Source organism: Albimonas marina (assembly GCF_029223255.1).
Lineage (GTDB): Bacteria > Pseudomonadota > Alphaproteobacteria > Rhodobacterales > Rhodobacteraceae > Albimonas.
The window spans coordinates 446,727-556,951 of the sequence record NZ_JARHUC010000003.1 but is presented as its reverse complement, the minus strand read 5'-3'; the positions used below and the strand labels follow the sequence as shown (position 1 = coordinate 556,951).

108 protein-coding genes, 2 tRNA genes and 1 riboswitch (2 of these 111 cut by a window edge) are annotated in these 110,225 nt (G+C 72.6%); of the genes, 56 read left to right on the top strand and 54 right to left on the bottom strand.

The window, feature by feature from the left end:
* Together P2H44_RS10205 and P2H44_RS10200 are read left to right on the top strand one after the other, a co-directional pair.
* A protein-coding gene (locus tag P2H44_RS10205; RefSeq protein WP_275763413.1) for an MFS transporter crosses the window boundary here: on the top strand, positions 1–96 show its end. Its footprint begins 1,146 nt before the window's first position; only the last 96 of its 1,242 coding nucleotides appear in the window; its start codon lies beyond the left edge, outside the window; its stop codon occupies positions 94–96.
* A gap of 83 nt (positions 97–179) precedes the next feature.
* Entirely contained in the window at positions 180–1,241 is a 1,062-nt protein-coding gene (locus tag P2H44_RS10200; protein WP_345798989.1) for a dipeptidase, read from the top strand.
* 335 nt (positions 1,242–1,576) lie between these two features.
* On the opposite strand, the gene hspQ is transcribed toward P2H44_RS10200, so the two are convergent.
* The gene (gene hspQ, locus P2H44_RS10195) at positions 1,577–1,918 is read right to left on the bottom strand and encodes a heat shock protein HspQ (RefSeq protein ID WP_275763411.1); all 342 of its coding nucleotides are present in this window, start codon (positions 1,916–1,918) and stop codon (positions 1,577–1,579) included.
* Between the two features lie 241 nt (positions 1,919–2,159).
* On the opposite strand from hspQ, the gene P2H44_RS10190 reads away from it, so the two are divergent.
* Both P2H44_RS10190 and P2H44_RS10185 read left to right on the top strand, forming a co-directional pair.
* Positions 2,160–3,056, top strand: a complete 897-nt coding sequence (locus P2H44_RS10190) for an AEC family transporter (protein WP_275763410.1) — start codon at positions 2,160–2,162, stop codon at positions 3,054–3,056.
* 89 nt (positions 3,057–3,145) lie between these two features.
* A complete protein-coding gene (locus P2H44_RS10185; protein ID WP_275763409.1) occupies positions 3,146–3,724 on the top strand; it encodes a transglycosylase SLT domain-containing protein in 579 nt (192 codons plus the stop codon).
* A 247-nt stretch (positions 3,725–3,971) separates the two neighbouring features.
* Here P2H44_RS10185 and P2H44_RS10180 read toward each other — a convergent pair whose 3' ends face one another.
* Both P2H44_RS10180 and P2H44_RS10175 read right to left on the bottom strand, forming a co-directional pair.
* Entirely contained in the window at positions 3,972–4,589 is a 618-nt protein-coding gene (locus tag P2H44_RS10180; protein WP_275763408.1) for a response regulator transcription factor, read from the bottom strand.
* A gap of 136 nt (positions 4,590–4,725) precedes the next feature.
* A complete protein-coding gene (locus P2H44_RS10175; protein WP_275763407.1) occupies positions 4,726–5,217 on the bottom strand; it encodes a globin domain-containing protein in 492 nt (163 codons plus the stop codon).
* 443 nt (positions 5,218–5,660) lie between these two features.
* On the opposite strand from P2H44_RS10175, the gene P2H44_RS10170 reads away from it, so the two are divergent.
* The 4 genes from P2H44_RS10170 to thiD all read left to right on the top strand — a co-directional run bounded on the left by P2H44_RS10170 (position 5,661) and on the right by thiD (position 9,074).
* Positions 5,661–6,581: a MurR/RpiR family transcriptional regulator gene (locus P2H44_RS10170; RefSeq protein WP_275763406.1), complete on the top strand. Its 921-nt coding sequence runs from the start codon at positions 5,661–5,663 to the stop codon at positions 6,579–6,581.
* Between the two features lie 55 nt (positions 6,582–6,636).
* Positions 6,637–6,727: riboswitch (TPP riboswitch) on the top strand.
* A gap of 50 nt (positions 6,728–6,777) precedes the next feature.
* A complete protein-coding gene (thiM, locus tag P2H44_RS10165) occupies positions 6,778–7,587 on the top strand; it encodes a hydroxyethylthiazole kinase (protein ID WP_275763405.1) in 810 nt (269 codons plus the stop codon).
* Positions 7,584–8,216, top strand: a complete 633-nt coding sequence (gene thiE, locus P2H44_RS10160; protein ID WP_275763404.1) for a thiamine phosphate synthase — start codon at positions 7,584–7,586, stop codon at positions 8,214–8,216. Before thiM ends, thiE begins: the two co-directional genes overlap by 4 nt.
* A 45-nt stretch (positions 8,217–8,261) precedes the next feature.
* The gene (thiD, locus tag P2H44_RS10155; protein WP_275763403.1) at positions 8,262–9,074 is read left to right on the top strand and encodes a bifunctional hydroxymethylpyrimidine kinase/phosphomethylpyrimidine kinase; all 813 of its coding nucleotides are present in this window, start codon (positions 8,262–8,264) and stop codon (positions 9,072–9,074) included.
* A 103-nt stretch (positions 9,075–9,177) separates the two neighbouring features.
* On the opposite strand, the gene P2H44_RS10150 is transcribed toward thiD, so the two are convergent.
* Positions 9,178–9,498 carry a DUF1476 domain-containing protein gene (locus P2H44_RS10150; RefSeq protein WP_275763402.1) on the bottom strand — a complete coding sequence of 107 codons (321 nt, stop codon included), beginning with the start codon at positions 9,496–9,498 and terminating at the stop codon, positions 9,178–9,180.
* Between the two features lie 199 nt (positions 9,499–9,697).
* On the opposite strand from P2H44_RS10150, the gene purC reads away from it, so the two are divergent.
* The 11 genes from purC to P2H44_RS10095 all read left to right on the top strand — a co-directional run bounded on the left by purC (position 9,698) and on the right by P2H44_RS10095 (position 18,841).
* Entirely contained in the window at positions 9,698–10,462 is a 765-nt protein-coding gene (purC, locus tag P2H44_RS10145) for a phosphoribosylaminoimidazolesuccinocarboxamide synthase (protein WP_275763401.1), read from the top strand.
* Between the two features lie 223 nt (positions 10,463–10,685).
* Positions 10,686–11,039: a cupin domain-containing protein gene (locus P2H44_RS10140; RefSeq protein ID WP_275763400.1), complete on the top strand. Its 354-nt coding sequence runs from the start codon at positions 10,686–10,688 to the stop codon at positions 11,037–11,039.
* A gap of 167 nt (positions 11,040–11,206) precedes the next feature.
* On the top strand, positions 11,207–11,971 hold the full coding sequence (locus tag P2H44_RS10135; RefSeq protein WP_275763399.1) for a DsbA family protein: 765 nt from the start codon (positions 11,207–11,209) through the stop codon (positions 11,969–11,971).
* A gap of 163 nt (positions 11,972–12,134) precedes the next feature.
* Positions 12,135–12,374 carry a phosphoribosylformylglycinamidine synthase subunit PurS gene (gene purS / locus P2H44_RS10130; protein WP_275763398.1) on the top strand — a complete coding sequence of 80 codons (240 nt, stop codon included), beginning with the start codon at positions 12,135–12,137 and terminating at the stop codon, positions 12,372–12,374.
* Positions 12,374–13,048 (top strand): phosphoribosylformylglycinamidine synthase subunit PurQ, encoded by a 675-nt coding sequence (purQ, locus tag P2H44_RS10125; RefSeq protein ID WP_275763397.1) that lies wholly within the window; start codon positions 12,374–12,376, stop codon positions 13,046–13,048. Before purS ends, purQ begins: the two co-directional genes overlap by 1 nt.
* Positions 13,049–13,293: 245 nt before the next feature.
* A tRNA-Pro gene (locus P2H44_RS10120) sits at positions 13,294–13,370 on the top strand.
* An 89-nt stretch (positions 13,371–13,459) separates the two neighbouring features.
* Positions 13,460–14,575: a 2'-deoxycytidine 5'-triphosphate deaminase gene (locus P2H44_RS10115; RefSeq protein ID WP_275763396.1), complete on the top strand. Its 1,116-nt coding sequence runs from the start codon at positions 13,460–13,462 to the stop codon at positions 14,573–14,575.
* Positions 14,576–14,710: 135 nt separating this feature from the next.
* A complete protein-coding gene (locus tag P2H44_RS10110; protein ID WP_275763395.1) occupies positions 14,711–16,195 on the top strand; it encodes an alkaline phosphatase in 1,485 nt (494 codons plus the stop codon).
* A gap of 161 nt (positions 16,196–16,356) precedes the next feature.
* The gene (locus P2H44_RS10105; RefSeq protein WP_275763394.1) at positions 16,357–16,815 is read left to right on the top strand and encodes a hypothetical protein; all 459 of its coding nucleotides are present in this window, start codon (positions 16,357–16,359) and stop codon (positions 16,813–16,815) included.
* Positions 16,812–17,513 carry an ATP-binding cassette domain-containing protein gene (locus P2H44_RS10100; protein ID WP_275763392.1) on the top strand — a complete coding sequence of 234 codons (702 nt, stop codon included), beginning with the start codon at positions 16,812–16,814 and terminating at the stop codon, positions 17,511–17,513. The genes P2H44_RS10105 and P2H44_RS10100 overlap by 4 nt, the downstream gene beginning before the upstream one ends.
* Entirely contained in the window at positions 17,510–18,841 is a 1,332-nt protein-coding gene (locus P2H44_RS10095; protein ID WP_275763391.1) for an FtsX-like permease family protein, read from the top strand. The genes P2H44_RS10100 and P2H44_RS10095 overlap by 4 nt, the downstream gene beginning before the upstream one ends.
* 75 nt (positions 18,842–18,916) lie before the next feature.
* Here the strand turns inward: P2H44_RS10095 and atzF are convergent, their stop codons facing one another.
* The 6 genes from atzF to P2H44_RS10065 are packed head-to-tail and all read right to left on the bottom strand — an operon-like array spanning position 18,917 to position 25,070.
* Positions 18,917–20,722: an allophanate hydrolase gene (gene atzF, locus P2H44_RS10090; RefSeq protein ID WP_275763390.1), complete on the bottom strand. Its 1,806-nt coding sequence runs from the start codon at positions 20,720–20,722 to the stop codon at positions 18,917–18,919.
* Between the two features lie 54 nt (positions 20,723–20,776).
* Positions 20,777–21,151: a cupin domain-containing protein gene (locus P2H44_RS10085; RefSeq protein ID WP_275763677.1), complete on the bottom strand. Its 375-nt coding sequence runs from the start codon at positions 21,149–21,151 to the stop codon at positions 20,777–20,779.
* 1 nt (position 21,152) lies between these two features.
* On the bottom strand, positions 21,153–21,818 hold the full coding sequence (locus P2H44_RS10080; protein ID WP_275763389.1) for a cysteine hydrolase family protein: 666 nt from the start codon (positions 21,816–21,818) through the stop codon (positions 21,153–21,155).
* The gene (locus P2H44_RS10075; RefSeq protein ID WP_275763388.1) at positions 21,818–23,341 is read right to left on the bottom strand and encodes an ABC transporter ATP-binding protein; all 1,524 of its coding nucleotides are present in this window, start codon (positions 23,339–23,341) and stop codon (positions 21,818–21,820) included. Before P2H44_RS10075 ends, P2H44_RS10080 begins: the two co-directional genes overlap by 1 nt.
* Positions 23,338–24,057, bottom strand: coding sequence for a biuret amidohydrolase (gene biuH, locus P2H44_RS10070; RefSeq protein ID WP_275763387.1), 720 nt, complete (start codon positions 24,055–24,057; stop codon positions 23,338–23,340). Before biuH ends, P2H44_RS10075 begins: the two co-directional genes overlap by 4 nt.
* Positions 24,054–25,070 carry a formamidase gene (locus P2H44_RS10065; protein WP_275763386.1) on the bottom strand — a complete coding sequence of 339 codons (1,017 nt, stop codon included), beginning with the start codon at positions 25,068–25,070 and terminating at the stop codon, positions 24,054–24,056. The genes biuH and P2H44_RS10065 overlap by 4 nt, the downstream gene beginning before the upstream one ends.
* Positions 25,071–25,204: 134 nt before the next feature.
* Between P2H44_RS10065 and P2H44_RS10060 the strand changes: the two genes are divergently transcribed.
* Positions 25,205–25,807, top strand: coding sequence for a superoxide dismutase family protein (locus P2H44_RS10060; RefSeq protein ID WP_275763385.1), 603 nt, complete (start codon positions 25,205–25,207; stop codon positions 25,805–25,807).
* Positions 25,808–25,854: 47 nt separating this feature from the next.
* Here the strand turns inward: P2H44_RS10060 and P2H44_RS10055 are convergent, their stop codons facing one another.
* The 3 genes from P2H44_RS10055 to P2H44_RS10045 all read right to left on the bottom strand — a co-directional run bounded on the left by P2H44_RS10055 (position 25,855) and on the right by P2H44_RS10045 (position 29,067).
* Complete coding sequence (locus tag P2H44_RS10055) at positions 25,855–26,781, bottom strand: ABC transporter permease (RefSeq protein ID WP_275763384.1); 927 nt, start codon at positions 26,779–26,781, stop codon at positions 25,855–25,857.
* Entirely contained in the window at positions 26,778–27,797 is a 1,020-nt protein-coding gene (locus tag P2H44_RS10050; RefSeq protein ID WP_275763383.1) for an ABC transporter permease, read from the bottom strand. The genes P2H44_RS10055 and P2H44_RS10050 overlap by 4 nt, the downstream gene beginning before the upstream one ends.
* Before the next feature lie 148 nt (positions 27,798–27,945).
* On the bottom strand, positions 27,946–29,067 hold the full coding sequence (locus tag P2H44_RS10045) for a BMP family ABC transporter substrate-binding protein (protein WP_275763382.1): 1,122 nt from the start codon (positions 29,065–29,067) through the stop codon (positions 27,946–27,948).
* Positions 29,068–29,373: 306 nt separating this feature from the next.
* Between P2H44_RS10045 and P2H44_RS10040 the strand changes: the two genes are divergently transcribed.
* From P2H44_RS10040 to P2H44_RS10020, 5 genes are all read left to right on the top strand, one after another.
* Entirely contained in the window at positions 29,374–30,282 is a 909-nt protein-coding gene (locus P2H44_RS10040) for a LysR family transcriptional regulator (protein WP_275763381.1), read from the top strand.
* 230 nt (positions 30,283–30,512) lie between these two features.
* Positions 30,513–32,528, top strand: a complete 2,016-nt coding sequence (locus P2H44_RS10035; RefSeq protein WP_275763380.1) for an FAD-dependent oxidoreductase — start codon at positions 30,513–30,515, stop codon at positions 32,526–32,528.
* Positions 32,529–32,538: 10 nt separating this feature from the next.
* Positions 32,539–34,047 (top strand): ammonia-forming cytochrome c nitrite reductase subunit c552, encoded by a 1,509-nt coding sequence (locus P2H44_RS10030; RefSeq protein WP_275763379.1) that lies wholly within the window; start codon positions 32,539–32,541, stop codon positions 34,045–34,047.
* A gap of 50 nt (positions 34,048–34,097) precedes the next feature.
* A complete protein-coding gene (locus tag P2H44_RS10025; RefSeq protein ID WP_275763378.1) occupies positions 34,098–34,664 on the top strand; it encodes a Tll0287-like domain-containing protein in 567 nt (188 codons plus the stop codon).
* Positions 34,665–34,758: 94 nt separating this feature from the next.
* The gene (locus P2H44_RS10020; RefSeq protein WP_275763377.1) at positions 34,759–35,220 is read left to right on the top strand and encodes a globin family protein; all 462 of its coding nucleotides are present in this window, start codon (positions 34,759–34,761) and stop codon (positions 35,218–35,220) included.
* A gap of 260 nt (positions 35,221–35,480) precedes the next feature.
* On the opposite strand, the gene P2H44_RS10015 is transcribed toward P2H44_RS10020, so the two are convergent.
* The 9 genes from P2H44_RS10015 to P2H44_RS09975 all read right to left on the bottom strand — a co-directional run bounded on the left by P2H44_RS10015 (position 35,481) and on the right by P2H44_RS09975 (position 44,561).
* Positions 35,481–36,452 (bottom strand): NAD(P)H-dependent flavin oxidoreductase, encoded by a 972-nt coding sequence (locus P2H44_RS10015; RefSeq protein ID WP_275763376.1) that lies wholly within the window; start codon positions 36,450–36,452, stop codon positions 35,481–35,483.
* A gap of 20 nt (positions 36,453–36,472) precedes the next feature.
* Positions 36,473–36,985, bottom strand: a complete 513-nt coding sequence (locus tag P2H44_RS10010) for a TRAP transporter small permease (RefSeq protein WP_275763375.1) — start codon at positions 36,983–36,985, stop codon at positions 36,473–36,475.
* An 8-nt stretch (positions 36,986–36,993) separates the two neighbouring features.
* The gene (locus P2H44_RS10005; protein WP_275763374.1) at positions 36,994–38,295 is read right to left on the bottom strand and encodes a TRAP transporter large permease; all 1,302 of its coding nucleotides are present in this window, start codon (positions 38,293–38,295) and stop codon (positions 36,994–36,996) included.
* 157 nt (positions 38,296–38,452) lie between these two features.
* Positions 38,453–39,538, bottom strand: a complete 1,086-nt coding sequence (gene dctP, locus P2H44_RS10000; protein ID WP_275763373.1) for a TRAP transporter substrate-binding protein DctP — start codon at positions 39,536–39,538, stop codon at positions 38,453–38,455.
* A gap of 114 nt (positions 39,539–39,652) precedes the next feature.
* Positions 39,653–40,705: a class I adenylate-forming enzyme family protein gene (locus P2H44_RS09995; protein WP_275763676.1), complete on the bottom strand. Its 1,053-nt coding sequence runs from the start codon at positions 40,703–40,705 to the stop codon at positions 39,653–39,655.
* On the bottom strand, positions 40,648–41,256 hold the full coding sequence (locus P2H44_RS09990; RefSeq protein ID WP_275763372.1) for an AMP-binding protein: 609 nt from the start codon (positions 41,254–41,256) through the stop codon (positions 40,648–40,650). Before P2H44_RS09990 ends, P2H44_RS09995 begins: the two co-directional genes overlap by 58 nt.
* Before the next feature lie 45 nt (positions 41,257–41,301).
* Positions 41,302–42,555, bottom strand: a complete 1,254-nt coding sequence (locus P2H44_RS09985; RefSeq protein WP_275763371.1) for an acyl-CoA dehydrogenase family protein — start codon at positions 42,553–42,555, stop codon at positions 41,302–41,304.
* A 30-nt stretch (positions 42,556–42,585) separates the two neighbouring features.
* Positions 42,586–43,395, bottom strand: a complete 810-nt coding sequence (locus P2H44_RS09980) for a FadR/GntR family transcriptional regulator (RefSeq protein ID WP_275763370.1) — start codon at positions 43,393–43,395, stop codon at positions 42,586–42,588.
* 158 nt (positions 43,396–43,553) lie between these two features.
* Positions 43,554–44,561, bottom strand: a complete 1,008-nt coding sequence (locus tag P2H44_RS09975) for an MBL fold metallo-hydrolase (RefSeq protein ID WP_275763369.1) — start codon at positions 44,559–44,561, stop codon at positions 43,554–43,556.
* Between the two features lie 160 nt (positions 44,562–44,721).
* Between P2H44_RS09975 and P2H44_RS09970 the strand changes: the two genes are divergently transcribed.
* Positions 44,722–45,711: a fumarylacetoacetate hydrolase family protein gene (locus P2H44_RS09970; RefSeq protein WP_275763368.1), complete on the top strand. Its 990-nt coding sequence runs from the start codon at positions 44,722–44,724 to the stop codon at positions 45,709–45,711.
* 64 nt (positions 45,712–45,775) lie between these two features.
* Here P2H44_RS09970 and P2H44_RS09965 read toward each other — a convergent pair.
* Positions 45,776–45,851: transfer RNA gene (locus P2H44_RS09965), tRNA-Ala, on the bottom strand.
* A gap of 389 nt (positions 45,852–46,240) precedes the next feature.
* On the opposite strand from P2H44_RS09965, the gene P2H44_RS09960 reads away from it, so the two are divergent.
* From P2H44_RS09960 to P2H44_RS09945, 4 genes are all read left to right on the top strand, one after another.
* Positions 46,241–46,534, top strand: coding sequence for a YggT family protein (locus P2H44_RS09960; RefSeq protein ID WP_275763367.1), 294 nt, complete (start codon positions 46,241–46,243; stop codon positions 46,532–46,534).
* Positions 46,535–46,545: 11 nt separating this feature from the next.
* Positions 46,546–46,884: a DUF167 family protein gene (locus P2H44_RS09955; RefSeq protein ID WP_275763366.1), complete on the top strand. Its 339-nt coding sequence runs from the start codon at positions 46,546–46,548 to the stop codon at positions 46,882–46,884.
* 274 nt (positions 46,885–47,158) lie between these two features.
* A complete protein-coding gene (locus P2H44_RS09950) occupies positions 47,159–48,421 on the top strand; it encodes a Na+/H+ antiporter NhaA (RefSeq protein ID WP_275763365.1) in 1,263 nt (420 codons plus the stop codon).
* An 85-nt stretch (positions 48,422–48,506) separates the two neighbouring features.
* Positions 48,507–49,556 (top strand): NAD-dependent epimerase/dehydratase family protein, encoded by a 1,050-nt coding sequence (locus tag P2H44_RS09945; protein ID WP_275763364.1) that lies wholly within the window; start codon positions 48,507–48,509, stop codon positions 49,554–49,556.
* A 13-nt stretch (positions 49,557–49,569) separates the two neighbouring features.
* On the opposite strand, the gene P2H44_RS09940 is transcribed toward P2H44_RS09945, so the two are convergent.
* A complete protein-coding gene (locus P2H44_RS09940) occupies positions 49,570–50,139 on the bottom strand; it encodes a VOC family protein (RefSeq protein ID WP_345798988.1) in 570 nt (189 codons plus the stop codon).
* Here P2H44_RS09940 and kdsA point away from each other — a divergent pair.
* On the top strand, positions 50,038–50,883 hold the full coding sequence (kdsA, locus tag P2H44_RS09935; RefSeq protein WP_275763362.1) for a 3-deoxy-8-phosphooctulonate synthase: 846 nt from the start codon (positions 50,038–50,040) through the stop codon (positions 50,881–50,883). The two genes, P2H44_RS09940 and kdsA, sit on opposite strands and share 102 nt — an antisense overlap.
* Positions 50,884–51,292: 409 nt before the next feature.
* Here the strand turns inward: kdsA and P2H44_RS09930 are convergent, their stop codons facing one another.
* The 6 genes from P2H44_RS09930 to P2H44_RS09905 form a co-directional block, all read right to left on the bottom strand.
* A complete protein-coding gene (locus P2H44_RS09930; protein ID WP_275763361.1) occupies positions 51,293–52,204 on the bottom strand; it encodes a c-type cytochrome in 912 nt (303 codons plus the stop codon).
* A 5-nt stretch (positions 52,205–52,209) separates the two neighbouring features.
* Complete coding sequence (locus tag P2H44_RS09925) at positions 52,210–52,668, bottom strand: c-type cytochrome (protein ID WP_275763360.1); 459 nt, start codon at positions 52,666–52,668, stop codon at positions 52,210–52,212.
* A gap of 251 nt (positions 52,669–52,919) precedes the next feature.
* Complete coding sequence (gene ctaA, locus P2H44_RS09920) at positions 52,920–54,080, bottom strand: heme A synthase (RefSeq protein WP_275763359.1); 1,161 nt, start codon at positions 54,078–54,080, stop codon at positions 52,920–52,922.
* A gap of 214 nt (positions 54,081–54,294) precedes the next feature.
* On the bottom strand, positions 54,295–54,738 hold the full coding sequence (locus P2H44_RS09915) for an RcnB family protein (protein ID WP_275763358.1): 444 nt from the start codon (positions 54,736–54,738) through the stop codon (positions 54,295–54,297).
* A gap of 54 nt (positions 54,739–54,792) precedes the next feature.
* Entirely contained in the window at positions 54,793–55,575 is a 783-nt protein-coding gene (locus P2H44_RS09910; protein WP_275763357.1) for an RNA methyltransferase, read from the bottom strand.
* 136 nt (positions 55,576–55,711) lie between these two features.
* A complete protein-coding gene (locus P2H44_RS09905; RefSeq protein WP_275763675.1) occupies positions 55,712–56,287 on the bottom strand; it encodes an HD domain-containing protein in 576 nt (191 codons plus the stop codon).
* A gap of 93 nt (positions 56,288–56,380) precedes the next feature.
* Between P2H44_RS09905 and P2H44_RS09900 the strand changes: the two genes are divergently transcribed.
* Positions 56,381–56,725: a TfoX/Sxy family protein gene (locus tag P2H44_RS09900; protein WP_275763356.1), complete on the top strand. Its 345-nt coding sequence runs from the start codon at positions 56,381–56,383 to the stop codon at positions 56,723–56,725.
* Between the two features lie 58 nt (positions 56,726–56,783).
* Here the strand turns inward: P2H44_RS09900 and P2H44_RS09895 are convergent, their stop codons facing one another.
* Entirely contained in the window at positions 56,784–57,611 is an 828-nt protein-coding gene (locus P2H44_RS09895) for a class I SAM-dependent methyltransferase (protein WP_275763355.1), read from the bottom strand.
* A gap of 351 nt (positions 57,612–57,962) precedes the next feature.
* On the opposite strand from P2H44_RS09895, the gene P2H44_RS09890 reads away from it, so the two are divergent.
* Together P2H44_RS09890 and P2H44_RS09885 are read left to right on the top strand one after the other, a co-directional pair.
* The gene (locus P2H44_RS09890) at positions 57,963–59,174 is read left to right on the top strand and encodes an NADP-dependent isocitrate dehydrogenase (RefSeq protein WP_275763354.1); all 1,212 of its coding nucleotides are present in this window, start codon (positions 57,963–57,965) and stop codon (positions 59,172–59,174) included.
* Positions 59,175–59,369: 195 nt separating this feature from the next.
* Positions 59,370–59,765, top strand: a complete 396-nt coding sequence (locus P2H44_RS09885; protein WP_275763353.1) for a DUF4870 family protein — start codon at positions 59,370–59,372, stop codon at positions 59,763–59,765.
* Positions 59,766–59,816: 51 nt separating this feature from the next.
* On the opposite strand, the gene P2H44_RS09880 is transcribed toward P2H44_RS09885, so the two are convergent.
* Positions 59,817–61,250, bottom strand: coding sequence for an MJ1477/TM1410 family putative glycoside hydrolase (locus P2H44_RS09880; RefSeq protein ID WP_275763352.1), 1,434 nt, complete (start codon positions 61,248–61,250; stop codon positions 59,817–59,819).
* Between the two features lie 133 nt (positions 61,251–61,383).
* Here P2H44_RS09880 and P2H44_RS09875 point away from each other — a divergent pair, with 133 nt between their 5' ends.
* Positions 61,384–62,265 carry an FkbM family methyltransferase gene (locus tag P2H44_RS09875; protein WP_275763351.1) on the top strand — a complete coding sequence of 294 codons (882 nt, stop codon included), beginning with the start codon at positions 61,384–61,386 and terminating at the stop codon, positions 62,263–62,265.
* Positions 62,266–62,444: 179 nt separating this feature from the next.
* Here the strand turns inward: P2H44_RS09875 and mbfA are convergent, their stop codons facing one another.
* The 3 genes from mbfA to P2H44_RS09860 form a co-directional block, all read right to left on the bottom strand.
* Positions 62,445–63,422, bottom strand: coding sequence for an iron exporter MbfA (gene mbfA, locus P2H44_RS09870; protein ID WP_275763350.1), 978 nt, complete (start codon positions 63,420–63,422; stop codon positions 62,445–62,447).
* Between the two features lie 568 nt (positions 63,423–63,990).
* Complete coding sequence (gene recA / locus P2H44_RS09865) at positions 63,991–65,058, bottom strand: recombinase RecA (RefSeq protein WP_275763349.1); 1,068 nt, start codon at positions 65,056–65,058, stop codon at positions 63,991–63,993.
* A gap of 268 nt (positions 65,059–65,326) precedes the next feature.
* Positions 65,327–66,133: a crotonase/enoyl-CoA hydratase family protein gene (locus tag P2H44_RS09860; protein WP_275763348.1), complete on the bottom strand. Its 807-nt coding sequence runs from the start codon at positions 66,131–66,133 to the stop codon at positions 65,327–65,329.
* A 252-nt stretch (positions 66,134–66,385) separates the two neighbouring features.
* On the opposite strand from P2H44_RS09860, the gene P2H44_RS09855 reads away from it, so the two are divergent.
* A complete protein-coding gene (locus P2H44_RS09855) occupies positions 66,386–66,931 on the top strand; it encodes a DUF2799 domain-containing protein (protein ID WP_275763347.1) in 546 nt (181 codons plus the stop codon).
* Here P2H44_RS09855 and P2H44_RS09850 read toward each other — a convergent pair.
* Positions 66,862–67,797, bottom strand: a complete 936-nt coding sequence (locus P2H44_RS09850; RefSeq protein WP_345798987.1) for a class I SAM-dependent methyltransferase — start codon at positions 67,795–67,797, stop codon at positions 66,862–66,864. The genes P2H44_RS09855 and P2H44_RS09850 overlap by 70 nt on opposite strands.
* A 77-nt stretch (positions 67,798–67,874) precedes the next feature.
* Here P2H44_RS09850 and gloB point away from each other — a divergent pair, with 77 nt between their 5' ends.
* The 4 genes from gloB to P2H44_RS09830 all read left to right on the top strand — a co-directional run bounded on the left by gloB (position 67,875) and on the right by P2H44_RS09830 (position 71,602).
* Positions 67,875–68,642, top strand: coding sequence for a hydroxyacylglutathione hydrolase (gloB, locus tag P2H44_RS09845; RefSeq protein ID WP_275763346.1), 768 nt, complete (start codon positions 67,875–67,877; stop codon positions 68,640–68,642).
* Positions 68,643–68,716: 74 nt separating this feature from the next.
* Positions 68,717–69,715 carry an ABC transporter ATP-binding protein gene (locus tag P2H44_RS09840; protein ID WP_275763345.1) on the top strand — a complete coding sequence of 333 codons (999 nt, stop codon included), beginning with the start codon at positions 68,717–68,719 and terminating at the stop codon, positions 69,713–69,715.
* A gap of 472 nt (positions 69,716–70,187) precedes the next feature.
* Positions 70,188–70,571 carry an ArsR/SmtB family transcription factor gene (locus P2H44_RS09835; protein WP_275763344.1) on the top strand — a complete coding sequence of 128 codons (384 nt, stop codon included), beginning with the start codon at positions 70,188–70,190 and terminating at the stop codon, positions 70,569–70,571.
* Positions 70,568–71,602: a permease gene (locus tag P2H44_RS09830; RefSeq protein ID WP_275763343.1), complete on the top strand. Its 1,035-nt coding sequence runs from the start codon at positions 70,568–70,570 to the stop codon at positions 71,600–71,602. The genes P2H44_RS09835 and P2H44_RS09830 overlap by 4 nt, the downstream gene beginning before the upstream one ends.
* 62 nt (positions 71,603–71,664) lie before the next feature.
* Here the strand turns inward: P2H44_RS09830 and P2H44_RS09825 are convergent, their stop codons facing one another.
* The 4 genes from P2H44_RS09825 to rpe form a co-directional block, all read right to left on the bottom strand.
* The gene (locus P2H44_RS09825) at positions 71,665–73,074 is read right to left on the bottom strand and encodes a TrkH family potassium uptake protein (RefSeq protein ID WP_275763342.1); all 1,410 of its coding nucleotides are present in this window, start codon (positions 73,072–73,074) and stop codon (positions 71,665–71,667) included.
* A gap of 373 nt (positions 73,075–73,447) precedes the next feature.
* Positions 73,448–74,188: an SDR family NAD(P)-dependent oxidoreductase gene (locus tag P2H44_RS09820; RefSeq protein ID WP_275763341.1), complete on the bottom strand. Its 741-nt coding sequence runs from the start codon at positions 74,186–74,188 to the stop codon at positions 73,448–73,450.
* Between the two features lie 14 nt (positions 74,189–74,202).
* The gene (locus tag P2H44_RS09815; protein WP_275763340.1) at positions 74,203–74,808 is read right to left on the bottom strand and encodes a glutathione S-transferase family protein; all 606 of its coding nucleotides are present in this window, start codon (positions 74,806–74,808) and stop codon (positions 74,203–74,205) included.
* Between the two features lie 124 nt (positions 74,809–74,932).
* Positions 74,933–75,631 (bottom strand): ribulose-phosphate 3-epimerase, encoded by a 699-nt coding sequence (rpe, locus tag P2H44_RS09810; protein ID WP_275763339.1) that lies wholly within the window; start codon positions 75,629–75,631, stop codon positions 74,933–74,935.
* 213 nt (positions 75,632–75,844) lie between these two features.
* On the opposite strand from rpe, the gene P2H44_RS09805 reads away from it, so the two are divergent.
* Positions 75,845–76,798 carry a radical SAM protein gene (locus tag P2H44_RS09805; protein ID WP_275763338.1) on the top strand — a complete coding sequence of 318 codons (954 nt, stop codon included), beginning with the start codon at positions 75,845–75,847 and terminating at the stop codon, positions 76,796–76,798.
* Positions 76,799–76,874: 76 nt separating this feature from the next.
* Here the strand turns inward: P2H44_RS09805 and P2H44_RS09800 are convergent, their stop codons facing one another.
* From P2H44_RS09800 to P2H44_RS09785, 4 genes are all read right to left on the bottom strand, one after another.
* The gene (locus tag P2H44_RS09800; protein ID WP_275763337.1) at positions 76,875–77,738 is read right to left on the bottom strand and encodes a VPLPA-CTERM sorting domain-containing protein; all 864 of its coding nucleotides are present in this window, start codon (positions 77,736–77,738) and stop codon (positions 76,875–76,877) included.
* A 145-nt stretch (positions 77,739–77,883) separates the two neighbouring features.
* Positions 77,884–78,507, bottom strand: a complete 624-nt coding sequence (locus P2H44_RS09795) for an MYXO-CTERM sorting domain-containing protein (RefSeq protein WP_275763336.1) — start codon at positions 78,505–78,507, stop codon at positions 77,884–77,886.
* A gap of 226 nt (positions 78,508–78,733) precedes the next feature.
* Positions 78,734–79,852 (bottom strand): 3-dehydroquinate synthase, encoded by a 1,119-nt coding sequence (gene aroB / locus P2H44_RS09790; RefSeq protein ID WP_275763335.1) that lies wholly within the window; start codon positions 79,850–79,852, stop codon positions 78,734–78,736.
* 46 nt (positions 79,853–79,898) lie between these two features.
* Positions 79,899–80,537, bottom strand: coding sequence for a shikimate kinase (locus P2H44_RS09785; protein WP_275763334.1), 639 nt, complete (start codon positions 80,535–80,537; stop codon positions 79,899–79,901).
* A 269-nt stretch (positions 80,538–80,806) separates the two neighbouring features.
* Between P2H44_RS09785 and P2H44_RS09780 the strand changes: the two genes are divergently transcribed.
* Together P2H44_RS09780 and P2H44_RS09775 are read left to right on the top strand one after the other, a co-directional pair.
* Positions 80,807–80,941, top strand: a complete 135-nt coding sequence (locus P2H44_RS09780) for a hypothetical protein (RefSeq protein ID WP_275763333.1) — start codon at positions 80,807–80,809, stop codon at positions 80,939–80,941.
* Between the two features lie 2 nt (positions 80,942–80,943).
* Positions 80,944–81,861: a tyrosine recombinase gene (locus P2H44_RS09775; protein WP_275763332.1), complete on the top strand. Its 918-nt coding sequence runs from the start codon at positions 80,944–80,946 to the stop codon at positions 81,859–81,861.
* A 90-nt stretch (positions 81,862–81,951) separates the two neighbouring features.
* On the opposite strand, the gene P2H44_RS09770 is transcribed toward P2H44_RS09775, so the two are convergent.
* The gene (locus P2H44_RS09770) at positions 81,952–83,874 is read right to left on the bottom strand and encodes an acyl-CoA synthetase (protein WP_275763331.1); all 1,923 of its coding nucleotides are present in this window, start codon (positions 83,872–83,874) and stop codon (positions 81,952–81,954) included.
* Between the two features lie 200 nt (positions 83,875–84,074).
* Entirely contained in the window at positions 84,075–85,850 is a 1,776-nt protein-coding gene (locus P2H44_RS09765) for an ABC transporter transmembrane domain-containing protein (protein ID WP_275763329.1), read from the bottom strand.
* Positions 85,851–86,741: 891 nt separating this feature from the next.
* Between P2H44_RS09765 and P2H44_RS09760 the strand changes: the two genes are divergently transcribed.
* The gene (locus P2H44_RS09760) at positions 86,742–87,959 is read left to right on the top strand and encodes an MFS transporter (RefSeq protein ID WP_275763328.1); all 1,218 of its coding nucleotides are present in this window, start codon (positions 86,742–86,744) and stop codon (positions 87,957–87,959) included.
* A 16-nt stretch (positions 87,960–87,975) separates the two neighbouring features.
* Here the strand turns inward: P2H44_RS09760 and P2H44_RS09755 are convergent, their stop codons facing one another.
* A complete protein-coding gene (locus P2H44_RS09755; RefSeq protein WP_275763326.1) occupies positions 87,976–88,602 on the bottom strand; it encodes a sulfotransferase family protein in 627 nt (208 codons plus the stop codon).
* Positions 88,603–88,772: 170 nt separating this feature from the next.
* On the opposite strand from P2H44_RS09755, the gene metG reads away from it, so the two are divergent.
* Entirely contained in the window at positions 88,773–90,509 is a 1,737-nt protein-coding gene (gene metG, locus P2H44_RS09750) for a methionine--tRNA ligase (protein ID WP_275763325.1), read from the top strand.
* A 79-nt stretch (positions 90,510–90,588) separates the two neighbouring features.
* Here the strand turns inward: metG and P2H44_RS09745 are convergent, their stop codons facing one another.
* Positions 90,589–91,587: a hypothetical protein gene (locus P2H44_RS09745; RefSeq protein ID WP_275763323.1), complete on the bottom strand. Its 999-nt coding sequence runs from the start codon at positions 91,585–91,587 to the stop codon at positions 90,589–90,591.
* 210 nt (positions 91,588–91,797) lie between these two features.
* Between P2H44_RS09745 and P2H44_RS09740 the strand changes: the two genes are divergently transcribed.
* The 9 genes from P2H44_RS09740 (at position 91,798) to cueR (ending at position 101,927) form a co-directional block, all read left to right on the top strand.
* On the top strand, positions 91,798–93,039 hold the full coding sequence (locus tag P2H44_RS09740) for an adenylate/guanylate cyclase domain-containing protein (protein WP_275763322.1): 1,242 nt from the start codon (positions 91,798–91,800) through the stop codon (positions 93,037–93,039).
* A gap of 1 nt (position 93,040) precedes the next feature.
* A complete protein-coding gene (locus tag P2H44_RS09735; protein ID WP_275763321.1) occupies positions 93,041–93,391 on the top strand; it encodes a hypothetical protein in 351 nt (116 codons plus the stop codon).
* A 516-nt stretch (positions 93,392–93,907) separates the two neighbouring features.
* On the top strand, positions 93,908–95,197 hold the full coding sequence (gene guaD, locus P2H44_RS09730; protein WP_275763320.1) for a guanine deaminase: 1,290 nt from the start codon (positions 93,908–93,910) through the stop codon (positions 95,195–95,197).
* On the top strand, positions 95,194–95,955 hold the full coding sequence (locus P2H44_RS09725) for a hydroxypyruvate isomerase family protein (RefSeq protein WP_275763319.1): 762 nt from the start codon (positions 95,194–95,196) through the stop codon (positions 95,953–95,955). Before guaD ends, P2H44_RS09725 begins: the two co-directional genes overlap by 4 nt.
* A gap of 321 nt (positions 95,956–96,276) precedes the next feature.
* The gene (locus P2H44_RS09720; protein WP_275763318.1) at positions 96,277–96,699 is read left to right on the top strand and encodes an MAPEG family protein; all 423 of its coding nucleotides are present in this window, start codon (positions 96,277–96,279) and stop codon (positions 96,697–96,699) included.
* Positions 96,700–96,710: 11 nt separating this feature from the next.
* The gene (locus P2H44_RS09715; RefSeq protein ID WP_275763317.1) at positions 96,711–98,060 is read left to right on the top strand and encodes a TldD/PmbA family protein; all 1,350 of its coding nucleotides are present in this window, start codon (positions 96,711–96,713) and stop codon (positions 98,058–98,060) included.
* Between the two features lie 34 nt (positions 98,061–98,094).
* Positions 98,095–98,898, top strand: a complete 804-nt coding sequence (locus P2H44_RS09710) for a 3'(2'),5'-bisphosphate nucleotidase CysQ (protein ID WP_275763316.1) — start codon at positions 98,095–98,097, stop codon at positions 98,896–98,898.
* Between the two features lie 174 nt (positions 98,899–99,072).
* Positions 99,073–101,535, top strand: coding sequence for a heavy metal translocating P-type ATPase (locus P2H44_RS09705; RefSeq protein WP_275763315.1), 2,463 nt, complete (start codon positions 99,073–99,075; stop codon positions 101,533–101,535).
* On the top strand, positions 101,532–101,927 hold the full coding sequence (cueR, locus tag P2H44_RS09700; RefSeq protein ID WP_275763313.1) for a Cu(I)-responsive transcriptional regulator: 396 nt from the start codon (positions 101,532–101,534) through the stop codon (positions 101,925–101,927). Before P2H44_RS09705 ends, cueR begins: the two co-directional genes overlap by 4 nt.
* Positions 101,928–102,145: 218 nt before the next feature.
* On the opposite strand, the gene scpB is transcribed toward cueR, so the two are convergent.
* The 5 genes from scpB to argS form a co-directional block, all read right to left on the bottom strand.
* Entirely contained in the window at positions 102,146–102,796 is a 651-nt protein-coding gene (scpB, locus tag P2H44_RS09695; RefSeq protein ID WP_275763312.1) for an SMC-Scp complex subunit ScpB, read from the bottom strand.
* Positions 102,786–103,616 carry a segregation and condensation protein A gene (locus P2H44_RS09690; RefSeq protein WP_275763311.1) on the bottom strand — a complete coding sequence of 277 codons (831 nt, stop codon included), beginning with the start codon at positions 103,614–103,616 and terminating at the stop codon, positions 102,786–102,788. The genes scpB and P2H44_RS09690 overlap by 11 nt, the downstream gene beginning before the upstream one ends.
* Positions 103,609–104,634, bottom strand: a complete 1,026-nt coding sequence (gene nagZ, locus P2H44_RS09685; RefSeq protein ID WP_462976277.1) for a beta-N-acetylhexosaminidase — start codon at positions 104,632–104,634, stop codon at positions 103,609–103,611. The genes P2H44_RS09690 and nagZ overlap by 8 nt, the downstream gene beginning before the upstream one ends.
* A gap of 100 nt (positions 104,635–104,734) precedes the next feature.
* A complete protein-coding gene (locus P2H44_RS09680; protein ID WP_275763310.1) occupies positions 104,735–105,634 on the bottom strand; it encodes an SPOR domain-containing protein in 900 nt (299 codons plus the stop codon).
* A 97-nt stretch (positions 105,635–105,731) separates the two neighbouring features.
* The gene (gene argS / locus P2H44_RS09675) at positions 105,732–107,471 is read right to left on the bottom strand and encodes an arginine--tRNA ligase (protein ID WP_275763309.1); all 1,740 of its coding nucleotides are present in this window, start codon (positions 107,469–107,471) and stop codon (positions 105,732–105,734) included.
* A gap of 629 nt (positions 107,472–108,100) precedes the next feature.
* Here argS and P2H44_RS09670 point away from each other — a divergent pair.
* Positions 108,101–108,253 carry a hypothetical protein gene (locus P2H44_RS09670; RefSeq protein WP_275763308.1) on the top strand — a complete coding sequence of 51 codons (153 nt, stop codon included), beginning with the start codon at positions 108,101–108,103 and terminating at the stop codon, positions 108,251–108,253.
* 302 nt (positions 108,254–108,555) lie between these two features.
* Here P2H44_RS09670 and P2H44_RS09665 read toward each other — a convergent pair whose 3' ends face one another.
* On the bottom strand, positions 108,556–109,725 hold the full coding sequence (locus P2H44_RS09665; RefSeq protein ID WP_275763307.1) for a deoxyguanosinetriphosphate triphosphohydrolase: 1,170 nt from the start codon (positions 109,723–109,725) through the stop codon (positions 108,556–108,558).
* A 172-nt stretch (positions 109,726–109,897) separates the two neighbouring features.
* Between P2H44_RS09665 and P2H44_RS09660 the strand changes: the two genes are divergently transcribed.
* A protein-coding gene (locus P2H44_RS09660; RefSeq protein WP_462976276.1) for a HesB/IscA family protein crosses the window boundary here: on the top strand, positions 109,898–110,225 show its 5' portion. It continues 44 nt past the right edge of the window; the window shows 328 of its 372 coding nt (coding positions 1–328); it begins with the start codon at positions 109,898–109,900; its stop codon lies off the right edge, out of view.

The window sequence follows — 110,225 nt, the reverse complement described above, 5'->3', positions numbered from 1 at the left end:
CTTCGCGCCCTGGGCGGGGCGGACGCGACCCTCGCCGTCACGCTCCTGCTCTCCCTCTCCGGCGCGCTCCTGCTGCTCCCCCGCCGCCGGGCCTGAGGGCGCGACCCGGTTTCCTCCGCCCCCGATCCGCCCTAGGCTCCCCCTCGCGATCTTCCCGCGCCCTCCCCAGGAGACCCATGATGAGCGCCACCCCTCCCGTCTTCGACGGCCACAACGACGTGCTGCTGAAACTCTGGCGCGCCGAGGAGGAGGGCAAGTCGCCCGAGGATCTGTTCATCGAGGGCGCCGGCGGCCACCTGGACCTGCCCCGCATGCAGGCCGGCGGACTCGGCGGCGGCTTCTTCGCCTGCTTCGTGCCCAACGACGGCTTCTCGATGGGCTTCGGGCGGGAGGAGGGCCAGACCGGCTACGACGTCCCCCTGCCCGAGGAGCTCTCCCGCGCCCGCGCGCTCGAGGTCACCATGGCCGAGGCCGGCATCCTCCTGCGCCTCCAGGCCCGCGGCGCGCTGACCGTCGTGCGCACCGCCGCCGAGATCGAGGCCTGCCTCGCCGAGGGCCGGATCGCCGCGATCCTCCACATCGAGGGGGCCGAGGCCATCGACCCCGACTTCCGCGCCCTCGACGTGCTCGAGGCCGCGGGCCTGCGCTCCCTCGGCCCGGTCTGGAGCCGAAACAACATCTGGGGCCACGGCGCGCCGTTCCGCTTCCCCTCCTCGCCCGACGCCGGCCCAGGCCTGACCGATCTGGGCCGCGAGCTGGTACGCGAATGCGACCGCCGCCGGATCATGATCGATCTCTCCCACCTGACCGAGAAAGGCTTCTGGGACGTGGCCGAGGTCTCGAGCCGCCCCCTCGTCGCCACCCACTCCAACGCCCACGCCATCTGCCCCCACGCCCGCAACCTGACCGACCGCCAGCTCGACGCGATCCGCGAGACCGACGGGATGGTGGGCGTGAACCTCGCCACCGGCTTCCTGCGGCCCGACGGGCGCATGGCGGCGATGGAGACGCTGGACGACCTCGTCGCCCATTTCGCCTATCTGATCGAGCGGGTGGGAGAGGATCGCGTGGGCCTCGGCTCCGACTTCGACGGCGCGCGCATCCCCAGCCCCATTGGCGACGCCGCCGGCCTGCCCTCGCTGCGCACGGCGCTGACCGAGGCCGGCATGGGCGGCGCCCTGCTCGACAAGCTGTGCTGGAAGAACTGGACCCGCGTGTTGAAGGCGACCTGGGGCGCCTGAGCGCCGCCCGTCAGCGGAACGGCACCCGCCGGCGCCCCGACGCCCCCAAGCGCACCGGCCTCCTCGACCTACCGGCGCCCCGGGCTCGACCCGGGGCCTCCCGCCCGGCGCGAGCGGCATCACGAACCTGAAAGAGACTGTTTGCGCCGGCCTCGGCCGGACGGCAGCACCGTGCCCGACCGCCGCAGCGTCCCGGCGCATCGAATGCGGCGCATCGCGAGCGGCGCGTCCCGCAAACCACGGAGGCCCCGGGCCAAGCCCGGGGCGCGCGCCGGTCACATCTGTTGAGAAAAAACCTTCAGCGTCAGCCTCCGTCGGGCGGAGGCTGCGCAGGCTCAGTGCGTCTGGATCGAGGCGATCTCGTACTGGCCGCCGTCAAGCTCCCCGAACAGCTCGTGCACCTGGGGGTGCTCGACCGGGTCGCCGGTGTCGTCGGGCAGCAGGTTCTGCTCCGAGACGTAGGCGTGGTAGTAGCTCGTCTCGTTCTCGGCCAGCAGGTGATAGAAGGGCTGGTCCTTGTGGGGCCGGCTCTCCTCCGGGATCGCCTGCCACCATTCCTCGGTGTTGGAGAACTCCGGGTCCACGTCGAACACGACGCCGCGGAACGGATGGATGCGGTGACGCACCACCTGTCCGATGCAGAACTTGGCTTCGCGGTTCATGAGGCTGTGGGCCATAGGGGTCCCTGCCGTCTTCCGAGTCTCTTGGGCATGATTGTCCATCCCCAAACCTAGGAAATCGTTCACGCGCTGTCCAGAGCGGCGCCGCAGCGCAACATCGGCGCCCCCGCGGCCCGGGCCCCGCCGGGCGGCGCATCGACGGCGCGTCCGCCCCATGCTAACGCGACCTGAACAGCCCGGCCGGCCAGGCCCGTTTCCGCCGGGCGTCGCCCATGCGGGACGAGGGGACCGACGACCGATGGACATCGCAATCCAGGTGCTCGAGATCGTGGCCCCGGTGTTCCTGCTGGGGCTGGTGGGCTTCGGCTGGGTGAAGGCGGGGCACGAGTATCGCGTGGATTTCGTCACGCGCATGTGTTTCTCGATCTCGGTCCCGGCGCTGCTGTTCACCGCGCTCGCCAACGCAGAGCTCGACCCCGACGCTTTCGCCCGCCTCGCCGGCGCCTCGCTGCTGGCCTATCTCGCCGCGGGACTGGGTCTGTGGATCCTGCTGCGCCTCGCGGGCCTCTCCAGCCGCACCTGGCTCGCCCCCCTCACCTTCGGCAACACCGGCAACGTGGGTCTGCCCGTGGCCATGTTCGCCTTCGGCGACGAGGGCCTCGCCCAGGCCGCGGTGATCTTCGCGGTGATGGCCTGCCTCAGCTTCACCGTCGGCGTCTGGATCGTCTCCGGCGGCGGCTCGCCGAAGGAGGCCGCCAAGCAGCCGATCTTCTACGGCGCGGCGCTAGGCATGATCTTCGCGCTGATGGACTGGACCCTGCCGCTGTTCCTGATGCGCTCGCTGGAGCTGGCGGGGCAGATGGCGATCCCGCTGATGCTGGTGACGCTGGGCGTCTCGGTCGCGCGGCTGACGGTGAAGGGCGTGGGGCCGGCGATCGTCCTCTCGGTCCTGCGCCTCGCGGTCTGCGGGGTCGCGGGCTGGGGGGCAGCGATGGCGCTGGGCGTCGATCTCTCGGGCAGCCACGCGCTGATCCTGCAGATGATCATGCCCGTCGCCGTCACCTCCTACCTGATGGCCGAGCGCTACGCGGCCGAGCCCGAGCGGGTGGCCGGCGCCGTCGTCGTCTCGACCCTTGTCGCGGTCGCCACCATCCCGCTCACCCTGGCGCTGATGCTGCCGGACGCGGGGATGTGAACCTCGCACTTCAACGTCGGGCCGCACTGCGCTATATTCACGGCAAATAACGAGCAGACGATCAACCGACCGAAACAGGCGGACCCGACATGATGGCGCGAGTCACGGCCGCGTCGCTCCTGGCGCTGGGGATCCTTTCCGGCTGCGCGAGCGATTCCCAACCCGACAACGTCGAGAACGCCTGCGCGATCTTCGACGACCGCCCCCACTGGGAGCGGGCGATCTTCCGCGCCGAGCGGAAATGGAACGCCCCCGCCCATGTCGCGATGGCGATCATCTGGAAGGAAAGCTCCTTCCGCGACGACGCGGCGCCGCCGAAGAAATACATCCTCGGCTTCATTCCCAACGGCCGCATCTCCTCGGCCTACGGCTTCAGCCAGGCGCTGGACGGCACCTGGGACTGGTACAAGAAGGAGACCGGGAACTCCGGCGCCGACCGCGACGACTTCGACGACTCGGCGGATTTCGTGGGCTGGTACATGGCCAAGAGCAACCAGCTCGACGGCATCGACATGAACGACGCCTACAACCAGTACCTCGCCTATCACGAGGGCCACGCGGGCTTCCGCAGCGGCCGCTGGAAGTCCAAGGCCTGGCTGCGCCAGGTCGCCGCCGACGTCCACCGCAAGTCGCTGGAATTCAAGCGGCACATCGACGTCTGTACCTGAGCGCAGCCGCCGGCCGGGGCCGATCCGCCCGGCGCGATCGACGTCCAGGCGGCGAGCCCGCGCCCCGAACGCCCCCGCCGATCGGCGGCCGACAGCCCGCTTGCGAATGCGCGGGCAGGTCGCCGCCTCGCCGCGCCGGCGCCGCCCTCCCCGCTTTCGCAGGTCCTTCGTCCAAGGGCGGTCAACAATCGTGCTGCGCGTCCTGGCCCGCGCGCCGGACGCCCCTCCCCCGCCTGCGACGGCCGCGTCAGGCGATGCCGGCCTCCTTCGCCACCATCGCCGCCTGGGTGCGGTTGCGGGCGTCGAGCTTCCGGCACAGCGTCTTCACATGCAGCTTCACCGTCACCTCCTGCAGGGTCAGCTCGCGCGCGATCTCCTTGTTCGACAGGCCCCGGCACAGGCCGCCCAGCACCTGCCGCTCCCGCTCCGACAGCTTCTCCTCCAGCGGATGCATCGCCGCCTCCGGCTCGGGGGCGGTCATGAAGGCGACGGGGGCGTAGATCTCCCCCGCCAGCATGAAGCGCACCGCGTGGACCAGCGAGGCGGCGGCGACCGTCTTGGGCAGGAACCCCGCCGCGCCTGCATCCAGCGCCTGCCGCGCGATCTCCCGGCTGGCGGCGCCCGACATCAGCGCCACCGGCCGCCCGGCGTTCAGCCCCAGCGCCCGCTCGAGCCCCGCGAGCCCGTCCATCCCCGGCATCTCGTAGTCCAGCAGCACCAGGTCGAAGGGCCCCGCCGTCTCGATCCGCGCGGCGGCCTCGGGCAGGCTGTCGGCGGTCTCGACCTGCAGGTCGGGCTCGCGCGCCAGGAACGCGCTCAGCGCGTCGCGCACCAGCGCATGGTCGTCCGCGATCAGCAGGCGCATGGGCGACGCTCCCGACCGGCGCGGAGGCCGGCCTCGGCGCAAGCGGGGGGAACGGGGTTCGGGTCGGCGCCGCAACGGGCCATGTCTCGCCTCCGGCCGAAAGGGAATCAGCCGGCGCAGAAAAGCCGCTCAGGCGTTAGCTTTCGGTATCCGAGGCGCGCGAAACCGCCGGGAGGCCCAGGTCCGAGGCCTCCCTCAACCCCGCCGCGTCGACCCCGGGATAGGCCCCCGCGATCATGATCCGGGCCAGCGCCTCGTAAGCCGCGGCCCAGGCCTCGCGGGCCTGGTGGCTCAGCCCCTCGCCTAGCAGCCGCTCCAGCATCCAGATCAGCGCCTGCCCGACGGCCGCGTAATCCTCGGGCCGCACGCCGTAGTCGACATGGCGGCGGGCGAGCTCCACCACCGGCCCGCGCACGTCCTCGATCCGCTCGAGATGGTCGATCACATGGGCCAGCGTCTCGGTCAGCTTGCGCCCCTGTCCGGTCGGATCACCAGTGAACAGCGCCCGGCTGCCCGGCGAGATCTGGAACAGCCGCCCGTAGAACAGGCCCGCCGCCAGGTCGCGGGACGCGAAGACCGGGGGCCAGGTGGCCCGGATCGCCGCGATCTGCTCGTCGTTGAGGCCCATCACGCGCTCCGCGCCCGCTGTCGAGGGGGGGCAGTCTACCGCGGGTCGGCCGAGGATCGAAGCGCGAACCGACGCGTCCCGCCCGCCGTCGCTGCACCGACCGCGGAACAGGGACGCGTCCGCAAAGCACGACGCCGGGCGTGGGGGCGCCCGGCGTCGTTCCGCCGGCAGGGAACGCTCGGGCTCTGGGGTCGCCCGAAGGCGGCTGGGGGCCGCCGTGTTCCCAACCATGCAAGCGCCCCGGCAAGCTACGCGGGCGCGCAGGTCCCCGGTGTACAAGCTACCGGAATCTCATCCCGAACCGACTGGGGGACGGTGCGGGTGGACGGGGCCTGCGGGTCGGGGCGGGTCTGGGGACCGCCGCGAGCCTTGCGTCCACGATGAAAGAATTCTTTCATGTGTCAATGGCAGAGAAATCCACATTTCATGGAGAATCGATTTCGATGGCTGAAGTGAAACCCGGCGGCAACGGTGACCCCGGCCCGGACGCCTCGCTGATCCAGCGCATCCATCGAATCTACGCCTCCCTGCCCGATGGCGAGCGTCGGGCCGTGGACCTTGTGCTCGAAGGTCCGGGGGAGCTGGCGCTGTGGCCGGCGACCGAGCTGGCGGCCCGCGCCGGCGTCTCCGCGCCCACCGTCTCGCGCCTGTTCCGGCGGCTCGGCTACGCCTCCTACGACGAGGCGCGACGCGCCTCGCGCGCGCTGCGCGCCGGCGGCTCGCCGCTCTACCGCGGGGACGAGGCGGCCGGCGGGCGCGGCGCGACCGCCCCGGCGCCCGACGACGCCATCGCGCGGCACCGCGCGGCCGAGCTCTCGGCGATCGAGACGACCTTCGCGCGCCTCGATCCCCGCAAGACCGCCGCCGCAGCGCAGCGCCTGGCCACCGCGCGGCGGCTGCGCGTGGCGGGGTTCCGCAACAGCCATTTCGTGGCCGAGTACGCCCGCACCCTGTTCAGCCAGATCCGCCCCGACGTCCAGATGCTGACCTGGGCCGGCCAGACGCCCGCCGAATCGCTGGGCGACCTCGGCGCGGACGACGCGGTGCTGCTGATCGACCTGCGCCGGCGCACCACCGGCTTCCTGGCCTTCGCCGAGGCGCTGAAGGCCGCCGGCGCCGACGTCGTGGCCGTCGCCGATCCCTCCGCCCGCCCGCCCGCCGCCGCGCGCTGGACCCTCTCCTGCGCCGTGAACACCCCGCAGGCCTTCGACACCGCCTCGGGCGCCTTCGCCGTCGTCCGGCTGCTGGCGAGCGAGGCGATGCTGCGCCTGGGCCCCGCCGCGCGGCGCAGGATCGAGAAGATCGAGGCCCTGCACGAAAGCCTGTCGGACCTCGAGCGGCCGGTCGCGCGCTTCGACGACTGACCGCCCGGCCCCCGCGCGCCCTTGCGCTCGCCCTCGCCCCCGGTCTAGCGTCCGCCCGACGCGACAGGGGCGCCCCGCGGGGCTGAGACGGACCCTTCGAACCTGATCCGGCTGATACCGGCGTAGGGAGTCGCGACGGGTCCGTTCCTCGCGTTCCCGCCGCGTCCTTCCCCGCCGCAGACAGGGAAGACGACCGATGACCCAGACGCCCTCCGACCTGCGCCCCGGCGCCCGCCTCGCGGCCATGCGCGCGGGCGCGCCGCTGGTCCACAACATCACCAACTACGTCGCCATGAACGTGATGGCGAACGTGCTGCTGGCCGCCGGCGCCTCGCCCGCCATGGTCCACGCGCAGGAGGAGGCGCCGGGCTTCGCCGCAATCGCCTCGGCGCTGAGCGTCAACATCGGCACCCTTTCCCCCGCCTGGGCCGAGGCGATGGAGGCCTCGGCCGCCGCCGCCGTCGCGGCGGGCAAGCCCTGGGTCCTCGACCCCGTCGCCGTCTTCGCCTCCCCCTGGCGGACCGAGGTCTGCGCCCGGCTGGTCGCCCTGAAGCCCACCGCGATCCGCGGCAACGCCTCCGAGATCCTGGCGCTCTCGGGCGGGACCGCCGCCGGCAGCGGCGTGGACGCGGGCGACGAGGTCGCCTCCGCCGAGGCCGGCGCGCGCGCCCTCGCCCGAAGCAGCGGCGCGGTGGTGGCGGTGACCGGCCCGGTGGACCTGGTCACCGACGGCGAGCGGACGCTGCGGGTCGCGAACGGCCATCCCCTGATGCCGAAGGTCACCGCGCTGGGCTGCTCGCTGACCGGCGTGGTCGCGGCCTTCCTCGCCTCCGGCGACGACCCGCTCGCCGATGTCGCCGCCGCGCTCGCCTACTACGGCCTCGCCGGCGAGATCGCGGCCGAGGGCGCGCGCGGCCCCGGCAGCTTCGCCGTCGCCTTCGTCGACGCCCTGCACGCGATCACGCCCGGGGATCTCGACGCCCGCGCCCGGATCGAGGCGGCATGACCCGCCTCGCCTTCGATCCGCGCCTGTGCCTGGTCACCGACCCCGCCGCGCCCGGCGGCGTGGCGGCGACGGCCGTGGCCGCCGCGCGCGCCGGCGCAAGCCTGATCCAGCTTCGCGACAAGAGCGCGGACGACGACGCCCTGCTCGCCGCCGCCCGCGCGATGCGCGCGGCGCTCGCGCCCTTCCCCCATGCGCGGCTGATCGTGAACGACCGTCCCGACGTCGCGCGCGCCGCCGGCGCCCACGGCGCCCATGTCGGCCAGACCGACGCCGAGGTCGCCGAGGCCCGCCGCATCCTCGGCCCCGACGCGATCCTGGGCCTGTCGATCGAGGCGCCCGGACAGCTCGGGGGCGTGGACTGGTCCGCGATCGACTACATCGGCGCCGGCCCCGTCTTCGCCACCCCCACCAAGACCGACGCGGCGCCCGCGATCGGCTGGGACGGGCTCGCCGCCATCGCCGCGGCCTGCCCGCTGCCCACGCTCGCCATCGGGCGGCTCGACGCGGCCAACGCCCCCCTCGCCCGGCGCGCCGGCGCGGCGGGGGTGGCCGTCGTCTCCGCCATCTGCGCGGCCGAGGACCCCGAGGCCGCCGCGCGCGCCATCCTCGACGCCTGGAGCGCCGGCTGACGCCGGCCCCCGCCCCTTCCCGTTCTCCGCCGCAAGGATCCGCCCATGCCCCGCGCCGTCCCCAACGTCCTGTCCATCGCCGGCTCCGACCCCTCCGGCGGGGCGGGCATCCAGGCGGATCTCAAGGCGATCTCGGCCAACGGCGCCTACGCCATGGCCGCGATCACCGGACTGACGGTGCAGAACACCCGCGGCGTGCGCGACGTGGCGATGATGGCCCCCGCCTTCGTCGCGGCCCAAGTCGAGGCGATCTTCGACGACGTCCCCGTCGACGCGGTGAAGCTCGGCATGCTGGGCGCCCCCGACGTGGTGCAGGCGGTGGCCGAGGTGCTGGCTGCCCGCCGCCCGCCGCAAGTGGTGCTCGACCCGGTGATGGTCGCCAAGGGCGGCGCCCGCCTGCTCGCGCCCGAGGCCGAGGCCGCCCTGCGCGCCCTCCTGCCCCTCGCCGACGTGCTGACCCCCAACCTGCCCGAGGCCGCCGTCCTCCTCGGCGCCCCCGAGATCACGACCGAGGCGGAGATGGAGCCGACCGCCCGCGCCCTCCTCGCCCTCGGGCCCCGCGCGGTGCTCCTGAAGGGCGGCCACCTGCCCGGCGACGCGCCGAGCCCGGACCTGCTGGTGTGGGAGGGGGGCGCCCTGCCCCTGCCCGGGCCGCGGATCGCCACCCGCAACGCCCACGGCGCCGGCTGCACCCTGTCCTCGGCGCTGGCCGCGCAGCTCGCCCTGACCGGCGGCGACCTGCCCCGCGCCGCGCGCCTCGCCAAGGACTACGTGACCTCGGCCATGCGCGCCGCCGACGGGATCGACGCCGGCGGCGGGCACGGCCCGCTCGACCACTTCTTCGCCCTGCGGGCCTGACTGCGGCCGGCCGCCCGGACGAAAAGGGCGGCGCGCCCGCCCGGCGCGCCGCCCCGTCGATGTCTTGTGCCGCGGATCCCGCTCGCCGGGATCCGCGCGCGGGTCACTCGACCTCGCCCATCACCTGGACCTTGGCCTCGATCAGCAGCTCTTCCATCTTGGCGCGCAGCCCGTCGGTCGACAGGTTCTTCGCCTCCATGTCCGCCTTCACCTTGCGGTAGACGTCGTCGTCGCCGGCCTCCTTGAGGTCCTCGACGACGATCGAGCGGGCGTAATCCGCCGCCGCGTCGCCCTCCAGCCCCATCAGGCCGGCCGCCCACAGGCCCAGAAGCCGGTCCCGGCGGGCCTGGGCGCGAAAGCGCATCTCCTCGTCGTGGGCGTACTTGTTCTCGAACGCCTTTTCGCGATCGTCGAAGGTGGTCATCGCGGTCCTCCGCCTGTCGTCCTGCCGGGTCCCCCCCGGCGAGGCTCCAAAGATAGGCGAGCCGGGCCGGGGTTCCCATAGAAACCCTCCGACACCCGCCGGGAAGAATCCTTGCGGCAGATCAAACGAGCGACTAAAGGGCAGTCCCCGGTGCGCGGGATCCTCCCGCGCGCCCGTCTACCATTTTCCGGGGCTCCCGATGGCGCGACGCAGACTGGTCTACGAAGGCAAGGCGAAGATCCTTTACGAGGGTCCGGAGCCGGGCACGCTGATCCAGCACTTCAAGGACGACGCGACCGCCTTCAACGCCGAGAAGAAGGACGTGGTGGACGGCAAGGGGGTGCTCAACAACCGCATCTCCGAGCACATCATGACCGGCCTCAACGAGATCGGCGTGCCCACCCATTTCATCCGCCGCCTCAACATGCGCGAGCAGCTGATCCGCGCGGTCGAGATCATCCCGCTCGAGGTCGTGGTGCGCAACGTCGCCGCCGGGTCGCTGGCCAAGCGGCTGGGCCTGGAGGAGGGCATGCACCTCCCCCGCCCGATCATCGAGTTCTACTACAAGGACGACAAGCTCGGCGATCCGATGGTCACCGAGGAGCATATCGCGGCGTTCAACTGGGCCTCCCAGCAGGACATCGACGACATCATCGCGCTGGCGCTGCGCGTGAACGACTTCCTGTCGGGCATGATGCTGGGCGTCGGCATCCGCCTCGTCGACTTCAAGATCGAGTGCGGCCGCATCTACGAGGGCGACTACCAGCGCGTCATCGTCGCCGACGAGATCAGCCCCGACAGCTGCCGCCTGTGGGACGTGAAGACCGGCCAGAAGCTCGACAAGGACGTGTTCCGCCGCGACCTGGGCGACCTGGCCGACGCCTATTCCGAGGTCGCCTCGCGCCTCGGCATCATGCCGCGCCGCCAGGCCGGCAAGGCCGCGGGCCCCAAGCTGGTCCACTGATCCGGGGCCGCGCACGGCTGGTCGCGAAGCGGCGCCCCTTCGTGGGCCAGCCCTTCGGATTTCGTGATGCGGCTTGGGTTCAAACTCCCTGCAGTCATGACGCCATGCGCCACGGCTCCCGAAAAACCTTCGGGAGCCGTCCGCCTCCATCAGCGGGCTTGGCCTGTCATTCGCCATCGGCGTAGACACGCCATGGGCGACCTGGATTTCGTAGAGAGACACGATGGCTGACGCGATAAACCTGGCGTCGAAGCTCGCCACCTTCGACGAAAAGTGGTCCCCGCGCACGGTCGCGTCGTTCAACGGCCACGACGTGATGGTCGTCAAGGTGGAGGGGGAATTCACGTGGCACTCCCATGCCGACACGGATGATTTCTTCCTTGTCCTTTCCGGCGAGATCGACATCCAGCTCAGAGACGACACGGTGACCTTGAAAACCGGAGAGATGTTCGTCGTTCCCAAGGGCGTCGAGCATTGCCCAGTCGCCCGAGAGGAAGCGCACCTGCTGCTCATCGAACCCACGGGCACGCCCAACACCGGGAACGCCGAAACGGCCGCCGAGCGCAGAACCATCTGAGCCTCCGGGCGCCCTGAGCTCCAGGCGCCCCCTGCGCTCCGAGCCTCGGCGTCATCCACCTGCACCCGTTGGCGAGAAGGGCTGGCCTCCTCTCGCGCCGGTGTGAAAGCGGCTCGCGCGCAGACGCACCGGCCGCTTCCCCTTCCGAGATCCCGGACCGAGATCCCATGACGCTCCGCACCCTCGCAGCCGCCGTCCTCGCCGCGATCCTCGTGATCGCCATCGCGGCCGCCGCCTGGACGGGTCTGCGCCGCGCCGGGGGGCCGGAGTTCCAGCCGTTCGCAAGCTACCCCGGCTTCCGCATCCTCGCCTCCGGCTCCGGCGGCGCCTCGGGCGCCGGGGCTGCGCTGATCGGACTGGGCGAGGACGACCGCCCCGCCGCGCCCTCCCCGGCCGAGCTCTGCGGCCTGATCTGGTCCGCGCCCGGCGTCCCCGCCCAGGGCCCCGCCGACGCCCACGACCGCGTCGCCGTCTTCTCCGACGCCAACTGCCCCTGGTGCCGCCGCCTCGACGAGATCGTGGTCGAGCTCGCGCAGGACCGGCCCGACCTGCGCCTCGTCCACCACGAGTGGGCGGTGCTGGGCGAAGGCTCGCGCCTCGCCGCCCGCGCCACGCTCGCCGCCAACGAACAGGGCGCGGCCGAGCCGATGCGCCGCCGCCTCCTCGCCGCCCGCTTCGTGATCACGCCGGCCTATGTCGCGCAGCTCGCCGTCTCGCTGGGCCTCGACCCCGACCGCCTCGCCCGCGACATGGCCTCCCGCCGCGTCGACGCCGCCCTCGCCGCCACCCATCGCGCGGCCGGGGCGCTGGGTTTCGCCGGCACGCCGGTGGTGGTGGTCGGCGGAACCGTCGCCGTCGGCGCCGTCTCCCGCGCCGACCTCGACCGCCTGCTGGCGCTGGAAGCCGAACGGCCCGACGCGCCCTGCCGCTGAGGCCGGCCCCGCGACGGAGACGGCCGGGCGGGGCGACGCGGCCGCGCAGCGGACGCGAGGGCCGCCCGCGCCGGCCCGCCGCGACCGCCCGCCCGCTTGCCCCCTCGTCCATTCCGCGCTATCCGCGCGACGAAATTCCCCCAACGGCCCCGGGAGACCCGCCATGAAGGCCCGCGTCCACGTCTCGCTGAAAACCGGCGTGCTCGATCCGCAGGGCGAGGCGATCCGCCACGCGCTCGGGACCCTCGGCTTCGAGGGCGTCGAAGGCGTCCGCCAGGGCAAGCTGATCGAGCTCGAGCTCGCCCAGACCGATCCCGCCGCCGCCGAGGCCGAGGTGAAGAAGATGTGCGAGGCGCTGCTGGCGAACCCCGTCATCGAATCCTACACGATCGAGATCGCCTGATGCGCGCCGCGGTCATCGTCTTCCCCGGCTCCAACTGCGACCGGGACATGCAGGTGGCCCTTCAGGCGGTCGCCTCCGCGCCGGTCGAGATGGTCTGGCACAAGGACACCAGCCTTCCCAAGGGGCTGGACCTGGTGGCCCTGCCCGGCGGCTTCTCCTTCGGCGATCACCTGCGCTGCGGCGCCATCGCCGGCAAGTCGCCGATCATGCGCGCCGTCTCCGACTTCGCCCATGCCGGCGGCCACGTGCTGGGCGTCTGCAACGGCTTCCAGATCCTGACCGAGACCGGCCTGCTGCCCGGCGCCCTGCTGCGCAACGGCAATCTCAAGTTCCTCTGCAAGCCCGTCGCGCTGACGGTGAAGACCTCGGCCAGCCCCTTCACCTCCGCCTGGAACGCCGGCGACAAGGCGATGATCCCCATCGCCCATCACGACGGCGCCTACGTGGCCGACCCAGAGACGCTGAAGGCGCTCGAGGGCGAGGACCGCGTCGCCTTCACCTACGCCGACGGCGCCCCGAACGGCGCGGTGCACGACATCGCCGGCGTCCTCTCCGAGAACCGCCGCGTGCTGGGCATGATGCCCCACCCCGAGCGGGCGGTGGACGCGGCCCATGGCGGGACCGACGGCGCGCCGCTGTTCCGCAGCCTCGCGGACGCGCTCGTCTCGGCCTGAAGCGCCCGCGACTCGGGCCTTGCGCATCGACCCCGAAGGCGCCGCTGACCAGCGGCGCCTTTCGCATTTCAGGGTCCTCGTCGCCGCTACCCTCCTTCCGGAAAACCCCGCCGAACGCCGCGCTGCAGGGCGGCTCGGAGGCCCGCCGCGCATGCCCGCCGCGGCCTCCGCTCACGTCATCGCAAAAACCTGTCCGCCCCCTCTTGCCACCCCCTGCGCGCCCGGCTACACCCCGCCTCGTCGAGCGGGCTATAGCGCAGTCTGGTAGCGCGTCCGTCTGGGGGACGGGAGGTCGTAGGTTCGAATCCTGCTAGCCCGACCAATCGAGCGCCAGCCGGCAACGGCTGGCGCTCTTCGCATGCGGCCCCCGGTTCCAACCCGGCGCGGCCGACAGCGAGGGGAGGGAGAGCCATGACCGAGGCCGCGCAGCCCGAGACGGGGACTGAGCGCCCCGGCGTCCTGCCCTCCCAGGCCCTCCGCGCCCTGATCGCCGAAGGCCGCATCGCCGCCGACGCCCCGATCCCGCCCGCGCAGATCCAGCCCGCCAGCCTCGACCTGCGCCTCGGCGACGTCGCCCACCGCGTCCGCGCCTCGTTCCTCGCCGGCGGCGACACGACGGTGGCCGAGCGGCTCGACCGCTTCACGATGCACACCATCGACCTCAGCCCGGGCGCCGCGCTGGAGAAGGGCTGCGTCTACGTGATCCCGCTGCAGGAGCGGCTGGACCTGCCCGCCGACGTCTCGGCCGCGGCCAACGCCAAGTCCTCCACCGGCCGGCTCGACCTGCTGACCCGCCTGATCACCGACCGGGGCGAGGAATTCGACCGCGTCGACCCCGGCTATTCCGGCCCGCTCTACGCCGAGATCAGCCCCCGCAGCTTCTCGGTCCTCGTGCGTCCCGGCATGCGCCTCAACCAGATCCGCTTCCGGCGCGGCTCGGCCCCCTTCTCCGACGACGACCTGCGCGCGCTGCATGCGCGCGAGCCGCTGGTGGACGTCGAGCCGATCATCGACCACGGCCTCGCCTTCTCGGTCGACCTCACGCCCCGCGGCGACCAGCCCGTGGGCTGGCGCGCCAAGCCCCATACCGGCCTGATCGACCTCGACCGCATCGCCGCCTACGACCCCGCCGAGTTCTGGGAGCCGCTGTTCCCCGCCCCCCAGGGCGGCCTGATCCTCGACCCCGGCGCCTTCTACATCCTGGTCAGCCGCGAATCCGTGGCCATCCCGCCGATGTACGCGGCCGAGATGCAGCCCTACCTCGCCATGGCCGGAGAGTTCCGCGTCCACTACGCGGGCTTCTTCGACCCCGGCTTCGGCCACGCCTCGGCCCACGGCGCCGGCTCCCGCGGGGTGCTGGAAGTGCGCTGCTACGAGGCGCCCTTCGCGCTCGAACACGGCCAGGTGGTCGGCCGCCTGGTCTACGAGCCGATGACCGAGGCGCCCGACGTCCTCTACGGCGCCGACCTCGCCTCGAACTACCAGGGCCAGGGCCTGAAGCTCGCCAAGCAGTTCCGCGCCCCCTGAACGCCCGCTGAAGCGTCTGCGCGCCGCTTGACGTTACGTCTTGCCTGCGCGACCGGGTGTCATCCAAACTTCACGCCCCGCGCCGCGACGCTCTGCTATCGGAGCGCCGAAGCAATCCGACGAAGGAGAGGGGACATGCTCCGCAACACCGCCGCCGTGGCGCTCGCGCTCGCCGCCGCGCTGCCCGCCGCCGCCCAGGACCTCGTCCAGTCCGGCAGCCAGTGGTTCACCGACGCCCAGGCCGTGATCGAGGCGCGCAAGGCCGCGACCCCCATCACCGGCAAGGCGAAGAACGTGATCCTCTTCGTCGCCGACGGCAACGGCGTGGGCACCAACTACGCCATCCGCGTCTTCGACGGCCAGCAGAAGGGCATGCTGGGCGAGGAGAACGTCCTCCCCTACGAGGCGTTCCCCAACGTGGCCCTGGTGAAGACCTACAACATCAACGCCCAGACGCCCGACTCGGCCCCCACCGCGGGCGCGCTGAACACCGGCGTGAAGCAGCGCTTCAACCTGATCAACCTCGGCGAGAACGCGATCACCAAGGACTGCTCGACCGAGGCGGCCAACAAGCTGACCACCTTCGCCGAGATCTCCGAGGGCATGGGCAAGTCGGTCGGCATCGTCTCGACCGCGCGCCTCACCCACGCGACCCCCGCCGCCGTCTACGCCAAGACCGCCTACCGCAATTGGGAGGCCGAGGCGCCCGAGGGCTGCACCGACATCGCCGCCCAGATGATCGAGGCGATGAAGTCCGGCCTGCTCGACGTGGCGCTCGGCGGCGGCCGCCGCAACTTCCACGGCGAGGAGCAGCTCGACGGCGACGGCAAGGGCGGCAAGCGCAAGGACGGCGTCGACCTGATCGCCGCCGCGCAGGAGGCCGGCGCCCAGTACGCCTGGAACACCGAGACCGCGCAGGCCCTCAAGCTCGACGGCTCCGCCCCGATCCTCGGCCTCTTCGGCGCCTCGCACATGAAGTACGAGCATGACCGCCCCGAGGACGAGGTCGGCCTCGTCGACATGACCCGCATGGCGATCGAGGCGCTGTCGACGAACGAGAACGGCTATTACCTCGAGATCGAAGCCGGCCGCGTCGACCACGCCAACCACGACGGCAACCTCTACCGCACCCTGACCGACGGCGTCGCCTTCGCCCAGGCCGTGGCGCTGGCCGACGAGCTGACCGACGACCAGGACACCCTGATCATCGTCACCGCCGACCACGAGCACGCCATCGCCTTCAACGGCTACTGCGGCCGCGGCACCCCGATCCAGGGCCTGTGCTACGACGTCGACAACGAGGGCGTGAAGCACTCGGACGAGCTGGTCACCGCCGACGACGGCAAGCCCTACCCGGTGGTCGGCTACCTCAACGGCCCCGGCTCGGTCCTCAAGAAGCAGGAGGACGGCTCCTACTCCGGCGAGCGCGCCGCGCTGACCCAGGAGCAGGCGACGGACCCCGACTTCCTCCAGCAGGCCCTGCTGCCGAAGTCGTCCGAGACCCACTCGGGCGAGGACGTCATCGCCTTCGCCAAGGGCCCCTGGGCGCACCTGCTGGGCGGCGTCATCGAGCAGAACGTGATCTTCCACGTGATGCTGGCCGCCTCGACCGCCGAGTGAACCGACCCGCGGAGGGCGCGACGCCCTCCGCCGCCCATCCCGCAGGGGCCCGCTCGCCCGGGCCCCCGCCGCCGTTCCGGGCCCGCACGCCGCGGGCCGCCCTCGACCCACGCGACGCCCCCGCCTGCGCCGGGGCTCCGCCGCGGATACGGGAGACCGTGATGTCCAAGCCCCTTCCGCCCGTCCGCCGAGACCTGCTGCGCGCCGCCCCGCTCCTCGCCGCCGCGCCCCTCCTGCTGCGCGCCCCCGCGGCGCGCGCGGACGTGCCCACCGTCCGCCTGCGCGACCTCTATGAGAAGGACCTCTCCTTCTCCCCCTTCGCCCGCGACCATGAAGGCGAGCGCGTCAGGATCGAGGGCTTCATGGCCCCGCCCCTGAAGGCGGAGAGCACCTTCTTCGTGCTCACCAACCGCCCCCTCGCCGTCTGCCCCTTCTGCGAATCCGAGGCCGAGTGGCCCGACGACATCCTCGCCGTCCTCACCCGCCGGGTGTTCGACGTCGTGCCCTTCAACGTGAAGATCGCGGTTTCCGGCCGCCTGTCGCTGGGCACGCGGACCGACCCCGAGACCGGCTTCGTCTCCCGCGTCCGCGTCGAAGAGGCGGAGATCGAGCGGGCATGAAGCTCGCCCCCGTCGAGGCCCCGGCCGGATCCACCGCCCCCGACCTGCGGATCGAGGGGCTGGTGGTCCGCACGCCCGAGGGCCGCACGATCCTGTCGGTCGAGCGTCTGCACGTGCCCGCCGGCGCGACGCTCGGCATCCAGGGGCCGTCGGGCGCGGGCAAGTCGACGCTGCTGCACGCGATCTCCGGCCTGATCCCGGTCTCCGCCGGCCGGGTGATGTGGGGCGGGACCGACCTCGCCGCCCTGCCCGAGGCCGCCCGCGACGCCTTCCGTCGCCGCGCCCTGGGCCTGATCTTCCAGGACTTCCTGCTGCTCGAAGAGCTCTCCCCCCTCGACAACGCCGCCGTCGCCGCCGCCTGGGCGCCGCGGGCCGAGCGCGCCGCGATCCGCGCCCGCGCGGCGGAGCTCCTTTCTCGCTTCGGCGCCCCCATCGCCGCGCGCTCCGTCTCCGGCCTCTCGGGCGGCGAGCGTCAGCGGATCGCCGCGGCCCGGGCGCTCGCCCGCGACCCCGCCGCGATCCTGGCCGACGAGCCGACGGCGAGCCTCGACCGGGAGAACGCCGACCGCCTGGTCGCGGATCTTCTCGCCGCCGCGCGGGAGCGGGGCCGCACGGTGATCGCCGTCAGCCACGACGCCGCGATGATGGCGGCCATGGACCGGGTCGTGCAGGTGGTCGACGGACAGGTGCGCCAGTGATCGCCGATCTCGCCTCCGACCTCTGGCGCGCGCTGCCCAACGCGGCGCAGGACCTCGCCCTCACGCTGGCGCTGCTGGCCCCCGCGGCCCTGCTCGCGCTCCTCGCCCTGCGCGGCCAGGCGCCCTGGCCGCTCGCCCGCGCGCTGCTGCTGCGCTTCCGCTGGACGAACCTGCTGTTCGTGGCGCTCATGGCCCTCTCGGTCGGCCTCGGCGGCGCGCTGCTGAGCCAGGAGCGCGCCCTGCGCCAGGCCGCCGCCCGCGTCGCCGACCCGTTCGACGTGATCGTGGCGGCGCCGGGCGACGAGATCCGCGTCCTCCTCTCGACCGTCTACCTCCAGCCCGCCGCCGCCCTGCCCCTGCTCGGCGCCGACGCCCTGCGCGCGATCCAGGAGGATCCCCGCGTCTCCCTCGCCGCCCCCGTCGCCTTCGGCGACAGCCACGAGGGCGCCCCCATCGTCGGAACCACCGCCGCCTTCGTCGAGCGCCTCTCCGGCCCCTTCGCCGAGGGGCGCCCCTGGGCCGAGCACGACGAGGCCGTCGTGGGCGCCTACGCTGCGGTCCGCCTCGGCGACGCGCTCGAACCCGCCCATGGCGCGGGCGACGGCGCCGACGCGCATGCCCACGAGGGCCACGCCCTCCATGTCGTCGGCCGCATGGCCCCGACAGGCGGCCCCTGGGACCGCGCCATCCTCGTGCCCATCGAGGCGCTGTGGGAGATGCACGGCCTCGCCCCCGGCCACGCGCCCGAGCGGGCCGAGCTGCTCGGCCCCCCCTTCGACCCGGCCTTCTTCCCCGGAGCCCCCGCCTTCGTCCTGTCCGGCGCGACGCTGGCCGACGCCTACGCGATCCGCGCGCGCCACGACCGCGACGGCGCCATGGCCTTCTTCCCCGGCGCCACGCTCGCGCGCCTGCACTCGGTGCTGGGCGACGTGCGCGAGGCGATGTCGCTGATGGCGATCCTCACCCAGGCGCTGGCCGCCGCGGGGGTGCTGGCGGGGCTGGTGGCTCTCGCCCGCCTCTTCGCGCGCCGCTTCGCCCTGCTGCGGGCGATGGGCGCGCCGCGACGCTTCGTGCTGGGGGTGGTCTGGCTCTACGCCGCCTGCCTGCTGGGGGCGGGCTGCCTCGGCGGCCTCGCGCTCGGCTGGGCCTCGGCGGGGCTGGTCTCGGCGGCGGTCTCGGCGCGCACGGGCATGGCGGTCGCGGCCTCGCTCGGCTGGCCCGAGGTGCAGCTCGCCGCCGCGGCCTTCACGCTCGCCTCGATCCTGGCCCTCGCCCCCGCCGTCGCCGCCTACCGACGCGCCCCGGTCGAGGATCTGCGCGCCGGCTGAGCCCCGAACGGCCACGGGCGGGTGACGCCCCACGCGCCGCCCGCCCGTTCCCCCCAACCGGGAGCCCCGCGCCGCTCAGGCGGCGTCCGAGGCGCCCGCGTCCAGATAGGCCCGCCAGCCGCCATAGGCGGTGACGTCCTCGGCCCCCTCGAGGCCCGCGGCCTCGCACAGGAACCCCTTCACAGTCGTGCCGTCCGCCAGCTCCACCGTGCCGATCGACAGCGGCGCGGGCACGCCGGCGATGAACTCGCCGAAGCGCGCGGTCGGCACCGCCCAGACCTCCAGCGCGATCTGCGCCCCGTCCTTCGCGCGCACCATCCCCGGCCGCTTCGGCGGCCCGCCCGGCAGCGCGTGCAGGCGATAGTCGGCCGAGGTGGTGGTCGCCCGCAGGAATCGCGCCCCCAGCCGGGTCAGCTCGCCGTTCAGCGGCAGGCCCGACATGTGCGCGCCCACCGCGGCGAGCGGGATCTCGTCGGCCATCGCCGCCGGGCGCCGCTCGGGCCCCCGCGGGGCCATCCAGCCCGTCGCCCCCAGCCGCACCCCGGCGCGGGCGTGCAGCGTCTCGCCCAGGCTCGCCAGCAGCGCGTCGCGCCCCGCCTTCGCCAGCAGCGTCAGCGAGCCCGGCCGCCCGTCGCCCCGCGCCGCCATCGGCACGGCGAGGCCGCACATGTCGAGCAGGTTCACGAAGTTCGTGTAGGTGCCGAAGTTGGAGTTCGGCGTCACCGGATCCGCCTCCAGGTCCGCCACCGAGTAGAAGGTGGGGATGGTGGGCACGGCCATCAGGTCGACGCCGTCCACCATCGGCTGCGTGGCCCGCTTCAGCGCCTGCAGCGCGTACTGGCCCTTGAAGGCGTCGGCGGCCGAGAACCCCTCGGCCTTGCCGATGATCGCCCGGGTGACGGGGTGCATCTCCTCGGGCCGGTCGCGGATGATCTCCTCGGTCGCGGCCCAGCGCTCGCCCACCCAGGGGCCTTCGTAGAGCAGCTTCGCCACCTCGTAGAAGGGCTGGAAGTCGAGCTCCACCAGCTCCCCGCCCAGCGCCTCCAGCTCCGCCAGGGCGGCCTCGTAGGCGGCCTCCTGCGCGGCGTCGCCGAAGAAGACGCGGGTGGCGGGCGAGGGGACGCCGACCTTGAAGGACGGGGGCGTGGCCGACAGCGCCGGGGCGACCGCCGGCCGCGCGTAGGCGTCGCCCGGATCGTAGACCGAGGCCGCCTGGAACGCCGTCCAGGCGTCGCCCACGGTCAGCGCGAAGATCGAGATCGTGTCGAGCGTCCGGCATGCCGGAACCATCCCCGTCGCCGACAGCGCCCCCAGCGTGGGCTTCAGCCCCACGATGTTGTTCAGCGCCGCCGGCACCCGGCCGGACCCCGCCGTGTCGGTCCCGAGCGAGAAGCTCACCAGCCCTCGCGCCACCGCCACCGCCGAGCCCGAGGACGAGCCCCCCGGCACGATCTCCGGATCCACCGCGTTCTTCGGCGGCGGATAGGGCGAGCGCACGCCCACCAGACCGGTCGCGAACTGGTCGAGGTTGGTCTTGCCCACCAGGATCGCGCCCGCCGCGCGCAGGGCCGCGACCACCACCGCGTCCTCCTTCGCCTGGTAGACCGAGGCGGGACAGGCGCAGGTGGTCGGGCAGCCGGCGGCGTCGATGTTGTCCTTCACCGCGAAGGGCACGCCCCACAGCGGCTTCGCCGCGGGATCGAAGGGCGGCAGCGCCGCCGCCTCCCCCCGCAGGGTCTCGAGGTCCACCAGGTGCAGGAAGATGCCGGGATCGCCGGCCGCCTCGATGCGCCGCCAGGCCTCCTCGATCACCTCGACGGGGGAGACGCCCTTGGCGTAGGCCGCATGCAGGGCCGAGATATGGAAGGGCAGGTCCTTCATGGGATCGCCTCGCTTTCTTGTTCGACGCCGAGCCGTTTCGCCCCGAGCCCGCGCTCAGGCCGGTTCCACGAATTCCACCGGCCGCGTCCAGTGGATCAGCACCACGCAGCCGTCCTCGGACCAGACGCTGTGCACGCTGCCCTCGGGATTGAACACCACGTCGCCCGCCCGGGCCACGCCGTTGTCGTCGGATTGGGTCCCCTCGAGCACCACGATGGTCTCGAGCCCCGTGTGCCGGTGCCGCGGCACCGAGGCGCCCGGCGCGTACCGAAGAAGCGCGACCGCGGCGGGGCCCTCCGCGAGGCGATGGATCTCCACGCCCTCGCGGAAGAAATCGAAGGGAAGCGCCGTCCAGCCGCCGGCGAGGACCGCGGGCAGGAAGCCGCGCAGCACCGCGGGCGCGTCGGTGACGGGCGCGGCCGAAATCATCTCAGACACCCAGCGCCTCCCGGATCTGGTCGGTGGTCGCGGTCCAGCCGACGATGGCGCCCTGGGCGCGGATCATCTCGATGGCCGCCTGCTTGAACGCGGGGAAGTAGGACTCGGTCGCATCGGTCGCGAGGATGCACTCGAAGCCCCGGTCGTTCGCCTCGCGCATGGTGGTCTGCACGCAGACCTCGGTGGTGACGCCCGCGAAGACGAGCTGCCTGAGCCCCTTCGCCTTCAGCACCTCCCCGAAGGGGGTGGCGTAGAAGGCGCCCTTCCCCGGCTTGTCGATCACCGTCTCGCCCTCGATCGGGTAGAGCTCGGGGATGATGTCCGCCCCCGGCTCGCCCGCGATCAGGATCCGGCCCATCGGCCCCTCGTCCCCGATGCGCAGCGCGGGGTTTCCCCGGTCGCGCTTCGCCGGCGGCAGGTCCGACAGGTCCGGCCGGTGGCACTCGCGCGTGTGGATCACCGGCAGGCCCGCCTCGCGAAAGCCCGCGATCAGGCGCGCGGTCGTGGGGATGATCGCGCGCAGCAGGCCGACGTCGTTGCCCAGCGAGGCGCCGAAGCCCCCCGCCTCGACGAAGTCGCGCTGCATGTCGATCACCACCAGGCCCAGCGCCGGGAGGTCCAGCTCGATGGGAAACGGGTCGGCCGCCAGCGTCGCCATCAGTCGTGCCCCGCCATGTGCCGGCCGATCTCGGCCACGTCCGCCTGCTCGGCGGCGACCTCGTAGGCGAAGCGCCCCTCGGACATCACCACGATGCGGTCCGACAGCTCCAGGATCTCGTCGAGGTCCTCGGACATCAGCAGCACCGCCGCCCCCCCGTTCCGCGCCGCCATGATCCGCTGCCGGATCTCCGCGACGGCGGTGAAGTCGAGGCCGAAGCACGGGTTGGAGATGATCAGCAGGTCCACCTCGCCCGACAGCTCCCGGCTCAGCACCGCGCGCTGGACGTTGCCGCCCGAGAGGCTGGCGATCGGGCTCTCGAGGCTCGCGGTCTTCACCTTGAAGGCCTTGACCATCTCGGCCCCCAGCCGGGTCATGCCCGCGCCGTCCAGCCAGATGCGCGTGCCCTTGCCGTTCACATCGAAGCTGCGGAACGAGATGTTCTCGGCCACGCTCATCCGCGCCGCGCAGGCGTTCTTCAGCGGCTCCTCGGGCAGGTAGCGCACCTTCAGGCGGCGCTGCTCCTCGCGCGTGGCGCGGTAGGGCACGCCGTGGACCTTGATCACCCCCGCCTCGCAAGGGCGCTGCTGGGTCAGGATCTCCATGAACTCCGACTGGCCGTTGCCCGAGACGCCGGCGACCCCCACCACCTCGCCCGCGCGGACCTCGAATCCGTCGATCTCGATCTGCTTGAGGCCCGAGGCGTCGGTGGCCCGCACCCCCTCGACCCGCAGCACCACCGCGCCGGGACGGCCGGTGCGCGCGGCGGGCTTGGCCAGCGTCTCGGCGCCCACCATCATCTCGGCCATGTCGGCATGGCTCAGGTTCTTCACGAGCCCTCCGCCGGTCTTCACGCCCCGCCGCAGCACCGACACCTCGTCGGCGAAGGCCGTCACCTCCCGGAACTTGTGGGAGATCATCAGGACCGAGATCTCGCCCGCCTCCGTCAGCCCGCGCACCACCCCGAGCACCTCGTCCGCCTCCGACGGCGTGAGGACCGAGGTCGGCTCGTCCAGGATCAGGAACCGCCGCCCGAGGTAGAGCTGCTTGAGGATCTCCAGCTTCTGCCGCTCGCCCGCCGACAGGCGCATCACCGGCACGTTCAGCGGCACCTTGAAGGGCATGGTGTCCATGAAGGACTCCAGCGCCCGCCGCTCCTTGCGCCAGTCGATGATCTTGGGCGCGTCCTCCCGGCTGATCACCAGGTTCTCGGCCGCGGTCAGCGAGGGGACCAGGGTGAAATGCTGGTAGACCATGCCCAGGCCCATGGCGTGGGCGGTGCGCGGGTCGGGGATGTCGACCTCCCGCGCGCCCACGATCACCTGGCCCTCGGTGGGCGTGTAGAAGCCCATCATGCATTTCACGAGCGTCGACTTGCCCGCCCCGTTCTCCCCCAGCAGGGCGTGGAACGAGCCCGGCGCGACCTTGATCGAGACGTCGTCGAGCGCGGTGAAGCCCCCGAAGCGCTTGGTCATCCCGACCGTCTCGACGCCCAGCGCCTTCATCTCGGGCAGGACGGTCATTTTCCGACCGCCTCCAGGCAGGCCACGAAGTCCTTCGAGTTCGACACCGCGCCGAACACCCCGCCCTGCATCTTGATCATCTTGATCGCGGCCAGGTGGTTGCCCATGTCGGTCGCCCCGCAGCAGTCCTCGAGCAGCAGGCACTCGAAGCCGCGGTCGTTGGCGTCGCGCATGGTGGTGTGCACGCACACGTCGGTGGTGATGCCGGTCAGCACGAAGTTCTGGATGCCCTTCGTGCGCAGCAGCAGCTCCAGGTCGGTGGCGTAGAAGCTGCCCTTGCCCGGCTTGTCGATGATCGGCTCGCCCTCGATGGGGGCCAGCTCCTCGATGATCTCCCAGCCGGGCTCGCCGCGGGTGAGGATCCGCCCGCAGGGGCCGGGATCGCCGATGCCCGCGCCGATGCGGCGGGAGCGCCAGCGCTTGTTCTCGGGCAGGTCGCCCAGGTCGGGCCGGTGGCCTTCGCGAGTGTGGATCACCAGCCCGCCCCAGGCGCGCATCGCCGCCAGCACCGTCTTGATCGGCTCGATGGGCGCGCGAGTGTTCGACAGGTCGTAGCCCATCTTGTCCACGTAGCCGCCGACGCCGCAGAAGTCGGTCTGCATGTCGATGACGATCAGCGCCGTGTTCTCGGGGCGCAGGTCGCCGTTGTACGGCCAGGGATAGGGATCGGCGGCCAGCGGGCCGGTCGTCTCGACGATCTCGTCCATCGCGTTCATTCCGCAGCCTCCTTGGCGCCCGGGGCGAAGGTCCGCGTCGGCTCGGGGAAGCCGCAGGAGGTGCCGTCGGTGATCTTCACCGCGTCCTCCCACGGCAGCCGGGCCGTGCCCGCGACCATGTCCTGCATGAAGGTGTAGGGGCAGTCCTGCGCGCCCCCCTTCACCGCGACGTAGCCGCGGTGGAAGAGCTGGTAGATGTTGTTCTCCACCCCCCAGCCCTCGCGCGCCTCGCGCACCAGGTCGGGGCGGACCTCGGCGGTGATGATCTCGTCCGGCCGGCCGCTCGTGCCATGCGCGATGACCGAGCCGTCGAAGTTGCAGATCATCCCCTCGCCCATCGAGTCGAAGGTGCCGTCCGAGCCGCACATGCACACGTTCGCCGTCACCATCAGGTTCTGGAAGGCGTTGGCCTGGTTGGTGAAGCGCCAGCTGTCGCGGATCGGGGCGGTGTAGCCGGCGGTGCGCAGCATGATCTCGGCGCCCTTGTAGGCGCATTCGCGCGCCATCTCGGGGAACATGCCGTCATGGCAGATGATCAGCGCCAGCTTGCAGCCCTTGGGCCCGGTGATGACGGGAATGCCCTGGTCGCCCGGCTCCCACGGCTCGACCGGCACCCAGGGGTGCATCTTGCGGTAGTAGAGCTGGATCTCGCCCTGGTCGTCGATGATCAGGCCCGTGTTCCAGGGCATCCCGCCCGGGTTCAGCTCCATGATCGAGAAGCAACCCCAGATCTTGTTGTCGATGCAGGCCTGCTTGAAGGCGGCCACCTCGGGCCCGTCGACCGAGCACATGATCGCCGGGTTGATGTCCATCGACAGGCCGTGCAGCGCGTATTCGGGGAACACCACCAGGTCCATCCCCGCCATGTTGCGCCGGGCCTTGCCCACCATCTCGACGATCCGCGCGGTCTGCCGCGCCAGGTCGTCGGGCGTGACCACGACGGGCAGCTGAAGCTGCACCAGCCCGATCACCACGCCGTTCGCAGAGGGGTTCAGACCGCCCAGGCCGTTCATCGCGCATCCTTTCTTTTCGGTGCATGTCGCGAGGGCGCCATGCGCCCGCCATCGCGCCGCCGCGGCGCGGCGCCCATATCAGATGCGACGGACCCGCCGGCGACCCCGCCGGCCCGACGCTTCAGGAGACCCCGATGACCCGACGCGCCCTGCCCTTCACGCTCTCCGTCTCGCTGGCCATGGCCGGCGCGATGGGCCTCGCGCTCGTGGCCGACGCCGCCCGCGCCCAGGACGCCACCGCCAAGCTGCTGAGCCCCGAGGGGAACCCGGTGGGCGTCGCCTCGCTCTACAACACCCCCGCCGGCGTGCTGATCGAGCTCGAGCTGACCGAGGCGCCCGAGGGCGAGCACGGCTTCCACATCCACGCGGTCGGCAAGTGCGGGCCGGACTTCGGCGCCGCCGGCGGCCACCTGGGCTCCGACGACGCGCCCCACGGGTTCCTGGCCGCGGACGGGCCCCACGCCGGCGACCTGCCCAACATCCATGTGCCTCAGAGCGGAACGCTGAAGATCACCACGCTCGCCCCGCTCGCCAAGCTGGCGGATTCCGACGGGGAGACGCCGGTCGAGAAGCTCGAGGATTCGGCCCAGTCGCTCTTCGGCGGCCGCGGCCGGACGGCCGTGCTCGACGCGGACGGCGCGGCGCTGATGATCCACCAGGGACCCGACGACTACGCCACCGATCCCGCCGGCGCCTCGGGCCCCCGCATCGCCTGCGGCGTGATCGAGGCGCTCTGAGCGCGGACCCGGAGCCATGGGGGGGCGGAGGTGCATGTCTTCGCCCCTCACTTGGTGATCGACAGCTCGCCCGGCGCGCCGGTCATGGCCCGCGTGGTCGAGGAGGTGGCGATCAGCATGCCCAGCGTCAGCACGTAGGGCGCGGCGTAGAACATGTAGTAGCCCGAGGTGATCCCGACGGACTGCAGCGCCGGCCCCAGCGCGCCCGCGCCCCCGAACAGCAGCGCGGCGCCGAAGCACTGGATCGGGTTCCAGCGGGCGAAGATCACCAGCGCCACCGCCATCAGCCCCTGCCCGGACGAGATCCCCTCGTTCCACGAGCCGGGGTAGTAGAGCGACAGGTACGCCCCCGCCACGCCCGCCGAGGCGCCGCCGACGGCGGTCGAGGCGATGCGGATCCGGTTGGGCCTGAGCCCCATGGCCCGCGCCGCGTCGGTGGAGTCGCCCACCACGCGCACGATCAGGCCCACCTTGGTGGCCCGGAACACCCACCACAGCACCACCGCCAGCACCGCGCCGATGACGAAGAGGACGTTGACCCTCAGCGCCGCCTGCACCTGCGGGTAGGAGGACCACGACCCGAGCTCGATCGCCGGCAGGTCGGGCGCGACGGGCTGGATGTAGGGCTTGCCGAAGAAGAAGGCCAAGCCCATGCCGAACAGCATCAGGGCGATGCCGATGGCGATGTCGTTGACCTTGGGCAGCGAGCACATCAGCCCGTGCACCAGCCCGAAGACCGCGCCGGCCAGCGCCGCCGCCAGCACGCCCGCCCAGGGATTCCCCGTCTCGTAGGCGATGGCGTAGCCGGCCATGGCGCCGAAGACGAGCGTCCCCTCGAGCCCGAGGTTGATGCGCCCCGACCGCTCCGTCAGGCACTCGCCCAGGGACACGAACAGGAAGGGCGTCGAGACCCGGATCGCGCCGCCCAGGATGGCCAGCGGAACGCCCCAGTAGCCGATGTCGGTCTCGTTCATTTCTGGCTCCAGCGTTCGGGCGCGAAGATCTTGAACCGGCCGTAGAAGGTCTCGCCGAGCAGGATGGCCACGAAGACGAAGCCCTCGAGCACCAGCACCGTCGCGTCCGGCAGGTCCATGCGCCGCTGCACGAGGCCGGAGGAGGCCTCCATCCCCCCGATCAGGATCGCGACGGGGATGATCGCCAGCCCGTTATGCCGCGCGAGGAAGGCGACCAGGATGCCGGCGTAGCCGTAGCCGGCCGCGAGCGAGCCGTTGGCCGAGCCCTGCACGGCCGAGACCTCGATCATCCCGGCGAGCCCCGCGAAGGCGCCGCCCAGCGCGGTGAAGCCGATCAGCAGCCGCCCCACGGGCAGCCCCTGGATCTGCGCCGCCCGCACGTTGCCGCCGACCAGCCGGGCCGCGAAGCCCCAGGTGGTCTTCTCGATCAGCACCCAGGCGATCACGCAGGCGATCACGCCCAGCGCGAACCCCCAGTGCACGTCCATGCCCGGCATCTCGCCGATGCGCAGCCCCTCGGCCAGCGGCGCGGTGGAAGGCTTGTTGAGGCTGGCGGGATCGCGCAGCGGCCCCTCGACCAAGTGGTTCATCAGGGCGATGGCGATGTAGGCCATCAGCAGGGAGGAGATGGTCTCGTTCACCCCGCGCTTCTGGCGCAGCGCGCCGACCGCGCCGATCCAGGCGCCCCCGACCAGCATCGCGAAGGCGGCCATCAGCGGGACGCCGAGGATCGCCGGCATCCAGGGGATCGCGGCGCCCAGACCTCCGGCGGCGACGCCGCCCAGCACGATCGCGCCCTCGCCCCCGATGATCATCAGCCCCAGCCGCGCCGGCAGCGCCACGCACAGCGCCGCCAGCAGCAGCGGCGCCGCCCGGCTGAGCGTGTTCTGCCACGAGAACCAGGTGCCGAAGCCGGCCTTGTAGACCAGCGCGTAGAAATCCGCCGGGCTCTTGCCCAGCGTCAGCAGGAACAGGCCGAAGGCCAGAAGGCCCACGACCAGGGCCCCGAGGGGCAAGGCGACCGCCTCCAGCCTCCTCGCCCAGCGGGCGAGGGCGCCGGAGGCGGCTGGGACCGCCGCGATTTGCGCAGCGGAAGAGGCCGTGGGGGTCACCGGGGATGATGCAGCCTGGTCCGACATCGCGACGGTCCCTTTGCGAGGGCGATCAGGAGGTCGAACCGATCACGCCCTCGACCAGGTAGCCCATGCTCTCGAGCTCGACGTCCGTCTCGACGAAGGCCTGGCCCGCGTCGACGATCGTGTCGCCCGTGTTCGACTTCATCGGGCCCTTGAAGACCGAGAAGCCGCCCTTGAGGATCTCGGCCTTGGTCGCCTCGAACTGCGCGCGCGCCTGGTCGGAGACGGCGGGGCCCAGCGGCGACATCTTGATGAAGCCCTCGGCGAGGCCGCCGCGCACGAAGTTGTCGATCGTGCCGCCCGCCTGCACGGTCGCGACCATGTCGGTGTAGACCTTGGCCCAGTTCCACTCGGCGCCGGTCAGGTACTTCTCGGGGGCCAGCGCGGACTGGTCGGCGTGGTAGCCGCACACGAACGCGCCGCGCCCGGCGGCGGTCTCCATCACCACCTTGGGGCCGTCGACGTGGCAGGTGATGACGTCGGCGCCCTGGTCGGTCAGCGCGTTGACCGCCTCGGCCTCCTTCACCGCCAGCGACCACTCGCCGGTGAAGATCACCTGGCAGGTGATCTCGGGGTCGACCGCGCGGGCGCCGAGCAGGAACGAGTTCACGTTCTGCAGCACCTGCGGGATGGGCTTCGCGGCCACGAAGCCGATCTTCTTGGTCTTGGTGGCGTGGCCGGCGGTGATGCCGTTGAGGTACTGCCCCAGCCCGATGTAGCCGAAGTAGGAGCCCACGTTCATCGGGTGCTTGTCGGCCGACCACAGGCCGCCGCAATGCTCGAACCGCAGGTCGGGGTACTTCTTCGCCATCTCCAGGATGTGCGGGTCGAAGTAGCCGAAGGAGGTCGGGAACAGCAGGCTCGCCCCGTCGAAGTTGATCATCGATTCCATCGACTTCTGGACCTCGACGGACTCGGGGACGTTCTCCTCCTCGACGACGGTGACCCCCTCCATCGCCTTCACGGCCGCCGCGCCCTCGGCATGGGCCTGGTTGTAGCCGTAGTCGTCCTTCGGGCCGACGTAGATGAAGCCGATGGTCAGGTCGGCGGCCTTCGCGCGGGTGGCGAAGCCCCCCAGCGCCGCCGCGCCTGCGAGGGCCGCGGAGGATTTCAGGAAACCGCGGCGCGACGTGCGGTGGAATTCGGTCATGATCGGCTCCTGGCTCGCCATGGAATGTCGTCGGGCGGCGCCCCCCAGGACCCGCGCCGAACCGCGTTGCGCGGCGCTCGGCGTCGGGCCCGGTCCGCCCTGCGGGGCATTTCAGGCCATGGCGGCGCCGATGTATTCTGCTAGTTTCGCACCGGACCGATGCACCGGGTGCAGCGGTCCCCTCTTCGGAGGGGAGCGGCGGCGCGACGGCCGCGCCCGGCCCGCCCCCTCCGCCCGCCGCCGCAGGGCCTGCGTCGCGCCCGGCGCGGGCGGGCGCGGCCGGCGGCCGTCGCTAGGGAGACCCGCATGAGGCACCTGCTGCCCCTGCAATACATCGACGCGGTGGCGCGCACCGGCTCGATCCGGCGCGCGGCCGAGACGCTCAACATCACCTCCACCGCGCTCAACCGCCGGATCCTCGCGATGGAGGAGGAGCTGGGCGTACCGATCTTCGAGCGGCTGCCCCGCGGCGTGCGCCTGTCGACGGCGGGGGAGCTGCTGATCCACCACATCCGCGCCCAGATCTCGGACCTCGAGCGGGTGCGCGGCCAGATCGCCGACCTCTCGGGCGTGCGCCGGGGGCATGTGACCATCGCCTGCTCCCAGGCCTTCCTGCCCTTCTTCCTGCCCGAAATGATCGCGCGCTACCGGCGCGAGCATCCGGGCGTCACCTTCTCGGTCCAGCGGCGCGACCGGGCGCAGGCCGAACAGGCGCTGATGGACCACGAGGTCGACCTCGCCCTGATCTTCGAGCCGGTGCGCATCGCCGAGTTCCAGACCATCGCCCGCGTGCGCCAGCCCGTTCACGTGATCATGGCGCCCGGTCACCCGCTGGCCGAGGCGCGCGAGCTGCGGCTGCGCGACTGCGTGCAGCATCCGCTCGCCCTGCCCGAGCCCGAATACGGCGTGCGCCACCTGCTGGAGCTCGCCTGCCGCGCCAAGGGCTTCGCGCTGGAGGCGGCGGTGGAATCCGACAGCTTCGAGTTCCTGCGCATGCACGCGGTGGCCGAGAACATGCTGACCTTCCAGATCCCCGTCGGCCTGCCCCATGCCTCGGAATGGCCCGGGGCGCTGGTGCGCGCGCTGGACCCGCGCGACGTGCCGCCGGGGGTGGTGGCGCTCGGCCAGCTTCGCGGCCGGGTGCTGCCCGTCGCCGCCTCCCGCTTCGCCCAGCAGATGGCCGCGGTGTTCGAGGAGCGGTTCGACGCGGAGTGACAGCATTGACTATTTTTCAGGCGACCGAGTTCGGATGCACATCCAGCACTCAACCAGAAGCGCCTCCCTGCCCGAGATTTGAACGATCCATCTTGCAGTGCGGCGCCGAGTCGGGCTAACTCGACTCAAGTCGTCAGCGTTGACGGCGAACAGCGGTCCAACGGCGGGCCAGCTTTCCACTCGCGCCAGGCGTCCGGGACTTCCGGAGCCCAGCCCAGGGAGCTGCCCGCATGGATGGATCCATCCACGACCCCGATTTCGGAACCGACCTGCCCGCCGGCCTCGCCCGACGCTCCGACGTCGTGGTCGTCGGCGGCGGCCCCGCCGGCTTCCGCGCGGCGCGCGAGCTCTCCCGCCGCGGCCGCAGCGTGGCGCTGCTGAACGCCGAGACCTGGGCCCCCTACAACCGCGTGAAGCTCACGCCCCTGCTGGCCGGAGAGGTGCAGTTCGGCCAGGTCGCCCAGCCGCGCGATCCGGTGGGCGACGGGCTGGCGCATCACTACGCCGGCCAGCGGGCGGTGGCGATCGACCTCGAGGCGCGCCTGGTCGAGACCGCCTCGGGCCGCCTCTTCCCCTACCGCGACCTGGTGATCTGCACCGGCTCGCGCGCCTTCGTCCCCGCCATCCCCGGCCTGCGCGCGCGCAACGTCTTCACCTTCCGCGACGCCGACGACGCGGCCGCGCTGAAGGCCCGCGCCTTCGCCGCCCGCCAGGTCGCGGTGATCGGCGGCGGGCTGCTGGGGCTCGAGGCCGCGCGCGCCATGGCGGCCCAGGGCGCGCGCGTCACGGTGATCGAGCACGAGCTGCGCCTGATGCCCCGCCAGCTCGACGCCGAGGCGGCCGCCCTGCTCGCCGCGCGGCTCGCGACGCTCGGCATCGCCTGCCTGACCGGCGTGCGGGTCGAGGAGGCGCTGGCCCCCTCCGGCGCCGTGACCGGGCTGCGCCTCTCCTCGGGCGAGACGCTGCCCGCCGACACGGTGGTCGTCTGCGCGGGCGTGCGGGCGGAGACGACGCTCGCCGCCGAGGCCGGCCTCGCCGTCCACCGGGGAATCCTGGTCGACGCCGCCATGCGCACCTCCCATCCCCACGTCTACGCCGCGGGCGAATGCGCCGAGCTCGACGACCGGGTGGAGGGGCTGGTGGGCCCCTGCCTCGACCAGGCCGAGACCGCCGCGAAGGCGATCTGCGGCGAACCCGCCGCCTTCGCCCGCTCGGCCCCCGCCACCCGCCTGAAGGTGGTGGGCGTCGAGGTGTTCTCGATCGGCGACATCGAGGCGCTGGAGGAGCGCCCCGGCGTTCGCGCCCTCGCCTGGCGCGACCCGGCCGCGGGCCTCTACCGCCGCGTCTTCGTCGAACGCGGCCGCCTCACCGGCGCGCTCGCCATCGGGCCCTGGGACGAGCTGAACCGCGTGCAGCAGGCCGTGACCGCCCGCGCCCCCGCGCCGCCATTCTTCGCCCGGCGCTTCCGCCGCTCCGGCGCCCTCTGGCCCGCGGCCGCGCCCCGTTCCGCCGCCGACTGGCCGGCCGCGGCGACCGTGTGCAACTGCACCGGCGTCGCCCGCGGCCGCCTGGGCGAGGCGATGGCGAACGGCGCCGCCACCCTGGACGCCCTGCGCTTCGAGACCGGCGCCGGCACGGTCTGCGGAAGCTGCGTCCCCCGGCTCGAGGAGATCCTCGCCGGCGGCGCGCCGGCCTCCGCCGCGGCGACGCGCTGGTGGAAGGCGCTGTCGGTCATCTCCATCGCCGCGGCGCTGCTGGCGCTCGTCACCGCGCTCGCCCCGGCGATCCCGGTCCCCGACGCCTTCGCCGCGCGCGGCGGGCTCGAGACGCTGTGGTTCGACAACCTCGTCAAACAGTGGAGCGGCTACGTCCTGCTGGGCCTCACCGTCGCCCTCCTGGCGCTCGGCCTGCGCAAACGGTGGCGGCTGGGGCGGCTCGGCGCCTACGAGGGCTGGCGGATCGTGCACCTGGGCCTGGGCGTCGCCGCCTGCCTCGGCCTCTTCGTGCACACCGGGTTCCGCTTCGGCCTCAACCTCTCCTCGGCGCTGATGACGATCTACGTGGCGGCCCTGCTGCTGGGCGGGATCGCGGGCCTCGCCACGGGGGCCGAGCACAAGCTTCGCGACGCGGGCCTCGGCTCCTCTGGCGCGCCGCCGCGCACCGTCCCCGTCTGGCTGCACATCCTGGCGCTGTGGCCCCTGCCGCTGCTGCTGGGGGCGCATGTCCTCTCGGTCTACGCGTACTGAGGGGCCCGGCATGCGCACCCCCCTCCTGTGGCTCCTGTGGACCGCCCTGACCCTGGCCGGCGCCGCCGCCGTCGCCGCGGCGGTCTTCATCGGCGGCGACCGCACGCCCCTGCTGCTGGGCGAGACCACCGGCGTCCACGCCCAGTTCGAGACCGCCTGCGAGAGCTGCCACGGGGCCGAGCCGCTCGCCCCCACGACCGAGGCGCTCAAGGCCCTCAACGAGGGCTGCCGAAACTGCCATGACGCCGAGCTCAAGGTCTCCGACGACAGCCACCCGCGGAAGAAGTTCCGCGATCCGCGCATGGCCGACTACTGGGCGAAGCTGGACGCGCGCGACTGCACCACCTGCCATATCGAGCACGAGCCGGAACTGACCCGCCCCGGCGCGGTGACGCTGGCCATGGACTACTGCGTCGCCTGCCATGCCGAGGGCGAGCAGAACGTGCGCGCCGAACGCGAGAGCCACGCGGGCCTGGGCTTCGAGACCTGCGCCTCCGCCGGCTGCCACAACTTCCACGACAACCGCGCCCTCTACGAGGATTTCCTGGTCAAGCACGCCGACGAGCCGTGGCTGCTCGACCACCCCGTGCAGGCCCGCGCCGCCGCCCTGCGCGCCCCCGACGCCCGCTTCGCCAAGCCCCGCGGCGCGCCCCTGACGCTGGCGCAGGCCGAGGCGCCCGAGGGCGTGCTCGCCCGCTTCCCGAGCGCGGAGCTGGAGGCCTGGGCCGCCTCCGCCCATGCCGAGACGGGCGTGACCTGCGCCGCCTGCCATGCGCCCAAGGCCAGGGACACCGAGGCGCTGGCCGCCGAGTGGTCCGACGCCTTCGACCTGAAGGCCTGCGCGAAGTGCCACCGCGACGAGGCGCAGACCTGGACCGAGGGGCGGCACGGCATGGCCTTTCACGCCGGCGTCGCCAAGCCCCGCCAGCTCGACAAGCGCCTGAAGGCGATCGGCCTGAAGGGGTGGGAGGAGGACCTGCCCGCCGCCATCCGCGCCTGGCTCGCCGACGCCGAGCCCGCGCGACCTATGTCCGTCGCCGCCTCGAAGCTGCCGATGAAGCCCGAGGCCGCGCACCAGGTCCTGACCTGCGCCGCCTGCCACGACCCGCACGCGCCCGACCGCCGCCTCGCCCGGGTCGAGACCTGCGCGTCGTGCCACGACGACGACCATTCGCGCGCCTACTTCGCCTCCCCCCACTACGCGCTGTTCCTCGCGGAGATGGCGGGCGAGGGCGCGCCCGGCTCCGGCGTCGGCTGCGCCGACTGCCACATGCCCAAGATCGAGGATCCCGCCTCCGGCCGCGTGTTCACCACGCACGACCAGAACGCCTACCTGCGGCCGAACGAGAAGATGATCCGCCCCGTCTGCATGGACTGCCACGGCCTCGGCTTCGCGATCGACGCGCTGGCCGACCCCGCGCTGGTGCGGACGAATTTCCAGGGACGTCCCGCCGCCCATGTTCCGAGCATCGACTGGGCCGCGCGGCGAGCGACGACGGGGGAGGAGGCACGCCAATGACTCTCCCCCGCCGTCGAGATGCAACCGAAGTCGCAACAGGAGGTTTAGGAATGGCCGCGCATAAAATCAAACTCGCCGCCGCGGTGGTCGCGGCGGGGATCGCCGCCCCGGCGCTCGCCGCGGACGGGATCGCGCCGCAGAAGGTCGCCGACATGCTGCACGCGGTGATGAACTCGGACCGCACGGTCTACACCCGCATGGTGGTCAACCGCCTGGCCAACAAGGAGGGCGTGATCAAGGCCTCGGAGCATTTCGAGGACGACAAGGCCCTGCCTCTGCCCGCCCAGATGTTCCGCTTCGGCGCGGAGATGGTCGGCGACAAGACGGACGCCTTCACCTACTCGCTCCTCTCGCTGTGGCCGGTGAACAAGCAGAACGCCCCCAAGACCGACGCCGAGAAGGAGGGGCTGGAGTACGTCGCCGAGAACGTGGGCGAGAACTGGTACGGCGAGGAGGAGTTGGGCGGCCAGATGTACTTCACCGCCGTCTACGCCGACACCGGCGTCGCCGAGGCCTGCGTCAGCTGCCACAACCAGCACAAGGACAGCCCCCGCACCGACTTCGAGCTGGGCGACGTGATGGGCGGCGTGGTGATCCGCATCCCCATCGACGGCTGAGCCCCCCTCCCGGCGCGCCCCGTCGCGCGCCGGGCCGCGTTCCCCCCCGCAACGCCCGCGCCGTCGCAGCGCCGGGCCCACAGGAGACCCCGAGATGACGCCCGAAAAGGTCGCGCTGGTGCAGACCAGCTTCAAGAAGGTGGCCCCCATCGCCGACACGGCCGCCGACATCTTCTACGCCCGCCTCTTCGAGATCGCCCCCGAGGTCCGCTCGCTGTTCCCCGAGCAGATGGGCGACCAGAAGAAGAAGCTGATGCAGATGCTGGCGGTGGCGGTGAACAACCTCCACCAGGTCGAGACCATCGTGCCCGCGGTGCAGGACCTGGGCCGACGCCATGTCGCCTACGGCGTGACCGACGCCCACTACGACACCGTCGGCGCCGCCCTGCTGTTCACGCTGGAGAAGGGCCTGGGCGAGGACTGGACGCCCGAGGTCGCCGCGGCGTGGACCGAGACCTACGGCCTCGTCGCGACCACGATGAAGGCCGCCGCCGCCGAGGTTCCGACCGAGCCTGCGAAGAAGAAGAGCTTCCTGGGACGCCTGTTCCCGAACTGAGCCCGCCCTCGCCGGGCCCGCGCGCCATCGACGCCGGACTCAGCGTCTCGACGGGACCGAGGCTTGCGGCGGGCCGCAGCAGCCCCCCGGGGCGGCGCCCTCGCTCGACCGCCGCGCGCCGGCGCCGATGCGCGCCGACGCCCGTCCCACGGGCGTCCCGGGCCTGACCCGTGGCCTCTCGCCGCCTGCCTCGGGCGACGACCTTGCCCGCGGACGCCGCGCCCGCGCCGACCCTTCCGGCCGGCGCGGGCGCGAGCCGATCAGGCCACCGCGGCCGCGGCGGCGGAGAGCTTGGCGCGGCAGTCGGCGACCATGCGCTCGATCAGTTCGGCGCAGGTGGGGATGTCGTCGATCAGGCCGCAGACCTGGCTCGCCCACACGAGGCCGTCGTTGACCTCGCCCGACTCCAGCGCCGCCCGGCCCCGCGCGCCGGCGACCAGCGCGTGCACGTCGCCGAACTCGGCCCCGCCGGGGCGCGTCTCGATCGAGACGACCTCCTCGGAGACCGCGTTCTTCAGCACCCGGCCGGTGTTGCGGAAGGTGCGGAAGATCAGGATCGTGTCGCGCTCGCCGGCCTCGACGATGGCCTTCTTGATGTTCTCGTGGATCGGGGCCTCCTGCGTGGCGCAGAAGCGGGTGCCCATGTTGATCCCCTCGGCGCCCAGCGCGAAGGCGGCCGCCATCGTCGCCCCGTCGCCGATCCCGCCCGAGGCGATCAGCGGCACCTTCACCGCCCGCGCCGCGGCCGGGAACAGGATCAGGCCCCCCACGTCGTCCTCGCCCGGATGGCCCGCCGCCTCGAACCCGTCGATCGAGATCGCGTCGACGCCCGCGCGCTCCGCCGACAGGGCGTGGCGGACCGAGGTGCACTTGTGCACGACCTTGCCGCCGGCGGCGTGGATCTTCTCGATGAAGTCCTTGGGGCTGCGCCCGGCGGTCTCGATCACCTTCACCCCATTGCTCAGGGCGGCCTCGAGATACTCGTCGTAGGGCACCGGCTGGGCGGTGGGGAAGATCGTGAGGTTCACGCCGAAGGGCTTGTCGGTCATCCCCCGGCAGCGCTCGATCTCCTTCGCCAGGTCGGCCGGCGTGGGCTGGGTCAGCGCGGTCAGGATCCCGAGGCCGCCCGCGTTCGAGACGGCCGCCGCCATCTCGGCGCGGCCCACCCACTGCATGCCGCCCTGGATGATGGGGTACTGGGTCCCCAGAAGTTCCGTCACTCTGGTCTTCATCGGAAGTCTCCCGAACCGGTTCAGGCGGCGCGCGACAGCGCGGCGCGGAAATCGCGGAGGCAAAGGCGCACCGCCTCCACCAGCATCAGCACGAAGGCGATCGGCGCCATCACCGCCACCGGCCAGGCCGGCCAGGTGCCGGTGCCGATCTGCACGGCGCGCGCGTTCTCCCAGGCGTTCAGGGCGTAGCGGGCGCAGTAGTAGGCGACGATGGCGTAGACGAAGACCTCCACCACCAGCACCACGCCGGCGATCAGCCGCCCCACCGCCCCCTGCATCAGCCCGTCCAGCAGCTCCAGCCGCGGGAAGGACGCCTCGCGATGCGCCAGCGGCAAGCCCCAGAACACCATCACCGGGAACAGCACCGACTCGATCATGTTCAGCGCGCCGGGGATCAGGTCGGTGTGCAGGATGTAGCGCCCGAAGACGCTCAGCACCGTCAGCGCCAGGATCCCGAGCAGGCACAGCCCGCCGCCTATGGCGGCCAGCCCCCACTCGAACCGGCCCAGCGCGTCGTAGGTTCTTCTCAGCATGCTGGACCTCAATTGATCTTGGACGGCAGCCAGGTCACCACGCCGGGCACCTCGACCATGATGAACGAGACGAGGATCGCCGCCACCAGCGCGAAGAGGCCGGTCGAGCGGAAGATCGGACCCACCGGGTGGCGCACCGCGGCGCAGGCCGCGTAGGTCGCCAGCCCCACCGGCGGGGTCAGCAGGCCCAGCGAGATCATGAAGCAGGCCATCACGCCGAACCACAGCAGGTCGACGCCCGCGGCCTCGAGCACCGGCAGGATGATCGGGATCAGCAGCACCATCACCGCCGCCGACTCCAGCAGCAGGCCGCCCACGAAGAAGGCGAACAGCATCAGCGCCACCAGCACCGTCGGCTGGGCCAGCATCGGCTCCACCGCCGCCAGCAGCTCGCGCGGGGCGCGGCTGAGCGACAGGAACCGCCCGAAGGCCTGCGCGCCGATGACGATGATCATCAGCATCGAGGTGACCTTCACCGAGTCCACCAGGCTGTCGAAGATATCCCGCAGGCCGATGCGGCGCAGGGCGGCCATGCCGATCAGCGCGGTGAAGGCGCCCAGGCCCCCGGCCTCGCCGGCGGTGAACACGCCCCCGTAGATGCCGCCGAAGATCACGAACATCAGCGCGCACACGAAGATGAAGGCCGCGACCGCCGAACCCGGCAGCGCCTCGTCCGCGTCGCCCTGGTCCTCGGCCACGCCCGGCTCGACCTCGCCGAAGAAGTGCAGGCAGGCGATGTAGCACAGGATGCACAGCAGCCCCGGCACCATCGAGCCGATGAACAGGTGCCCCACCGGCACCAGCGTCAGCGAGCCGTAGAAGATCATGATCAGCGACGGCGGGATGATCGCGGCGAGCGAGCCGGAGACGGCCGCGAGCGAGATCGAGAAGCGGCGCGTGTAGCCCACCTTCTGCAGCTGCGGGCCCGCCATCACCGCCAGCGCCGCCGAGGTGGCCGCGCCCGAGCCCGAGACCGCGCCCAGCAGCCCGCCCGAGACGATGGTCGCCGCCCCCAGCGGGAAGCGCCGCTTGCCCGCGAGCCGGTAGCCCACGCGGAACAGGTCCTCGACCACCTTCCCGCGCAGCAGGAATTGCGCCATCAGCAGGTAGAGCGAAATGATCGAGAGCGAATAGGACGAGGCGGCGCCGACGATGTCGGCGGCCAGCAGCCCGTCGAACAGGCGCGTGCCCATCATCGCGTACATGCCCGCGATGCCGGCGCCCATCAGCACGATGGCCACGCTCTGCCCCAGCAGCAGGAACACGGCGAACCATGCGGAAACGAAGATCAGGGCCTCGTGAGAGGTCATCGAATTCCCCGTGACAGGAGGGATCGGGCGAAGGCGGCCCCAGGGGCCTCGCCTCCGGCGCGGAACGCCGCCCCCTCGGGGCGGCGACGGCGATCCGGTCCGCCCGCGCGGCCCCGCCCCCCTGAGGGGACGCGGCGCGCGCGGGCGGGGTCGGGGATCAGTCGGCCAGGTACTCGGCCACGCCCGGCGGCAGCTCGCCGCCCTCTTCCTGCACCAGCTGCGCCCAGAGCTGGGCGGCCTTGCGCGCGGGATGGCCGTCGGCCTCCAGCGTCTCGATCCACTGCTTCCAGGTGGCGACCGAGGCCTTGGCGATGTGGTCCTGCAGGTCCTGCGGCAGGGTCGAGGCCTCGACGAAGGTGGTGCCCCCGGCCTCGGCCGCGGCCTTCACCTCGAGGTACTGCTTCTGGATGAACTCGGCGTTGTCGAGCGCGACCTCGCGGGCGGTCTCGTCGAAGGCCTTCTGCTGCTCAGGCGTCAGCTTGTCCCAGCTGGCCTTGGAGATCGCGACGTAGCTCTCCCAGTGGCCCAGCGCCACGCCCTCGATCGAGTACTTCAGCAGGTCGGTCATCGAGTAGGACTTCCAGTCCGCGACCGACAGCAGGATGCCCTCGATGGTCTTGCGGCTCAGCGCCTCGTAGGCCTGGGCGGCGGGCATGGTGACCGGGTTCACGCCGAGATTCTCGAGCGTCATGGTCTGCAGCGCCGCGCCGGCGCGCAGGGGCAGGCCCTCGAAGTCGGCGGGCGAGGTGATCTCCTTCGAGACCGTGTTGATCGCGTAGGGACCCGAGGCGCCCAGCGCCCAGGCGACGATGTTCTTCGGCTCGATCTCGTACTGGTAGAAGGTTTTGCCGTCCTTCAGCTCGACGTCGGAGTCCATCAGCTTCTGGAAGGCCCGGGTGATCTGGGCCGAGTCCGTGCCGTAGACCGGAAGCTGGCTGATGTCGGTCAGCGGGAAGGCGCCGGGGATGTAGGGGGCCAGCAGCGGCGAGACGATGTCCACCGTGCCGCCCTGCAGCGCGTCGAGGCCGCGGCCCACGCCGGTCAGCTCGCCCGCGTAGAAGCGGGTGAAGGTCAGGTCGGTCCGCTCCTCCATCTTGTCGGCGAACGGGTCCAGGCTCTGCCCCACCCACATGTGGACCTGCGGCAGCGAGGCCGAGATCATCAGGTTCTGGGCGGCGGCCGGAAGGGTGGTGACGGCCAGCGCCGCCGCGCCCGCGAGGGCGCCTTTCATCAGGGTCTTCATTCGCGTTCTCTCCCATGTGGTCGGCCCGCTTCGCGCAGGTCCGGGTCGGCGATCGTTCGATCTGTTGTTGGGCGCGCCCGGACCGGGCCGGGCGCGCCGCGTTCGGTCCCGCGCTCAGTCGCGGGCGACGAAATCCAGCGCTTCCCGAAGGCTGCGCTTCATGATCTTGCCGTTGTGGTTGCGCGGCAGCGGCTCGGGCGTGACCGTGAAGCTCTCGGGCGCCTGGTAGTCGGCGAGCTCGCGCCGGCAGTGGGCGGCGAGGGCGGCCTCGTCCAGCGGCTCGGGCGCGACGACGACGGCGTGCACCCGCTCCCCCAGCACCGGACAGGGCTTGGCGATCACCGCGCTTTCGGTCACGCCGGGGAACGCGGCCAGCACGCTCTCCACCTGGGCGGTGAAGATCTTGTAGCCGCCGCGGTTGATCATGTCCTTCTTGCGGTCGTGGACGTAGACGAACCCGTCCGCGTCGATCGAGCCGATGTCGCCCGACTTCCAGAACCCGCCCGCGAACTCTTTCGCGGTCGCCTCCGGGTTCTCCCAGTAGCCGGGCACGACCATCGGGCCGAAGTGCCACAGCTCCCCGTGCACGCCCGGCGGGCACTCGCGCCCCTCGTCGTCCATCACCACCGTGAGGGCGCCGAAGCTGGACTTGCCGACGCTCAGCCGGTGGCTGGCGGTCTTCTCGGGCGGCATCATGGTGACGGGCGAGGTCGTCTCGGTCGCGCCGTAGCAGTTCATCAGCTTGAGGTTCGGCAGCTTCTGCGCCAGCCGCTCGATGGTCGGCGCGGGCATCGGCGCGCCGCCGTAGCCGCCCCAGCGCCAGGCCGAGAGGTCATGGTTCGCCGGATCGTCCTGCACCAGGCACAGGTTGTACATCGCCGGGACCATCGCGCAGTGGGTCAACTTCTCCGCCGCCGCGAGCTTGAGGAAGGCCGAGGCCTTGAACTCCCGCATCACCAGCAGCGTCGCCTGCGCGCGCACCGCCTTGTGCACGCCGCCGACCAGCCCGGTGACGTGGCTCAGCGGCGCGATCACCCCCTCGCGATCGCCGGGGCGGCTGTCCATGAAGGTCGCGAAAGCGGTGGCCGAGTGCACGATGCCCAGGTGGGTCAGCATCGCCCCCTTCGGCACGCCGGTGGTGCCGGAGGTGTAGAGGATCGTCGCCACCGCCTCGGGATCGACCTTGGCGGGGGGCGGCGCGGCCTCGGGGTCGGCGCCCAGCAGGCGGTGGTAGTTGCAGAACCCCTCCACCTTGCCCAGCGCGAAGCGACGGACCAGCGCGGGCACGCGGACGCCGGCGGCACGACCTCGGCCGCCTCCGGCTCGCAGATCAGGATCTTCGCGCCCGACTGCACCAGCGCGTGGCGCAGGCCCGGGGTCTGGTCGCGCAGCGACAGCGGCACCAGGATCGCGCCCAGCCGGGCCACGGCGTAGGTCAGCACCACGAAGGGCGCGTCGTTGCCCAGCAGCAGCGCCACCCGGTCGCCGGGGCCCACGCCCTCGGCGTGGAGCGCGGCCGCGAGCCGGCGCACCTCCTCGTCGAGCTGCGCCCAGGTGAAGCGCAGCTCGCCGCAGACCAGAGCCTCGGCGTCGGGCCGGGCGGCCGCCGCCGCCTCCAGCATCGCATGGATGTCGGAGGGGCGGTCGGCGAAGCACTCGACCACCCGGTTCCCGTAATGCAGCTCCCGTCTCATCGCGGGTTCGTTCGCTGCGGCCATGGCGTTCCTCCCCGGATCGCGGCCCCTCTCAGGTCTGCGCCCGCCTCAGTGCGGACGCACGTAGTGATGCGTGTTGGAGCCCACGCGCCCCTTGGCCTTGCCCAGCTCGTCGCGGGCGATGACCATCAGGTGCACCTCGTCGGGGCCGTCGATGAAGCGCAGCGCCCGGCCCCAGGTCCACAGGTAGCTCAGCGGCGTGTCGGGCGTGATGCCGGCGGCCCCGAAGACCTGCATGGCCCGGTCGGTGATCCCGGTCTGCAGGCGCGCCGCCACCACCTTGATCGCCGAGACGTCGACGCGGGCGGCCTTGGCGCCTTCCTTGTCCATCTTCCACGCCGCGCGCAGCATCAGCAGGCGGGCCTGGTCGATGTCGAAGCGGGCCTCGGCGATCCAGTCCTGGATGTTGGCGCGGTCGGCCAGCGGCCGCCCGAAGGTCTTGCGCTCCAGCGCCCGCTCGCACATCAGCTCGAGGGCCAGCTCGCACTGGCCGATGGTGCGCATGCAGTGGTGGATGCGCCCCGGCCCCAGCCGCGCCTGGGCCAGCATGAAGCCGTCGCCTTCGGAGGCGAGGATGTTCTCCACCGGCACGCGCACGTTCTCGTAGAGCACCTCCGAGTGCCCCTCGGGCGCGTGGTGGTGCATGATCGGCACGTCGCGCACGACCTTCACGCCGGGCGTGTCCATCGGCACCAGGATGAAGCTGTGCTTCTTGTGCCGGTCCGCATCCGGCGAGGGATCGGAGACGCCGAAGACGATGGCGAGCTTCGCGTTCGGATGCATCGCGCCGGTCGAGAACCACTTGCGCCCGTTGATGACGTAGTGGTCGCCGTCGCGGATGATCGTGGTCGAGAGGTTCGTCAGGTCCGACGACGCCGTGTCCGGCTCCGTCAGCCCGACGATGGAGCGGATCTCGCCCATCATCAGCGGCTCGAGCCACTTCTTCTTCTGCTCGGGCGTGCCGAACTGGTGGAGGATCTCCATGTTGCCCGTGTCGGGGGCCGAGCAGTTGAAGACCTCCGACGCCCACGGCACCCGGCCCATGATCTCGGCCAGCGGCGCGTATTCGAGGTTGGTCAGCCGCGTGCCCGGCTCGTCGTCCTTCAGGCCCGGCATGAACATGTTCCACAGGCCAGCCTCGAAGGCCTTCGCCTTCAGGCGATCCAGCAGCTCGATGGGGTACTTGCCGGTGGAGTGGAAGGTCTCGTGGAACTCCTGGTTGGCAGGCAGCACGTAGGACTGCATGAAGTCCTCGAGCTGCGCCATCAGGCTCTGGGTCTTTGCGGAATACTCGAAGTCCATGGGTTTCCCCCTCCGTTCGGGCCGCGCGCGTCAGGCGTCGCGCGGCGTCGTCTCGTCTCGTGTCTCGCGCCGCCGCCGCTTGGCGGGCGCGACGCCCGCCTGGGCCGGGACCAGCGGCGCGATGGGCGTGTCCATCGGCAGGCCCGCCATCAGGTAGCCGCGGCGGAAGTCGACCGCGTGGCGCAGCGTCCAGTCGCGCGCCACGTCCGCGTCGCCGATGCCGATGGCCGCGATCACCCGGCCATGCGCCTCCAGCTGGCGGGCCGGCGCCTGGGGCAGATGCGGCAGCAGCGCCTCGAGGCCCGAATACAGCAGGATCCCGATGGGCTCCTGCGCCAGCGCCAGCGCGGGGTTCTTCGTCGCCTCGGAAATGATCGAGTGATACTCGAGGTCCAGCCGCACCACCGCGGCGTCGTCGCGCGCCTCGGTCGCGCGGGCCATGCGCGCCTGGTTGGCCTGCAGCTTCTCGATGTCCGCGTCGGTGGCGTTGCGCGCGGCGAGCTCGGCGGCCAGCGGCTCGATCTCCACCGCCACGCGCCACAGCTGGTCGAAGGTCACCTCCAGCATCCGCAGCGCGCGGGTGTTGCGCGAGGCGAGCTCGCGCGCCTTCGGCGTCGAGACCACCAGCTTGCGCGGCGAGGCGCGGCGCACCAGCCCCTCGGACTCCAGCCGCCGGATCCCCTCGCGCACGGTCGAGCGGTTGACGCCGAACTGGGCGGCCAGCTCGACCTCGCCCGGCAGCTGCTCTCCCGGCTGCAGGCGCCCCTCGAGGATCTGGGCTTCGAGCTGGGCCGAGACCTGCTCGTAGGCCTTGGAAACCTGGATGGGCCTCAGCCCCATGCGCGTCGCTCCCTTGCCGGCGAACCGGCGGGCCGGGCGTTGACCGCCCGGCGTTCAGTGTCGGTTTGTCGGACACTATTCAGGGCGCGCGCCGAGTCAATCGCCGCGTCTGCGCGCGACGTCGCACGCGCCCGGATCGGCGCGGGCCGCGCCCGGCCTCAGCCGCCGCAGCCGCAGTCCGGCCCGTGCAGATGGGCGTGGACCGGCCCCAGCCCCCACTTCTCCCGCAGGTCCTTCATGTAGGCGAAATAGGGGATCGCCTCGCGCACCGGCCGCTCCCCGCCCGCGAAGTCGTCGTAGAGGGTCTGGACGTTCACCACCAACCGCTCCGGCGCGCCGCGCTTCGCGTGCTCGCCCAGCTCGACGTCATGGGCGGCGGCGAGGAAGTCGAGCCCGGCGTCGAAGCGCTTGCGCGCCTCCTCGGTCACGAAGACGAGGTAGTCGCGCATCGCCTGCACGCCCGCCTTGTCGGTGATCGGCCCATGGCCCGGCACCACCACGTCCACGTCCATCGCCAGGATCCGGTCGCAGGCCGCGATCCAGTTGGTCAGCGGCCCGGCCCAGGCGATGGGCGTCCCCTCCTCGAACAGGATGTCGCCGGTGTAGACGATCCGCTCCTTCGGCAGGTGCACCAGCGTGTCGCCCCTGGTGTGCGCCGGCCCCACCTCGATCAGCCGCACCTCCCGGTCGCCGACCTTCAGGGCGGTCTCGCCCGCGAAGGTCTCGGTCGGGGGCGTCAGGGTGATGTTGGAGAAGTCGAAGGGGGAGAAGCACTCCCGCACGAAGTCGCCCGCCCGCCCCAGCGCCGAGGGGTCGGACATCAGCGCGTGGAACATCGCGGGGGGCACGTGGTCGAACTCCTCGGCCGTGCTCTCGCTCGCCACGATCCGCGCGCCCTCGACCAGCTGGTTGCCGAAGGTGTGGTCGCCGTTGGCGTGGGTGTTGACCAGCGTGTCGATCTTCGCCGCCGCCGGGGCCGCGTCGCGCATGGCCGCCAGCATCTCGCCCGTCAGCTTCAGGTCGAACAGCGTGTCGACCAGAAGGCTCGCCTCGCCGTCGGTGATCAGGCCGGCGTTCGACCAGCCCCAGCCCCCGTCGGGCTGCAGCCAGGCCCAGCAGCCGTTCCCCACGTCGTGCAGGCCCCGCGTGAATTCGCGTTTCGCCATCGTTTCCTCCCGCTTCCGCTTCGCCCTCCTTCTACCCTGCCCGGCCCCCGTGCGCAGCCGAGTCGCGACCGGCCGGCAGGCTTGCGCAACGACAGGCGCGCGACGACGATGCGCCGGACAGGCGGGCCGGCCCAGACGCCCGCGAAACGGGAGGATCCCCATGAAGCTGGTCACCTACGTCGCGGGCGAGGACGCCCCCCGCGCCGGCGCCCTGATCGACGGCGACGCACGCATCGTCGATCTCGCCGCCGCCGACGCCGAGCTCGACGGCCCCGGCTTCGAGGGCTTCGCCTCGGTCCTCGCGATGGTCGAGGGCGGGGAGGCCGCGCTCGACCGCGCCCGCGGCGTGGTCGAGCGCGCGCCCGCCGAGATGACCCACGATCGCGCCGCCGTCCGCCTGCTCGCCCCGATCCAGCCGCCGCCCCAGATGCGCGACGCGCTGTGCTTCGAGAAGCACCTCGTGCAGGCCTTCCAGGCCGCCCGCCGCGTGCGCGCCCAGGACGCCCAGGACCCCGAGGCGGCGATGGCGGAGATGGAGCGCACCGGCGTCCTCTCCGTCCCCAAGACGTTCTACGAGCAGCCGATCTACTACAAGTGCAACCGCTTCTCGGTCTGCGGCACGGAGCATGACGTGGTCTGGCCCCGCTATTCGAAGCTGATGGATTTCGAGCTGGAGTTCGGCGTCTACATCGGCCGCACCTGCAAGGACGTGACGAAGGAGACCGCGCGCGAGGTCATCTACGGCTATACGATCTTCAACGACTTCTCCGCCCGCGACGCGCAGACCGCCGAGATGGGCGGCCAGCTCGGCCCGGCGAAGGGCAAGGATTTCGACGACGCGAATCCGATGGGCCCGTGCCTCGTGACCGCCGACGAGATCCCCGACCCCTACGATCTGACCATGATCGCCCGGGTGAACGGCGAGGAATGGGGCCGCGGCAGCTCCGGCGAGATGATGTGGAAGTTCGAGGACGTGATCGCCCACATCTCCGCCTCCGAGACCCTGCGCCCGGGCGAGTTCATCGGCTCGGGCACGGTCGGCAACGGCTGCGGGCTGGAGCACATGCGCTTCCTCAAGCCCGGCGACGTGGTGGAGCTGGAGGTCGAGCGCATCGGCGTCCTGCGCAACCGCGTCCTCGCGCCGTCCTGACGCGCGCCCGCCCCGAAACGCCGCGAGGCCGCCCCGGGGGGCGGCCTCGTCATGCGCGGGGTGTTGGTGGAGCCGAGGGGGATCGAACCCCTGACCTTCGCATTGCGAACGCGACGCTCTCCCAGCTGAGCTACGGCCCCGTTGGCGCGCTTCCTACGCAGGCCCCCGGAGGGTGTCAAGCGGCCCTGAACGCGGAAAATGCACGGAATGCGGGGCGACGTCACGACAGCGGCGCGGAGGGGCCGGCCGGACGCCCGCGACGCGGCTCGACCGACCCGCGCCAGGGGGCCCGTGAGCCGGGGTCGAGGCGCCCGCCGCCGCCGGCCGGGCGCGCTCCGGCGGGCGGCGAGTCGCATCCCAAGCCTGCGCTGCACGGCGATTCTGCGTCGCTCGCGCGGAGTTCATGGTGAAAAGAGGGGATCGGGGCCGCGACTCGGCGGACTTCGCGCCGCGCGGCGGTTGATCCGGCAGGCCCCCGCCGCTACCTGTCGCCGAACGCTTCCGCAGCCGCCGCATGGATGACCGCCTGATGACCTCGATCGCCATCATTCTCCTGATGATCCTGAAGTTCCTGTGGTGGGTCGTGATCATCCAGGCGGTGATGAGCTGGCTGATCAATTTCGACGTGATCAACCTGCGCCAGCGCTTCGTCTACACCGTCTGGTCGACGCTGAACCGGCTGACCGAGCCGCTCTACCGGCCGATCCGCTCGATCCTGCCGCCGATGGGCGGGCTCGACCTCGCGCCGCTGGTGCTGATCTTCGGCATCCTGGCGCTGCAGGTGCTGATCTCGAACAACCTCATGGGCCCGGCCTACTACTGAGCCGACCCGGCGTGAGCGATCCCGCCTCGCCCCGCCCCTGGCGGCCCGCTCCTGACGGCTCGGGTCTGCTGCTGGCGGTGCGCGCAACGCCCCGCGGCGGACGGGACCGGGTGGACGGGGTGACGGTGGACGCCGAGGGGAGGCCTGCGCTCGCCCTGCGCGTCTCGGTCGCGCCGGAGGGCGGCAAGGCCAACGCCGCGGTGCTCAAGCTCGTCGCCCGCGTCGCGGGCCTGCCCCGGGCCGCGGTGACGCTCGAGGCCGGCGAGACCGCCCGCCTCAAGCGCCTGCGGCTCGAGGGCGACGCGCATGCGATCGCGGCGCGGCTCGAAGCCGCCCTGCCCCCGGCCTGAGCCCGAGCGCCGCCCCGGCCGGCCAGCCGCGCCCCTAGCCCAGGGTTCCGCCCGCCCCGCGCGCCGCCGCCGGATCCGCGCCGCGGGCCCGCGGCCCGCCCCAAGCGGGCGCGTCGCGCGGCGCCGGCGCCGCGGTCGGGTTTCGGAGGGGCGCGACGCCGAATCGCGACCGGGTGCATTGCCGCCCCCCGCGGGATCGCCTACCAAGTCCGTCGCGCCTCCGGGACCGGCCCGCCGGACGGAGGCCCCTGATCAGGCGGGAGGGAGCCGGGGCATGTACAAGATTTGGTCCTTCGTATCGGAGTATTCGCTGCTCCTGATCGCCGGCGCGCTGGTGGCGCTCGGCTGGGCCAACCTCTCCCCCGAGAGCTACCACCATTTCGTCGAGTTCCCGCTGATCGACGACTTCTTCATCGGCCACCTGCACCATGACGCCGAGGGCCACGCCCACCGCACCCTGACCCTGCACTACCTGATCAACGACGTGCTGATGGCGCTGTTCTTCGCCATCGCCGGCAAGGAGGTCTGGGAGGCCGTCGCGCTCGAGAACGGCTCCCTGCGCGGCAAGAAGGCGATGACCCCGCTGATCGCCACCGCCGGCGGCATGCTGGGGCCGATCGCGGTCTACGTCTGCCTCGCCATCGCGCTGGGCTCGGAGGTCTTCGAGGCCACCATCCACGGCTGGGCGGTGCCCACGGCGACCGACATCGCCTTCTCCTACCTGGTGGGGCGGATGGTGTTCGGCGCGGGCCACCCGGCGGTGCGCTTCCTGCTGCTGCTGGCCATCGCCGACGATGCGGCGGGCCTGGTGATCCTGGCGATCTTCTACCCCTCGGGCGATCTCGCGCCGCAGTGGCTGCTGCTCTCGGCGCTGGCCGCCGGGCTGACCTACCTGCTCGCCAACTGGCTGCCGCGCCGGATGGACCGGGGCAAGCAGGACCGCCCGAACTCCACCTGGATCCGCGCCAAGCTCGGCTTCTGGCCCTACGCCATCGGCGGGGCGGTGTGCTGGTACGGGTTCCAGGAATCGGGCATCCACCCCGCGCTCGGCCTGCTGCCGATGGTCGCCACCATCCCGCATGCCGACGTCAGCTTCGGCATCTTCTCCGAGGCCGAGGAGCATCTGACCGACCTGCTCAACCATATCGAGCACGGGCTGAAGCGCCCGGTCGAGGTGGTGCTGTTCTTCTTCGGCCTCGCCAATGCGGGCGTCGAGTTCACCTCGATCGGGGCGCCGACCCTGCTGGTGCTGGCGGGCCTGCTGATCGGCAAGCCGCTGGGCATCACCCTGATGGGCTGGATCGCGGCCAAGCCCATGCGCCTGGGCCTGCCCGAGGGGATGCGGATCATCGACCTGCCCGTGGTCGGCTGCGTGGCCGCCATCGGCTTCACCGTCGCGCTCTTCGTGGCGTCCGTCGCCTTCGATCCGGGCCCGGTGCAGGACGCGGCCAAGATGGGCGCCCTGCTCAGCTTCTTCGCCGCCGTGATCTCCCTGATCGCGGGCGTGGTCACCGGGGTGAAGAAGGTCCACGGCTGAGACGGCCGCGCCCCCGCGCAGGGCGCAGAAGACGAGCCGGACCGCCCCGCGCCGGGCGGTCCGCGAAGCGGAAAGGACGCGCCCCATGGCGGACTGGCGGGACCGGATCGACGCGCCGGTGGTGCTGACCGGCGCCGCCGGCTTCATCGGCGCCGCGCTCGCCGAGGCGCTGCTCGACGCAGGCGTCGAGGTCCACGGGCTCGACGCCCTCGTCCCCTACTACGATCCCGCCCTGAAGCAGGCCCGGCTCGCGCGCCTCGAAGGCCGCCCCGGCTTCAGCTTCCGGGCCGTGGATCTCGCCGATCGCGCGGGCCTCGCCGCCGCCCTCGACGCCGCGGTGGGCGAGCGGCCGGCCTACGTGGTGAACCTCGCCGCCCAGGCGGGCGTGCGCTGGTCGATCGAGAACCCGCATGCCTACGGCGAGGCGAACCTGGCGGGCTTCCTCAACCTGCTCGAGGAATGCCGCCGCCGCCCGGTGAAGCACCTGGTCTACGCCTCCTCCTCCTCGGTCTACGGCGGCAACCGCAAGGTCCCGTTCTCCGAGCGCGACGGCGTCGACCATCCCGTCAGCCTCTACGCCGCGACCAAGAAGGCGAACGAGCTGATGGCCCACGCCTACGCGGATCTCTACGACCTGCCGGCGACGGGCCTGCGCTTCTTCACCGTCTACGGGCCCTGGGGCCGGCCGGACATGGCCTACTGGAAGTTCGCCGCGGCGATCCTCGAAGGCCGCCCGATCCAGGTGTTCAACCACGGCGACATGCAGCGCGACTTCACCTACATCGACGACATCGTCGAGGGCGTCGCGCGGCTGATCCCCCACGTCGCCGCCCCCGATCCCGACTTCGACGCGACCGCCCCCACGCCCGCCACCAGCTGGGCGCCGCACCGGATCTACAACATCGGCGCCCGGCGACCCGAGCGGCTGATGGACATGATCGCCATCCTCGAGCGCCTCGCCGGCCGCGAGGCGATCAAGGAGTTCCTGCCCATGCAGCCCGGCGACGTCCCCGCCACCTGGGCCGACGTCTCGGCGCTGGAGCGCGCGGTCGGCTTCGCCCCGAAGGTCACGCTCGAAGAGGGGCTGACCCGCTTCATGGACTGGTTCCAGGGCTGGAACGGCGCCCGCGGCTGAGCGGGCGCGACGCTCACCCCCTGGCGGCGGCCCACGGATCGTAGGAGCCGAGGTTCCAGAGCCCGCCCTCCGGATCGCGGATCGTGACGGCGAGGCCGCCATAGTCCTTCGCCTCCAGCGGCATCGCGATCTCGGCCCCCGCCGCCACGGCGCGGGCGTGCGCCGCCTCCACCTCCGCGTCGTCCGGCAGAACCAGGTAGGGGCTCGCCCCCGCCCGACCGTCGCCCGGCGGACCCTGCAGGGCGCCGAAGGCGGTGTCGCGGACCGAGCCCAGCATGACCATGCCGTCGCCCAGCGTCAGCTCGGCATGGGCGATCCCGCCCGCGTCGTCGGCGTGGACGGCGTGCCGGGCGAAGCCCAGCACCTCGCACAGCCAGTCGATCATCGCGGGCGCCCTGTCGCGCCTCGGCTCGGCGCGTCGCGGCGCGCGCGCCGCGCGAAGGCGCTGGACGGCCCCTCGCAGCCGGGCTAGGACGCGCTCATGACCGATGCCAAGACCGTGCGCGTGGGCGATCTCGCGATCTCCAACGCCCAGCCGCTGACCGTGATCGCCGGGCCCTGCCAGCTCGAGGGGCTCGAGCACGCGCTCGAGATCGCCGGAACCATGTCCGAGGCCTGCCGGGCGGCGGGCGTCGGCTACGTGTTCAAGGCCAGCTACGACAAGGCCAACCGCACCTCGCTCTCGGGCCGCCGCGGCCCCGGGGTGGAGGAGGGTCTGGAGATGCTGTCCGAGATCCGCTCGCGCACCGGCCTGCCGGTGCTGACCGACGTGCACGCGCCCGACCAGTGCGCGATGGCGGCGGAGGCCGGCGTCGACATCCTGCAGATCCCCGCGTTCCTCTGCAGGCAGACCGACCTGCTGCTGGCGGCCGGCGCCACGGGCAAGGCGGTGAACGTGAAGAAGGGCCAGTTCCTCGCGCCCTGGGACATGGCGAACGTCGCGGCCAAGGTCGCCTCGACCGGCAACGACGCGATCCTGCTGACCGAGCGGGGCGTCTCCTTCGGCTACAACGCGCTCGTCGCCGACATGCGCGCCCTGCCGACGATGGCCAAGACCGGCTACCCGGTGATCATGGACGCGACCCACGCGGTCCAGCAGCCCGGCGGCCTCGGCGGCTCGTCGGGCGGCCAGCGGGAGTTCGCGCCGGTGCTCGCGCGCGCCGCCGTCAGCCTCGGCATCGCCGGCGTCTTCATCGAGACGCACGAGCGCCCGGACGAGGCCCCCTCCGACGGCCCCAACATGATCCCGCTCGCGCAGATGCCGAAGCTGGTCGAGACGCTGGCCGCCTTCGACCGCCTCGCCAAGGACAACCCGATCGCGATCTGAGGCCTGCGCAGGCGCCGCGTCCCCCGTCGCGCCTGCCGCCGCTCTCCCGCCCGCGGCGCGCCCCACCCGGCGCGCCCGGCCCCTCCGTCTCCCGACCGTCGCCCCAGGCGCCCGGCCCCACGCTCGCCGGGAGCGCCTGTTCCCCGGAGCCGTCCTTCGCTGATGCCGTGAAGAGCGACTCGGCGGGAGGGGTCCAGGATCGCGAAGCGACCCCGCGCAAGCGGGGCTTGTCCTTGCCCCCTCCCGCCGAGTCGCTCAGGCATCGTCAGCGAAGGACGGCTGCGGGGAGCAGGCGCGGGCTTGTTCCCGGGTGAGTCCGGAGCCTCTCCCAACCTCCCAGACCCGGGCGCTCGCGCGCAGCGCCCCCCGAGACGAGCCCCGCCTCGGCGAGGCACCCCCTTCGCGGCCCTCACTCCACCGGCGGAACCGCCTTAAGATAGGCCGCGATCGCCGCGCGATCCTCGGGCGGAAGCTTCGCCGTCTCCGCGACCACCGCCGCCATGCCGCCGCCGGCGCTGTCGTAGTCCGGGGTGAAGCCGCTCTCGAGATAGTAGGCGATGTCGGAGGCCGACCAGTCCCCGATCCCCGCCGAAGAGGGGGTGATGTTGGGGATCCTGCCCTCGCCATCCGGGTTCGGCCCGCCGCCGAGCCATGCGGCGTAGTCCGGCCCGCCCAGCGCGTCGCGGGGCGTGTGGCATTCGCCGCAATGGCCGATGCCCTCGACCAGCCGCCGGCCGGCCTCGGCCTCGCCGCTCAGGCCCGCGATCACCGGCTCCGGCTTCAGGTAGAGCAGCTTCCACCCCCCGATTGCCGCGCGGATCGAGAAGGGAAAGCCCACGTCATGCGGCTTCGAGGGCGTCGGGTCCGCCGGCAGGGTCTTGAGATAGGCCCACAGGTCCAGCGCGTCCGACAGCTCCATGCGCGAATAGGACGGCCAGGGGAAGGCGGGATAGAGATGCTCGCCCCGCGCTCCCACGCCCCGCAGGAAGGCCGAGGCGAACTGGTCCGGCGTCCAGGCGCCGATGCCTGCGTCGGGGTCCTGGGAGATGTTGGGCGCGTGGAAGGTCCCGAACTCCGTCGGGAAGGCCCGTCCGCCGGCCAGCGCCAGCGTCGCCTCCCCCTCCGCCCCCGGCGCCGCGTGGCAGGAGACGCAGGAGCCGAGATGGAACAGCCGCTCCCCCCGCGCCGCGGCCTCGGGAGAGGGGCTCCAGCCCGCGACCTCGGACGGGTCGATCGGATCGGGCGCGGTCAGCCACCAGGCGACCGCGCCTCCCGCCGCGACCAGGGCCGCGGCGGGGATCAGCCAATGTCGAAGGGACATCCGGCTCAGTTCTTCTTCACGCGGTAGGATTCGTGGCAGGCCTTGCAGTTCGCGCCGACCAGCCCCATCGCCTGCTTCATCTCGTCGGCGTTGGTGATGGTCATGCCCTTCGCCTGGTTGGTGTCGGCGATGAACTTGGCGGCCGCGGACTGGAAGCCGGCGGCGTCCTCCCAGATCTTGGGGGAGGCCTCGGAGGTTTCGGAGGTCGAGCCCTCGGGGAACTGCGCCGGGAAGCCGAGCGCCACGGCGTTCAGCGCGACCAGCGCGCCCTTGACGGCGGCGGCGTTGAACTCGGCCTCGCCCTTGGCGATGGCGGCGAGCATGCCGATCGAGGCGCCCGCGTCCTTCATCAGGTTCTGACGCAGCGAGATCGGGTCGTCGATCTTGGGCGTCACGTCCTGGGCCTGGGCGGCGGCGACCGCCGCCATGAGCGCGCAGGCGCTGGCGGCGGCGATGAGTTTCATTTTCCTGGGCACGACCTGGGATCCTCCGTCCAAAGCGTCGGCGACCGCCGGGGGACGGACGCCTGCGGGCGCAGGCTAGCAGAGGAATTGAGGCATGCGCGCGACGGAATAGTCTCCAAAACAGAAACTTTCCGTAGCGATCCCCGGAACACGTTCACGATCCCGCGAGGCCGACGTCATCAGTTTTCCTGACGACCGCAGGGGGTCCGGAGACGGGCGGCGGGCGACGTCTCCGCCGCCCGCCTCGCCGCTCAGACCTTGCCGCGGGCGATGCGCTCCTCGGCGGGCCAGCCGGCCTCGAACCGCGCGCGAAGGACCAGCAGCCACAGGGCGATGGCGCCCGCCTGGTGCAGGATCGACCACGACAGCGGCGCGGCGTGGATCACCGTCACCACGCCCAGCACCACCTGGCCGAACATCATCACCGCCACCCAGTCGGCGCGCCGGCGCAGGCCGGCGTGGGGCGCGCGGCGCATCCGCCACCAGAACGCCAGCCCGACCAGCAGGGTCAGGTAGCCCCACATGCGGTGGATGAACTGCACCAGCGCCGGGTTCTCGAAGAAGTTGGTCCACAGCGGCTCGTAGTCGAAGGACTCGGAGGGCAGGAACTCGCCCCCCATCAGCGGCCAGTCGATGTAGCCCCGCCCCGCGTCGATGCCCGCGACCAGCGCGCCCAGGATGATCTGCACGAAGACCAGCGCCGCGACCACGCCCGCGAAGCGCATCGGCCCCGGCATCCGCCGCCGCCGCGCCTGCAGCAGGTCCGCGCCCGAGCGGCGGACCTCCCACGCGTAATGCGCCAGAAGCCCCAGGATCGCGAAGGCGAGGCCCAGGTGCGTCGCCAGCCGGTAGGAGGCGACCGAGACCATCTGCCCCTCCAGCCCCGAGGAGACCATCCACCAGCCGATCGCGCCCTGCACGCCGCCCAGCGCGCCGGGCAGCACCAGCCGCCAGGTCCAGCCGCCGGGGATCTTGCGCCGCAGGAGGAACCACAGGAAGCCCACGGCCCAGACCAGGCCCACCAGGCGGCCCAGCTGGCGGTGGCCCCATTCCCACCAGTAGATCGTCTTGAACCCCGCCAGGTCCATGTCGCGGTTGATCGCGTGATACTGCGGAATGGTCTGGTACTTCTCGAACTCCGCCTGCCAGGCCGCCTCGCTCATCGGGGGCAGCGCGCCGGTGACGGGCTTCCATTCGGTGATCGAGAGGCCGGACTCGGTCAGGCGCGTCAGCCCGCCCACCAGCACCATGGCGGCGACCAGCGCCGCCAGCAGCATCAGCCAGATCGAGATCGCGCGGCGGTTGGCGCGGCGGCGGCGGTCGGCTTCGCCCGGGGCGGGGCCGGCCGGCGCGGGCCGGGCCGCGGCGGGCTGGGCGGAGACGTCTTCAAAGATCGAGCGGGGCTTGGACATGGGCGTCCCCCTGTCGGAACCGGATCTGCGCGGGCGCGCGGCCTGTCGGAGCCGCAGGCGCGCCGCGCCGGCCGGGGGAATGCCCGGCCGGCGCGCGCAGATGGCCCGGAACGGCGGGTCGCCGCAAGAGGGAGGCGACGCCCGGTCGCTGCCGGGCGCGCGCCGCCGCGGCCTGCGCGCCGTCGGTCGGAGGGCGCGGAGGCGCGGACGCGGATCAGTTCAGAAGCGCGCTCGCGAGGCCGATGACCGCCGCGATCTGCAGCGTGTCGCTCGACACGCGCATCACCCGGTCGTCGACGAGGTAGTACTGGTAGCCCGCCGGCGGACGACGCAGGCCGTACCGGTCGTAGTCGCGGATGATCACGTACTCGCGGTCGCGCGGCAGGCGGTAGCCCGGCTCGTAGACCACGCGGTCGCGCACCACCACGCGGTCGCGATCATAGTCGCGGGCGTCGCCGCCGCCCTTGGCGCGCTTCCACTCCTGCTTGGAGACGCCCTTCTTGGCGAGCCCCGGCGGCACGCCGCCCGGCGGGTCGGCCAGCACGGGCTGCGCGGCGAAGACGAGGCCCAGCGCGGTCAGCGCGGACAGCGCGATCCCCATGCGACGGAACATCGTGCGCTCCGAGGTCAGGGCGCGGGTCTGGGCGGTCGGGGTCATGTCGGTCTCCTTCCCGGTCTCGTGTCCTGGCCGCCGTCCGGGCGTCGCGCGCTCCTACGATCTCGGCCGCCGTCGCTTGGGCCCTTCGGCCAGCGTGCGGATGATCCCGTGGAGCGTGCGGACGTCCTGATCGGTCAGCGGCGCTCGAGAGAAAAGATTGCGGATGTTCAAGCGCATCGTCGGGCCCTTTTCGGACGGAAAAAAGAAATTCGCTCCTTCCAGCTCGTCCTCCAGGCGCTGCAGCACGCGGTCGACCGACTCGCGGTCCGCGAGGCCGAGTTTCCCCGGATCGAACCTTGCCGCAGGGGCTTCCGTGGCTTGCCGGCGCCACTCGTAAGCGGTCAGCAGCACGCATTGCGCGAGGTTCAATGAGGCGAAAACGGGGTTGGCAGGGACCGAGATGATGGCCTGCGCCCGCGCGACGTCCGCGGTTTCGAGGCCGGTGCGCTCCGGCCCGAACAGAACGCCCACCTTCTGACCCGCCCGGATGCGGGCCAAGGCGTCCTCCATCGCCGCGGCGGGGGTGAAGACGGTCTTGGTCAGCTCCCGCGGGCGGGCGGTGGTGGCGTAGACGTATTCCAGGTCCGCGATGGCGCCGGCCTGGTCGTCGTGGACCGTGGCGCGCTCCAGCACGTGGCTCGCGCCCGAGGCCATGGCCACCGCCTTGGGGTTGGGCCAGCCGTCGCGGGGCGCGGCCAGGCGCAGCTGGTCGAGGCCGAAGTTCCACATCGCCCGGCAGGCCGCGCCGATGTTCTCGCCCAGCTGGGGGCGCACCAGCACGAAGACGGGCTGCTCGGCCTCGGTCACCGCCTGGCGGCTGGCGTCGGTTCCGCTCATCGGATCGGGTCCTTTCCGCACGCAGGTGGGGGCGGGGGCGAGGGGCGCCGCGCCGCCGGGCGCGGATCGCCCGCGCCTCGTCGCGCGCGGTTTGCCCTTGCGCGGAGCGCAGGGCAAGGGGGCCGCGGCGGGAGCCTCAGCCGGCGAGGGCCGCGAAATGCGCCCGCACCCGGTCGCGCAGCCGCGGCCACAGGCGGGGCGCGCCGCGCTCGATCGGGGGGCCGCAGCGGTCCATCACCTGTTTCTCGCTCACCTCGAACTCGGGCCAGGTGCCGCCCCCGGTCTCGAGGTTCAGCAGCACCGGCTGCATCCGGTCCAGCGCCTTGGCGAAGCGGGCGTCGGGGCTCTGCGCCGCCTCGAACTCCCGCCACAGGGCCAGCAACGTCTCGCCCTGGCGGCCGGGCAGCAGGCCGAAGATCCGCTGGGCGGCCGCGTCCTCGGCGGCGTCGTGGTTCGCGGGCTGCGCGCCGTGCAGGGGGACGTCGCCCACGTCGATCTCCACCAGGTCGTGGATCAGCAGCATCCGGATCACCCGGTCGACGCTGACGCCCTCGGGCGCCTCCTCGACCAGGGTCATGGCGTGGAGCGCCAGGTGCCAGGAATGCTCGGCCGAGTTCTCGCGCCGCCCCGTGGGGATGCGGCTCGCGCGCTCCACCTCGCGCAGGCGCGCGGCCTCCGAGAGGAAGGCGAGGCGGCGGTCGGTCTCGTCCATCGACATGGCGGTCTCCTGCTTCATCGCGGCCGCGTTATGCAGCAGGATGGTTTACGAAGCGAGTGGTCAGGGCACGCAGAGCGGGAGGACCCCATGGCCTGGGACGAGCGCGTGGCGCAGAGGATCCGGGAGGCGCTGGGCCCGCTCGCCGCCGAGACGGTCGAGAAGACGATGTTCGGCGGCCTGTGCTTCATGGTGCGCGGCCTCATGCTGGGCGGCGCCTCGGGCGCGGCGATGGGCGGGGGCGCGCTGATGCGGGTGGGGCCGCGGGCCGAGGCCGAGGCGCTCGCCCTGCCCGGCGTCTCGCCGATGACGATGCGCGGCCGCCCGATGTCGGGCTTCGTGAAGCTGACGCCCGAGGCCGCCGCCGACCCCGAGCGCCTGCGCCCGCTGGTCGCCATGGCCGCGGCGTTCGTGGCCGGCCTGCCCCCCAAGTAGGGCGCATTTCAATGCGCCGCCGCGCCGATGTGCGCAGCATGGCGCATCGAACCGCGCCCTACGTGCGCACCATCCACAGGCTGCTCTCGGGCGCGCCGGTCCACGGCAGGTCGCGGATGCCCGGCCGCTCCGCCGCGCCCAGGCGGGTCAGCGCATAGCGGCTGGCGTGGATCGGGCGGTAGGCGCCCGACAGGAGCCAGGGCGCGAGGCCGTTCTGCTCCGAATACCCCCGCCATTCCCAGTCCGCCGGATAGCCGTCGGGCAGGAACACGTCATGCACATGCACCCGCACGCCGGGCTCGAGGCGCGGCAGGATCTCGCTCAGGATCAGGTCCACGTCCGTGCCCGGCATCAGCAGGTGGGAGCTGTCGAAGACCGCCATGTCCCCGGCCTCGAGCGCCTCGAACAGCGGCATGTGCGCGGGCGACAGCAGCTCTCGCCGCCAGGTGACGGGAAGGTCCAGCAGGGCCGCGCGGGGGGCGGGGTCGATGCAGACCTGCTCGGCCCGCGCCCCCGCATCCGCCAGCGCCCGGGCGAGGAAGCGGGTGGAGTGGCCCGAGCCCACCTCGACGATCCGCGCGGGCGGGGCGCCGCGCGCCAGCGCATAGGCCGCCGCGCCGTCGAGCCGGGGGAACCAGTCCTGCTCCCACCGCGGCTGCGGCGCGGGGCCGCCGAGCGCGGCCAGCGCCTCGGCCAGCCCGTCGATGGCGTCCAGCATCTCCTCCAGCGCCGGCGTCTCGGCGGCCAGCAGCCGCTCCATCGCCGGATAGCCCTCGGGCGCGCGGACCGAGCCGGCGTAGCGGTAGGGCACGAAGAACCCCTGGCGGCGCAGGCCCGTCACCGTCTCGAGCCCCATGCGCAGGCGCCTGAACGCGCGGCCGGCCATCGCCTCTCCCCCTTCGTCGCTTCGCACCCTCCCTAGGGCCCGCCCGCCGGGGCTGCAAGCGCAGGGGCGGGACGGCGCCCGGAGGCGGCGGCGCGGGGGGCGAATTCGACGAAGAATCTCCGCTCGCCCCGTCCCGCGCCCCTCGCCCCGACGGGCCCCGAAGTGCTAGCGTCCCCAGCGGTCGCGGCGTCAGGTCGCGACGCCGCCGTGCGCCGCGCTCACGCGGGCGCTTGCCATCCGTGCGGGGCCTTTGTATCCCGCTGCATACCGTTCGACCCCCGCGGCCGGCGCCCCCATGCGTCTGCGCCGCGGCCCCGCACACCGACCGGCCCGAGGCCAATGGAGAGCCGCATGAGCAAGATCAAGGTCGAAAATCCCGTCGTGGAGCTCGACGGCGACGAGATGACCCGGATCATCTGGGACTTCATCAAGAAGAAGCTGATCCTGCCCTACCTGGACGTGGACCTGCTCTACTACGACCTCGGCATCGAGGAGCGGGACCGCACCGACGACCAGATCACCATCGACGCCGCGAACAAGATCAAGGAGGTCGGCGTCGGCGTGAAGTGCGCCACGATCACCCCCGACGAGCAGCGCGTCGAGGAGTTCGGCCTCAAGAAGATGTGGCGCTCGCCCAACGGGACGATCCGCAACATCCTGGGCGGCGTGATCTTCCGCGAGCCGATCATCTGCAAGAACGTGCCGCGCCTCGTCCCCGGCTGGACCCAGCCGATCGTGGTCGGCCGTCACGCCTTCGGCGACCAGTACCGCGCCACCGACTTCCGCTTCCCCGGCGCGGGCAAGCTGACGATCAAGTTCGTCGGCGAGGACGGCGAGACGATCGAGCACGAGGTCTTCCAGGCCCCCGGCGCCGGCGTGACCATGGCGATGTACAACCTCGACGACTCGATCCGCGACTTCGCCCGCGCCTCGATGAACTACGGCCTCGCCCGCGGCTGGCCGGTGTACCTGTCGACCAAGAACACCATCCTCAAGGCCTATGACGGCCGCTTCAAGGACCTGTTCCAGGAGGTCTTCGACGAGGAGTTCGCCGACAAGTTCAAGAAGGCCGGCATCACCTACGAGCATCGCCTGATCGACGACATGGTGGCCTGCGCCATGAAGTGGTCCGGCGGCTACGTCTGGGCCTGCAAGAACTACGACGGCGACGTGCAGTCCGACACCGTGGCCCAGGGCTTCGGCTCGCTGGGCCTGATGACCTCGCAGCTGATGACGCCCGACGGGAAGGTCGTCGAGGCCGAGGCCGCGCACGGCACCGTGACCCGCCACTACCGTCAGCACCAGGCGGGCAAGGAGACCTCGACCAACTCCATCGCCTCGATCTTCGCCTGGACCGGCGGCCTGAAGCACCGCGCCACGCTGGACGGCAACGACCAGCTGATGACCTTCGCCACCGCGCTCGAGAAGTGCGTGGTCGACACGGTCGAGAGCGGCTTCATGACCAAGGACCTCGCCCTGCTGGTCGGCCCCGACCAGAAGTGGCTGACCACGATGGGCTTCCTCGAGAAGGTCGACGAGAACCTCAACAAGGCCCTCGCCTGATCTCTCGGGCTTCGGCCTGATCTCGACGGCCCGCGGAGCGATCCGCGGGCCGTTTTTCGTCCGCGCCCTCCGCCGGCTCCGGGCCGAGCCCCCGCGATGGCCCCCAGGATGGCCCTCGGCGCGCCGCCCGCCCGTCATCCGCCAGCCGCAATCCCCTCCCACGTTCGGCCCGAACCATCGCAGCAGGAGGTCCCGATGACCGATCTCGACAGCCCCGCCCGCGCGCCCGAGCCCGAGCCCGCCGGAAAGTCCTCCGGCCTCGGCGGCTGGGACGCGGTGAAGCTGGTCTACGTGCTCTACCTGGTGGGCTTCTTCGTCCCGCTCTGCGCGCTCGCGGGCGTGATCGTGGCCTACGCCAAGCGCGGCTCGGTCGGCGAGGCCGAGGCCGGCCATTTCGCCTTCCAGATCCGCTCCTTCTGGATCGGCTTCGTGGCGATCACCGCCGGCGCGCTGCTCACGCTGCTGCTGGTCGGCTGGCTGGTGATGGCGGTCTGGGGGGTCTGGGCGCTGGCGCGGTTCATCACCGGCCTGCTGAAGGCGCTGGAATCCCAGCCGGTCGCCGATCCCGACGGCTTCGGCTTCACCGCCTGATCCGAGCCTGCGCCTCGCGGGGGGCGGCCCGGCGCCGCCCCTGCGAAACGCTCAGACGAACAGCGTGTCGGCGTCCAGCTCGCCCAGGCCCAGCCCGCGCAGCAGCAGCCGGCCGCCGCCGTCGCTCTCGACCATCACGCCCTTGCGGACCTCGCGCAGCTCGGCCTCGCCCGAGGCCTCGATCCGGTCCTCGCCCGGCGTGAAGTCCCGCGCCTGCCCGCGGGTCTTCGCGCCCAGCACGAAGATGTCCTCGCCCGCGCCCCCGGTCAGCCGGTCGTCGCCCGAGCCGCCGTCCAGCCGGTCGCGACCGGCGCCGCCCTCGAGCCAGTCGGCCTTGCCGCCGCCGTAGAGGAAATCGTCGCCGTCGCCGCCGAAGAGTTCGTCCTTGCCGCCCTGCCCGCGCAGGCGGTCGGCGCCGCCCTCGCCCTCCAGCAGGTCGTTCCCGCCGCCGCCGTCCAGCCGGTCGTCGCCGCCCCGGCCCAGCAGCTTGTCGTCGCCCCCGCGCCCGTCGAGCCGGTCGGCCTTGCCGTCGCCGACCATGCGGTCGCCCGTGTTCGAGCCCCGCTCGACCTTGCCCCCGCCGCCCGTGCCGCCCCCGCCCGTCGGCGCCTCCGCGATCGTGTCGAGGTCGCGCCCCTCGGCGACGTAGAGCGGGATGCCCGCGTCCTTCAGAGCCGCGGCCTCCTCGGCCAGCAGCCTGGCGGCCTTCTTCTCATGGGCCTCGGGGATGTACTCGACGACGAAGGACTCGACGCCGGCCTTTTCCGCCTGCTTCAGGAGCTTGAGGCTGAATTTCGTCTCCGAATTGGGCAGCGCGTCGAAGGTCTTCTCGCGCCCGTATTCGTAGTAGAAGCGCAGGTCCTCCTTCGCGACGCCGTCGATCTGGTCGAGATAGGCCTGCTGGCGCAGCAGCGTCAGCGCGTTCTGACCGATCACCACGAACTCGCGGTCGGGATCCACGTCGGCCAGCTTCGCCTCGACGACCTCGCGCAACCGGGCGACGAAGTCGATCATCTCCTGTCGATGATCGATCCCCTCCGGGCCCTTGCGCCGCCAGTATTCCCAGGCGTCGACGATATCGAGATAGAGGCCGTTGAACCCCGCCTCGACGATGCGTTCGGCATAGTCGAAGACGATCTTCTGCCAGGCGGGCTTCCAGTACTTGACCTTGATGTTGTCGGTCCACTCCGGGTTGACCTCGCCCAGCCATGCGGGCGCGTCGCGCTCCCACGCCTGCTTCCAGTAGTAGCGGTAGGGCTCGGCCTCGCCGATGGAGAGGTAGGAGACGATCAGCCGGTCGGCGTCGTCCCCGCGCATCGCGTCGAGCATCCCGGCGTCGTAGGGTGCCTCCTTGCGGGCGTAGGAGGCCCATTCGGTCACCACCAGGTCGGCGTCGGTCGCGGCGATCGCCTCGGCCCGCGCGGCGTTCACGTCGCCCAGGTGATAGAGCCACGCATCGACGCGCGCCAAAGGATTGCCGGCCATGTCCGTTCCCCGCGGCTGAAAATGCGTTTCAAATCCGAGTGCCGGTCCGGTCACGGTTCGGCAACCGATTAAGCCGATCTTTACGCTCTTCGTGCTCCCCTGACGTAGCGAAATCACGTCGAGGAGAACGCGGATGGTCAGGTGGGTCGCGGCCGGGCTGGGATGGCTCGCCGACTACATGCGCTGGAAGGGGGCGCTCGGGGTCCCGCTGGCGCTATGGCATGCGGGGTTCTGCTTCCTCGCGCCGCGCGGCCGGCGCATCCGCGCCCCGGCCTTCGGCGGACGCACCGTCCGCCTGCGCGCCCGCGCCTCGGACCTGCGGGTGTATCGCAAGATCGTGGTGCAGCGGGAATACGAACTCTCGCCCGACCGGGCCGACGCGGTCGACCGCCGCTGCGCGCGCGCCCACGCGGCGGGACGGCGGCCGCTGATCATCGACGCGGGCGGCAACGTCGGCCTGTTCTCGCTGCAGGCGGCGCTGCGCTGGCCGCAGGCCGACATCCTGTGCGTGGAGCCTCACCGCGGCAACCTGGCGATGGCGCGGCGCAACTGCACGGGCCTGCGCAACGTCCGCTTCCGCGACGCCGCGTTGTGGAGCGCGCCGGGACGTCTCCAGCCGGAAGACATCGACGCCGCCGAAGGCGCCTTCGCCTACCGCGCCGTCGACGAGGAGTCTCCCGCCGGCGACGTCTCGGCCGAGGCGGTGACGATCGACGCGCTCCTGGCGGAGCGTCCGGACGCCGAGCTGGTGATGATCAAGATGGACATCGAGGGCGCCGAGGCCGAGGCGCTGACGCCCGAGGCCGACTTCTGGCGCCACCGCCCCGTGATCCTGATCGAGCCGCACGACTTCCTGCCCGGCCGCACCGCCACCCTGCGCGGCCTGCTGGCGCAGGAGGATTTCCGCGACGCCGACTGGGAGATCCGCGGCGAGGGCCTGCTGATCTTTCCCACCGAACGTCCGGAGCGCGAGCTCCACGGCCGCGCCCCCCTCGCCATCGCCGCCGCGAGCTGAAAGCCGCGGCGCCCCGGAGACGGAGGCGCCGCGTCGGCCGTTCCGCGCGTGGCCCTCGCTCGCCCGCGGCGCGGGGCGGGCGTCGCGCCTCTGGTGAGGGACCCCGGTCCGCCGGCCTGGCAGGACCCGGGTTGGTCGTCCCTCGACTCGCGGCCTCGCGAAAGAGGTCGTCGCTCGGGTCAGAACTCGCCGATCAGGATCCCCGCGCCCAGCACCAGCGCGCCGCCGAGCACCACCTGGAAGGCGGCGCGCAGGAACGGGGTCTGCATCCAGCGCTTCTGGATCCAGGCGATCGCCCAGAGCTCGGCGAAGACCAGCGCCAGGGCGATGACCGTGGCGGTCATGAAATCGGGGATCAGGTAGGGCAGCGCATGGCCCAGGCCGCCCAGCGTGGTCATCACCCCCGCCGCGATCCCGCGCTTCACCGGCGAGCCGCGCCCCGAGATCACGCCGTCGTCCGAGGCGGCCTCGGTGAAGCCCATCGAGATGCCGGCGCCGACCGAGGCGGCGAGCCCGACCTGGAAGGTCGTCATCGTGTCGCCCGTGGCGAAGGCGGTGGCGAAGATCGGCGCGAGGGTCGAGACCGAGCCGTCCATCAACCCCGCCAGACCCGGCTGCACCCAGGTCAGCACGAAGCGGCGATGGTCGGCCTCCGCCTCGGCGGCGGCGGCGTCCTCGTCGACATGGGTCGCCTCGAGCCCCTCGGCGGTGCGCGCATGGCCCCGCTCGGCATGGGCGAGGTCGCCCAGCAGGCGGCGCTGGTCGGGATCGGAGGCGCGGGCGGCCGCCCGCTCGTAGAACTCCGCGGCCACCTGCTCCATGCGCACGGCCTCGCCGCGGATGGCGGCGATGTCGAGGGTCTCGGTCAGCCAGACGGGGCGGCGGGCGTAGTAGCCCGCGACATGCTCGCGGCGGATCAGGGGGATCGGGCCGGGAAAGCGCTTCTGGAACAGGTCGATCAGGCGCCGGCGGTGGCCGTCTTCCTCGGCGGCCATGTCGTCGAAGATCGCGGCGGTGGCGGGGAACTCGGCGCGCAGGCGGGCGGCGAAATCGGCGTAGATGCGCGAGTCGTCCTCCTCCGACGAGATGGCGAGGGCCAGAACCTGGCGCTCGTCCAGGTCGGCGAAGGTCTTGCGGGAGGAAAGAAAGCGGAACATCGGCGACTCGCTGCGGCAGTGTTTGGAATGGTTCTAAAATGGTTTCGAGCGAGCGCAAGTTGCGTGACGTCGCGGGCGAGGCGCGCCGAGTCGTTCAGGGGGACGTCATGGCGGCATCGTCAGCGCTCGGTCGTGGCATCGACGATTGCGGAACGGAGTGCACCGGCGAAGCAGCCGCTGCGAGAACCGGCACGGTGGGCCAACGACCGCGCGGCACGTCATCCCCGCGCCCCTCAGGCAGACGCCGCGGCGGCAGTGCTCGGAAACCTGGCAGCCGAGGCCGGCGAGCGGGGGCCGCCTCCCTTCCGGGTCGACGCGCGCGCAGAGGTGAAAACCGTCTCGGAGCCGCCCGGGCTCATCGCTTCGAAACCCCGGAAGTCGCCCGACGCACCGGCTTCCGATGCGGCCCCTCGCTCCACCCGCCCCCGAGCTCCGTCCCCTCTCCCGCAACGGACCCGGGCCCGCGCCCCGGCGCCAGGCGCACCAAGACGCGCGGAACCGCCCCCCGGAACCGAAACGGGCGCCCCGAAGGGCGCCCGTCTGCGGGATCCAGGCGCTTTCGCGCGGATCAGTCGTCCATGACCTCCTCGCCGCCCTCGTCGGGGTGGGCGTCGAAGTCGAGCCCGTGGGCGGCGCGGATCTTGTCCTCGATCTCGTGGGCCACGTCCGCGTTCTCGCGCAGGAAGGTCTTGGCGTTCTCGCGCCCCTGCCCGATCCGCTGGTCGCCGTAGGAGAACCAGGAGCCGGACTTCTCGACCACCCCGGCCTTCACGCCGAGGTCGATCAGCTCGCCGGTCTTGGAGATGCCCTCGCCGTACATGATGTCGAACTCGACCTGCTTGAACGGCGGGGCGACCTTGTTCTTCACCACCTTCACGCGGGTCGTGTTGCCCACCACCTCGTCGCGGTCCTTGATCGCGCCGATGCGGCGGATGTCGAGGCGCACGGAGGAGTAGAACTTCAGCGCGTTGCCGCCCGTCGTGGTCTCGGGGCTGCCGAACATCACGCCGATCTTCATGCGGATCTGGTTGATGAAGATCACCATGCACTTCGAGCGCGAGATCGAGCCGGTCAGCTTGCGCATCGCCTGGCTCATCAGCCGCGCCTGAACGCCGACCGAGCTGTCGCCCATGTCGCCCTCGAGCTCCGAGCGGGGCGTGAGGGCCGCGACCGAGTCGACCACCACCACCGAGACCGCGCCCGAGCGCACCAGCGTGTCGGTGATCTCGAGCGCCTGCTCGCCGGCGTCGGGCTGGGAGATCAGCATCTCGTCCACGTCCACGCCCAGCTTGCGGGCGTAGGTGGGGTCGAGCGCGTGCTCGGCGTCGACGAAGGCGCAGATGCCGCCCTTGCGCTGCTCTTCCGCGATGACGTGCAGCGCCAGCGTGGTCTTGCCCGAGCTTTCCGGCCCGTAGATCTCGATGATGCGGCCCTTGGGCAGGCCGCCGATGCCCAGAGCGATGTCGAGCCCGATCGAGCCCGTCGACACCGCCTCGATGTCCATCACCTGGCGTTCGCCAAGCTTCATGATGGAGCCCTTGCCGAAATTCCGCTCGATCTGGGCGAGCGCGGATTCCAGGGCTTTCTGCTTGTCCATGCCGGTCCTGCCGTTCAGCTCGAAGGTGGTCTGAGCCATGCCTGTCTCCATATGCCTCGCGGGCGAGGTCCCGTCGACTGCGACGCCGCGCTGCGCGCGGGGACGGCCTGCCCATGTTCTGCTTTTGCCCCGATCTTAACCGAGAACTTTACAAGAACATAGGCCTAAGTGGACCGACTTGAGCCAAATTGGGGGGACAGGGTTAAGGAAGCGTTTCCACCGCGCGCATCGCGTGAACCCGGCCGGGCGGACCCGGCGCGCGGGGCGAGTCGCGGGGCGGCCGGAACCGCCGCCCCGCGAAACGGCGTCACGCGTAGCGCGCGGGGCGGCCTTCCATGCCCGCCGCGATCGCCTCGAGCTGGTCGGGCTTGCCGATCAGGTCCTTCTGGAGGCGGGATTCGGCCAGCAGCGGCTCCAGCGCGCCGGCCTCCTCGTCGGCGATGTTGAGCAGCGCCTTGGCCGAGCGCAGGGCCGAGGGGCTCTTGCCCGCGATCTCGCGCGCCAGTTCGCGCGCGCGGGCCAGCGGATCCTCGGCGAGCTCGGTGACGAAGCCGTAGACCAGCGCCGCCTCGGCCTCGAACACCTCGGCGGTGTAGGTCAGCTTGCGGATCACGTCGCCGCGCGCGATGTGGCGCATCGCGGCCATGCCGCCCATGTCGGGCACCAGGCCCCACTTCATCTCCATGATCGAGAAGCGCGTGCCGGGCGCCGCGATGCGGATGTCGGCCCCGAGGCAGATCTGGAAGCCGCCGCCCAGCGCGAAGCCCTGCAGGGCGCAGACCACGGGCACGTCCAGCATCCGCCAGCCCCAGCAGGCGTTCTGCGCGACGTTGGCCGGGCCGTGGGTGCGCTCCATGATGTCCATGCCGAGCGAGCCTGCGCCGGTGTTCTTCATCCGCTCGAAGCCCGACTTGTCGAGGCCCGCGCAGAAGGCGCGGCCCTCGCCGCGCAGCACCACGCAGCGCACGCCCGACATGCCGGCGATCTTGGCCTGGGCGTCGGCGATGGCGCGCATCAGCTCCGGCGTGATGGCGTTGAGCTTGTCGGGACGGTTCAGCACGGCCTCGACGACGCCGTCCTCGGGCTCGGTGACGATCACCAGGGGCTCGGTCATGGGGGGTCTCCTCCTCGAAACGATCTGCCGGCCGGTCGGTCGCGGCCGTGTCGGGCGCCACCTTGGCGAGCGCGGACGCGAGGGGCAAGCGGCGGCCGGGGGCGCGAGGCCGCAGGGGCGCGCGGAACCGCCGCCCGAAGCCGGGCGCGACGCGGCGCGACGGCCGGCGCGCGGTCGTGCGTATCAAGCCCACGGGGTGGGAGCGCAGGCGGCCGGGCGCCCGGTCGCCGCGAAGCTGTGCGATAGAGAGGCATGATGACTGCGATTCGCCTTCCGCGCCTGCGGCGCGGCCCGCTCGCCCTGATCGTCGCCGGCCTGCTGGCGGCCTGCTCTTCCGCGCCCCCGGCCGAGCGCGCGGCGGTCTCGCCCACCGCCGGGGACTGCGCCGCGGTGGACTGGAACCGGCAGGGGGTCGAGGACGCGATGGCCGGCCGCTCCCCCACCTCGGGGCTGGCGCGCCTGTCGGGCTGTCCGCGGCTCGCCGACGCCGATGCGGCGCAGGACGACTACATGGCCGGCCATGACGAGGGGCGGGCCGCCTACTGCTCGCCCGCGAACGGCGCGCAGCTGGGCCGCTGGCGCGTGGCCCCCACGCTGGACTGCCCCGCGGCGCTGAACGGCCCCTTCCAGGCGGCCTATGCCGAGGGCCTCTCCCAGCCCGCCGAGACGCCCCCCGAGCCCGAGGCCCAGGTCGCCGAGGGCGACCGCGCCCCGGTCCGCCTGCGCCCTTACCTGTCTGTGGGCGTCGGCTCGGGCGGGTGGAGCGGCGTGTCCTGGGGCATCGGGCTGCTGTTCTGAGACCAGGCGAGGGGGCGGACCACCGCCCTGCCCCCCTGCGCCGCCCGCTCGGCCAGGCCGCGGCCGCCGCTCTCGCGGCTGGTCAGGCCCCGGCCCGCGGGACGCGCGCCCCCGCCCGCGGCCGGGCGCACGCCTCCGGGCTTCGCCAGCCCCTCCAGAACCTCCAGCGGGGACAGCGACTTCTCCTTCAACCCCGAGCGGGGCATGGCGTAGATCCGCCGCGTCGCCTCGACCAGCACCGCGCCGCCGAGGCGCTGCGCGTCCAGGCGCCGGCCCGCTCCCTCCCACAGCCGATGGGTCTTGAGCCAGTAGCGCCGGTGCGAGGGCGGACCGTAGAGCGCGGCCTCGGTCCGCTCCGGCGCGAAGTCGTGGCTGCGCAGCGTCGCCTCCAGCTGGCTCGCGGAATAGGGGCGGCCGTGGCCAAAGGGCGTGGCGTCGGAACGCGCCCACATTCCGGTGCGGTTGGGGGCGATGACGATGGCCTTGCCCTCGGGCGCCAGCACCCGGTGCATCTCCTCGAGCAGCGCGCCGGGCCGCTCCGAGGTCTCGAGCGCATGGGCCACGATCAGCCGGTCCACCTGGCCCGCGGTCAGCGGCCAGTGGGTCTCGTCGGTGAGGACCGAGGCGTTGGGCCCCTCCGGCGGCCAGCGGCATACGCCCTGGGGGGCGGGCATCAGGCAGATGACGCGGGCGGCCTCCTTCAGGAAGGGGCGCAGCAGGGGAGCGGCGAAGCCGAAGCCCGCCACCGTCTCGCCGGAGACGTCGGGCCACAGGGCCCGGATCGCGTCCTGCAGGCTGCGCTGGGTGGCGCGCCCGAGGGGGGTGCGGTAGTAGAACCGCCTCAGATCGATCACATCCAGGTGCATCGCGCGCCCTTTTTCCGCCCTCGCCCTAGGTGCAGGGTGCGCCTCGACGCCCGAAATGCAAGAGACGGAGCCCTACAATGCCGCTTGAAGTCCAGGTGATCCCCTGTCTGCAGGACAACTACGGCTATCTGCTGCACGAGACGGAGCAGGACGTCTGGGCCGTCGTCGACGCGCCGGACGCCGAACCGCTGCACAAGGCCATCGAGGCTGCGGGCGGCCGCCTGGACCTGATCCTGGTGACCCATCACCACGCCGACCACATCCAGGGCATCCCGGACCTGGTCTCGGCCTACGGCGCCAAGGTGATCGGCCACGCCAAGGACGCCGAGCGCCTGCCCGCGCTGGACGTCGCGGTGAACGAGGGCGACGTGATCGAGGTGGGCGCCGCGAAGGCGAAGATCCTCGACGTCTCCGGCCACACCCTCGGCCATATCGCCTTCTGCTTCGAGGACGCGAAGATCGCCTTCACCGCGGACAGCCTGATGGCGCTCGGCTGCGGGCGGGTGTTCGAGGGGACCTACGCCCAGATGTGGGAGAGCCTGAAGAAGCTGATGGCGCTCGCCCCCCAGACCCAGGTCTACTCGGGCCACAACTACGGCGCCGCCAACGGCCGCTTCGCGATGTCGATCGAGCCGGAGAACGCCGACCTCAAGGCCCGCATCGAGGCGATCGCCCGGGCCGACGCGGCCGGCGAGCCGATCGTCCCCGTCACGCTGGCCGAAGAGCTCGCCACCAACCCGTTCCTGCGGGCGACCGAGGCCTCGGTCGCGGCGAACGTGGGCCTCGCGGGCGCCGAGCCCGGGGCGGTCTTCGCCGAGGTGCGCAAACGGAAGGACGAATTCTGAGCGGTCTCGAGCGGGCGGGCGAGGCGCGCGACGGGCGCGCCCGCCGCCGGGCGCGGCGCGCGCGGCGCGAAGCCGTGGGCCTGCGCCCTCCCCTCCACCGGATGCCGCGCATCCGCCGCATGGGCCGCAGCGGCGACGACAGTCCCGCGCACAGCCTGTGGGGCTACCTGATCCGCATGAGCGGCCCGCACCAGGCGGGCCTGTGCGTGCTGGCGGTGCTGGTGGCGCTGCTCGACCTCGTGCCGGTCGAGCTTCAGCGCCGCCTGATCGACGACGCCATCACGCCCGGCGACGTGGGCCTGCTGTGGACGCTGGCGATGATCTACGCGGGCGTCGCGGTGACCCAGCAGGTCCTGAAGCTGGGCCTGCGGATGTACCAGGGCTGGATCTCCGAGAGCGCCATCGTCCACACGCGGCGCCACTCGCTGAAGATGCGGGTGCGCTCCACCGCCAAGGACGAGGAGGACGAGGGCCACGGCGTCTCGGCGGTGGTGCTGGGCTCCGAGATCGACCGGCTGGGCGGCTTCGTGGGCACCGGCGTCTCCGACGCCTGCGCCAATTTCGCGATGCTGGTCGGGGTCTTCGCCTACATGACCTGGACCCAGCCGGAGCTGGCGCTGGTCTCGGCCGCGCTTCTGGCCCCGCAGGCGCTGGCCGCGCCCCTGCTGCAGGGGCGGCTGAACCGGCTGATGAGCGTGCGCTTCCGCCTGCTGCGCACGCTGGGCGCGCGGGCGGGCGAGACCAAGGCCGCGCAGGGCCGGGTCGGGCGGCTGCTGCCGCGGATCTACGGCAACCGGCTGGCGATCTACCTGGTGAAGTACGGGATGAAGGGCATCCTGAACCTGCTCAACCAGCTCGGCCCCCTCGCCGCGCTCGGCTACGGCGGCTGGCTGGTCACGCAGGGCGAGACCACGGTCGGCGTGGTGGTGGCCTTCGTGTCGGCCTTCCAGCGCCTGTCGGCCCCGCTGCGTCAGCTGCTGACCTTCTACCGCGCCTGGCAGCAGGCCCGCGTCCAGCACGACCTGGTGGCCGGCTGGATGTCCGGCGGCTCCAACGGCGCCGGCGGCGCCTGACCCGCGCCGCCGCGCTCCCGCCTCGCCCCCTGCCCGCCCCCGCGCCGTCCGCCCCGCCCCAGGCGCCCCGGCGCGACGCCGGCGCCCCTCGCGAAGCGCCTGTTCTCCGGAGCCGTCTCTCGCGGATGCCGTAAAGAGCGACTCGTCCCCGCCGGTCAGGGATCGCGGAGCGACCCCGCGCTTGCGCGGGGCTTGTCCTTGACCGGCGGGGGCGAGTCGCTCAGGCATCCATCAGCGAGAGACGGCTCCGGAGGACAGGCGCGGGCTTGTTCTTTGGTGAGTCAGGAGCCCGCCGGAGGCTCCCGCCCGGCCTAACCCGGGCGCGCCGCCTGCAAGAGGCCCAAGCCCGCCCGCAGGGCGCCTCCGTCCTCCTTCGCTCCCAACGCCCACCGTAATCCTGACGGCCGCAGAGCGCCGCCCCGCGCCCGACAAGGATCTTGACGCGCGCCTTCATTTCGATAATTCTGGAATCATGAGAACGACGCCCGAACCCGACGCGCTCGACGCGCCCGCCCCCGAGGCCGCCGCCCAGGCCTTCGCCGCCCTCGGCTCCGAGCCGCGGCTGGAGGTGATCCGCACCCTGGTGCGCGCCGGTCCCGCCGGCCTGCCCGTCGGCGCCCTGCAGGAGCGGCTGGGCATCGCCGCCTCGACGCTCTCGCACCACCTTCGCTTCCTCGCCGCCGCCGGGCTGCTGAGCCAGGAGCGGCAGGGCCGCTCGCTGATCTGCCGGGCGAGCTTCGCCAACATTTCCGCCCTCGTCGGCTTCCTGCAGCGCGAATGCTGCGCCGATGCGGGCGGGCCCGACGCCCATTCCCACGCGGGCTGCCTGAGCCCGATCGACGGAGCCGAGAGATGACCGAGCTCGCCCTGCGCACCGCCGACGCGTTCTGGAGCCGCCTGCGCGGCCTCGACCGCGTCTGGATCCTGATCGCCCTCACGGCGGTCGCGACCGCCCTGCTCGCGCCTTCGGAGGCGCCGGCGGTCTTCGACATCGCCGTCTCCTCGTTCCTGTCCACCCTGCCCTTCATCGCCGTCGCGGTGGGGCTGGTGGCCTGGCTGAAGGCGACGGGGGCCGAGGCGATCGTGGCGCGCGCCTTCCAGGGCCGCGAGATCCGCATGATCGTGCTGGCCGCCCTGGTCGGCGGGCTCGCGCCGTTCTGCTCGTGCCAGGTGATCCCCTTCATCGCCGGGCTGCTGGCGCTGGGGGCGCCGGTCTCGGCGGTGATGGCCTTCTGGCTCTCCTCGCCGCTGATGGACCCGGCGAGCTTCATGATCACCGCGGGCGCGCTGGGCTGGCCCTTCGCCGTCGGCAAGGCGGTGGCGGCGGTGGGCATCGGCCTGGGCGGCGGGCTGCTGACCGCGGGCGCGATGCGCGCCGGCCTCTTCGCGAGCCCGCTGAAGCCGACCGCGCCCTCGGGCGGCTGCGGCTGCGGCTCGCCCTTCAAGGGCAAGCCGGTGTGGAAGTTCTGGGAGGTCGAAAAGCGCCGCGCCACCTTCCGCAAGGAGGCCGCGACCAACGCCCTCTTCCTGGTGAAGTGGATGGCGCTCGCCTACCTGCTCGAGGGGCTGATGATCCGCTTCATCCCGGCCGAGGCGGTGGGGGCGCTCGCCGGCGGCGAGGGGCCGCTGCCCATCGTGGTCGGCGCGCTGGTGGGCATGCCCGCCTATCTCAACGGCTACGCGGCCCCGCCGCTGGTGGCGGCGCTCGTCTCCCAGGGGATGAGCGCGGGGGCGGCGATGGCGTTCCTCACGGCGGGCGCGGTCTCCTGCATCCCGGCGATGGCGGCGGTGTGGTCGCTGGTGCGCCTGCCGGTCTTCGCGACCTACGTGGCCCTGGGCCTGGGGGGCGCGGTCGTCTCGGGGATGATCTTCTCGCTCTTCGCCTGACGCCGCCCCAACCGGGGCCGATCGAGGGGGGGCCGCGCCGACCGCGCGGCCCCCTTCGCACGTCAGGCCCGGTGCGCCTGCAGCAGGACCAGCACCGTCATCACCTCCAGCCGCCCCAGAAGCATCCCCAGCGAGAGCAGCCACTTGGCCGAGTCGGGCAAGGAGGCGAAGGAGCCTGCGGGCCCGATCACGTCGCCGATCCCGGGCCCTACGTTCGCCAGCGCCGTCGCCGCCCCGCTGACGGCGGTGTCGATGTCGAGCCCGAGCAGCCCCAGCGCCATGGCCAGCACCAGGAAGGTCATCAGGAAGAACACGCAGAACGCCATCACCGAGCTCAGCGTGGCGTCGTCGACGGGCCGCCCCTCGAAGCGCACGGTCTGCACCGAGTGGGGGCTGTGCACCCGCCTGACGGCCGCGAACAGCGCCTTGGTGGCGATGATGATGCGCATCGACTTCAGCCCGCCGGACGTCGAGCCGGTGCAGCCCCCGAAGCAGGTGATGATCAGGAACAGCGCCATCGGCGCCGGCCCCCACAGCATGTAGTCGGTGTTGGCGAAGCCGGTGGTGGTCACCAGGCTGACCACGTTGAAGGCCGACAGGCGCAGCGCGTCCAGCGGCGCCTCGGCCCGCTCCACCGCCAGCCAGGCGGCGACGGCGAGGATGATGACCGCCAGCGAGCCGACGTAGATCCGCACCTGCTCGCTGTCGAAGGTCCGCCGCGTCCAGCCGCGCAGGTACCAGATGAACGGCAGGCTGCCCGAGAGCATGAAGACCACCGCCACCCACTGGATCGCGGGCGTGTCGTTGTAGTGCCCCAGCGACGCGTCGTGGGTCGAGAAGCCGCCCGTCGAGACGGTGGTCATCGCGTGCATCAGCGCCTCGAAGTCGCCCATGCCGCACAGCTCGTAGGCCATCATGCAGGCCAGCGTCAGCAGCAGGTAGACGAAGGCGGTGCCGGTGGCGAAGCGCCCGGCGGAGGCGAACTCCTTCTCCGCCTTGTCCGAGGATTCGGAACGGTAGAGCTGCATGCCCCCGACCCGCAGCGCCGGCAGCACCGCGATGCCCATCACGATGATCCCCACGCCGCCCAGCCATTGCAGGATCGAGCGCCAGGCGAGCAGCCCGCGCGGCTGCGCGTCCAGCCCCGACAGCACGGTCGAGCCGGTGGTGGTCAGGCCCGACATCGACTCGAAATAGGCGTCGGTGAAGCTGATCCCGCCCACCAGCATGGGCATCGCGCCCGCGGCGGCGGCGGTGATCCAGGCGGTGGTGGTCATGGCGAAGGCGTGGCGCGGCCGGAACCCCGGCCGCCCGCCCCGCGCGGCGGCCGCGACCAGCGCGCCGACGGCGACCGTCAGGAAGGCCGCCTCGACGAAGGGACCGTCGAGCCGGCCGTCGACGGCGGCGGGCGCCAGCATCAGCACGCCCATCAGGGCGAAGATGACGCCGTTGGTGAAGAGGACGAGCTGCAAGGGGAGGCGGGGGGCTTGGGATCCGCGGCCGAAAGCGGACGCGCGCCGGACGCTAGGCAATTCGCGCGCGCCTGTCCATGCGGCCCTCCGCGCGGAGGGCTCGCCGGACCGCCGCGAAGCGCGCCGCGCAAAAGAAAAGGCCACGCGATCCGCGTGGCCCTTGCTAGTTCAGATATCCGCACGGGGGCCTAATTGCCCGCTGGCGAACCTACGCTCTGTTACGGCGGCGACCCTGGGGAGGGGCTCGTCGCCTATTGGCACACTACGCTGAGCTGGGGTCAACGCTCACGCAACTGATGCGGGACTCAACATAGAGGAGAGCGGGCTGTCGTCAAGCGTTCATGTTCCCATACGAATGCGGAATCGTATTTCATTACAGGATCATACCGCCGTCCACGGTCAGCGTCTGGCCGAATATGTAGCTCGCCAGGGGAGAAGCGAGGAACAGCGCCGCCCCCGCCATGTCCTCCGGCTCGCCCATCCGGCCGGCCGGAATTCCGGCCAGCGCGCCGGCCCGACGGTCGGGATTCTCGGTCGTCACCTTGGTCAACTTGGTGGCCACCAGACCCGGCGCGATGCCGTTCACGCGGATGCCCTCGGGCGCCCAGGCCTGGCCCAGCGTGCGGGTCAGACCGACCACCCCGGCCTTCGAGGCGGCGTAGGCCGGGTTCCCCTTGGCGGCGTGGTAGGCGACGATCGAGCTGACCAGGATCAGCGAGCCCTTCGCCTCCGAGAGCATGGGGCGGAACTTCACCGCGCAGGCCATCATCGAGTTCAGGTTCACGTCGACCACGCGCTGGAAGCCCGCCATCTCGAACTCGCCGCGCTTGTAGATCACGGTGCCCTGGCAGGCGACGAGGACGTCGAGCCGCTCGAAGGCCGGCTCCACCGCCTCGACCGCGTCGAAGTCGGCGGCGTCGACGCCCTGGTAGTGCAGGCCCGTCAGGTCCGAGCCCTCGACGCCCGCATAGTCCTCGGCCGAGGGGCGGGTGCCCCAGACATGGACCTCGGCGCCGCAGCGGCGGAACCCGTGGGCCACGCCGTTGCCGATGCCGCTCGAGCCGCCGACCACGAGGACGGTCCTGCCGGTGAAATCCAGGGGGGAGTCGATCATGCGCATGGCTCCTTTCACGCGTCCCAGGCCGAGGCGAGCGCGGGGCGCGCCTTCAGCCGCTCGACATAGGCCGACAGGTTCGGGCGCCCTGCCCGGTCGGTCAGCCGCGACGAGGCCACGATGCAGGCGTGGCCGCACATGATGTCGGCGGCCGAGAACTCGCCGGCCAGGAACTCGCGCCCCTCCAGCCCCTGCTCGACCGCGTCCAGCATCCGGCCCAGCAGCTTCTCGGCGCGCATCACGTTCACCGGGTTGCGCTTGTCCTCGGGCAGCAGGATCGTCTCGACCACCAGCGTGTTCACCGGGGGCATGATCATGCCCTCCGCATAGTGGAACCACTGGAGGTAACGGGGGAAGTCCTCGGACTCGACCGCGGGCTTCAGCTTGCCCTGCGCGTGGCGCGCGAGGATGTATTCCACGATCGCCCCGGATTCGTAGAGGCTGACCTCCCCGTCGTGCAGAACCGGCACCCGGCCCAGCGGATGGCTCTTGGCCAGCTCCGGCCCGCGCATGGCCGGATCGCCCAGCTTGTAGCGCTCCAGCTCGTAGTCCAGGCCCAGTTCGTTGAGCAGCCAGACGACTCTGACCGCCCGCGTGTTGGGGGCGTAGCAGACTTTCATGAGGGTCCTCCCGGTCCGCCGCCGCTTGCGCGCGGCGCGTCGCGGGCAGCCTAACGACCGGCAGGCAGGCCGTCCACGTCCCGCGAGGCGGGACGCGGAGTGCCGCCGGGAAGACGCCGCGCGCTCAGCCGGCGGCGCGCGCCGCCTCGGCCGCGGTCCGGATCGCGGCGATGTTGTCGCGATAGGGCTTGGGGTTGGCGACCGAGCCGCCCTTGAACACCGCCGAGCCCGCGACCAGCACGTCCGCGCCGGCCTCGGCCACCAGCGGCGCGGTCTGGGGCGTCACGCCGCCGTCGATCTCGACATGCACCGGACGGTCGCCCAGCATCTCGCGCAGGCGGCGGATCTTGGGGATCTGCGAGCTGATGAACTTCTGCCCGCCGAAGCCGGGGTTCACCGTCATCACGCAGACCAGGTCGATGCGGTCCAGCACGTATTCGATCGCCTCCGCCGGGGTGGCGGGGTTCAGCGCCACGCCCGCCCGGCAGCCCAGCTCGCGGATCGCCTGCAGGGTGCGATCCAGGTGGGGGCCGGCCTCGACATGGGCGGTGATCACGTCGGCGCCCGCCTCGGCGAAGGCCTGCAGGTAGGGGTCGACCGGCGAGATCATCAGGTGCACGTCCATCATCCCCGTCACGTGCGGGCGCAGGGCGCGCACCATGTCGGGGCCGAAGGTCAGGTTGGGCACGAAGTGGCCGTCCATCACGTCCACGTGGATCCAGTCGGCGCCCGCGGCCTCGGCCGCGCGGCACTCGGCCCCGAAATTGGCGAAATCCGCGGCGAGGATCGAGGGCGCGATCTTGATGGGAAGGTCGGCGGTCATGGAGCGGCTCCGGCTGCGCGCGTCTGCGTCTGGGCGTCGATGGCGAGGGGCGCGCTCGCCTTATCGCGCGCCCGATCCCGCGTCCAGAGCGCGCGGCGCGCAGGCGTCCCGGCGCGCGTTCCATGACGTCTACGTGAGGGTGCGGGACCCCCGGCTTGACCCCGACACGACGCGCTGCCTGATTGACGGCAGGATTTCCGCCGGAGACGCGTCTTGACCTCGCACCACCCCGTCCACCCCGCAGCCCCGCGCAAGTTCGCCGACCCCGACGTGACCGCGAAGGGCGAGCCTAGGGCCTCGGTGGCGCTGGGGCGGCCGCGGACGCTGTGGTTCAACACCGGCACGCTGTGCAACATCGAGTGCGCCGCCTGCTATATCGAGAGCTCGCCCACCAACGACCGGCTGGTCTACCTCTCGACCGAGGAGGTCGAACGCTTCCTGGACGAGGCGCAGGCGCTCGGCTGGCCGCTGGAGGAGGCGGGGTTCACCGGCGGCGAGCCGTTCCTCAACCCCCAGGCCCCCGCGATGATCGAGGCGGCGCTGACCCGCGGCCTCTCGGTCCTGGTGCTGACCAACGCCATGCGCCCGATGATGCGCCCCTCGGTGCAGGCCGCCCTGCGCCGGCTGATCGAGGCGCATGGCGCGCGCCTGACCTTCCGCGTCTCGCTCGACCACCCCGAGGCCGGCCCCCATGACGCAGAGCGCGGCCCCGGCGCCTTCGCAGCCGCGCTCGAGGGCCTGCGCTGGCTGCGCGACGCGGGCGCCCGGATCGCCGTCGCCGGGCGGCTGTGGGAGGGGCGCGAGCCCGACCTGCGCGCCCGCTTCGCCGCCCTCTTCGCCGCCGAGCGCCTGCCGATCGACGCCGCCGACCCCGCGGCCTGCGTGCTGTTCCCCGAGATGGACGAGGCCGCCGAGCCGCCCGAAATCACCACCGCCTGCTGGGGCATCCTGAACAAGCGCCCGGAGGAGGTGATGTGCGCCTCCTCGCGCATGGTGGTGCGCCGCAAGGGCTCGGCCCGCGCCTCGGTCGCGGCCTGCACGCTGCTGCCCTACGCCGAGGGCTTCGACATGGGCGAGACGCTGGCCGAGGCCTCGGCCCCGGTGAAGCTCAACCACCGCCACTGCGCGACCTTCTGCGTGCTGGGCGGGGCGAGCTGCTCGGCCTGAGGCCGCTGGACGCGCCGGGAAACGACGAAGGGCGGCCGCAGGGGCCGCCCTTCCGACGTCTGCGCAATGGCCGGGGTCAGGCCGATGCGCGCCGACGGCGGACCGCGAAGAGACCGAGCAACCCGACCGGCAGCAAGGCCGCGGTCGCCGGAAGCGGGATTTGGGGCGCGGTCAGGGGATCGTTCGGCTGAAGGAACGTCGTGCTCGGATTGTTGGTGCCGAGCAAGGCCCACTGGTCGGCGCCCGCGCTCGAACTCACCACCGACTGCTTCCAGCGGAAGGTGAGCTCGCTGTTGCCGTTGAAGACGACCGGACCGCCCGCCGCCGCTTCGCCGGCGGCGACGATCACCCTGGTCGGGATATAGAGGACCGCGTCGACGCCCGAGCCCAGCGGCTTCTGGGTCTGCTCGCAGGTCGCGCACTCGGTCGAATTCGGGTTGAGGACGATCCGCTCGAACGTGTCGTAGGTGTTCGGCGCCAGCTCCCAGACCACGATGTCGTCGATCATGACCGAGATCTGGACGATGCCCATGCGGATGCGTCCCTGACCGCTCTGGTTCAGGTCGTAGCCGAGCTGAAGGCCGCCGTTCAGGAAACCCGCGTTGGTGAGGGAGTAGCTCTCGGACGAACTCCAGTAGCCCGTGAGCGGGTCGGCGGGGTCCGGGGACGTGGCGGTGAAGATCTTCTCCCGGAACGCCAGGTTGCCGAAGTCGTTGGGACTGTACCCTGCGTTCGTTCCATTCACCGAAAGGCCGGCGAATTTCACGCCGCCGCCCAGACCATAGTTGTCGACGGCCGAGTCGACGTAGACCGGAAAGCTCTCGACCGGCACGGTCGCAGCCGCGGCAAAGGTTCCTGACGCGCATGCAGCCGCAGCTGCGAGCGCGAGGACGCGTCGCTTAAACATAATACAGACCCCGTTCTGGAGGCGGATCCCCATCCGCTTTCCAAGTTATGAATATAAAGTTAAAATACCTTGATCGCAAACAAAAACTTCGGCCGGTGGATACGATTGGATTCAGAGCGTTACGCGGCGATCTGCGGCGCTCTTGCCGAACCGGCGGAGACCCAGGCTGCACCGCCGCTCAGGCGGCGGCGCCTCCGCGCCGGCGACGGCTCAGCACCCCGAGCGCCGCAAGACCGCCGACCAGCAGCAGGGCTGGGGCCGGCAGCGGGGTCGGCAGCGGCTGGGTCGCCGAGGAGCCGTCGCCGAACGGGTCGGCGCCCGCGACGTAGACGCTGATGTGGCTGATCGCGTACTTGCCCAGCGAGCGGGCATATTCGCCGAACAGCACGTCGGGCTGCAGAAGGAACATCACCACGTTCCCCGGAGAGCCGGCCTTCTCGGCCTGCTTGGCGCTGCCGCTCTTGAACAGGATCACCGCGCTCGACCACTGGTCCCACAGCGTGTCGTCGAACGAGAACGCCCCGCCCTCGCCGTCGCCGTCCACGGTGAAGCCGAAGCCGCGGCCCTCGTAGCCGCGCGAGCTCACGTCGTACTTCGCGACCTGCGTCCAGCCGTCGATCGAAAACGCGGTCTGCTCGTCGAGGGTCTCGGCCTTGTCGTTCTCCGCGTCCAGAACCTGGCAGTCGAGGCTGAAGCCGGAGGCGTCGCCGGCGTAGTTGACGTGCGCGCAAGGCAGGGTCGAGGCGGTGGCGGCCCGGGCGTCGCCGCCCGAGAGGAGAACGAGGCCCGCCAGAGCCGGCATGAATGCAAAAGACACCCTGCGCGCGAGACGCGCGAGACGACGCAACGACACCATCTATTTGATCCTTCGACCCCAGCGAAGATCGAGCCGGTCCCCAGGCCTCGATCGTTCATGCAGCGTTCAGGCTGCCTGGGACCCCACATAGGGGGTGTTTCGATACGGATCAACTCGGAAAATGCGATCTGCTAAAACGTTTTTCCGATACGCTGCGAAACTAACGCGAACGTCACTTGCGGCGCTCCAATCCCGCATCAAGCGTATCGCGGAGCGCCTCCGGAGAAACGTTTCTGGTCACGAATGCATCGCCGATTTCCCGGGCGAGAATGAAGGTCGGTATGCCGGCCTTAACTTTCTTGTCCTGGGACATGAGCGAGATCAGCCCGTCCGAATCAGGCAGCTCGCCGGGGATGTCCTCCAGCCCCGCGCGCATCCCCATGGCGCGGAAGTGGGCGGCCACCCGGCCGGGCGTCTCCTGCGGGCAGAGGCCCAGGCGCGCCGAGAGCTCGAAGGCGAGCTGGCAGCCGATCGAGACCCCCTCCCCGTGCAGGAGGCGCGCGGAATAGCCCGTCGCCGCCTCCAGCGCATGGCCGAAGGTGTGGCCCAGGTTCAGGAGCGCGCGGTCCCCGGTCTCGGTCTCGTCGCGCGCGACGATCTCGGCCTTCATCTCGCACGACCGGCGCACGGCCCGGATCCGCGCGGCCACGTCGCCCGCGGCCAGCGCGGCGCCGCCGCCGGCCTCCAGCCACTCGAAGAAGGCCGCGTCGCCCAGCAGGCCGTATTTCACCACCTCGGCGTAGCCCGCCAGCAGCTCCCGCTCGGGCAGCGTCTCCAGCGCGTCGGTGTCGGCGAGCACCAGGCGCGGCTGGTGGAAGGCGCCGATCAGGTTCTTGCCGTGGGGCGAGTTCACGCCGGTCTTGCCCCCCACCGCGCTGTCGACCTGCGCGAGCAGCGTGGTCGGCACCTGCACGAAGCCCACGCCCCGGCGCAGGATGGCGGCGGCGAAGCCCGCGAGGTCGCCGATCACGCCCCCGCCCAGCGCGATCACCAGGTCCGCCCGCTCGACCTTCTGCGCCAGCAGCCACTCGACGGTGCGGCCCAGGTCCGCCCAGTTCTTGGTCGCCTCGCCCGGCGGCAGCGCCAGCGCCTCGATCTCGACGCCCGAGGCGGCCAGCCCCTCGCGCAGCGGCTCCAGCCAGCGGGCGGCGACGGTCTCGTCGGTGACGACCACGGCGCGCGGACGCGGGAGCAGGGGGGCGATGAACTCGCCCGCGCGCGCGATCAGGCCCGGGCCGATCTCGATCTTGTACGAGCGCTCGCCCAGCGCGACGTCCACGGTCTCCCGCATGGTGGTGTCCCCTGCCCTGTGTTCGTGGGTCCCGGTCCCGCCGGGATCAGATCGGTTGCGCCTCGCCCCGGGCGGCCAGCGCCTCGAGGATGCGCGCGACGACGGCCTCATGCCGCTCGCCGGCGTGGCTGTCCACCGTCACGTCGGCCTCGGCGTAGACGGGATAGCGCACCGCCATCAGGTCGCTCAGCGTCTTGCGCGGGTCGCCGGTGGCGAGCAAGGGGCGCGTGGCGCCGCCCTTCTTCATCACCCGCCCCAGCAGCGTGTCGAGCTCGGCCCGCAGCCAGCAGACCGTCGCCCCCCGCTCGCGGATCGCCTCGCGGGTCAGGGCGTTCATCCAGGCCCCGCCGCCGGTGGCGATGATCTGGGGGCCGCGCTCCAGCAGGCGGGAGATCACCCGCCGCTCGCCGTCGCGGAATTCCGGCTCGCCGTACTGGGCGAAGATCTCGGGGATGGTCATGCGGGCGGCGCGCTCCACCTCCTCGTCGCTGTCGACGAAAGGGGTGGCGAGGGTCGCCGCCAGCCGCCGCCCGACCGAGGTCTTGCCCGCGCCCATCAGCCCGATCAGCACCACCGGCTTCGCCAGCCGCCAGGTCGGCGCGCCGGCAACGCCCGCGTCCGCGCGATCGTCGGAGGCGGGGTCGGAGGCGGCGTCCGGCCGGGAGATGGGTTCGGGCGTGGTCATCGTCTCGGGGTCCAGTCCCGGCCGCGGTTCGGCCGGGCGCGTTGCGGGGGCCGGGCGCGCCCTGTAGAGTGCGCGCCGAGGCGGAGCCGGGCCTCTTTACGTCAGCGCGGAGCGCGGCGCAAAGGGCCGGCTGACCGTCGCGGCCGGACCGGAGCGCGAGAGGGTCGCGTCCCGGGCCCTGGGGCGGGCGACAAGACCTGCCGGAGGACGCGCCGCGCGGTCGAATCGGACGCAACAGGCGGATCCGGGCGGCGCCCGGCGGAGCAGGCATGTCGGTGGTCTTCAGATACCTTCTTTACCTCGTGCTGCTGGCGGCGGCGGGTTTCGCCGTCTACGCGGCCATCGCGGATCTGCCGGCGCCGGTGCGCGAGATCGCCGTGCCCGCGCCCCCGCCCAACGGCTGAGCATGACCGCCCGCCCCCGCGAGCCGCTGCGCGCCTTCCTCGAAGCGCTGCAGGCCGAGCGCGGGGCGGCGGCGAACACGCTCGCCGCCTACGCGCGCGACCTCCAGGACCTGGCGGAATTCGCCGGCCCCGACTGGCCCGACGCCGGTCGGGAGGTGCTGGAGGCATGGATGGTCGATCTCGAGGCCCGCGGCCTTGGCCAGGCGACCCGGGCGCGGCGGCTGTCGGCGGCGCGCCAGTTCTACCGCTTCTCGCTGTCGGAAGGCTGGCGCGAGGACGATCCCGCCGCGCGCCTCTCCGGCCCCGGCGCCTCCCGCCGCCTGCCCAAGACGCTGAGCGAGGCGGAGGCCGAGGCGCTGCTCGCCGCCGCCCGCGAACCGACGCGGGAGACGGAGGCGGCGAAACGCGACGCCCTGCGCCTCGCCTGCCTGATGGAGCTGCTCTACGCCACCGGCCTGCGGGTCAGCGAGCTCGTCTCCCTGCCCGTCGCCGCGGTGCGGGGCGATCCGCGCATGGTGCTGGTGCGCGGCAAGGGCGGGCGGGAGCGGATGGTGCCCCTCTCGCCGCCCGCGCGGCGGATGCTGGCCGCCTGGCTGTCGGTGCGCGACGCGACGCCGGCCTGGAAGGGCTCGGCCTTCCTGTTCCCCTCGCCGGGCAAGGCGGGCCACGTCACCCGCCAGCGCATGTGGCAGCTGATCCAGGCGCTGGCGGCGCGCGCGGGGATCGACCCGGCCCGCGTCTCCCCCCACACCCTGCGCCACGCCTTCGCGACGCACCTGCTGGCGCACGGGGCGGACCTGCGCTCGATCCAGCAGCTGCTGGGCCACGCGGACCTCTCGACCACTGAGATCTACACCCACGTCCTCGACGCGCGCCTGAAGGAGCTGGTGCTGACCCACCACCCCCTGGCGCAGGGCTGAGGCGCCCCGCGGCCGCGCGCCCGCCGGGCGGAAACGGAACGGGCCGCCCCGTCGCCGGGGCGGCCCGCCCGCAATCGCGATCCGCGGCCGTCAGGTCATGGCGGGCGAGGCCGAGACCACGCGCACGGGCTGGGGGAAGACGCTCAGCACCTCCTTCACCCGCTCCTCGGTCACGTCGGATTCGGCGGGGCTGACCACGCTGACCAGGCCCAGCTTCTTGTCCTCGATCACCTGGATCGTGGCGGTGATGCCCGCCGCGGCCAGGGTCTCGCCGTGGATGCGCCGGATCGCGCTCTTGCGCAGGTCGGGCTTGAAGATCTTGCCCACCGCGGTCTTGGGGATCTCGTCCATCAGCTCGATGTAGCGGGGATGGGCGGCGCGCTCGTGCACGTGCTCGATCGCCCACTCCTGCAGTTCCTCGACCGTCACGTTGGAGCCGGCCGCGAGCTCGACATAGGCCGCGGGCACCTCGCCGGAATGGGCGTCGGGCTGGCCGATGGCGCCCACGAAGGCGACGGCGGGGTGCTTGGCCAGCGCCTCCTCGATCTCGGCGGGGTCGATGTTGTGGCCGCCGCGGATGATCAGGTCCTTGGCGCGGCCGGTGATCCACAGGTAGCCGTCGGCGTCGACGCGGCCCAGGTCGCCGGTGCGCAGCCACTTCTCGTCGGCGAACAGCCCGACGTTGCGCGCGGCCTCGAGATACGTCTGCCCCGGACGCACGCCGGGGTTGGAGACGCAGATCTCCCCGATCTCGTCGGTCGCGCAGTCCTTGGTCACGTTCCCCGCGGCGTCGAAATGCAGGATCCGCACCTCGGTGTAGGGGAAGGAGAGCCCGACCGAGCCCACCTTGCGCTCCCCGTCCTTGGGGTTGCAGGAGACGAGGCAGGTCGCCTCGGTCATCCCGTAGCCCTCCAGGATCTTCACGCCCGTCGCCTCCTCGAACTTGTCGAAGAGCCCCCGCGGCAGGGGGGAGGAGCCGCAGAGCGCGTAGGTGACCGAGGAGACGTCCGCGTTCACCGGCCGCTGCATCAGCGCGCCGGCGGCCGTGGGCACCACGATCATCAGCGTGGCCTTCCAGCGCTCGACCAGCTTCCAGAAATTGTCGAAGACGCCGTCGCCGCGATAGCCCGCGGGCGTGGGCATCACCATGTGCGCGCCCGACATGATGCAGGCCATCCAGATCGGATAGGCCGCGAAGACGTGGAACATCGGCAGCGGGCACAGCAGCACGTCGGTCTCGCGCACCAGCATCGAGGCCGAGCACCAGCCGTTGTAGAGCATCCCCTCATGCGCGTGCTGCGCGACCTTGGGCATCCCGGTGGTGCCGCCGGTGTGGAAGCAGGCCCCGATGGAGGCCGGATCGCCGGATTCGGCGAAGGTCAGCTCGGCCGAGCGCTTGGCGATCTCGGAGTGGAAATCCAGCACCCGGGCCTTGTGCCCGCCGGCGCGCTTGGGCCGGATCAGCGGCACGATCCAGCTCAGCGGCGGCGAAAGATAGCGCTTCAGGTCGACCTCGAGCACCGCCTTCACGTTCGGCGCCAGCGCCACCGCGGCGGAGGCCTTCTCGGCCACGTCCGACTTGGGGAACGGGGCGAGCGTGACCAGCACCTTGGCGTCGAGCTCGCGCAGCAGGCCGCCCAGGCTCTCGGCGTCGAGCAGCGGGTTCAGCGGGCAGACCTTGCCCGCGGTCGCGCCGGCGACCAGCGTGATCGCGGCCTCGGTGCAGTTGGGCAGCAGGTAGGCGACAGAGTCGCCCTCGTTCACCCCCAGCTCGCGCAGCAGGTTCGCGAGCTGCGCGGACTGGGCGCGCACCTCGGCCCAGTTCATCGTCACCGCCTTGTCGGTGGGGCCCGAGGTGATCTGGAAGCTCACGGCCGGGCGGCGGGGGTGCTTCGAGGCGGTCTGCGAGACCTGCTCGTAGACGCTCCTGGCGCTCCAGCGTTCGGACAGGGGCACCTCCTCCCACCGCGCCTTGTCCTGCACCGTCGCGAACGCGCCGCTCTCGCTGACCATCCCGTCTCCTCCCTGAGACTGCCGATCCACATGATTGGTCCATCACTTGGCCGCGCGGTCGTCGCGGCGCAAGTCGAACCTGACGTAAACGGAAGCTTCGCCGGCCTCCTCCGCGGAGACTAGCCTCGATTGCGCGCCGGCTCGATGGTTTTCACGCGGCGGGAGAGCGCGGGGGCGATCACATCGGCGTCGGCGCGCACTCAGTCCGGGGCGAACTGCAGCCGCGCGAGCCGGGCGTAGAGCCCGTCGGAGGCCGCGAGCTCGGCATGGGTGCCCTCGGCCACGATGGTCCCGTGGTCGAGCACCAGGATCCGGTCGGCGCGCTTCACGGTCGCCAGGCGGTGGGCCACGACCAGGGTCGTGCGGCTCTCCGACAGGCGAGCCACGGCCTCCTGCACCAGGCGCTCGGATTCCGCGTCCAGCGCCGAGGTCGCCTCGTCCAGCAGCAGCACCGGCGCGTCGCGCAGGATCGCGCGGGCGATGGCGAGCCGCTGCTTCTGCCCGCCCGACAGCATCACCCCCCGTTCGCCCACATAGGTCTCGTAGCCCTGCGGCAGGTCGGTGATGAACTCGTGCGCGGCGGCGGCGCGGGCGGCGGCCTCGATCGCCTCGGGGGTGGCGTGGGGGGCGCCGAAGGCGATGTTGCCCGCCACCGTGTCGGCGAAGATCGCCGGATCCTGGCTGACCACCGAGAAGATGCGGCGCAGGTCTTGGCGGGTCATCTTCTGGGCGGCGGCGCCGTCGATGCGGATCTCCCCGCTCTCGGGATCGTAGAAGCGCAGCAGCAGCTGGAAGACCGTGGTCTTGCCCGCGCCCGAGGGGCCGACCAGCGCCACCGTCTCGCCCGGCTTCACGGTGAAGGAGACGTGGTCGAGGGCCGAGCGCTCGGGCCGCGAGGGGTAGCGGAAGCTGACGTCGTCGAAGACGATCTCCCCCGCCGCGGGGCTGGGCGCGGGGATCGGGGCGGCGGGCTGGGGGATCGGATCCTCGGCGTCCATCAGCTCCAGCAGCCGCTCGGTCGCGCCGGCGGCGCGCTGCAGCTCGCCCCAGATCTCGGACAGGGAGCCGGTCGCGCCGGCCACCAGGCCCGCGTAGATCAGGAACTGCACCAGCTCGCCCGCCGACATCAGCCCGTCGCGCAGGTCGGCCGCGCCGATCCACAGCACGCCCACGACGGCCGAGAACACCAGGAAGATCACCGCCGCGGTCAGGATGGCGCGCGCGAAGATGCGCTGGCGGGCGGCCTCGAAGCTCTGCTCCACCAGCCCGCCGTAGAGGCGCCGGCTCTCGTCCTCGGCGGTGTAGGCCTGCACCGTCTGGGCGGCGAGCAGCGTCTCGGAGGCGCGGGCCGAGCTGTCGGCCAGCGCCTGCTGGTTCAGCTTCGACAGGCGCCGCACCTTGCGCCCGAAGGTCAGGATCGGGATCACCACCAGCGGCACGATCAGCAGCGCGTAGGCGGTCAGCTTCGGCGAGGTCCAGAACATCAGCCCCAGCCCGCCGACCAGCAGCAGCGAGTTGCGCAACGCGACCGAGACCGAGGACGAGATCACCGACAGCAGCAGCGTGGTGTCGGCGTTCAGGCGGCTGAGCACCTCGCCCGTCATCAGGCGTTCGTAGAAGGCGGGGCTCATGGCGATGACGCGGTCGTAGACGATGCGGCGCACGTCGGCGACCACCCGCTCCCCCAGCCGGGTCACCAGGTAGTAGCGCGCGGCGGTCGAGATCGCGAGACAGCCCGCGATGCCCAGCGCCGAGAGGAAGTAATAGTCCATCAGCTCGATGCGCTCGGCCCGGAAGCCGTCGACCACCCGCCCCGCCGCGATGGGCAGGATCAGGTTCAGCACGGTCGTGGTCAGCAGCATCGCCAGCGCGCCCCAGGCGATCAGGCGATAGGGCGCGAGCAGCGGCGCCAGCCGGCGGAGGCTTCCGACCGAGCGCGAGCGCGGGCGGTCCTTGGTGTCGTTCGCGTCGGCCACGGGCGCTCCCGTCTGAGGTTCGGGCGTCCGGCGCCGGGTGGCGGGACCCGGAGCGCGGGATCTTGCTCGCCCCCTCCCGGCGCAGGACGGCGCGGGGGCCGCCGGCCGGGAGCGGAGCGCGCGCTGGATACCAGCGGCGGGGGGCGGGAGCAATGCGGCCAAGGGAGGGGCCCCTCCCTGCCCCTCCGAGGCGCGCCGCCGGGAGGGGCGCGACCGTCGCCGCCCCCTCGCCTTCGCCTGCTCGCCGGAGAGGGTCCGGGCGGCGTGCGAGGAGGGCCGACGAGGTCCCCTCCCGCCGGGTTCCGGGCCGGGCTCGGCCCGCCTGCGTGACGAAAAATGCACGAGAGGCCCGTTCGGTCACGCTCCGATCACGCGGCCCGTGCGAAACATGAGTCGTCCCTACGGAATCGACGCGCCAGTCCCTGCCCGGAACGCCGCGCCGACCTTCGTCAGAGCCGGCCCTCCGCCGGCGGTCCCGCGCGCTTCTGTCCCTCGTAGGCGCGCCGGATGTCGGACCGGGACCTCCTCCCTTCCCCCGGGCGCGGGGCAAGGACGAGGTCCCGGGACGGACCCGACCCGAGGCGGCGCCGGTCAGCGCCGCTGGTCCTCCGGGGCGCGGCCTGGCGCGCCTCCCTCGCCCCCGCGGCCCCGGAGGACGACTTTTCTTCTCTCCACATCCTCCCCCCAGGCCTCCGCCGGCCGCCCCCTCGCGCCCGGTCGCCTGCATTTTCCGCGATCGCCCGGCGCTTCGCTCTCGACCCGGGCGCGGGATCGGGGCAAGGGGAATGAGGGGCGGCCGCCGCGCCGGCCCCGCGGGCCGCTTCGCCCGCCCCGCCCACGCTCCGCCGGATCTCCGTCGGCCCCGACCCCATCCCGCCCGAAGCCCGTCCCATGCGCCTGATCATCTCCTTCGCCGCCCTGCTGATGTCGGTGGCGCTCGTGCAGCTGGGCTCGGGATCCCTCGCGCCGCTGGACGCGCTGTCGGGGGCGAAGCTGGGCTTCTCGGCGGCCGAGATCGGCATGCTCGGCTCCGCCCATTTCGTGGGCTTCTTCGTGGGCTGCTGGCTGGCCCCGCAGATGACCGGCACCATCGGCCACGTGCGCGTCTTCGCGGCCTTCGCGGCCTCGGGCGCCATCGGCGCGCTGGCCCACCCGCTGTGGCACGAGCCGTGGTTCTGGGCGGTGCTGCGCATGCTGACCGGCTTCGCCGTCGCCGGCTCGGCCACCGTGATCGAGGGCTGGCTGCAGGCGCGGGTCACCAACGACACCCGCGGCCGGGTGATCGGCGTCTACCGGGTCGTCGACCTCGGCGCGGCGCTGGCGGCGCAGGCGATGATCTCGTTCCTGCCGCCCGCGACCTTCGTGAGCTACAACATCGTCGCGATGCTGTGCTGCCTGTGCCTGGTCCCCCTGACCCTGACCAGCGCGCCCGAGCCCGAGCGGCCCGAGACGCCCCCCCGCCTGCGCCCCCTCAAGACCCTGCGCCTGTCGCCGCTGGGCGCGGCCGGGGTCTTCGTCGCGGGGATCACCATGCCGGCCTTCCGCATGGTCGGCCCGCTCTACGGGCTCGAGGTCGGGCTGGACGCGCGGGGCATCGCGCTGTTCCTGTCGGCGGCCATTCTCGGCGGGGCGCTGGCGCAGGCGCCGGTGGGCTGGCTCGCGGACAAGCACGACCGGCGCTGGGTGCTGGTGTGGCTGTCGGTGGCGGCGATGGCGGTGTGCATCGGCGTGGCCTGGATCGGCGGCGCCTCTCCGGCCGCGATCTACGGGGGCGCGCTGGTCTTCGGGCTGGTGAGCTACCCGATCTACTCGGTCAGCTCCGCCCATGCGAACGACTTCGCAGGCCCGGCCGAGGCGGTGGAGCTCAACGCCTCGCTGCTCTTCATCTACGCGGTCGGGGCGATCCTCGCGCCGCTCTTCTCCGCCCGGCTGATCGAGGCGGCGGGGCCGTCCTCGCTCTTCGTCTTCATCGCCGTCGCGCACCTGGTGCTGGCGGCCGTCGGCTTCTGGCGGATGCGCGCCCGCCCGACCGCGACCGAGAAGACCGCCTACGTCTACACCCCCCGCTCCTCCTTCGTGGTCGACCGCCTGCTGCGCCGCCGCAAGTGAGCGCGGCGCGCGCCGCTCACCGCTCCGCCGGGGTCTGCGAGGCGACGCGCGCCTGGAAGGCGGCGGCGTCGTTGCTGCGGGGATAGGGCGCGTCGGGGACCGGCACGCCCAGGAAGGCGCACAGCGGCCCCCAGCCGTCGCCCAGCCCGTGGACCAGCAGCCGCTCGGCCGGGACCGCGGCCTTCACCGCGGCCGCGTTCGCCTCGTAGGCCGCCAGGCAATGCGCCCGATCCTCGAACCGCCCGCCCAGCGAGCGCAGGGCCACGGCCCGGTATCCGGCCGCGTCGGGGTCGCTGTCGCGCAGGCGGACGAGCACGGGGAGGATCGTCTTCGAGAAGCTCTCCCACCAGCTTTCGGGGCTGCGCCAGGTCAGCACCACCTTGGCCTGCGGGAAGGCCTCGACCAGTTCCGGCCACCAGGCGGCGGTGGGCCAGTCCACGCAGGCGCGGTAGCCGCCCAGCAGCGACCCCCAGTCCGGCGGCGCGTCCGAGGCCGTCATCGCCCGCCACAGGCGCTGCTGCTCGGAGCCGTCCTTGAGCTCGAACATGTGGTGGCAGGGCCCGAAGCCCAGCATGTCGAGCGCGGCGCGCATCGAATCCGTGCCCGTGCGCCCGAAGCCGGCGCCGATGACCTGCAACGTCATGTCCTAATCCCCCCCTCCGCGCCCGCGGCCCCGGCCCGGAGCGGGACGGCCGCGGCGGGCGCCGCAGGGGCAGCCTGCGCCGCCGGCGAGCCGGCCGCAAGCGCGCGCGCCCCTCGCCCGGGCGGAGCCGATGCGTTAAGACGGCCCGACTCGCGGCAACCGGACCGACCATGACACGCATCCTCGTCACTTCCGCCCTGCCCTACATCAACGGGATCAAGCATCTCGGGAACCTGGTGGGAAGCCAGCTGCCCTCGGACGCCTACGCCCGGGTGATGCGCCAGCGGGGCCACGAGGTGCTGCTGATCTGCGCGACGGACGAACACGGGACGCCGACCGAGCTCGCCGCCGCCAAGGCCGGCAAGAGCCCGGCCGAATTCTGCGACGAGATGCACGAGGTCCAGGCCCGCATCGCCGAGGGCTTCCGGCTGAGCTTCGACCACTTCGGCCGCTCCTCCTCCCAGCGCAATCACAAGCTGACCCAGCACCTCGCCGGCCGGCTCGCCGACGCGGGCCTGATCGCCGAGGTGACCGAGAAGCAGATCTGGTCCCCCGCCGACGGCCGCTTCCTGCCCGACCGCTACGTCGAGGGCACCTGCCCCAACTGCGGATACGAGAAGGCCCGCGGCGACCAGTGCGAGAACTGCACCAAGCAGCTCGACCCCACCGACCTGATCAAGCCCTACTCCGCCATCTCCGGCTCCACCGACCTCGAGGTGCGCGAGACCAAGCACCTGCACCTGCGCCAGCAGTCCATGCGCGGCAAGCTGACCGAATGGATCGAGAGCAAGACCGACTGGCCGGTGCTGACCACCTCGATCGCCAAGAAGTGGCTCAACGACGGCGACGGCCTCCAGGACCGCGGCATCACCCGCGACCTCGACTGGGGCATCCCGGTCAAGAAGGGCGAGGCCGAGTGGCCCGGCATGGAAGGCAAGGTCTTCTACGTCTGGTTCGACGCGCCCATCGCCTACATCGCCGCCACCGCCGAGTGGGCCGACGCCACCGGCCAGGACGACCAGGCCTGGCAGCGCTGGTGGCGCGACGACAAGGGGGCCGAGGACGTCCGCTACGTCGAGTTCATGGGCAAGGACAACGTCCCCTTCCACACGCTCAGCTTCCCCGCCACGATGATGGGCGCCTCCGACCCCGCGGGCGAGCGCTGGCACCTGGTCGACTACATCAAGTCCACCAACTGGCTGAACTACGAGGGGGGCAAGTTCTCGACCTCCTCGGGCCGGGGCGTGTTCATGGACCAGGCGCTCGACATCCTGCCGCCCGACTACTGGCGGTGGTGGCTGCTCGCCAACATCCCCGAGAGCGCGGACACCGACTTCACGTGGGAGAGCTTCCAGGCCGGCGTGAACAAGGACCTGGCCGACGTGCTGGGCAACTTCGTGAGCCGCGTCACCAAGTTCTGCCGCGCCCGCTTCGGCGAGGAAGTGCCCCGCGGCGGCGCCTACGGCGAGATGGAGGCCGAGGTGACGGCCGAGATCGCCGAGCGCCTGAAGGCCTACGAGGCCCACTGGGACGCCATCGCCATCCGCCGCGCCGCGGCCGATCTGCGCGCGATCTGGGTGGCGGGGAACGAGTACCTGCAGCGCGCCGAGCCCTGGGCCGTCTTCAAGACCGACCCCGAGCGCGCGGCGGCGGTGATCCGCTTCTCGCTGAACCTCGTGCGGCTCTACGGGATCCTGTCGCGGCCCTTCGTGCCCGACGCCTCGAACGCGATCCTCGAGTCGCTGGGGCTGGACCCCGAGGTCGCCTCGAAGGACTGGCCCAGAGACGTGGGCGAGGCGCTGTCGGCCCTGTCGGCCGGCCACGCCTTCACGGTGCCCGAGGTGCTCTTCGCCAAGATCACCGACGAGGCGCGCGAGGAGATGGCCGCCCGCTTCGCCGGCGCCTGATCCAAGCGACCTCCCCGGAACGACGAAGGGCGCGCCGACCGCGGCGCGCCCTTTCCCGTTTCCGCCCCGCTCCGCGTCCTCAGGCCCGGCGCCGGCGCCCCGCGGCCGCCATCGCCAGCAGGCCCGCGGCCAGCAGCCCGCCCGCCGCCGGCAGCGGCACCGCCGCGCCGAAGGTCCCGTTCGACAGGCTCATGCCGACCCGCGAGTCGCCCAGGATGTAGCCCACGATCTCGGCGACCACGAGCACGTCGGCCTCCGAGGGCAGCACCCGGCGGCTGGGCGAGGCGAAGGGATAGAGCAGCGCGTTCATGTAGTCGCTGGTCAGGACGGCGTTCCCCGACCCGTCGAACTCCCCCACGTGGCCGCCGCCCTTGTTGGTCAGCGGGATGGTGAAGACGTCGTCCGTGCCCGGCTGCACCACGTCGACCTCGCCCAGGTCGAAGGGGCTCGAGGCGTAGTCGCCGAAGCCCACGGCATGGGCGATCTCGTGCACCAGGACGGTGAAGGCGTCGTAGCGGCCCGCCGCGTCGCCGGTCGCCGAGCCGTGCCGGCGCCCCGTCTCCAGCACGCCGCCGGCGCCGTCGCCGGTGGTGTCGAGCGTCGCGGTCCCGGAATACTCGCCGGTCATGTCGAACGGCGTCGGGTCCAGGTACCAGTCGTAGGTCGCGTCGGCGTTCAGCAGCACCTGCTTGACGTTGGTCCGCCCCACCGTGCCCGGCCCCGCAGAGGGCGAGGTCGAGGAGGTCGTGGCGCCCAGCCCGCTGATGTTCGCCCAGCCCACGGAGATGTTGATCACCGTGCCCGCGCCGCCGTCGTCGAGCGCGGCCTCCCACACGTTGGCGGCCGCCTGGGCGAGGGCCAGCAGCGTGCCCGAGCCGGCCGAGTTCGTCGGCCCCGCCACCGTCAGCGGCGAGGACGACTGCGAAACGTTGATGGTCAGCGCCGTCGCCGGCGCCGCCCCCAGACCCGCGAGCGCCGCGGCCCCTGCGATCAGCCCGCGCGCCCCCGCGCCGGCCGACGTGCGCCGCGAAGCCGCCGCGCGCGATGCGGCTTCGCCGCCCCTGAAAAACTTGAGCATGAAACCCCCAGCCGAGGCTCGCCGCCTGAAGTCGACGACGTTCACCTCGGTGAATTGACCTTAGCGCAGCCTCCCCCCCGCGCTCAAGCGTTCCGTTCATCTTTGAAATCGTGCGGCGCCGGCGCCCCTGCCCGAGGCGCTTTCGCTACGCCTGCCGGGCCCCGCGCGATGCGCGTTGCCGTCGGGTTCGCGCCTCCCTATCTTTCGCCGATGACGCACACGCCCCTCACCGACGAGGTCGAGTCCTGGCTGCTCGACCAGGCCCTGCACGACCCCGACATCGTCGAACTGTTCGGGGACCTGTGCCTGCGGCTTCACGCGCTGGGAATCCCGCTTCAGCGCGCCGCGCTGAGCTGGCCCACGCTGCATCCCCTCTTCCAGGCGGAACAGATCTACTGGCGCCAGGGCGAGGCCGCGGAGCTGTTCCAGTTCCGCCACGACGCCGAACGCTCGAAGGACTTCGAGCGCAGCCCCTTCATGCACGCGCTGACCAACCGGCTCGACCGCCTGCGCCGCCGGCTGGAGGGGCCCGAGACGATGATCGACTTCCCCGTGCTGGAAGATCTGCACGAGAAGGGCTTCACCGACTACCTGCTGACCTCGACCCGCTTCCGGGTGGCGGAGGTCGACGGCTTCCGCGGCGGGGATTCCGGCATCATGGCGTCCTGGTCCACCACGCGCCCGGGCGGGTTCTCGGACGGGGACATCGAGGCGCTGAGCCGGGTGCAGCGGGTCTTCGCTGTGGCCTGCCATGCCTCGATCCAGAAGCGGGTGATGGTGAACCTCGCCGACGCCTACCTGGGCGCGACCGCCGCCAAGAAGGCGCTGGGCGGCGACGTGCGCCGCGGCGACGGGGAGCGGATCCGCGCCGTCGTCTGGCACTCGGACCTGCGCCGCTCGACCCGGCTCTCGAACGAGATGCCGCCCGAGGACTACCTCGACCTGCTCAAGAGCTACTACGACTGCACCGCCCAGCCGGTGATCGACGAAGGCGGCGAGATCCTGGAGTTCATCGGCGACGCCGTGCTCGCGATCTTCCCGATCCGCGGCGACACCGGCGGTCCCGAGGCGGTGCGCGCCGCCGTGCGCGCGATGGAGCGCACGCTCGACCTGCGCGAGGCCTGGATCGCCGCCGCCCCGGAGGGGGGGCGGGAGCGCATGAACTTCTCCATCGCGATGAGCGTGGGCGAGGTGATGTTCGGCAACATCGGCGTGCCCGCGCGCCTGACCTTCTCGGCCATCGGCCCGGCGGTGAACAAGGTCGCCCGGCTGGACGAGATGTCCAAGGAGCTCGGGCGCATGGTCCTCGTCACCCGCGAGGTGGCCCAGGTCGAGCCCGAGCGCTGGGTCTCGGTCGGCCCCCAGTCGCTGCGCGACTTCGACCACGGGATCGAGCTGTTCACCCGCGCCTGCGCCCGCGACGCCTTCGTGCCGGTGAAGGCCGCGAGCTGAGGTGGGGCCGCTGCGCGGACTGGCGGGCCGCGGCCTGCGCCTCGCCGCCGGCTGGCCCGGGCGGATCGCGCTGCCGCTCGTCCTGCCTCTCGCCGTCGCCGTCCCCGGCGGCCTCCTGGCGCCCGCGGTCCTGTCGCTCGTGATGGCTGCCGCGTGGAAAGAGGAGGGCGGCTTCGGACTGGCTCTCTTCTTGGTTGTGGCCTTCTGGATCAGCCTCTTCGCCAGCGTCATCTTCGGACTTTTGGCCGGCGTCGTCGTCGCAGGCAACGACGACGCGCGGACGCGGCTGTGGACGCTGGGGCTCGCCCTCGTCCTCGTCGCGCTCCAGGTCATCGCAGCGATGTCGCTGTGACGCGAGCCGGGATGAGCCGCCCTCGACCCGGCGCCCGCGCCGGGGGCAGGACGCGGGCCTCCGCCCCTTCCGCGCGCAGCCGATCCGGCGCGGATGGCGCGATCCTGGGCGCCCGTCTCCCCCATTCGCCCGCGCCGGCGCACAAGGCCACGCTTCGCTGACGCAGCGTTTCCGCTGCGGCGCAAAAAAGCCGTCGCAAAAGCCTTACATTTCCGTCGCACGCCCCCTATCTCAGCGCTCCCCGGCCACCTCCCGGCCGGTTCTTTCATCAGCGACCTTCGAGGTTTCATCATGCGCGCCTTCCTGGCCGCGCCCGTTCTCTATGCGCTCTTCGGCCTTGCGGCCCTGTTCGCGGCGAACGCGGCGCCTTTCCTGGCTCCCTGAGCCTTCCTTCCGTCCGGCTGCGGCGGCGGCGCGGTTGACGCGCCCGCCGTCGCGGCCCCTGATTGCGGCTCCGGCCCGCGACGCGCGTCCCAGGGCCCTCTCGCCCCGAACGCCGTCGCAGCGGAGCCGCCCATGACCCTCCTGATCCTCGGCCAGACCCTCGCCTTCGAGGCGGACCCGTTCGCGGTTCCGCCCGAGGAGAGCGCCCGCCATTCCTCCCGTGGGGGCGTGCTGGTCGAGGACGGGATCGTCGCAGCCCTGGGCGAGGCCGACGCCCTGCGCGCAACCCACCCCCGCGCCCGCGTGGTCGACATGGGCGACGCCCTGATCTCGGCCGGCTTCGTCGACTGCCACGCCCACTATCCCCAGACCGGCATCATCGCCTCCTGGGGCCGGCGGCTGATCGACTGGCTGAACGGCTACACCTTCCCCGAGGAGCTGCGCTTCTCAGATCCCGCCTACGCCCGCGCGCAGGCGGACCTGTTCCTCGACCTGACCCTCGCCAACGGCACCACCACCGCCTGCTGCTTCGCCACCGTCCACCCCGAGAGCGCCGAGGCGATCTTCGCGGCGGCCGAGGCGCGGGGCCTGCGCCTCGCGGCCGGCAAGGTGATGATGGACCGCAACGCCCCCGACGGCCTGCGCGACACGCCCCGGTCGGGCTACGACCAGTCCAAAACCCTGATCGAGCGCTGGCACGGCCGCGGCCGCCTGACCTACGCCGTCACCCCCCGCTTCGCCCCCACCTCGACCCCCGAGCAGCTCGAGGCCGCCGGCGCGCTCTGGGCCGAGCATCCCGACTGCCTGATGCAGACCCACCTGAGCGAGCAGCCCGAGGAGATCGCCTGGGTGCGCGAGCTCTTCCCCTCCGACGCCGACTATTTCGCGGTCTACGAGCGCTTCGGCCTCGCCGGGCCCGGCGCCCTGATGGGCCATGCGATCCACCTGAGCGAGCAGGAGCGGGCGGCGATCCTCGCCACCGGCTCGGGCGTCGCGCATTGCCCGACGTCGAACACCTTCATCGGCTCGGGCCTGTGCGACGTGGCGGGGCTGAAGGCGGCGGGCGTGCCGGTGGGGCTCGCCACCGACGTGGGCGGCGGCTCCAGCTTCTCGATGCTCGCCACCATGCGCGCGGCCTACGAGGTCGGGCAGCTCCGCGGGCATCCCCTGCATCCGGCGCAGCTGTGGTGGCTCGCGACCGCCGGCTCCGCCCAGGCGATGCGGATGTCGGACAAGGTGGGCACGCTCGCGGTGGGGATGGAGGCGGATCTCGTCGCCCTCGACCTCGCCGCCACCCCCGCCCTCGCCCAGCGCAGCGCCCGCGCGCGCGACGTGTGGGAGGCGCTGTTCGCCCTCGTCATGCTCGGCGACGACCGGGCCGTGAAGCAGGTCTGGGCCGCAGGCCGGGAGGTTCGCCCATGAAGATCGCCGCCAACCTGGGTCACCTGTGGAAGGACCTGCCGCTCGACCGCGCCATCCGCGCCGCCGCCGCGGCGGGGTTCGAGGCGGTGGAGACCCAGTATCCCTACGCGCACGACCGCGCCGCCGCCCTTCAGGCTCTGGCCGAGACCGGCGTTCCCATGCTGGGCGTCAACGTCCCCCCGAGCGCGGCGGGCGAACCCGGCATGGCCGCCGTCCCCGGCCGCGGGGCCGAGGCGCGCGAGGGCATCCTGCGGGCCATCGACTGGGCGCAGGCGCTGGGCGCAGGCCACATCCACGTGATGGCCGGGCGCGCCTCGGGCGAGGCCGCCGAGGCCGCCTTCCGCGAGATCCTCGCCTGGGCCTGCCCCCGCGCAGGCGAGGCCGGGCTGACCCTGGTGCTGGAGCCGCTGAACGACCGCGACCAACCGGGCTATTTCCTCTCCACCCTCGACCATGCGGCCGCGATCATCGCCGACGTGAACCGGCCGGAGCTGGGGCTGATGTTCGACCTCTACCACGTGCAGGTGCAGGAGGGGGACGTGCTGCGCCGCTTCGCGAAGCACCTGCCCATCGTGCGCCACGTGCAGTTCGCCGGCGCCCCCCGGCGCAGTCCCCCGGACACCGGCGAACTGGCGCTCGAGCGCGTGCTCCCCGCCCTGCGCGAGGCGGGCTGGGACGGCTGGATGGCCGCCGAATACGGCTCCCCCGGCCCGACGGACGAGTTCCTGGGGTGGCTGCCGCTCTACAAGTCCCTCTGAGGCGGGCCCCGAGCGACCTGGATCCGGCGCCCTCGCCGCGCCCTGCCGCCGACGGTTCGGGCGAGGCCCCGGGTCGAGCCCGGGGCCTCGCCGCGGCCCCTCGCGCGCCCTCGGCCCCCCCGGGGCGCGCCCCAGGCCTGACCCGGGGCCTCCTTCGCCCTCCGCCCCGGGCGCGGCGCGGCGCGGCGACGACGCGCCCGTCCGGCCTTTCCGCTCGCGCCGACGTTCCCCCCGGGGCGATTGACGCCCGCGCCCGACCCTATACGTTGCGGGGCGCGCGGAGGCCTGTCGCCGCCCGCCGATCCGGTTCCGGAGCCCCCTATGCCGCTGCCCGCCCTTTCCGCCGTCGCCGTCTACGCGGGGTTGAACGGCCTCGTGCTCGCCTGGCTGGCGCTCAACGTCGTTCGCGTGCGGCGCGACCGGAAGGTGTTCATGGGCGACGGGGGCGATCCGCTGGTGATCCGGGCGATGCGCGGACAGGCCAACTTCGTGGAATTCGTGCCCATGACCCTGCTGCTGATCGCGATGGCCGCCCTGCTGGGCGCGCCCACGCTCGCGATCCACGCGCTGGGCGTGATGCTGACCCTGGGCCGCGTGCTGCACGCGGTGCACTTCGTGCAGGCCGACGCCCCCGGCTGGCAGCGCGGCGCCGGCGCGGCGCTGACCCTGCTGACGCTGCTGCTCGCGGCGCTGGGGGCCATCGCGCACGGGCTCATGGGCCTTGGAACGGGACTGGAGGGATGATGGACGGCGACATGACCGCCCCCGCGGGCGAGGCGATCTGCGAGGCGCTGCTGGAGGCCGCGAAGGCCGCCGGGGCCGAGACCGCGGACGCCATCGCCATCTCGGGCGAGAGCCTCTCGGCCGACGTGCGCGGCGGCCGGCTGGAACAGGCCGAGCGGGCCGAGGGCGTGGACGTGGGCCTGCGGGTGCTGATCGGGCGCCGGCAGGCGACGGTCTCGGCTTCCGACGCGCGCCCCGCCACCCTCGCCGCGCTCGCCGAGCGAGCCGTGGCCATGGCCCGCGTCGCGCCGGAGGACCCGTGGTGCGGCCTCGCCGATCCCTCGCAGCTCGCCACCTCCTGGGACGTGGCGGCGCTCGACATGGCCGACCCGGCCGGGCCGCCCGACCCCGCGGCGCTTGAGGATGCCGCCCGCGCGGCCGAGGCCGCGGCGCTGGCCGTGCAGGGCGTCAGCCAGGCCGAGGGCGCGGGCGCCGCCTGGTCGCGCCGGCGCATCCACCTCGCCGCCTCCAACGGCTTCTCGGGCGGCTATGCGCGCACCTCCTCGTCCCTCTACGTCTCGGCCATCGCCGGCGAGGGGCTGGGGATGGAGCGCGACCACCGCGCCGAGGCGCGCAGGCGGTGGGCCTCGCTGCCCTCCGCCGAGGAGATCGGGCGCGAAGCCGGCGAACGTGCCGTCGCCCGCCTCAACCCCCGCCGCGCCCCCACCGGCGCCTGGCCGGTGATCTACGACCGGCGCATCGCCTCGGGCCTGCCCGGCCACCTGCTGGGCGCGATCAACGGCGCCTCGGTCGCGCGCGGCGGCTCCTGGGCCGCGGGCCTGCTGGGCGAGCGGGTGCTGCCCGCCGGCATGTCCCTGGTCGAGGAGCCGCTGCGCGCCGGCGCCGCCGCCTCCCGCCCCTTCGACGCCGAGGGGCTGCCGGTGGCCTCGCGCGCCTTCGTGGACGACGGCGTGCTGACGAGCTGGGTGCTCGACCTCGCCTCCGCCCGCCAGCTGGGGATGCAGTCGACCGGCAACGCCATGCGCGGGGCCTCGTCGACGCCCTCTCCGGGGACCTCGAACATCCGGCTGACGCCGGGCGCGGCCTCGCTCGACGAGATGCTGCGCGAGATGGGGACGGGGCTCCTGATCACCTCGCTGATCGGCGCCTCGATCAACGCCACCACCGGCGACTATTCCCGCGGCGCCTCGGGCTTCTGGATCGAGAACGGCGAGATCGCCTACCCGGTCAACGAGATCACCGTGGCGGGCAACCTCAAGCGGATGCTGGCGGGGATGATCGCCGCGAACGACGGCGACGAGACCAAGTCCGCCGTCGTGCCGTCGCTGCTGGTCGAGGGGCTGACGGTTGCCGGCGGCTGAGCGTCCCCCCCTGACCCCGCCCGCGCCCCCGCCCGTGGACCCGCGCGACGCCGAGGACCTGGCCCTGCTGGTGGACGCCGCCCGCGCCGCCGGCGTCATCGCCCTGCGCCATTTCCGCGAGGACCCGGAGACCTGGGAGAAGGACGGCGGCCAGGGCCCCGTCTCGGAGGCCGATCTCGAGGTCGACCGGATGCTGAAGGCCGAACTGGGCGCCGCGCGCCCGGACTACGGCTGGCTGTCGGAGGAGACCGACGACTCGGGCGCGCGGCGCAAGGCGCGGCTCTCGGCCGAACGCGTCTTCATCTGCGACCCCATCGACGGCACCCGCGCCTTCCTGAAGGGCGAGGAGACCTGGGGCCACGCCCTCGCCGTCGCCCAGGACGGGGAGGTCCGCGCCGGCGTGATGTTCCTGCCCGCGCGCGAGGCGATGTACGGCGCGAGCCGCGGCGGCGGCGCGACGCTGAACGGCGCGCCCCTCGCCCCCTCGTCGCGCACCGAGCTGACCGGCGCCGACGCGCTGGTCTCGGCCGCGGGGATGCGGGCGGAGCGGTGGAAGAGCGGCCCGCCCGCGGTGACCCGGCATTTCCGCGCCTCGCTGTGCTACCGGCTGTGCCTGGTGGCGCAGGGGCGCTTCGACTGCTCGATCTCGGTGGGCGGCGTGTGGGAATGGGACGCCGCCGCCGGCGACCTGATCCTGTCGGAAGCCGGCGCCGCGGTCTCCGACGCGCGGGGCGAGCGCCCGCGCTACAACCGGCCGGAGCCGCGCCTCTCGGGCCTGATCGCCTCGGCCCCCGGCATCCACCGCGCGATCCTCGACCGGCTCGCCCCCCACGACTGAACGCGCCAAGCCCCGACGGAGGCGCCGCGTCGACCGTCCCGCCCCTGGCGGGCGGACGGCCCGCGGCGCGTCCCGGCGCGGCGCGTGGGGCGAGGGGCGAGATCGTCGAAAACAGCTCTTGACCTTCCAGCGACTGGAAACCCTATATCCGGCGCCGAGCCAAGGAGCCGGACCATGAAAGACGCAGCCCTTCAAGACCTCGACCTCTCGCCCGAGTCGCCCGCGACCGCGGCGAGCGCCCCCGGAACCCTCTCCGTCTCCGTCGCAGGCATGACCTGCGCGGGCTGTGCGGGGCGGGTGGAGCGGGCGCTGACCGCCCTGCCCGGCGTCGCCGCGGCGCAGGTGAACCTGGCGCTGGAGCGCGCCGACCTCGCCCTCGCCCCCACGCCCGCCGCCGGCGCCGACATCGCCCGCGCCCTGCGCGAGGCCGGCTTCGCCGGGCGGGAGGAGACGGTGACCCTCGCCGTGCGCGGCATGACCTGCGCGAGCTGCGCGGGCCGCGTGCAGCGGGCGCTGGAGGCGGCGCCGGGCGTGATCTCGGCCGAGGTCAACCTCGCCATCGACCAGGCGGAGGTCCGCCGCCTCCGCGGGTCCGGCGATCTCGCGGACCTGATCGCCGCGGTGAAGGCCGCGGGCTACGAGGCCGCGCCGTCCGAGGCCGGCGCCGCCCCCGCCGAGGACGACCGCCCGGGCCTGGAGCGCTGGGACCTGCCGCTCGCAGCCCTGCTGACCGCGCCGCTGCTGATCCAGATGATCGCCATGCAGATCGACCCCGCCTGGCGGATGCCGGGCTGGGTGGAGCTGATCCTCGCCGCGCCGGTTTTCCTGTGGTGCGGCCGCCGCTTCCACCGCGGCGCGCTCGCGGCCGCCCGGGCGCGCACGGCGAACATGGACACGCTGGTCTCGCTGGGCACGACGGCGGCCGTCGGCTTCTCGACCTGGATGCTGCTGACCGCCCATGCCGGCCATGCGCCGCACCTCTATTTCGAGGCCGCGGCCGTCATCATCACCCTGGTGCTCGCCGGCAAGGCGCTGGAGGCGCGGGCCAAGCGCGCCGCCTCCGCCGCCCTGCGCGAGCTGATGGCCCTGCGCCCCGAGCGCGCCTGCATCCTGCGCGGCGGCGAGGAGGTGGAGGTCGCCGTGGCCGAGGTCTCGGTCGGCGACATGGTGATCCTGCGCCCGGGCGAGCGCGCCCCCGTCGACGGCACGGTCGTGCGCGGCGAGAGCGAGTTCGACGAGAGCCTGGTGACCGGCGAGCCCCTGCCCGTCCCCCGCCGCATCGGCGACGCGGTGCCCGCGGGCGCGGTGAACGGCGCGGGCCTCGTGCGCCTGCGCGCCGACCGGGTCGGGCGCGACACCACGCTCGCCCGGATCGCCGACATGGTCGCCAAGGCCCAGACCGGCAAGGCGCCGGTGCAGCGGCTGGTCGACCGCATCGCCGCGGTCTTCGTGCCGGCGGTGCTGGCCATCGCGGCCCTGACGCTGGCGGGCTGGCTGGTCGCCGGCGCCTCGCTCGACGTCGCGGTCTCGGCCGCGATCTCGGTGCTGGTCATCGCCTGCCCCTGCGCGCTCGGCCTCGCCACGCCGACCGCTCTGGTCGCGGGCACCGGGGCTGCGGCGAAGGCCGGCATCCTGATCAAGGACATCGCCACGCTGGAGCGCGCGGCCCACATCGACGCGGTGATCTTCGACAAGACCGGCACCCTGACGATGGGCAAGCCCGAGGTCGCCGAGGTCCGTCCCCTCGCCTCCCTCGACCGCGAGGCGCTGATGACCCTCGCCGCCTCCGCCCAGCGCGGGTCCGAGCATCCGCTGGGCCGCGCCATGGTCGCCGCCGCCGACGGCCTGGCGCTGTCGGAGCCCGAGGGCTTCCGCGCCGTGGTGGGCGAGGGGATCGAGGCGACGGTCGACGGCGCCCCCGTGCGCATCGGCCGCCAGGACTTCGCCGCCCCCGAGGCGCCGCAGGCCCTGCGCGCGCAGGCCGCCGAGATGGCGGGCGCCGGGCGCACCGTGGTCTGGGTCGCCCGCGAGGGCGAGGCGCTGGGGCTGATCGCGCTCGCCGACGCCCCGCGCGAGGATGCGGCGGCCGCGGTGCAGGCGCTGAAGCGCCGGGGCGTGGCCGTCTCGCTGCTGACCGGCGACGCCGAACCCGCCGCGCGGGCCATCGCCGCGCGGCTGGGGATCGAGGACGTGACCGCGGGCGTGAAGCCCGAGGGCAAGGCGCAGGCGGTGGCCGCGCTGACCGCGCAGGGCCGCCGGGTGGCGATGGTGGGCGACGGGATCAACGACGCCCCCGCGCTCGCCGCCGCGGACCTCGGCATCGCCATGGGCGGGGGCGCGGACGCGGCGATGGAGACGGCGGGCGTGGCGCTGGTGCGCCCGCGCCCGACGCTGGTCGCCTCGGCCCTCGACATCGCCGCCGCCACCTCGACCAAGATCAAGCAGAACCTGTTCTGGGCCTTCGCGTGGAACACGCTCTGCATCCCCGTCGCGGCGGCCGGGCTGCTCGACCCCGCCCTCGCCGGGGCCGCGATGGCGCTCAGCTCGGTGACGGTGGTCGGCAACTCGATCCTGCTCACCCGCTGGACGCCGGTCGAGCCCGCCGCCGAACCCGCCCTGCAGGAGGTCCGCGCATGAACATCAAGGACGCCGCCGAGCTCTCCGGCCTGCCCACCAAGACGATCCGCTACTACGAGGACATCGGCCTGGTGCGCCCGGCCCGCGGGGACAACGGCTACCGCGACTTCTCCCGCGCCGATGCGCACAAGCTGGCCTTCCTCGCCCGCTCCCGCTCGCTGGGCTTCTCGATCGAGGAATGCCGCACGCTGCTGGCGCTCTACGAGGATCGCGAGCGGGCCTCGGGCGACGTGAAGCGGGTGGCCGAGGCGCACCTGGTCGAGATCGACCGCAAGATCGCCGAGCTGCACGAGATGCGCGCCACCCTCGCCACCCTCGTGCACCGCTGCCACGGCGACGACCGGCCCGACTGCCCGATCCTGATGGACCTGGCGGGGGCCGAGAAGGGCTGAGGCGCCGCGCCGGTCCCACGGGCGCCCCGGCCCTCGAGCCGGGGCCTCGTCCGTGGGTCCGGTCGGCGCGGCGCGGGGATCGCGCAGGCCTTCGCCGCGTGCGGGCCGCAGGAGGCCCCGGCTTGAGGCCGGGGCCTCCTGCGCGAGGGGTCGGGAACCGCGGGCGAGCGCGGCGCGACGTTCGGACGAAACCCGCGGCGGCGCGGCCGCAGGGCCGATCAGTCGTCGGGATCCTCGAACATCTCGGGCTGGTTGGGGTCGGTCGGGTCCGGCTCGCCCTCTCCGGGCGGGACGTGGTCCAGGAGGCCCGCCTCGCGCAGCTCCTTCAGGCCCGGCAGGTCGCGCGCGCTCTGCAGGCCGAAGTGGTCCAGGAACCCCTCGGTCACCACGAAGGTGGCGGGGCGGCCGGGCGTCATCCGCCGGCGGCCCATGCGCACCCAGCCCCGCTCGATCAGCAGGTCCACCGTCCCCTTCGAGACGGCGACGCCGCGGACGTCCTCGATCTCGGCGCGGGTGACGGGCTGGTGGTAGGCGATGATCGCCAGCGTCTCGATCGCGGCGCGCGACAGGGGGCGGGTCTCGACCACCTCCCGCGACAGCAGCCAGCCCAGGTCGGGCGCGGTGCGGAAGCTCCAGGACTCGCCCGCTTTCTCGAGGGTCACGCCACGCCCCTCGTATCGTCTACGCAACCGCTCCAACGCCTGCGCGGCGTCGCACCCCTGGGGGAGGCGCGACGCGATTTCCGCCGGGGACAGCGGCGTGCGCGAGGCGAAGAGCACCGCCTCGACCATGCGTTCCTGCTCCTCGATGGGCGGCGAGGGGAACAGGTGGCCGGACGGGGGCTCGTCGTTCAGGGGGTCATCGGCCATCTTCGGCGCGACGCCTGAGGGTGATCTCGCCGAAGGTCTCGAACTGGCGCAGCTCCGCCTCGCCCCGGCGCACCAGCTCCAGCATCGCCACGAAGGTCGCGGCGGTGGCAGAGCGGCGGCGCTTGGGATCGCCCCGCCAGGCGGGCGGCAGGAAGGAGCTCAGCGTGCGCCAGTCGAGCACGTCGCCGATCAGGCCGCGCATCCGCTCGATCGCCTCCTCGGGCGTCATCACGGGGGCGCGGTTCATGTGCAGGGGGCGGTAGTCGTCGCGGGTCTTGATGCGCGAATAGGCGCGCAGCAGGTCGATCAGGCTGGCGTCGTAGATCACCTTCCGGCGCAGCGTCGCGGCCTCGGGCGCGCCGCGGGCGAAGCGGTCGCGCTCGAGCTGGTCGCGCCCCATCAGCCGGGCGCCGGCCTCGCGCATCGCCTCCAGCCGCTCCAGGCGCCAGGCGAGCCGCGCGGCGAGCTCCTCGGCCGAGGGGCCTTCCTCGGTCGGCTCGGGGGGCAGCAGCAGGCGGGACTTCAGGTAGGCGAGCCAGGCGGCCATCACCAGGTAGTCGGCGGCCAGCTCGATGCGCAGGCGCTTGGCCTCCTCGACGAAGGCCAGGTACTGCTCGGCGAGCTGCAGGATCGAGACGTGGCGCAGGTCGACCTTCTGGCTGCGCGCGAGCGTCAGCAGGATGTCGAGCGGGCCCTCGAACCCCTCGACGTCGACGACCAGCGCCTCGGCGGCGAGCTTGTCGTCCCCGGTCAGCGCGCCGGTGCGCCCGTCGGGGACGTCGCGCAGCAGCGCCTCCCATCCCCGCCCCTGCTCACGCATCCGCGGCCTCCCCGTTCAGGGCGCGCAGGATCTGCGCGAAACGGGCGTCGGCCTCGGCCGGATCGAAGGGCTCGGGCGCGCGGCGGGCGGCGAGCGCGGCGTCGGCGCGCGCCAGCGCCCGGCCCTCCAGCCGCGGCGTGGCGCTCAGCGCGCCCTCCATCTCGGCCATGTCGCCGTTGCAGTGCAGGATCAGGTCGCAGCCCGCCGCGATCGACAACTCCGCCCGCTCGGCCATCGAGCCCGAGAGCGCGTTCATCGACAGGTCGTCGGTCATCAGCAGCCCGTCGAACTCCAGCTCCTCGCGGATCGTGCGGATGCCGGCGGGGGACTGGGTGGCGGGGGCGTCGGGGTCGATGGCGGTGTAGACGATATGCGCCGTCATCCCCATGGCGAGGTCCGACAGCGGCTGGAAGGCCGCGAAGTCGTGGGCGCGCAGCTCCTCCAGCGGGGCGTCGACCACGGGCAGCGCCAGGTGGCTGTCGGCGGTGGCCCGCCCGTGCCCCGGCAGGTGCTTGAGCACCGGCAGCACCCCGCCGCGGGCCATCGCGTCGGCGATCACCCGCCCGCGCCGGGAGACCGTCGCGGCCGAGCGGCCCAGCGCCCGGGTCGAGATGATGCCGTCGGTCTGATCGAAGCGCACGTCCGCGATCGGCATGCAGTTCACGTCCAGCCCCACCGCGTGCAGCTCATGGGCGATGACGCGGTACTGAAGCGCGAGGGCGGCGTCCGCCTCGGCCTCGGGCAGGCCCTCGACCATGCGCTCCATCCACGGCCATTCGCGCCAGTGGGGGGCCTTCAGGCGGGCGACGCGGCCGCCCTCCTGGTCCACCAGGATCGGGGCGTCGCGGCCGACGGCGGCGCGCAGCTCGGCGGTCAGGGCGCGAAGCTGCTCAGGGTCCTGCACGTTGCGGGCGAAGAGGATGAAGCCCCAGGGGTCGGCGTCGCGGAAGAAGGCCGCCTCGCCCGCCGACAGGCGCGGGCCGGCGCAGCCCAGGATGATGGCGCGGGGGGCGCCCATCAGCGCGCCCTCCCGGCGGCGAAGGGATCGAGCCCCGGCGTCATCGCGCCCCCTGTCATCGGCCCTCTCGTCATCGGCCCTATCCTCATCGGCCCTATCCTCACCGGATCGTCGCCACGATGCAGGCCTCGCCGCGCGACTTCAGCGCTGCGCACAGCTCCTGCGCCTTGCGGCGGTCGGCGACCGGCCCGGCGCGCAGGCGGTAGAGCGTGCGTCCGCCGCTGTCGACGGTGGTGACGGCATGGGCCAGCGCGCCCAGCAGATCCTCGTGCCGGCGCAGGGCGCGGCGCCACTGCGACTGGGCGATGGCCTCGGAGTTGAAGGCGCCGAGCTGGATGCCGATGTCGCCGGCGGCCATCGAGGAGGCGGCCACGACGGGCGCGGGCTGGGCCGCGGCGGCGGCCGCGGCGGCCGCGGCCATCTCGGCGCGCGTCGGCGCACGCGGGCGCAGCGGCGGCGGCGGCGCGGCGACGGCCGAGAGGGAGGAGCTCTCCTCGGCCTCGGCGGTCGAGCCGTCGGAGCTTTCCATCGCCTGCTCCTGCAGCACGCGGGCGACCGCGCGGTCGATGGCGTCGGCGTCGGGCGCGGGCATGACGGCGGGGGTCGGGGTCGCGTCCGTCTCGCCCTCCCCCGAGGTCGCCGCGCCCGGGTCGCGGGCGGCGAGGTAGGGCTGCGGCTGATCCTCTTCGCTCAGCGCCTCGGGCTGGGGCGCCAGCCCCGGCTCGACGGCCGAGGCGCCGGTTCCGCCGACGATGCGGCTGACCGCCATGTCGGTGCGCGCCAGCTTCAGCCCGCCGGGATCCTCGGGCACGATCTTCATCGGCCCTTCCTCGGCGCGCAGGAACGGAATCTGGCCGGAGTCGCGGGTCAGCAGCCCGTGGCCCCAGCTCACCAGTCCCCAGACCAGAGCGATGGCGCAGGCGCCGCCCAGCGCGCCCGCGAATTGGCGCCGCCAGCCGCGGCCGCCGCGTTCGTCGTACCCGTAGGGGTCTCCGGCCATTTCGGCCATTCGGAATCCCGCCTGCGCTGAGGCCGGCCTCCGAAGTTTTCCCCGTGAGGCGCGGCGATGACTGCTCGTCCCCGCCGCGGACGCTTTGTCAGCGCATCTCTTCGGCCGGGGTCACGCCCAAGATACCCAAACCGGCGGAGATGACAACCGCGACCGACTTCACAAGCGCCAGCCGGGCGGCGGTTCCCGCAGGGTCCGTCTCCTGCACGACACGCAGGCGCGGCTCGTCCTTGCCCTTGTTCCAGTGGGCATGGAAGGCCGAGGCGAGATCGTAGAGGTAGAAGGCCACGCGGTGCGGCTCGTGATGCTTCGCCGCGGTCTCCACCAGCCGGGGCCATTCGGCGACCTTGGCGGCCAGCTCCAGCTCGTCCGCGTGGTCCAGCGGCGCCAGCGCCGCCTCGTCCGCCGCGACCTGGCCGAGGCCGGCCTCGGCGGCGGTGCGGAAGATCGAGTTCACGCGCGCCGAGGCGTACTGCACGTACCACACCGGGTTGTCGCGCGACTGCTCGGTCGCCTTGGCGAAGTCGAAGTCGAGCGGCGCGTCGTTCTTGCGGGTCAGCATCACGAAGCGGGTCACGTCGGGCCCCACCTCGTCGACCACGTCGCGCAGGGTCACGAAGGTGCCGGCGCGCTTCGACATCTTGAACGGCTCGCCGTTCTTGTAGAGCTTCACCAGCTGCGTGAGCTTGATGTCGAGCGGCACGCGCCCGCCCGACAGCGCCGCGGTCGCCGCCTTCAGCCGCTTCACGTAGCCGCCGTGATCGGCGCCGAAGACGTTGATCAGCTCGTCGAAGCCGCGCTCGACCTTGTCCCAGTGATAGGCGATGTCGGGGGCGAAATAGGTCCAGCCGCCGTCCGACTTCTTCAGCGGCCGGTCGACGTCGTCGCCGAACTCGGTGGACTTGAACAGGGTCTGGGGCCGCGGCTCCCAGTCCTCGGGGGTCTTGCCCTTCGGCGGCTCCAGCACGCCGACGTAGACCAGGCCCTTGTCCTCGAGCGCCTTGAGCGCGCCCTCGATCCGCCCGCCGGAATAGAGCGACTTCTCCGAGAAGAAGACGTCCATCTTCACGCCCAGCGCGGCCAGATCCTCGCGGATCAGCTCCATCATCATCTCGGTGGCGAAGTCGCGCACCTCGCGCAGCCACTCGGACTCGGGCTTGTTCAGCAGGGCGTCGCCGTATGTCGCCTTCAGCGCCTCGCCGACCGGCACCAGGTAGTCGCCGGGATAGAGGCCGTCGGCGATCGCCGGCTCCAGCCCGTGCGCCTCGCGGTAGCGCTCGTAGGCCGAGCGCGCCAGCACGTCGACCTGCGCGCCGCCGTCGTTGATGTAGTACTCGCGCGTCACGTCCCAGCCGGCGAAGTCCAGCAGGCTGGCGAGCGCGTCGCCGAAGACCGCGCCGCGGGTGTGCCCGACATGCAGCGGCCCCGTGGGGTTGGCCGAGACGTACTCGACGTTCACCTTCTTCTTTCCGCCCATGTCCGAGCGGCCGAAGTCCGCCCCCTGCGCCAGCGCCGCGGCGACGGCGCCGCGCCAGACGGCGGGCGAGAGGCGCAGGTTCAGGAAGCCCGGGCCCGCCACCTCGGCCGAGGCGACGCGGTCGTCGGCCTCCAGCAGCGGCGCCAGCGCCTCGGCGATGTCGCGCGGCTTCATGCGGGCGGGCTTGGCGAGCACCATGGCGGCGTTGGTCGCCATGTCGCCATGGGCGGGATCGCGGGGCGGCTCGACGGCGACGTTGGCGAGGTCGAGCCCGGCGGGCAGCGCGCCCTGCGCGGCCAGCGCCTCGAGGCTGTCGGTCACCAGGGCCCGGATGTCGGCGAAGAGGTTCATGGAAGGCTCCGTTCAACGGCGCGCGACCTTTGCCACCGCCGCGCCCGCGGGTCAACGCACGCCGCGCCGTGCAGGCCTTGCGGCCGCGTAGACCGTCCCTGCACGATGGCGTCCGGCGCAGGTCGCCGGTCGAGCGGCCGGGCGGGGAAGACGGAGCGCGGCGGCCGCGGGTGGGGGGCAGAGCGCGGCGCCGGCGCAAGGAGGGACAGGGTGCGGCGCCCGCCCGGGGGGAGAGGGTGGTCAGGGGAGAGGGCGTTGCGGCAGTCGCGCGGGGCGCGGCGCGGCGCCTGCCCTGACGGTCCCAGCCTCGCGCCTCCCGTCCCGGTTCCACCGGCCGACGCGCCTCGCGTCCCAGGCGCCCTGCCCCAACGTCTCGGCGGCGGACCCGCCGCCCGAGCGCCCGCCCGGCCGCACCCCGAGAAGCCGTCGGGTCTTCCGGGCAGCCGCCGATACCCTTCGGATAGTCGCTACCTTACGGATAGCTGCTATCCGAAGGGTACCCCCCACGCCGTCCGATAGCGCGCGCCGCGACCGCCGCCGCGATCCTGACGCCCAGGTCAATTTGACCCTTGCGTCAACATGAATGATACATTAACAATCGGTTCATTAACTGAACAGGAGAACCCGTCATGTCCTTCAAGACGGTGTCCTCCCCGGGTTTGCTTGGCGACCTGATGGGAGATGAGCTCGTTCAGTTGCTTGGAGGGCCGGCGTATACGTTGCTTTTGGCCGTGGCCGTCGCCTCCGTCCTCGGGGTCCTGATGATGGGACGCTCGATCTGACGGCGGCGCGACCGTCCGAATGCCAGGCGCGGCCGGCCCCCAGGGGTCGGCCGGACTTCTTTCCCCCCGCCCCGACGCCGGACTTCTTTCCCCCCGCCCCGACCCCGTCGCTTCCCGCACCGCCCCGGCCCCCGTCGGTCGCAAGGCGCCGCGTCGACGCGCGCGCCGGCCGCCGACCCTTCGCCCGCGGCGCGGCCCGGCCGAGGCGCCTGCGGCCCGGTCGTCCGCCGGCAAGCCTCGGGCCCTTCTCCGACCCTGTGCCCGGGGGCGGCCCTTGGGACCAGCGCCCCCGCGTCGATCCTTCAGGTCCGCGACATCGGATCGGTCAGCTGGCGATGCTCCTGCAGGGCGAAGCGGTCGGTCATGCCGGCGATGTAGTCGGCCACCACCCGCGCCCGGCCCGCCGCCGACATCGCGTGCATGGCGCTGTCGCGCCAGTCGTCGGGCAGCACGCGGGGCGTCTCCATGTAGATCTCGAACAGCTCCGCCACCACCGCGGCCGCCTTGCGCCGCATCCGCGCCACCCGCCAGTGGCGGTACATCCGCTCGAACAGGAAGCCGCGCACCTGCTTGAGGTCGGCGGTCATCCCGGCCGAGAAGGCGATCACCGGCCGGCCCAGCGCGCGGATCTCGTCGGGGCTCTCGGCGCCCGAGTCCGACAGGCGGCCGCGGGATTCCTCCAGCACGTCCTCGACCAGCGCGCCGAAGACCCGGCGCAGCGCCTCGTGCTGACGCCGCACGGGGTCGAGCGCGGGATAGCGCCGGTCCACCTCGCGGAAGCAGTCGCCCACCACCGGCAGGGTCGCGATCTCCTCGGCGGTGAAGAGGCCCGCGCGTAGCCCGTCGTCGAGGTCGTGGGTGTTGTAGGCGATGTCGTCCGACAGCGCCGCCGCCTGCGCCTCGGCCGAGGCGTGGGTGTGCAGCTCCAGGTCGTGGCGGGCGACGTACTCGGCCAGCGCATAGTGCAGCTCGCCCACGTCGGCGCCCGCCTCGCACAGGGGGCCGTTGTGCTTGGCGATGCCCTCCAGCGTCTCCCAGGTCAGGTTCAGCCCGTCGAACTCGGCGTAGCGCGCCTCGATCTCGGTCACGATGCGCAGCGCCTGGGCGTTGTGATCGAAGCCGCCGAAGGGGATCATCGCGGCGTGCAGCGCGTCCTCCCCGGTGTGGCCGAAGGGGGTGTGGCCCAGGTCGTGGGCCAGCGCCACCGCCTCGGCCAGCTCCTCGGTCAGCCCGAGGTCGCGCGCCAGCGTGCGCGCCACCTGCGCCACCTCGATCGAGTGGGTCAGGCGGGTGCGGTAGTAGTCGCCCTCATGCTCGACGAAGACCTGGGTCTTGTGCTTCAGCCGCCGGAAGGCCGAGGAGTGGATGATCCGGTCGCGGTCGCGCTGGAAGGGCGTGCGGTGGGCGGACTCCGGCTCGGGATGCAGGCGCCCGCGCGAGGCGGCGGGGCGGCAGGCGTAGGGCGCGGGCATGGGGGCTCCTGGCTGAAGCGTCTGGGCGGGTCCGTCCGGGCGGGGCCGGCTGGGCGGGTCCGTCCGGGCGAGAGCATCCGGCTCCGTCGAGGCCGCGCCGCTTGCGTCGCCCCCGCCTTCGCCTAGATAATGGCGCGAGGCCTACACCATCCTCCGCGAAGGGAAAACCGCCATGGCCGACGCCGAATTCTCGCTCGACCTGTCCACGCCGGCGATCACGGTTCCGCCGCGCGCGACCGACCGCGCCTTCGCCCGCCTGGCCGAGATCGCCGAGGGCGCGGGCGAGGCGAAATGCCTGCGCGTGGCGGTCGAGGGCGGCGGCTGCTCGGGCTTCCAGTACGAGATCACGCTCGAGGACGCGCCCGCCGAGGACGACCTGGTGCTGGAGAAGGACGGCCAGCGGATCCTGGTCGACCCAGTCTCGCTGCCGTTCCTGTCGAACTCGGTGATCGACTTCACCGACGAGCTGATCGGCGCCCGCTTCGCGGTCGAGAACCCCA

Bases quoted from the DNA above. Each gene is read 5' to 3' on its own strand.
- nagZ (WP_462976277.1), bottom strand. From the start codon at position 104,634: ATGGGCGCCCCCCGCGCCATCATCCTGGGCTGCGCCGGCCCGCGCCTG.
- P2H44_RS09795 (WP_275763336.1), bottom strand. From the start codon at position 78,507: ATGCCGGCTCTGGCGGGCCTCGTTCTCCTCTCGGGCGGCGACGCCCGG.
- P2H44_RS09890 (WP_275763354.1), top strand. From the start codon at position 57,963: ATGAGCAAGATCAAGGTCGAAAATCCCGTCGTGGAGCTCGACGGCGAC.
- P2H44_RS09855 (WP_275763347.1), top strand. From the start codon at position 66,386: ATGATGACTGCGATTCGCCTTCCGCGCCTGCGGCGCGGCCCGCTCGCC.
- P2H44_RS10015 (WP_275763376.1), bottom strand. From the start codon at position 36,452: ATGAAGACCAGAGTGACGGAACTTCTGGGGACCCAGTACCCCATCATC.
- thiE (WP_275763404.1), top strand. From the start codon at position 7,584: ATGACCCGCCTCGCCTTCGATCCGCGCCTGTGCCTGGTCACCGACCCC.
- P2H44_RS10190 (WP_275763410.1), top strand. From the start codon at position 2,160: ATGGACATCGCAATCCAGGTGCTCGAGATCGTGGCCCCGGTGTTCCTG.
- P2H44_RS09990 (WP_275763372.1), bottom strand. From the start codon at position 41,256: ATGGCCGCAGCGAACGAACCCGCGATGAGACGGGAGCTGCATTACGGG.
- ctaA (WP_275763359.1), bottom strand. From the start codon at position 54,080: ATGTCCAAGCCCCGCTCGATCTTTGAAGACGTCTCCGCCCAGCCCGCC.
- P2H44_RS09665 (WP_275763307.1), bottom strand. From the start codon at position 109,725: ATGCCCGCGCCCTACGCCTGCCGCCCCGCCGCCTCGCGCGGGCGCCTG.
- P2H44_RS09970 (WP_275763368.1), top strand. From the start codon at position 44,722: ATGAAGCTGGTCACCTACGTCGCGGGCGAGGACGCCCCCCGCGCCGGC.
- P2H44_RS10010 (WP_275763375.1), bottom strand. From the start codon at position 36,985: ATGCTGAGAAGAACCTACGACGCGCTGGGCCGGTTCGAGTGGGGGCTG.
- P2H44_RS09960 (WP_275763367.1), top strand. From the start codon at position 46,241: ATGACCTCGATCGCCATCATTCTCCTGATGATCCTGAAGTTCCTGTGG.
- P2H44_RS10085 (WP_275763677.1), bottom strand. From the start codon at position 21,151: ATGATTTCGGCCGCGCCCGTCACCGACGCGCCCGCGGTGCTGCGCGGC.
- P2H44_RS09670 (WP_275763308.1), top strand. From the start codon at position 108,101: ATGTCCTTCAAGACGGTGTCCTCCCCGGGTTTGCTTGGCGACCTGATG.
- dctP (WP_275763373.1), bottom strand. From the start codon at position 39,538: ATGAAGACCCTGATGAAAGGCGCCCTCGCGGGCGCGGCGGCGCTGGCC.
- P2H44_RS09900 (WP_275763356.1), top strand. From the start codon at position 56,381: ATGGCCTGGGACGAGCGCGTGGCGCAGAGGATCCGGGAGGCGCTGGGC.
- P2H44_RS09800 (WP_275763337.1), bottom strand. From the start codon at position 77,738: ATGGGGATCCGCCTCCAGAACGGGGTCTGTATTATGTTTAAGCGACGC.
- P2H44_RS10080 (WP_275763389.1), bottom strand. From the start codon at position 21,818: ATGGCGACGCTGGCGGCCGACCCGTTTCCCATCGAGCTGGACCTCCCG.
- P2H44_RS09745 (WP_275763323.1), bottom strand. From the start codon at position 91,587: ATGCTCAAGTTTTTCAGGGGCGGCGAAGCCGCATCGCGCGCGGCGGCT.
- P2H44_RS10020 (WP_275763377.1), top strand. From the start codon at position 34,759: ATGACGCCCGAAAAGGTCGCGCTGGTGCAGACCAGCTTCAAGAAGGTG.
- P2H44_RS09945 (WP_275763364.1), top strand. From the start codon at position 48,507: ATGGCGGACTGGCGGGACCGGATCGACGCGCCGGTGGTGCTGACCGGC.
- P2H44_RS09895 (WP_275763355.1), bottom strand. From the start codon at position 57,611: ATGGCCGGCCGCGCGTTCAGGCGCCTGCGCATGGGGCTCGAGACGGTG.
- P2H44_RS10035 (WP_275763380.1), top strand. From the start codon at position 30,513: ATGGATGGATCCATCCACGACCCCGATTTCGGAACCGACCTGCCCGCC.
- P2H44_RS10150 (WP_275763402.1), bottom strand. From the start codon at position 9,498: ATGACCACCTTCGACGATCGCGAAAAGGCGTTCGAGAACAAGTACGCC.
- hspQ (WP_275763411.1), bottom strand. From the start codon at position 1,918: ATGGCCCACAGCCTCATGAACCGCGAAGCCAAGTTCTGCATCGGACAG.
- P2H44_RS10115 (WP_275763396.1), top strand. From the start codon at position 13,460: ATGACCGAGGCCGCGCAGCCCGAGACGGGGACTGAGCGCCCCGGCGTC.
- P2H44_RS10140 (WP_275763400.1), top strand. From the start codon at position 10,686: ATGGCTGACGCGATAAACCTGGCGTCGAAGCTCGCCACCTTCGACGAA.
- P2H44_RS09755 (WP_275763326.1), bottom strand. From the start codon at position 88,602: ATGACGTTGCAGGTCATCGGCGCCGGCTTCGGGCGCACGGGCACGGAT.
- thiM (WP_275763405.1), top strand. From the start codon at position 6,778: ATGACCCAGACGCCCTCCGACCTGCGCCCCGGCGCCCGCCTCGCGGCC.
- P2H44_RS09925 (WP_275763360.1), bottom strand. From the start codon at position 52,668: ATGAAACTCATCGCCGCCGCCAGCGCCTGCGCGCTCATGGCGGCGGTC.
- P2H44_RS09950 (WP_275763365.1), top strand. From the start codon at position 47,159: ATGTACAAGATTTGGTCCTTCGTATCGGAGTATTCGCTGCTCCTGATC.
- P2H44_RS09785 (WP_275763334.1), bottom strand. From the start codon at position 80,537: ATGACCACGCCCGAACCCATCTCCCGGCCGGACGCCGCCTCCGACCCC.
- purQ (WP_275763397.1), top strand. From the start codon at position 12,374: ATGCGCGCCGCGGTCATCGTCTTCCCCGGCTCCAACTGCGACCGGGAC.
- P2H44_RS10110 (WP_275763395.1), top strand. From the start codon at position 14,711: ATGCTCCGCAACACCGCCGCCGTGGCGCTCGCGCTCGCCGCCGCGCTG.
- kdsA (WP_275763362.1), top strand. From the start codon at position 50,038: ATGACCGATGCCAAGACCGTGCGCGTGGGCGATCTCGCGATCTCCAAC.
- purS (WP_275763398.1), top strand. From the start codon at position 12,135: ATGAAGGCCCGCGTCCACGTCTCGCTGAAAACCGGCGTGCTCGATCCG.
- P2H44_RS09850 (WP_345798987.1), bottom strand. From the start codon at position 67,797: ATGCACCTGGATGTGATCGATCTGAGGCGGTTCTACTACCGCACCCCC.
- P2H44_RS10135 (WP_275763399.1), top strand. From the start codon at position 11,207: ATGACGCTCCGCACCCTCGCAGCCGCCGTCCTCGCCGCGATCCTCGTG.
- P2H44_RS09780 (WP_275763333.1), top strand. From the start codon at position 80,807: ATGTCGGTGGTCTTCAGATACCTTCTTTACCTCGTGCTGCTGGCGGCG.
- P2H44_RS09720 (WP_275763318.1), top strand. From the start codon at position 96,277: ATGCCGCTGCCCGCCCTTTCCGCCGTCGCCGTCTACGCGGGGTTGAAC.
- P2H44_RS10170 (WP_275763406.1), top strand. From the start codon at position 5,661: ATGGCTGAAGTGAAACCCGGCGGCAACGGTGACCCCGGCCCGGACGCC.
- P2H44_RS09985 (WP_275763371.1), bottom strand. From the start codon at position 42,555: ATGGACTTCGAGTATTCCGCAAAGACCCAGAGCCTGATGGCGCAGCTC.
- P2H44_RS09690 (WP_275763311.1), bottom strand. From the start codon at position 103,616: ATGCGTGAGCAGGGGCGGGGATGGGAGGCGCTGCTGCGCGACGTCCCC.
- P2H44_RS09980 (WP_275763370.1), bottom strand. From the start codon at position 43,395: ATGGGGCTGAGGCCCATCCAGGTTTCCAAGGCCTACGAGCAGGTCTCG.
- P2H44_RS09910 (WP_275763357.1), bottom strand. From the start codon at position 55,575: ATGAGCGGAACCGACGCCAGCCGCCAGGCGGTGACCGAGGCCGAGCAG.
- purC (WP_275763401.1), top strand. From the start codon at position 9,698: ATGGCGCGACGCAGACTGGTCTACGAAGGCAAGGCGAAGATCCTTTAC.
- P2H44_RS09930 (WP_275763361.1), bottom strand. From the start codon at position 52,204: ATGTCCCTTCGACATTGGCTGATCCCCGCCGCGGCCCTGGTCGCGGCG.
- P2H44_RS09860 (WP_275763348.1), bottom strand. From the start codon at position 66,133: ATGACCGAGCCCCTGGTGATCGTCACCGAGCCCGAGGACGGCGTCGTC.
- P2H44_RS09775 (WP_275763332.1), top strand. From the start codon at position 80,944: ATGACCGCCCGCCCCCGCGAGCCGCTGCGCGCCTTCCTCGAAGCGCTG.
- P2H44_RS10005 (WP_275763374.1), bottom strand. From the start codon at position 38,295: ATGACCTCTCACGAGGCCCTGATCTTCGTTTCCGCATGGTTCGCCGTG.
- thiD (WP_275763403.1), top strand. From the start codon at position 8,262: ATGCCCCGCGCCGTCCCCAACGTCCTGTCCATCGCCGGCTCCGACCCC.
- P2H44_RS09880 (WP_275763352.1), bottom strand. From the start codon at position 61,250: ATGGCCGGCAATCCTTTGGCGCGCGTCGATGCGTGGCTCTATCACCTG.
- P2H44_RS09715 (WP_275763317.1), top strand. From the start codon at position 96,711: ATGACCGCCCCCGCGGGCGAGGCGATCTGCGAGGCGCTGCTGGAGGCC.
- P2H44_RS09680 (WP_275763310.1), bottom strand. From the start codon at position 105,634: ATGGCCGGAGACCCCTACGGGTACGACGAACGCGGCGGCCGCGGCTGG.
- rpe (WP_275763339.1), bottom strand. From the start codon at position 75,631: ATGACCGCCGACCTTCCCATCAAGATCGCGCCCTCGATCCTCGCCGCG.
- P2H44_RS10200 (WP_345798989.1), top strand. From the start codon at position 180: ATGAGCGCCACCCCTCCCGTCTTCGACGGCCACAACGACGTGCTGCTG.
- recA (WP_275763349.1), bottom strand. From the start codon at position 65,058: ATGGCTCAGACCACCTTCGAGCTGAACGGCAGGACCGGCATGGACAAG.
- P2H44_RS10105 (WP_275763394.1), top strand. From the start codon at position 16,357: ATGTCCAAGCCCCTTCCGCCCGTCCGCCGAGACCTGCTGCGCGCCGCC.
- P2H44_RS09725 (WP_275763319.1), top strand. From the start codon at position 95,194: ATGAAGATCGCCGCCAACCTGGGTCACCTGTGGAAGGACCTGCCGCTC.
- scpB (WP_275763312.1), bottom strand. From the start codon at position 102,796: ATGGCCGATGACCCCCTGAACGACGAGCCCCCGTCCGGCCACCTGTTC.
- cueR (WP_275763313.1), top strand. From the start codon at position 101,532: ATGAACATCAAGGACGCCGCCGAGCTCTCCGGCCTGCCCACCAAGACG.
- atzF (WP_275763390.1), bottom strand. From the start codon at position 20,722: ATGAAGGACCTGCCCTTCCATATCTCGGCCCTGCATGCGGCCTACGCC.
- P2H44_RS09705 (WP_275763315.1), top strand. From the start codon at position 99,073: ATGAAAGACGCAGCCCTTCAAGACCTCGACCTCTCGCCCGAGTCGCCC.
- P2H44_RS10060 (WP_275763385.1), top strand. From the start codon at position 25,205: ATGACCCGACGCGCCCTGCCCTTCACGCTCTCCGTCTCGCTGGCCATG.
- P2H44_RS09975 (WP_275763369.1), bottom strand. From the start codon at position 44,561: ATGGCGAAACGCGAATTCACGCGGGGCCTGCACGACGTGGGGAACGGC.
- P2H44_RS09915 (WP_275763358.1), bottom strand. From the start codon at position 54,738: ATGACCCCGACCGCCCAGACCCGCGCCCTGACCTCGGAGCGCACGATG.
- gloB (WP_275763346.1), top strand. From the start codon at position 67,875: ATGCCGCTTGAAGTCCAGGTGATCCCCTGTCTGCAGGACAACTACGGC.
- P2H44_RS10030 (WP_275763379.1), top strand. From the start codon at position 32,539: ATGCGCACCCCCCTCCTGTGGCTCCTGTGGACCGCCCTGACCCTGGCC.
- P2H44_RS09830 (WP_275763343.1), top strand. From the start codon at position 70,568: ATGACCGAGCTCGCCCTGCGCACCGCCGACGCGTTCTGGAGCCGCCTG.
- P2H44_RS10180 (WP_275763408.1), bottom strand. From the start codon at position 4,589: ATGCGCCTGCTGATCGCGGACGACCATGCGCTGGTGCGCGACGCGCTG.
- P2H44_RS10045 (WP_275763382.1), bottom strand. From the start codon at position 29,067: ATGACCGAATTCCACCGCACGTCGCGCCGCGGTTTCCTGAAATCCTCC.
- guaD (WP_275763320.1), top strand. From the start codon at position 93,908: ATGACCCTCCTGATCCTCGGCCAGACCCTCGCCTTCGAGGCGGACCCG.
- aroB (WP_275763335.1), bottom strand. From the start codon at position 79,852: ATGCGGGAGACCGTGGACGTCGCGCTGGGCGAGCGCTCGTACAAGATC.
- P2H44_RS10075 (WP_275763388.1), bottom strand. From the start codon at position 23,341: ATGACCGTCCTGCCCGAGATGAAGGCGCTGGGCGTCGAGACGGTCGGG.
- P2H44_RS09885 (WP_275763353.1), top strand. From the start codon at position 59,370: ATGACCGATCTCGACAGCCCCGCCCGCGCGCCCGAGCCCGAGCCCGCC.
- P2H44_RS09815 (WP_275763340.1), bottom strand. From the start codon at position 74,808: ATGAAAGTCTGCTACGCCCCCAACACGCGGGCGGTCAGAGTCGTCTGG.
- P2H44_RS09740 (WP_275763322.1), top strand. From the start codon at position 91,798: ATGACGCACACGCCCCTCACCGACGAGGTCGAGTCCTGGCTGCTCGAC.
- biuH (WP_275763387.1), bottom strand. From the start codon at position 24,057: ATGAACGCGATGGACGAGATCGTCGAGACGACCGGCCCGCTGGCCGCC.
- P2H44_RS09905 (WP_275763675.1), bottom strand. From the start codon at position 56,287: ATGGACGAGACCGACCGCCGCCTCGCCTTCCTCTCGGAGGCCGCGCGC.
- P2H44_RS10100 (WP_275763392.1), top strand. From the start codon at position 16,812: ATGAAGCTCGCCCCCGTCGAGGCCCCGGCCGGATCCACCGCCCCCGAC.
- mbfA (WP_275763350.1), bottom strand. From the start codon at position 63,422: ATGTTCCGCTTTCTTTCCTCCCGCAAGACCTTCGCCGACCTGGACGAG.
- P2H44_RS09835 (WP_275763344.1), top strand. From the start codon at position 70,188: ATGAGAACGACGCCCGAACCCGACGCGCTCGACGCGCCCGCCCCCGAG.
- P2H44_RS10175 (WP_275763407.1), bottom strand. From the start codon at position 5,217: ATGGGCCTCAACGACGAGCAGATCGCGGCGATCCGGGCCACCTGGCCC.
- P2H44_RS09770 (WP_275763331.1), bottom strand. From the start codon at position 83,874: ATGGTCAGCGAGAGCGGCGCGTTCGCGACGGTGCAGGACAAGGCGCGG.
- P2H44_RS10040 (WP_275763381.1), top strand. From the start codon at position 29,374: ATGAGGCACCTGCTGCCCCTGCAATACATCGACGCGGTGGCGCGCACC.
- argS (WP_275763309.1), bottom strand. From the start codon at position 107,471: ATGAACCTCTTCGCCGACATCCGGGCCCTGGTGACCGACAGCCTCGAG.
- P2H44_RS09760 (WP_275763328.1), top strand. From the start codon at position 86,742: ATGCGCCTGATCATCTCCTTCGCCGCCCTGCTGATGTCGGTGGCGCTC.
- metG (WP_275763325.1), top strand. From the start codon at position 88,773: ATGACACGCATCCTCGTCACTTCCGCCCTGCCCTACATCAACGGGATC.
- P2H44_RS10025 (WP_275763378.1), top strand. From the start codon at position 34,098: ATGGCCGCGCATAAAATCAAACTCGCCGCCGCGGTGGTCGCGGCGGGG.
- P2H44_RS10185 (WP_275763409.1), top strand. From the start codon at position 3,146: ATGATGGCGCGAGTCACGGCCGCGTCGCTCCTGGCGCTGGGGATCCTT.
- P2H44_RS10055 (WP_275763384.1), bottom strand. From the start codon at position 26,781: ATGAACGAGACCGACATCGGCTACTGGGGCGTTCCGCTGGCCATCCTG.
- P2H44_RS09820 (WP_275763341.1), bottom strand. From the start codon at position 74,188: ATGATCGACTCCCCCCTGGATTTCACCGGCAGGACCGTCCTCGTGGTC.
- P2H44_RS09875 (WP_275763351.1), top strand. From the start codon at position 61,384: ATGGTCAGGTGGGTCGCGGCCGGGCTGGGATGGCTCGCCGACTACATG.
- P2H44_RS10065 (WP_275763386.1), bottom strand. From the start codon at position 25,070: ATGAACGGCCTGGGCGGTCTGAACCCCTCTGCGAACGGCGTGGTGATC.